This window comes from Bifidobacterium sp. UMB1197, assembly GCF_030217745.1.
GTDB classification, from domain to species: domain Bacteria; phylum Actinomycetota; class Actinomycetes; order Actinomycetales; family Bifidobacteriaceae; genus Bifidobacterium; species Bifidobacterium vaginale_B.
In genome coordinates, this window is record NZ_JASOOL010000005.1 from 57,672 (window position 1) to 146,751 (window position 89,080).

The following is an 89,080-nucleotide window of genomic DNA, read 5'->3' on the forward strand; positions in this document are numbered from 1 at the left end:
AAATGCTTATCCTGCGGCACAACCGTAATATCAATCTTTACTTTCCCAGGGCTTAAACGGTGGATAATATTTTTAATATCCTTAAACTTAAACATCACCGTGCTTTCAATACACACGGCACACTTACCATGCCCGAGCATCACCTCAACAGCAATCTTCGGATTCTCATCCAGCTTGTAAGCCAGATCAACAATTGCTCCAGCAATACGATCCGCAATCTTGTCAACATGCGACGGGTTTACTTTTTCTATCATAATTTTTCTCCTAAATGTTTTTACGTGTAATAAGCAGGCGTTCCATTAAATCGTTTTGAGGTGAAACACCATCAAACTCAGTCGAACAGTTTTCTTTCACAATCTGGAAAATCTCATTCCAAAGCCTGACCGCCTGATTCATGTAGTTAATACCAATATTGATAAAAGGCGAAGGTATCGGTTTACCCGTGGTAGGATGCTTGGAAAGAAACCCGAGTTTACTGGTTACTTCCTCACATTGAATCCAACGAGCACAGCTCATCGCATACCGTTCAATAAGAGGAGACGGGACTTTACTGCTAACACCAATGTCTTTTAGCCACTTCCATGTTTCTTCAAAAATTTCTCTAGCCTGAAGCTGAGTACCGTCTTTTTGCGTGGCGGATAAAAACTCGTGAGGCTGAGGCATTTCAGCACCTTCAAGCTCCGGAATATCAAGCACGCTTAAAGGCCTACCACCGGGGTTCCCTTCACTAGCTTTTTCAACAACCGCTTTCTTCTTCCGCCCGGCACCCACGCGTCTGCCGCCACGACCGCCAATATTATTTGATTTTGTAGGCAAACTTTCCACCTCCTTCCCGCATGAGTTTTAACTATTAAAAATTTTCGTGTCCGATTTTCCCTATTACCCTTTTGAATACGCTGTTTTTACGCAAAATACCCTGCGCCCGTTCCCCAGGGAATAGATTTTTAGAGATTTTGACCGCCCCTGGGGTGGTTTTTATTTGTTATGCCAGCGGTCTCCACGCTTAGCGTGAATTTTAGAATGGCAGCTTTTACAAAGAGAAATAAGATTATTCCTCTCATGTGTTCCGCCTTCAGCAATCGGTTTAATATGATGAACCTGCTCAACAGGAACAAGCACACGATTCTTAAAGCAAAGCTCACAGAAAGGATGCTCTCTCACATAAGAGTCCCTGACTTTCTGCCACGCTCTGCCGTAACGCTTGTGAGAATCATAAGGACGCTCGTATTTTTCGTAGCGCCGGTTCTCTTGTTTTAAGTGTTCCTCACAAAACCTGCCGTCAGTTAGGTTCGGACAGCCTTGATAAGAGCACGGTCTTTTAGGTTTTCTTGGCAAGACTCATCCTCCCTTTTCAAGTAAGATAAATTAACGTAAAATGAGTGAAAAATAGTCTGTCTATGACAGTAGTCATCCACTTGACTATATAAATTTAAGGAGGTTGTAATGAAGAAATCTGTGTATCAGGCTATACGATTATTCCTTTTTTCATTATTACTCCCTCTTTTAGGTCTTATTATTAACTCTCTTAAATCACTCAGTTGGGAAATTGTTTATGACTCACCCTTTTTACTCATTGTTATAGCTCACGTATTTGGTTTAACAACACTTGTCCTTTACTCAATCGTTGTCAATCAAAAAACACTCGAAAACTTAGGAGTTTGTAAAACCATTGCCATAGCGCTTATCGCACCAGCCATTGATTTATTGATATTACAAGAGTCTCCTCAACAATTGGGTAGTAGCTGGACTTGCACGTACATTACATTTTTTATTACTCTTGAATGTATCCCAACTATAATTCCAATCATTGTTAAAGAGTTTTTACGAAGAAGAAACCAAAAGCACAAAGGTGATTGAGAATAAAGACACCCTCAATCACCTCCGTGACCTGTTATCTCAATGATTTAACTCTATGATTATTTTGATTTTGCCAGCAAATAATGAGCCATAGCAATACAGCATGCATCTCGTTCTTCATCAGTTGATTCGCCAGCAAGCCGTGCCAGCAATCCAAGTCCTAGAATTTTTTCCAGACATCCATACATTTTTGCTTTAATAGAATTTTCCAGTGCTTTAAATGAACTGAAATCTAACCCATCTTGAGCATAAGCAGTATATCTCTTTTGAGCAGTAATACTACTGTAATAAGTTGTCATCATATCGCTTAAAGTATGCAAATTTTCATCACTAGCATTACGTAGATTCATTCCTAGATAGATAGCGTCTGCATCATCACAAAAATCTGTAAAATTGCAGCGAATACCAAGTTTATTACTGACATGATTTGCTTTAAAATACTCTGACTGTGCACTACTGTCTGAACCAATAAGAGCATATGCTGCTTTCATACGATCAAGAGATGGATACTTTTGCAGGTACTTATGTAAGTCATCCATGCCTGTTGCAAGATCTCCTGCCCAACCAGTCCAATGATCTGGAGCTAAATTAGAATAAGCATAACAATAAAGCGTATAAGCAAAGTGTGCTATATCGTTTTTACCACCACTTATATCAGCAACTTCGTCACGCTTATTACCAATATAAGTATCCAGCTTATCTTTTAATGCAGGATATTCTTTTTCCATGAATATTATGAAAAATGGATCTGCAAACGCGCCAGCAATAGCAAATTTCCAATTCGTCATATATGCCTTAGCTAGATAATTAATCACACCTTGAGTCACGCTTAAAGGATGATACTCTAGAGCCACCGCATACTTTTGATATACTTTTCGCCATTTATCATACACGCTTTCTAATTGTTGAATGAGGTCTATCACTTTTTCAATTTTTGTTAAACGAGACGTATCTGGATTAGGTGGAGCGACATAAGTAATCTTTGATTGTGGATTGCCAGTTGAATGATTTACACTTCCAACTGCTCCAAAACGTCCAGAATATGCTACTCTGTCAAGATCCCATTTACCTTTATAGCCAGGGATTTCATGGAATTGATCAAACGCCCAATTACTTGGAATAGAAAAGCCTAGATTTCCACTAAAACCTGTAGACATATCAGACACAAATGATGCTACCGCATATCCTGCTTTACTAACACGAGTACAAATATTTCTAGATGCATAAATTCCAATCCGATAACCACCATGCATATTTTCTTTAACAGCTTTGAAGTACGGCAAAATATTGCTACTAATTTCCGGATTCGTTGCATCATAATCAACCGCGAAGTAGATTACTGTTGGCGGAACTCCAAGACGTTTAGCTGAAGCAACCGCTTCTTTTGCATGACGAGCTCCATTTTCTGCTGTAAAATGACGTAATTCAGTTGAATACTCTTGAAAAATAGGGAAATATTGAAGACCGTGGCTCACAATTCTTTCCAATTCTCCAGTACGCAATGCCTTAAAATAGTCCTTTTCAGCAGTGTTTTTTTGATCAGGTTCACTCAAATAACGACCAACAATCCTATAACCATCAGCCTTCAAACACTCAGCAAACTCGTCAGTAATCTCAAAACGTGTATCACACGCTACACAAGAACGATTAGGATCACCTTTCGAAGTTAACAGGCTCATCCATGTTGTTGGATCAACCTTACCTGTAACAGGAATAACATGCTCTGCTTGGAACTTATACAATGCCGACACTATTGCATTATTCCATGTTGAAGTTGGCGTAAGCGAATACCCATTACATGTGAGGGCTACGCTTGCCAACCAAACCCACTCACTCGTTCCCTCACTAATTGTCTTTAAACGTGATCGTGTGCCATTACCAAAATTGCCAGTAGCCTCAGCTGGAGTAAACCCTTCAACAGCTTGTAACACTTGAATCAATGCTGTATTCATCTCACGACCATACAGACCGTCTGTTGGAATAATTCCAGTATAATTCTTATATTTACTGTTAACAGCCTGCTGTGTTACACGAATGTCTTCTTTGCCTCCATACAACGATAACAATTTGAATTGTTTCATTGATAAAAGAACCATCATTAGTTCTAGATCCACAGTAGATGAAATATCTGAAAGACCAATATCACTTTTAAGATCAGAAATAGAGTTTGCTACATTATATGTAAATTCTTCTGTTATGCCTCCATATTCAGCCTCATACCCTTTGCACCAAAGAGCACCCTGAATAATTCCATGAATATTATTACTTTCATCTGTCTGATCAATACCATTTGGCCAGCGCTTCTTAAATCGTGACTGAGTACCTTTCCCAAAATTATTTGCCGTTTCTGTTATACCAAGCTCAATCTGCAAAGCACGAATAAGCCCATTAATTGTATCCCAACCAGTATTCCCATCAGTAATAACTGAACCAAACCCAGGCTTATCACCATAGGTTTTGTTTAACCATTGTTGTGTTAGTAATACCATCTGATCCATGTTGTGCCCTCCTTTTAGGCATGAAAAAAGCCCTGAAAGATTACTCTTCCAAGGCTTAGTATTTACAGTTTTTGCTAAGTTTATAATACCATATAGGAGGCAGTGTCATCTCGTATCAGAGCGTACCAAACCGTACCATTTTTTAGATTTGGATTAGATTATCTGGTAAAACTATGTGCTCTAATGCTTTACCATGCCATCTTATAATCGTCATTCTGCTAGCATGGAGTTCTTTACCAATATCCTCCCACGTCATGTTATTCATGTAACGGTAGCGTAAAATCATCTGCTCATCCACGCTTTCAAGTTTAGAAATCACATCCAAAATCTGCTCTTTCAAACTGATAAGCAGCGTGATCTCCATGTTAATCTTGGCTTCTAAATCCATAACCCTTATAAGAGCTTTCACAAACGGAGCTTCCACGCTTCGAGTCGTTTGCACATACTCTCGGTCGTATCTTAATGAAGAAACACTTGTAGCAAGCTCACGCAGTCTTACTACTTCATCCATGTCAGCCTTAATCCGTTTATCAAGAAGATAGGCTTGCAGTAAGTATTCTTTTTTGTTCATTCTTACCTCCATTTTGAGGTAAGTTCTCTCTAGAACCCCTTTCCCTCACTTCGTTAATTGATAGTCTTGCTTTAACCGACTCGATTAAAGCATCTTGTACTTTAGCTTTCATGCTTAAAGCCCTCATCACATCCTCATCAATCGTGTTCTTAGTGATGATGTGATGGATTACAACCGTGCCGGTTTGACCCTGACGGTTAAGCCTGGCGTTCGTCTGCTGGTAAAGTTCCAAACTCCAAGTCAGGGAAAACCAGATAAGAGTAGAGCCGCCAGCCTGTAGGTTAAGACCATGACCCGCGGAAGCCGGGTGAATCAACGCTACAGGAATCATGCCGGCATTCCAGTCAGCAATATCAGCACTCGTTTTAATCTCACGCACGTTAAAACGATTCTTAATCCGCTCAAGATCATGCTTAAACCAGTAAGCTACAAGCACCGGTTTACCGTTAGCAGCCTCGATTAAATCCTCTAAAGCATCAAGCTTACGATCATGAATATGAACGCTTTCTTTTTTCTCGTTATAAACCGCGCCGCCTGCCATTTGAAGAAGCTTATTTGAAAGAGACGCTGCGTTAATCGCATCAATCTCTTTACCCTCCAACGACACCACCATATCCTGTTTCAGCTCATCGTAGAGTTTTCGCTCCTTACCGGATAACTCTACTTTCACCTCGTTTATCACACACGCAGGCATTTTCAAATAGTCTTTCGACTTCATCGAAATCGTAATATCAGCTATCTGCTTATAGATTAAACTCTCAGCACCATCTTTAGGCTTATAGGAAAAAACCATGTGCTGGTTACGCTTATCAGGATTAAAAAAGTTCTGCCGATAATACGTAATATAACGGCCTAGCCTTTGACCCATATCAAGCAGCCTAAACTCAGCCCATAAATCCATTAGCCCGTTAGAAGACGGAGTTCCTGTAAGACCTACAATCCTTTTAACTTTCGGCCTAGCCTTCAGTAATGCTTTGAAACGTTTCGCCTGATATGATTTAAAACTTGAAAGCTCATCTATCACAACCATGTCGAAATTAAACGGCAGGCCGCTTTTCATTATTAGCCACTCCACGTTTTCACGGTTAATAATATAAACGTGAGCAGGCGTTTTTAGTGCTTGAATCCGCTCCTTCTCAGTGCCTGTTACCACAGAATAAGTCAGGTGTTTTAAATGCTCCCACTTTTCTAACTCTAAAGGCCACGTAGTGTTTGCAACCCTAAGAGGAGCTATAACCAGTGTGCGAGAAACATCAAACGAGTCAAGCATCAGGTCGTTAATTGCTGTAAGACTTATCACACTCTTACCTAAACCGCATTCAAGGAAAACCGCTGAAATAGGACGATTGATAATAAAATCAGTCGCATACTTTTGATACTCATGTGGCTCGTATCGCATCAATCACACCTCCAATCTGACTTTTCTCATCAACCACGAAAACCTTAAAACCTAAATCCTGTAAGTCTTTCATCCGTTTCACCTGTAAGACTCTAGGCTTTTTACCTGGTGCTTTAAGCTCGACAAAACCAATCTTGCCACCATGAAGTAAAACCAGCCTGTCTGGAAGCCCGTCAACGGAAGGACTTGTAAGCTTTAAACAAAGTCCTCCCGCAGCTTTGACTTCACGGACGAGTTTTCGCTCAGTTTCCTTTTCTCGTAAAAAGCCCATCAGATACCTCTTTTGCCATCTCAATGATTTTCTTATCCACTTCGTTTCTCGGTTCATTAGCAACATCGCCGTAAAACACGTCAATATAGTCTTTGCTTAAATCGGGATAGTCTTTAAACATGTTTTCTTCTGCTACTGAACATAGCTGACTGACTTTATCCATGGCTCTCATCAATTTATCCTGCTGCGTTTTTAAGAGGATAGAGCCTGTATCTGTGATAAGCCTTGCGCTAAGGCTCTTAAGCAGTCTCATTTCAGCTCCTGCTTTCATGTATCTTTCCATTGTTCTTGCTTGTTTACTTCTCATAATTTTTTATCCTTTCTATCGGGACAAGGACGGACAAATGGCTAAAAATCCCTTTACGCGCGAATACACGTGTTACGTGTACGCTATAAGTAATAAATAAAGATTTTATTTAATATAGATTTTCATGTGTTGTCCGTCCCTGTTCGTCCAAAGCCTGTTGTTATTAGTGGGACAAGTGACAAAGTCAGGACAAGCTACATTCAATTGTCCTGTTTTCTCCGCTTGTCCACTCAAATTCTGGTATAAATTCTTTGCCTTCCATAGATTGGTATGGTTCTACGATTGTCAGATCTTTGCCAGTCTTTCAAACGTTTCATAATCGCCGATATTGCGTAACTGTCGACAGGCTTAATATCTTCTTTGGCTTTCCCGAAGCATTCGCACCATATTTCAATGTTGGATACTTCCATGCGTTTAATCGTGCCTTTAGGTCGTGTCGGATCCTCCATGTCACGGAAGTAATCTCGCCGCCTGTAAATGTCCATTTCATCCCAAGTATCAGGTAGAAGCATGTTAAGATACTCTCTGACAATGCCTTCACGGTCGTCTTGCTGCATGGCTTCACGCTGTTCTTCTTGAGCGAAAGCCTCCAAGCTCTTGTCAAGGAACAGTTCTTCACCAGCTTTGGAAATAACCATGGTTTCCGCCCATATTTGGTCAACCAGTTCTCGTGTCATTTCCCAAGGCTTATACTTACCGTTTCCCGACACTTTCACATTCCAAAAACGCCGGTTACCTGTAACATCCCTTAAATAACCGTTTTCACTATTCGTTGTACCGAAGAACACGCACTGCCTCGGGTGTGGGGAGACACGTTTTCCAAAAGAAGCACGATATTTATCGTCACGTCTTGAAACAAAAGCTTTTACCTTATCAAGGTCAGCTTTTTTCATGCCCGCAAGCTCGCTGATTTCATGAATCCAATATCCTTGGAGTTTTTCAGCCGCCGTCTTATCGTTCATGTCTGAAAGCGTGAGACTATCTGAAAACCATTCCATGCCAAGGTTTGCTATAAACGTTGACTTGCCGATACCTTGTGCACCGTTAAAAACAGGAAGGTAGTCAAATTTAATACCGGGATGGTAGATACGCATGTATGCTGCACACAGTGTTTTTCTACACACTGCACGAATATACGCGTTGTTTTCAGCACCAAGATAGTCGATAAAAAGCGTGTCTACACGTTTCACACCATCCCATTGAGGAAGACTCTCAAAATAGCGTCTTATCGGATGATAACTTCTATCATCTGATACTTTCGTGACAGCAATATCATAGTTTCTTTGAGAAAACGAGCCATAATGGTCGTCAACGTAGCAGATAAGCTGCGCGTCGTCCGCGTCCCTCCAAAACTTCGCAGGATGCTGCCAAGGCACATCGCCTTTAATTTCAAGACCATCAGCCAGCTGGTTAAAAACGATTCCTTTAAGCAAAGGATCATGTTTAATAATGAGTTTCGCATTATAAAGCGAGTTTTCTAAAACAGCGCCTTTAGACGTGTAGCGTAGTTTTTTCTTCCAATCCTCACTGTCAACAAAATCATCTTCCGCTTCCGAGAGTCTCTCGTTTGCCGCTTGAAGTTTTACTTCATCAAGGCTCATCGCAAACTCGCTCATTTTCTTAAACGACTCTTTCTCGTCTAAGCTAGCGAATTTGTGCGTGCGAACGATATCAAAAGCGTTACACAGTTTCAAATACGCTGGGTCTTTAGCATGATGAGAGTAAACGAACTTGTCTTCGATAATCTCAACTCCTGCCATACTGTGTGAGGCTATAAGATGCCAGCGGTTTTCATTATCTGTCGGCTCATATATGTCGCTTAAAAACTTTTCCAAAGCAAGAGTTATCGGATAGAATACTCGGTTAAACAATCCAACCACACCATTTTTCGCGAGTGGATCTTGCACTTTCTGTTTCTGCACCTGATTCGCTTTACTCTCACGAGACGAGGTCGGAAGCCTGGTCGGATCCACCCACTCTGGGTGAGCGGATAAAATATCATCGGGATTAAGCCAGTCTTTTTCAACCTCTTTATACTCGTACACGCCGTTTTGTGGCGTGGACGGCCAGTACATGAGCTGGTTAGGCAAGTAAGAGCATTCATCAAACTGGTCAATACCCAGCATGTCAGCTAAATACCTTGACACTGCTACAAACTCGTCAGGTGTTACATTCCTTGTTAAAGGAAAAACAATTCTCACCCTCGGATTATCAGGCGTGTGGCTGTGTGTCGTGTACAGAAAAGACGTGTAAGGCGCAACACTCTCGTAGAGTACAATAAAGTCTTTAGCAACATGATCCCCATCTAAGGCGAGCATGGAGCGAAATTCAACGCTGTCGACTTTTCGTCTACCGTAAGCCAACGCTCCTGCAACGAAACCACCGTGGTCTTTTGCAAGATCACGATCCGTTTTCTTCATTTTTGCATACTCTTCCGCTGACTCTGAGGTACGAATCGTCACTTTAAGACGATCTTTCAGCTCACCATAGGTGATGGTCTTATTAACCCACGTCTTTGCCTGCCTGTTGTTACCGTAAGCGATAGCTAAACTACGCATCAACATTCACCCCCTAAATCCTTATCTGTAAAATACTTAATCGGCTGCCTGCGTTTTTCTGCCAGATTGATTTCTACTTGCATGCCGCCTGTGATTTTCTCTCCGAACACCCATAGTTCGTTGCACTTGCCTAAGAGAATAATGTCCATAAACATCGCATCCCCTCTATGCTTTTGATTCTCATCATCCATGAACGGAAAAAGCAGGTGTGGAGTGATAGGGATTGCTCCGCGCGAATACGCGTAAGCCGCACACCGAATAGCGTGCTTAACGTTTCTTTCCTTATCTCCACGGTAGGGAGCACAAATGTAGACGATAGGCTTAAAATTCGGTGTCGTTTCTAAATGCTTTTTATAAGACTTACTCATCTTTAGCCTCCTGTTCAATCAACGGGTAGATCCCGTGTTGTGTCATGAGGTGATAGATAAAAAGCCTGCATTTCTGCGTCCAATAAGTATGCATTTTTGAGTGCGTAACACCATTAGAATCCTCGTAGGTATTTGTACGAGATTTCGTATATTCCTGATCGGCACACTTTTGATATAAAAGCCAGATATCAGACTGCTTATACTGCACACCGAGTTCGTGCAAGAAGTTATTCATCCACTGTGCTGACTTGCCATAATCTTTTGCAATCACACGCATGGAGATTATGTCTTTGCATTTAAGCACAACATCGTAATAGCTGGCTTTCGGTTTAAGCTCAGCTATCTGCTGTTTTTGCACAGCAGTCGTAAGCTCTAACGCCTCTCTTTTAGCACGCTCTTCTTTCAACGCGTTAAAAACAGCGATAGCCATATCAGGATTGTTGATAAGCTCCTCTGTCGCATACATACCGTGCTTACGGATACTCGGAAGAACCTGTGATGTAACCCATCGTTTAAACTGACACGCTTTAGGGAGCTGACTTCTAAGAATAAGACTGTATAAACCAGACTCGTTAATAACATACATTTCTCGGTTCTGACCTGAGTCGGTGAAACACCGAGTCAGCTTATCATCTTCATCTACATGCCTTTTCAGTGCATCAGATGTATCACGATAACCAAGAATCTCAGCCACGTCCTTGCCCACAAAATAAGGAATACCATCTACTACTGTTGTGCGAACAGAGCCAAGCTCTACATTCTTAAATACTTGTAATTCATTCATAAAATTACCTCCTATGATTTTTTTGAAGGCGGTATTACCTTCTAAATCACAGGCAAAGAAAAAGAGCAGGTTTTTAACCCTGCTCCTAAAATTTTTTTAATCTTTTTTGTAAAACTCGCACTCGTAGCCGTCAGCTCGTAAAACAAGCCCTTCCGCCCAAGGTGGTGTTCTTCCCATTAGCTCACACACGCTTTGAACACTCACATTCTTATCGGTTTCGATAATGGCTTCATCATGCACGTGAGCGACGATGCGATATTCTTTCAGCGTTTGCATGGCGTAAAGTAGAATGTCACGAGCTATAGCTTGCGTAATGTTTTCCACGAATTTAGGCCCGTAGCTTTCCAGCCGCTCCCATTTTTTAGTAGATCCAACACCCTCATAGGTGACTGATTCACCACCGTACTTGTTTTCTTCCACACGTGGCTTCACATAGTAAAGGCATCTTTTCGAAGGCAGTTCGATGATAAGAAACCCACTCTTGTAAGTGAACACAATATTGTGTGTTCGCACAGAAATGTGTTCGTGTACACACTGTTTTACCGCTCTGTCCACATCCCACCACAATGAAACAATATGTGGATTAGCAGATCTCCAATCATTAACCAACTGTTGCAAATCATCTTCATGTAAACCCATATCAAGAGCACCCATTGCCTTTAATGCTCCTACTGCACCACCGTAGCCACAGTTATGCACGAGCTTTCCTGATACGGTAAAACGATGATTTGGTCCGGCATTTTGTATGTCATAAACTCGAGTCTTGCTTCGATTAAACGCCAGTTTTTTCTGTGTTGTGCTACAGCTGTATTTGCTCTTGATATGATTTCTTCTCTGCTTATTCCTTTCGATAGCATTCTTGTAACTACCGATCTTGCGTATGGCCAATATTGTTGCTCCCACCGTGTTAAGATAGCGTTCTGCTTGTTGTTTTGATTGACTATTCTTGGAACAAAGCGGATATTTCCTTTTTCGTAGTTGCCGTTTGTATTTATCCGATCTAATTCCCAGTCTTTTCGCACATTGTCTACCTCTTGTAAAATCCACAAGCCTGCTTCTAAAACAGAATGGAAGCACCACTTTATCCCTCTTGCACCATAGTTTTTGTAATTTGGATCTCTTGGATTGACGCATCGCTGTTTCGCAGCACTTAGCCGCTTTTCTAACCATATTGGTATTTGTTTCGGCTGCGAGCAAGCTTGACACCCTTTTGATTTGCCCGACTTTAGACTGTTTAAGTCCTGCCATTGAACGCTTCCACACCCTACACATTGTGTCAATACATAACAGTGGTTTTGCTTTTGATTCCAGCGTTTCTCTGCACTGATGATTTTCACCCAACCGTATTGTTCTCCGACCATCTCCGGTTTGTATGAGATGTGTTTTGCAGATGGCGGATTCAATAAACCGTATTGGCTTCGGTTTCCCTTTAACCCAGACGAGATGGTCCGGTGTTGCTCTAAGTCCTTCATACTCGATTACCTCCTTTACACCCTTAAAAACAACTCCGTTATGGTTGACCCAGTTTTCTCCGTCCCACACTTTTTGTTTTGTAGTGACTTCTTCAATTGGAACAAGCCCTTCATCTGTGAGTACAAGTTCACCTTCAGCAATACAAGCAAGTTCCGCTATCTTACCTTTCTGCCGCAAATGCCCGTTTACTCCATGCTTTTCAACAGGCACGCTAAACATTTGAGATGCTGACGAGCAGTAAATGTCTTTACCTTCCTCGAATACTCGCATACGCCATTTTTCACCTGCAAGCCAAGCCAAGACTCTCGCTTCGATCGCTGAAAAGTCCGCGACAATAAACTTCAATCCCGTGCGTGGAATAAAAGCAGTGCGAATAAGCTGGGATAAAGTATCCGGAATATCCTCATAAAGCATTTCCAAAGCTTCAACATTTCCTTGTTTAACAAGACTTCTAGCCTCCGCTAGATCAGGAAAATGGTTTTGTGGCAGGTTTTGTAATTGCACGAGCCTTCCCGCGAACCTTCCTGTACGGTTTGCACCATAGAAGCGAAACATGCCACGCTCCCGATAATCCATACAGGCAGCGTTTTTCATCACCGTATACTTTTTCACCGACGATTTAGCAAGCTGCTGACGAAGCCGCAACACTTCCGCCAACTCTTTACCCACTGTTTTAAGCTCTTTAGCGACTTCTTTTTTACCAAGCGACTCCATTTCAAGACCATGCTCTTTAAGCCAAGAGCGCATTTGTAACACTGAATTCGGGTTTTCTAAACCTGTAACATGCTTAATCTCACTCACGAGATGCGTTTTCACCTCCTGGTCGAGTTTTATGGCTGATTCAACGAAAAGAGAATCTATTCCTATCCCACGATCGTTAATGGTTTGGTCGAGATAAAACTCCTGCCATAAAAAGTCTGGTACGGGAAAGCGTGAGAGCTTTTCTTGAATACTCATCTCAACTTCCACATCACGCTTGTTATACGATTTAAACTGCTCCCACTTTTCCTTATCGTGGAAATACTTGTTTCTTGTTCTTCCACCGTTTACTTTCGTAGGATTACACGGCAGGCAGAAATATTTAATAAGATTCTTACCCGAAGTTAGTTTCTGCTTATCAAGCCCCAGTACTGTTCCCACGTTTTCAAGCGACATGGGAAGTCCCAGTGTGGCTGACCAGATCATTGTGCAATGCCAGGAGCAGGGGTTTAAAAACAAGCCTTCACTTTTCACTGTCTTACCAGGGTTAACATTGATGCCTTTATCTCGCAGGTAGCGTGATAAGCAGACTCTTTCAAACTGAGCGTTAAACGCCCACTTTGTCACCGTTTCATCCGTTAAAGCAGAAAGCACAACATCCGGTATGGTTTCACCTTGTGCTAAGTCAACGACCTGAACTTCACTACCGTCCACACTGTAACCAAAGAGCAGTATTTCAAAATCATCCGATTCTGCGTACTTATAAACACCACATTTACCAAGATTTACACTCGAAAACGTTTCCAAATCCACACTCAAATTTTCCAAATTACATCACCTCCAAGCTTATAAAAGAGGTGACAGAAAACCTGCCACCCCACTTATAGAATCTTCTAAATCCTATTTTCAGGAATCTTCTAATTCCTATTTAGAATGTGTTTAATATCAACGTAAAGACTCACGAGTTTCTTTACCGTGAAATCAAGAAGTAATACTCCTATAAACACTGAAATAAAAACCGCTATAACAATTTCCATAATTAACTCACGCTCCTTATGCTAGAAAATCATCATCTTCTAAAGTCGTAAAATCATCAGTTGCGAGACTACGTCCGCCGAGCGGCTCACCGTCTCGAATTTTTTGAATATTGCCAAGACCGCAAGCGATACCCTTATTACCGTTAGAGTTAAAAGCGTAGAAGTTGATGGAAACCCTCGCATAGCAGCCTGAATACACTTCACTACGGTCCATGATTGGTTTTACCTGTTTGTCTACAATCTGCGGAGCCGTGGTTGAGTTCGCGTTAATGAAGTAATGTCCTTTATACGCTTCATCATCACGCTCAATATCCCCGTCCCTCAGTGGTGTTTTAAGAGCAGCCTTGTTTGGTTTCTTACCGCCGAACTTGCCGACACCTTCCTCAATCGCAGCATCAATAGCTTTCTCAATAGCGTTTACTGTTTCAACATCACTTTTAGGGATAAGCAGTGAAACACTATATTTTTCAGGGCCGCCGTTAATAGACTTTGGCTCCCAACCATTGAAATAGGAAAGACGCGTGTTCTTACCAGTGATAACCTTCGTGTTATTTAATTTAGACATAGTACTAATTCTCCTTTTTGAATTCTTGATTTACATTTGTTACATTGACTTTTGCCCGCTTATCCGAATCGGGTACGAGCGTAAGTTTTCCAGACGGTTTGATAATGAGGTCGCCCAGAATATCCTCAAATTTTTTCTTGCCCATAAGCTTTTGCATTTCCGTTAAACCGATAAGACTAGTTTTGAAAATGTCACTAAAGCCATGAGCTTTCGCTTTCTCAATAACCGCTGTCTCATCCTTAAACTTGCGAACTGAACGTCCTTCCACGAGTTTGAAACCGCTCCACTCTTTACCATGGTTTATAGCTGAATCTGTGGCGTAAGCTAAAACATCATCAGCCCACTTCGTGAGCTTAGGTATAAGTGTGAGTACTTCTTCAATCTCACTATCTGTTAAAACAGAAGGCGGTTTGAACTCAAATTCTGCAAGCTTTAGATTTTCCTCGGCACGCTTTCTGCATACTGCTTTTGCCCTGCAAAACCTGCACCAGTCACCGGCTTCAAATTCGCCTTCGCCTTTAATAGCAAGCTCTGCTTTAGGTTTAAGCACGCTTTCAGCCCAAGAGATAAGCTCCGTGACAGGTAGTGTGAAAGTTGATACGTTGTCTCGTCTTGGCTGAAAAATACTCATCTCAACGCTTTGTATCTCATACAAGCTGTCAAAGAGTGCTAAAGCTCCAAGTGCGTAGCATTTCATCTGAGGATTCTCGTAAGCGTCCACCAGCACGCCTTGACCGTACTTAAAGTCGATAACCTGCAGCGTTTTATCGCCTACAATAATGCAGTCCGCTGTACCAAACCCACTAGGCACGTAAGCTGAAAAATCAACTTTCTGCTCGATGAGAAGAATAGGATCTTGACAGTTAAGTTTTGCCTGCTCGTATTTTTCCATTACGAAATCCACGTAAGCATCCGAGCATTCCTGCATCTCGTTTGAGTCATACTCGGTTGACGGTTTTTCACACGGACGGTTAAGAAGCTTATTCAGCTTGTACTCACACCACGCGTGTGCCGCCGTTCCTTCCTCAGCCGCTGTAGAAGTAGTGTTTTCAAACTTTTCTTCTAAAACAGCACTCGGAGTACACTTAATCCACCTGTGAGCAGAAGATGGGGAAAGTAAAGCATGCTTAGTCACTTGTCATACCTTTCGCCTCTTCAAGAAGCTCAGCGTATTTACCTTCATCAAGTTCTGAAAGCCTGTTAGCTCCGAACTTGACGATAAGCGCTTTTACTTCCGCGGTTTTACCATGTTGGCTAAGTTTTGCTAAAACCGCTCGCACATCCTCCAAACTCACCTTTTTAACAGACCCCTTATTATTAGGAGCTGTTTCTTTACAACCAGCACCAGAAGCACCGGCATCATCAAACAGCGTTTTAAGATGAGCTGTTAAGTTTTCCAAGTCTTTGATGACTTCTCTCAATATTTCCTTTTTCACGGTTTTCCTCCTTAAACTTCTTTGACATCAACTGACTGAACACTTTTTCCGGGATCTAATAGGTAGACTTGCGAGTAATCACCAAATAACCAGCGGATAAACCGTTGAGGTAATCGCATCACAGCTCCACGTAGAACCTGTTTCTTCTCACCGTTTTCACCGGTGACGTTAATAACGATCTTGTGTTTCACGAGTTTTGCCTCCTTTCTATAAGGGGTTTCTTCCTTACACATCACAGGCAAAGAAAAAGGAGGAGTTTTTAACCTCCTCCAAATAAAATTTCTAGAATTTTTCTGGTAAAACTTTTTTAAGATTTACGATGGCACTATCCAGATGCTTTTTAACACCGGCAGACGAAATACCAAGCATGCTCGCAATCTCTGACTGAGTGTATCCTTCAATAAACATCAAACGAATAACCTGACGCTGCTTGTCAGTAAGCGTTGAAAACGCATGCTCCATTTCTTCTGACATTTCAAAACCATAATCGTTGGTAATAAAACCATAATCATCAGTAGTACTAAGAGCTTCAGCAAGATGACTTTTATCTACCTCAAGCTCGCCATCTGCATCAAAGTCAATCGAGGAATTATAGTTGGGTAGGAAATGATCGTTAGCAGCATACTCCACGTCATCCTTGTTAGGCTCATAACCATGCTTCGCTTTGAACTTCTGGATATACTGCTTCTTCCACGCTTCAATCTCAGCTTTTTCTTCAGCAGTTCTATTAGGACGCAGGTTCTTATTGTTGTAGTAAACCTCACTGTCATCCATTGAGTGAAGCATTTTAATATCCGCTTCAGTGACACCGTTTTCGCCTGGTTTGATTTCGATAGTTTCTTCACTATAACTACCATCTTCATTACGAACACAACTTGTATACTTATATGTTGCTCGATCGTTGCTATTAGTTTTGCGAGTCCTCATGCTCACCCTTCCCGCCTGCAGCGGTAGGGTGAAGACACATACAAAAAAGAGCCGATACTTTATGAAGCACCGACTCTAATACCTGAAAAAACAGCCATAGTAGAAGTAGAGGTACTTCATAGGAGTCATGAAAAACCATGAGGATCCTATTGACGTATCTCATCGCCCTATAGCTAATCAGGCTTTAACTGTTTACTAGTAGTGTCTTATTGATTAATCATTAACCACAATCTTGTTAATTGTTCCAAAAATTCTTATAACATTTACCCGCTCTTTCTTAAAACCCGTATCACGAGTGTAAAAAAGAGTGGAATAATCTCGTTTTTATAACAGTTTGACATGTAAAAACCACACTTGCCTTGAAAGCTACGTGCTTTGAGGTTTAAGCGTTAACAATGTTTTCACCCCCCTTCTCGTTAAACAACACTCGTTTTAGAAAACAAAACAAGCATTAGCCACGCTCTAATAGAGTCCCAACCGTAGCTAATAAAGTCCCAACTGTATTTAATACAATCCCAACAAATCTAATATAATCCCAACCGTATTAATATCAGAAATCCTCACTACGCAAAAAGCGTTATAGACCTAACTACTTTTAGTGTTACCGTTAGAGCTTCTGATTAAAACACTTCAGATAAAATGTTCAAGTTATTATTATGCTAAAGAGGCTCTTCAAAAACCTGACAAATACGCACATATACGGGGTTGCATACACGAGATTGCAGAAGAAAACTTCTTTACTTATGACTCTCCTAGAATATGGTTAATGTTGAGAACTAAAGGTATTAAAATATCTGAAAAAGTAGTAAGACGGCTCATGAAAGAAGAGTCAATTGAGGTTAGATATGCTAGGCGTAAAAGACGCTATTCAAGCTATAGAGGAGAAATTACTCCTGCATGTAGTAACATCGTTAATAATAATTTTCATGCAGATTCACCTAATAAGATTTGGCTTACAGATATTACTGAGTTTTCAGTAAAAGAGTCAAAACTCTATTTAAGCCCTATGATTGACTGTTTTGATGGTAAAGTGGTCTCTTACGCTCTTTCAAACCACCCAGATCAGTGTCTTGTAAATGAAATATTAGAAGGGGCTTTAACTACCCTTAACACTACAGAATGTAAAAGCTTAGCTATTCATACCGATAGAGGATGTCACTATAGAGGCGGTAGGTGGATTGAGAGGTTAGAAGGTCTTGGTATTACACGCTCCACGTCAAGAAAAGGAAACAGTGGAGATAATGCTGCCTGTGAAGGATTTTTTGGACGAATGAAAACAGAAATGTATTATCCACTTAACTGGGATAGTACAGAAGAATTACGTCAAGCTATTCATACTTATATTGATTTTTACAACAATCACAGAATTAAAATGGGGCTTAAAAGACAATTATGGAACATCGTGCTATGATTGCACAAAATGTCTAAAATTGTCCTAAGCCCCTTTTGTTTTCAATGTCAAGTAATACTAAATGTTGAGCTTTTTTAGCTTAACAACAGAGAGCTTTCTTTGGTATTTCAACGAAAACTCGGGTTTTTAGACACGCTTTTTGCCGCTTACCCCAATTTAGACGATATACGCCAATACGAGTACCACTACGAGTATAACTGCCACGGCAGCAGCAAACACCACGTAATCCATAGGCTTCACATGGTGATGCTGCAACAATGCATGGCATACAAACGCTGCGATCAGCAAGATTACCCCTGAAATAGCATTGGCATACCAAGGTAAATGATTGATGCACGAGAAAACAACACTCGTCAGCCAAATGGTAGCAAACGAAGCAAGCCATGACCGATGCCCTGTTGTGGCATGCTTCTTCGAAATAGTTGCATCATCCATATTAACACCCCAATGCTGCTGTCAAAGTGCCACCTGCAGCGCTACAAGCTATATCAGCCGAAACACCAGCAAGTGGTGTCGCCAATCCAGAAATACCAAGTGATAATGGAGTACAAACTGTTGCATCCCATAAAACATTCCATCCCACACCAATCCATTTAGGAATACAATGATGTTTCTTTCCACCACGTTCTAAAGCTGTCTCTAAGGAAACAGTAGGAGCAATCCTATGAAGAACTTTGCTATAACCAAAATCAACATGCTGCCCGTCATGAACTGTTAAATTGATAGTTGCTATAGTATGATTTGTTGCATCTCTCCAAGTAGCTATATTATTCTTTACTACGATAGTATCACCAGCTAGCGTATGCACATTCAATCCTTGTCCAGATACTGGAACAATTGAACGTCGACCATCTGGAGAACGCAATCCTCTCATTTCAGACTTAAAATTCCCATATTGTGATGTTGATTGAACTGCAAAAGATGGAGTTGCAAACACCATACTTCCAAGTAATGATGCTGCAGCTATTAACAATGAACTAACTTTCTTCATCATAAGATGACCTCTCTAATATTGGCCTTATCAATTAGTGAGTAAGCGTATTCCAGTAAACAGCATGTTGGCCAAACATGTGGTGAGTGACTCACGTTGTTATGCTCACAAGTCAACAGTATAATACTTGATTGATAGAAACGCCGTCATAATCAGGTAAGCGGATTATTAAAGCCTTGAGACAATCTTTGTTGTACGGCACTATGAACCTTTATAACTTATATACCACGGTGGGAATTCTTTTCATAATTGGTGCAATCAGTTTCTTTTTATCTCGCAAACTATTTAAATACGAATAAAACTATAAATAGCATATGAGTATGTGATTACTGATGAAATATAGTTTTCACATACTCAGTGTTTTATTCTCTCCTAGTATATAGAATTAATTAGTAACATCCATATGCTGTCCCTTTCACGGGAATTCTTGCAGCAAAAACTAGGACTTTTTTAGACTTCTATTGTAACTACTTTTATGGTTACTTTTGCATAAACCACCCTTGGTGCAAAGTGGCGAATCGACTTGCATGAGCGATTAAAACATAATTCGCGAATGCACTTCGATTCGCTGAGCTTGCTCAAAGTTGAAAGCACAGTGTGCTTTCAACGCAAGCGAAGTACGTTAACATCCTGTGCACTCGACCCTAAAGCGTCGACATGTTCCCTCATACAGCAAAATCACGCTCAAAAACCGCGAGAACCCAGCTTAAAGCCGCTTCGCATTAAACCTTTTAACGATAGCCCTCGCTAACCCCTGCTACACAAGGGCAAACTTGCACCCACCTAATCAGCCTTTGACATCAATACAACACTCTCGACGTGATGAGTGTTGGGATATATATCGAACGCGCGCAAAGACTGAACGCTGTAACCAAGCTCCCTAAACGTGCCAACATCGCGAGCAAGACTAGTAGGATCGCAAGCAACATACACAACGCTTCTTGCTCCAGACTTCGCAATCTGCTTACAAACTTGAGCTTTAGCACCAGCGCGCGGAGGATCTAACACAACAACATCAGGATGCGCAAATCGGCGAACAATCTTAGATGACTTACTCGCCTTAAACACCTGCGATTCAAGCGTTTGCGCAACATCGCCTTCAAGAGCTTCAACAACATCCCTGCTAAGACCTGCGCGCCCAATGTTTCGCCTTGCATTCTTTACAGCAATCGGCGCACCCTCAATGCTAAGCACTCGAGCTGGTTCTGCAGAACCAAAAGCGCCAGCAGCACCCGCAGCACCAGAAGAATCTCCGCCAACATTAGCCAAAGTCGCAAGCGGAATCGTAAACAAACCTGACCCAGAATACAAATCCCACAAAACCGTATTCTTAGTGCGCCCATCAAGCGCAGAACGAACTAATCCCAAAACGTAGTTCACCAAATGCTCTGGAGCTGCGCGGTGAATCTGCCAAAAACCGCGCGCGTCAACATCGTAGTCAAATGTACGCATACGCGATGAATCGCCAGCAGCCGCAACGCGCACGCGCTCGCGCAACAAAGCCGAGCCTGCAACCAACTCATCATTTACTATAAGCGCATAATTTTCGCCAATCGCACTAAGAAGCGCAGCCTTGTCATTAAAATCTAAACCATCAACACGCGGCTCTGGAACAGCAAGACGAATTTGCGCATTTGGCGAGAAAGAACGATTCCACAAGTCCAAAGAATCCGCAACAGCCAAAACCGCGCGCGACGCAAGCGGCATAGTATCAATCGCAATGCGGTCATGCGACTCGCGCTTACGCATAGACAATCGCCCTTCATCATCCGCAACCAACTCCATGCGCGTACGCCAATTAAATCCGTTAAGCTCCTCGTCCCCTGGAATGCGCTCAACACTAACATCGCTTTCCGCAATATCCATGTGCGCTAAACGTTGGAATTGATTGGCAATCACGGAAGCCTTCCAACGAATCTGACCAGGCAAAGAAACGTGAATTAAATCCGCTCCTCCAACTCCGCCGCCCTGAGCCAGCGGACCCGCGAGCTTCCAGCGAGGCTCCACACGATCCGCGCTAGGCTCCAAAACTTCTACAACTTCGCCAGTAAAAAAGTGCGCTTTTGCACGCATCGGCTCATCCATACGCACAACAACCAGCTCACCAGGGAGGGCAAATCGCACGAACACAACGCGTCCTTCGAGATGACCTACGCATCTTCCTTGATCCGCATATCGCTCGATTCGCATCGTCACTTGCATAGACCACCCCTTAGTTTTGCGTTTTGTTAAGCTGATTTTCTTCTCGATTTTTATGATGAAGACGCATAAACGGCGTTGCAATAATCAAGTAAGAAACCCAAATTGCCAGCGCCCAGAACGGCAATCCCATAAGCAATCGAACTGTACCAAGCCACACAACGTGATTCGTCAAATATAATGGCACTTGCAAAACGAGCCTCAGCGCAAAAACGCCAATCCACAATCCAGTAACATACATGTATGCACGCTTAAGTGGCTTATAATCAAGCCATTCGTGAAGCCACGCGCCAAAATTTTCCGTAGGCATTTTGCGAATCGACTCAATCACAAGCCCAAGCGCTGGCACGCGAGCAATCAGCGAAATCGCAAGAAGCGCACCATACACAGCGTTTGTAATAAAGCCCATCATATAGTAGTCGCGCGCTTGATGACTCGTCCACACCCAAATAAGGCAGATTCCAACGGAAACAAGCCCACTAATTGCTCCCATAATTGACTGGCGCTGAATAAGGCGCACTACAACTTGCAAAACTGCAAGAACAGCCGACGCAATAACCGTTGTTTGCACATTTCGTGTTACAACAAAGCAAATAACAAACAGCAAGCCTGGCAGCATGGATTCGATTACTCCTCGAACTCCGCCAAGGGAGTCAATCACGGAAAACGCTTTTTCTTCGGAACCAATTGAAGCCAAAGAAGCTAATCCCGAGCGTTTTTTGCCGCGCACATTTTTTTCCAAGACAATATCCTTTGCTGCCTGACTTTACCGTCGAACTTTACTATATGACTTTTGCTAACGACTTTTGCTATTTGATTTTACTAACGAACTTCGGAGAACATTGGGCCGCGAGTTAGTGTAGTCTTTACTTCCACCTGCTGATCGGCACCAAGCGGACCCTTTGGACGGCCTGGAATTTCGCCAGAATTGCCATCGCCATCGCCATTGCCATCGCCAGAATCTCTAGGAACCGAAACGTCATGCATTGGAATCATATCTCGAGGAGCTAATGGTTCGCCCCCGCGATCTACAACAATGTCGCTAAACCACTTGTTAAGCAAAACGGTTTCATCGCTAGCCTTTTTTGCATCTGCAGCAGCGTTTCCAGCAGCAGCGTTTCCAGCAGAATCTGCAGCAGCTACACCAGAAAATACTCCGCGAAGCATCCAACGCGTACCGTCTACTCCAACAATTCGCGTATCCACAGTTTTATCTTCAACTTTAACTGGCAGTATAAGCTCTTTGCCAAAAACGCCATTCACTTCCCTGGCATTAGAATTTCCCTTAAGCAAATCCGCGCGAACTTCGCTCCAGATTCCTTCTGTTTTAGGAGCTGCAAACGCCTCAACTTCAACGCTAGAAGACTTATACGTAACAGTTACGCCAAGAACTTGCCCAGATTCACGCTGCTTTTTTACACGCAGCTCCATTCCCTGCAAATACGGAATGCGAATAGCACCAAAATCAATATACGCACTTAAATCAGGAACTTTTTCGTCTGCAATATCCCACGGGCCTCTAAGGTTTCCTCGGCCTAAATAAGTATCTGCGTTATATCCACCTTCAACAAGCTCGTTTAAGGCTGAATTTTGGGATTGCAAATCCGCAAGATTTTCAGCATTTTTATCTGCATCTTTAGACTTGCGCTTTGACTTAAACCATCCCATGATTCCTCTTTTCTAATGGCCAACGCCACTTTTACTCAACTTCACCAGACTACCACAAGCAAAGCAAAATCACACATTGTATCTTATGCTTAGCGCAGCGTGATCAGACCAACGCGAATCGTAGCTTGGCGCGCGGTCAATCACAAATCCGCAAGCAGTTTCTGCAAGCTCTGGAGTTGCAAATTGGTAGTCTAAACGCCATCCAACATTGTTATCAAAAGCCTTGCCGCGCTGACTCCACCACGTGTATGGCCCTTGAATATTGCCAGCAAGCATTCGCATAACGTCTACAAACTCGTATTCGTTAATCCAGCGATCTATATACGCGCGCTCTTCTGGCAAAAATCCAGCACTTTTTTCATTCGCCTTAGCATTTTTAATGTCAAGAGGCGTGTGCGCAATATTAAAATCGCCACACAAAATCGCCTGATTTCCGCCACTTGCAGCAATATCTCTAAGCTCGCCCAATCGCGTAAGCATAGTATCTAGAAAGCGGAATTTTTGATGCATTTTCTGCGGATCGTCAACATTTCCAGCGTGAACATACACGCACGCAACCGTAATATCATACCCCAAAGGCGTATGAACATCGGTTTCTACCCAGCGCCCAGAATCCACGTCTTCGGTTAAACCAGGCAAACCATAACGCTGATTTATAACTGGCAAAGACGTTACAAGCGCCACTCCAGCACGACCTTTAACCTTGCAAATTTGGTTTGTAACGCAAAATGGCCCATTATTCTGCTGCGATTCGCCACTTTTAGATGCATATAAATCCTCAATTTTACTCATAATCGGATCAATCGCATCTTGCGGAGCACGAACCTCTTGCATACACCACACATCTGGCGTGTGATTTTGCACCCAATCAAGCATTCCCTTGCGTTCGGCGGCGCGAATACCGTTTAAGTTTGAAGTTGTAATCGTAATCATAAAATTCACCCTAATCGAATATGCGTATTACAAAATGGCAGATATTAAATTGCAGATATCAAATGGCAGATATTTTAAGCTTTGCACACCATTTTGCTGCAGATTTTCCACTACCTTGACGCAACAGAAAGCATCCAATTTGCACGATTTTCCGCTTCTTCGTTAGAAACACAAACCATAAGCACGGTATCATCGCCAGCAACCGAACCTAAAATTCCCTTTAATGGCTGCCTATCAATAACACTCGCAACATATTGAGCAGCGCCCGAAGGAGTGTGAATCACAACAATATTATTAGCAAATCCAACTTCTGTAATAAGACCAGAAAGAGTTCTTGCAACTTGCTGATCAATCCTAACTGTGTCCATTGCGTGACGGTTGCCAGTGCCATCTCCCAAGACGTACGCAATTCTGCCATCTGTAAGACGAATTTTAACAGCATTTATCTCGTCTAAATCGCGACTTAGAGTTGCTTGAGTAACATCAAAACCATTACGAGCCAAAACAGAAGCAAGCTGCGATTGAGAAGTAATAACCTCGCTTAAAAGCGCCTGCTCAATCGCGTTTAATCGCGCAGCCTTAGTTGCAGGACGCTGTTTGCCAGCAGAGTCATTATCATCAAAATTCCCAAAATTCTTCTTTGCATGAACCATAGCTGACAAACCTTTCTAAAAAAACTATTCCAATCTAATATACATGTATATATGCATAACTTTCCGTATATTTACCAAGATTGACCAATATTTACTAATATTTATTGATCTTTATTAATATTTGCATATTGGATATAACGAATATACTGAATAGAAATCACAATAAAAAATGCGGCCAAACAACTAAAGAATAGTTATTCAGCCGCATTAATTAAAAGCTAATTCACGATTTTACACGCGCAAAGTTGCATGCAAATCTTTAGCAGCTTTTGTAATTGCTTCTCGAACAGCTTCCATTTCTTCGCCAGAAAGCGTACGGTCTGCAGCTCTAAACGTTACAGAATAAGCAAGAGAGCGCAAACCATCTGAAAGCTGCTCGCCTTCATAAACATCAAACAGTTCAATCGACCCAAGCAAATCGCCAGAAGCCTTAACAATAGCTTTCTCTAAATCGCCAGAAGTCAAAGAAGAAGGAGCAACAAACGCAAAGTCCTGCTTAACTGGAGGGAATGTAGAAACAGGCTTTGCTTGAACAGGCTTAACTTGCATTGCGTCAAACAATGCACTCAAATCAAGCTCGAATGCTGCAGAATGCTTTGGCAAATCCAAGTTCTCATTAACGCTAGGGTGAAGCTCGCCAACAATGCCAATTTCAACATCGTCGCCGCCATCAACAGCAACAAACACTTTGGCAGTACGTCCTGGATGCCAAGATGCTGGAGCATTGTTTGCACTAAGCTGACGAATCTTAAAATCAACGCCAATGCGCTTTCCTAAACGCTGAACAGCTTCTAGAGCATCGCTGTAATCAACGTCTCGATGCGTACCAAGCCAGCCAGTTTCTTCTGCTTTACCAGTAAAAAGCGCCGCAACATGCAAAGGCTGCTTAGGCAAACCCGCATCCAAAGCTGCAAGCTGAGCGTCCGTAGGACGAACCGAGCCAGGCAAAGCAGGAATTGCAGGAGCATTAGGATCTGCAAAATACACGTGGCCAAGCTCATAAAGCGAAACATTGCTCAAACCGCGGCGAATATTTCTGCGAACCGTTCCAGCCAAAGTGGTAAGAACATTCCTACGAAGCCAAGGGCGATCGCCAGCCAAAGGATTTGCGATTTTTACACTGACTTTAGAAATCGAATCAACGTCCTGGCGGAAAGCTTTAAAATCTTCCTCACCAACAAACGGGTAGCTCAAAGATTCAACCAAGCCCATTTCTGCAAGCTCGTAAGCAATAGCTCTACGAGTTGCTTGCTCCTGCGTTAAACCAGTTTTGCCAGTAACAGGAACAGCTGGAACCTTAACAGGAATCTCATCGTAGCCAACCAAGCGCGCGATTTCTTCAACCAAATCGCATGGCTCATTTAAGTCTGGACGCCAAGTTGGAGGCAAAACAGAGAAAGAACCATTTCCGCCGCCAGCAACCGAGCAACCAATATCCGTAAGAATATCGCTAATGCGGTTCAAATCAATGCTTAATCCAGAAACGCGCTCTACTTCGCTAGCCTTAAACACAATAACGTTTCTATCAACCGTATTATTTACGTCTGTAGGTGTGTTAGAAGGCTCTCCAGAACCAAACTCGCTGAGCATTGTAACAGCCATTTGCGCAGCTGCAGGCTGAAGCTGAGTATCTACTCCGCGCTCAAACCTACGAGAAGCCTCTGTTGGAAGCTTGTGCCTACGAGCTGTACGCGCAATAGAAACGGGATCAAAGTGCGCTGCCTCAACAAGAATATTCTTTGTTTCGCTAGTTACTTCTCCATACATTCCGCCCATTACACCAGCAAGGCCAAGAACTCGAGAACCGTGATTTCCCTTTGGAGAATCGCAAATAAGCAAGTCTTCAACGTTAAGCTCTCTATCTTTGCCATCTAAAGTTGTTAAATGCTCTCCAGCTTTAGCGCGACGAACAACAATAGGGCCTTCAATCTTGTCTAAATCATAAGCGTGGAGAGGCTGACCTAAGTCGAGCATTACGTAATTTGTAACGTCTACTGCAAGAGATATTCCACGCATTCCAGCGCGAGTCAAACGCCTACGCATCCAATTAGGGCTTGCGGATTGTGGATTAAAGTTGCGCACTACACGCGCGTAGTATCGATCGCATCCAACAACGCCATGAATAGGGTTTGTATCTTCAATGCTAACTTCAATATCTGTAGACGCGTTTTCAACAGAAACCTGGCTGGCCTTATTGTTAAGTTCCACCACAGGATCCGTGTATGCAGCACCAGTTGAATGGTGATATTCGCGCGCAACACCCCTGTAAGAGAACGCGTAACCGCGATCAGGAGTGATGTTAATCTCTAGCAAAGGCTTGTTTAAGTGAAGAAGCGACATTGCGTCATCTCCAGGCTTTAATGCCTCGTATTCTGCTTTAGAGAATCCATATTCGCGTAGCAAAATAATGCCATCGTGACTATCTCCCAACCCAAGCTCGCGCTCGGAAGCGCACATTCCGTTAGAAATGTGGCCGTACGTTTTGCGAGGCTCAATCTTAAAATCGCCAGGCAAAACAGCTCCAGGAAGAGTTACAACAACCTTTTCTCCAGCAGCCATATTTGGAGCGCCGCAAATAATTCCACGAGGAACCTTATTGCCATTTTCGTCTACCTCGTTGTATTTATCTCCAACGTCAACATGGCACCAGTTAATAACCTTGCCATTTTTTTGTGGCTCTGGAGTAGCATCAACAACGTAGCCTACAACAATAGGACCTGTAACTTGAGAATCGTGAATCTCTTCTTCTTCCAAGCCAACGCGTACTAAATCTTTAGCAAGCTGAGTATAAGTCAAGTCTTCTGGCACTTCAACATGATCTTTAAGCCAGTCAATATCTACCATTGGCATGAGTTACTCTCCCATCACAAACTGTTCTGCGAAGCGCTTATCGCCTTCAACCAAATCGTGCATATCGTTAATATCGTGACGAAGCAGCAAAGTGCGCTCCAAACCAACACCGAAAGCAAATCCCGTATAAACATCTGGATCTAAGCCTGCAGACTTAAGAACGTTCGGGTTAACCATTCCGCAACCGCCCCATTCAATCCAACCTGGGCCACCCTTTTTATCTGGGAACCAAAGATCCAACTCCGCACTAGGCTCCGTAAACGGGAAGTAGCTTGGGCGCAAACGGCTTTTTGCATCTGGGCCGAACATTGCAACAGCAAGGCGATCAAGCACACCCTTTAAATCTGCCATGCTTAAGTGCTTATCTACTGCCAGAGCTTCGCACTGATGGAATACTGGTGTATGCGTGGCATCAAGCTCATCCGTGCGGAACACACGGCCTGGGGATGCAATATACAGAGGAACGCCTCGCTCAATTAACGCGCGAACCTGATCGGAAGAAGTCTGCGTGCGCAAAACCATGTTAGATCCCACAAATCCTGCAGCATCCTTTGCCTGATTTCCTTGCACGTAGAAAGTATCTTGCATTTGGCGAGCAGGATGATCTGGGCCAAAGTTCAATGCATCAAAGTCAAACCACTCTGTTTCCACTTCTGGACCTGCAGAAATCTGCCAACCCATAGACACAAAAAAGTCCTCAAAGTCTTCGATAATACGCGCAATCGGATGGCGAGCGCCAAGCGGCTTACGATTTATTGGCAAAGTCATATCAACTGTTTCTTTTTGAAGCATATTTGCTTCTTCAACAGCCTTAATACGCTCTTGCGCCGCCGCAAATTCCCTACCAAAATCAGCACGCAAAGCAGACATTACTTTGCCAGCTTCTTTCTTTTCTTCTACTGGAAGACTTCCAATAGCTTTGCTAGCAAGCGTCATTGCAGACTGGGCGCCAGCATACTTAGTTTTTGCCGCTTTTAAATCTTCCATTGTTTTAGCGGCTTGAACACAAGCAATGCCCTCTTTTACTACCTTTGTAATTGCCTTTGCATCGAACGGCTGACTCTTTGCCACAGCACCCTTCCTATCCGTGTATGCGTACTTTTGTAGAGCATTCAAAAACGTCTCAAATCCCCATTTTTCGCTCATGACTAGACATAGCCAAGCCCATTAGCATTACTGCTGCGCTGGTTGCTAAGTTCATTGATTCCGCTTTTCCGTAGATTGGTATTACCGATATTTCGTCTACTTTATTTAATACTTCTTGCGGCAATCCTCTGGCTTCATTTCCAAATAATATTGCGACATTAGAAGCGACATTAGAAGCATTATTAAACGAATCTAAAACACGCGCAAACGACTTTGGTTTTTTATTTTCCGTGCCGTAAATATCTGCAGCAATCACATTTATACTTGCGGTTTTTGCCCAATCAAACCACTCATTTTCACTCATTTTTACTACTGGCAAGTGGAATAATGATCCTGCAGTAGAGCGAACAAGCTTTGAGTTAAAACGACTTACGCAATCGTCAACAAAAACAACAGCATTGCAGCCCGCCACGTCTGCAACGCGAATAATCGCGCCAGCGTTGCCCGGGTCTCTTACCTGCCAGCATGCTGCAATCAGTATGTCTTTGCCAGATTTACCAATCTTACTAAATTCTTCTTTAAATTCTTTGTCTAAAACCTTAGAATCACAAAGCGCAACAATCCCCTGGCAATCCGTGCTGATTTTATGCATAACTTCTGCCGTTGCAGGATGCACATAGCAATCATTTTTTAAGGATTCGTCAACGATTTTGCTGATTGTCTCTAGAGAACCATTATTGCTAACGCCATTACTAACGCCATCACTGCCGCCATTAACAGCATCTTGCAAAACATAAATGTCTAAAATCGACTTACGCGCGTACCTTACGGCTTCCCTAACGCTTTGCGGACCTTCGACTAAAAAGCGCCCATCCTCTCGCGATTTTGCGCGACTTATTGCACAAATTCGCTTAACGCGATCGGAATGCGGATTATCCATTAGTTCTTTTAACGGCATAATATCACTCTACTTTACATATATTTACAACACGCGTAAGCGTTGCAATACAAGCGTTGCAATACAAAACTACTCGTGATGCTCCGACGAACTTTGAGTAGTGTATCCTTCTGGCTCCAACTGGAACGTTGTGTGCGAAACAGAAACTGGAAAATGCTCGCGCAAACAATCCTGAAGCTGGCTCAAAATATCTGCACACTGATCCATCGTCAAATCGCGCTCAACAACAACATGAGCCATAAAAATAGGCATTCCTGTAGAAACCGTGCTTGCGTGCAAATCGTGAACAGCAAGAACGTGCGGAACGTGCTCAAGATGTTCTCGAACTTTTTCTATATCCAAGCCCTCTGGCGTTTGCTCAAGCAAAACTTTTACAGCATTTTTAAGCAAGTGCAATGCACGCGGAATCATCAAAATCGCTATAATTCCGCCAGCCACAGCGTCAAAACCACTCCAATTGGTAGCTATCATAACAACTGCAGAAATAACTACCGCTACAGAACCTAAAGCATCGTTCATAACTTCCAAGAACGCTGCTCGCATATTCATATTGTCTTTAGATTGAGAAACCAAAATTATAAGCGAAGCAATATTTGCAAGAAGACCTAGAATACCAAAGAAAAGCAGCTGATTTACACTGTGAATCTCATTATGATTTGCCCCAAAAAGACGCATTCCAGATTCCACAATCGCATAAACACCTACAAAAAGAAGCACAAGAGCACCAGCCGCAGCCGTAATTACCTCTAGCCTTGCCCAGCCCCAAGTTCGCTTTGAATTAGGCTTCTTGCGCATTAAAATCGCAGTAACCGTAGACGCAGCTAAAACGGAAATATCTGTTAGCATATGTCCTGCATCAATTAGCAAAGAGATTGAATTGGTTAAAACAGAGCCGATTACTTCTGCCAAAAACACAATTGACGTTAGCGTTAATGTTAGAGAAAGCTTATGCTGATGCGCGTGGCTCGCACTAATTGCGTCTTTAACAGATGCAGCATTAGCGCTCGAATTTTCTAAATGATTATGCACAAAAATCTCCTATTTTGCTATACATTGTAATTCACCAAGATGATGAGAAGTTGATTCAGCAACCAAATCCTCTTTTAAATTGCCATTATCCGCCGCGTCAATTATTTTCATAGCAGCATCAACAATATCTGGCTGCAAAGCATTAATCCAATGAATACGCGAGTCTCTTCCAAACCAGCCCATTTGCTTGCGCGCGAGTCGCCTAGTTTTTTGCGCAATATCAGCAAAAGCTTCGTCTTCGCTACAAACACCATCTAAATAGTCCATTATTTGTGGATATCCCAAAGCCCTGCTAGCAGTAACGCCTAATTTTGAGCGAATCGCCTTAACTTCGTCTACAAAACCCTGCTCGCGCATCATTTTTGTACGAAGCTCCACTCGTGCATCCAAATCTTCTCTTTTTAAGTCCAAACCGATTTGCACGCAATCAATCAAATACTTGTATTTTGGCAAAGTTGCAGAATACGGCTTGCCTGTTAACTCAATGACTTCTAGCGCACGAATTGTTCGGCGTGAATTTCTTGGATCCATATTTTTAGCCGCCACTGGGTCGAGCCTTTGCAATTCTTCAAAAAGCGCCATTGCCCCTTGCGATTTTTCGCGCTCTTCCAAGGCTTTTCGTACAGAAGGATTTGTGCCAGGAAAAGTTATATCGTCAACAGCAGCGCGAGCATACAACCCAGAGCCGCCAACAAGAATCGGACGAATACCATTTTCTTGCAAATCGCGTATACATTGGCGCGCAAGCGTTTGAAACTTTGCAACGCTCATAGAATCTTCTGGATCAATAATATCTAGCAAATGATGCTTAACCGCACTCTGCTCTTCTTTAGTTGCTTTTGCCGTACCAATATCCATATAACGGTACATTTGATATGCGTCTGCGTTAATAATTTCCGCTTTTACACCACGTTCAGCAAATTTCTTTGCAATCGCAATACCAAGACTAGTTTTGCCAGATGCTGTTGGTCCTACAATCGAAATCACTTTCGGCGGTTTGCACACAATGCGCTCCTACGTAGCAAATTTAAGCTAATAAAATTTAAGCTAATAAAAATAAACTTACTTCTTCTTAGCTTTTTTAGACTTTTCCGCAAGCAATCTAAGAGTATCTGCAGCTGCTTCTTCTGGAGCATGAGTATGGTGTTCCTCGTCTCCAGGCAAAGGATTAGCATATCCAAGATTCACGTTAAGCAAACGCTCCGCCTGAGTCTCGTCAATCTTTTCCGAAAGCGCAATCTCCGATATAAGAATGCTGCGAGCGCGAGCAAGCATACGCTTTTCTCCAGCAGAAAGCCCATGTTCATCAACGTCTCGCTGCGACAAATCGCGAACAACTTCCGCAATCTTATTAACATCGCCCGTGGCAATTTTTTCTACATTAAGCTTGTATCTTCTAGACCAATTCATCTCTTTTTCAATGATTGGCGTACGCAAAATCTCAAAAACTTTAGCAACTTCTTTGGCGCCAACAATGTCTCGAACGCCAACCTTTTTAACATTATCTACAGGAACGTTAATCTCTAAACCATCTGAAGACAATACAACTAAGCGCAAATACTGCCTAGTAACACCCTTAACAGTACGTTCACTAATTTCCTCGACTCTAGCCGCACCATGACGAGGATAGACGACCATATCGCCGACTTGATAACCCACAGAACCCTCCGTATGCACAGAAAAACTCATTTCAGTTTCCCATAAGGCAAAGACTTGAGCGCTATTAAATTATTTTTTTGACTTATTAGTAAAACTTTGCTCAAAACACACAAGACATACGCAAATAATGTTGTATGATAGACAACATGAGTACAGTATCTAACATCAATGAAGATGCAATCGCAGTTGCCGTTCGTCAAGACGTGCTTGCTGCGGTGAGCAACGCAGAATACTACAATCCACACGAGGTCCTTGGTGGACATCTCGGAACCGGCAAAGGCGCTGGTACTGCCACGGTTCGCGTTTTGCGACCAATGGCCAAGAAGGTAACAATTCTCACTAAGAGCGGCGAATACGAAGCTCAACACGAATACAACGGCATTTTTGTTGCCACTATTCCTGCAACTAAGCACGCTAAAAGCAAGGAATGGTCTGTTCCTAGCTACCGAATTCGTACCGTAGAAGTAGACGGCACCGAGTCTGTAGACGATGACCCATATCGTTACCTGCCGCAAATTGGCGACATGGACATGTATTTGTTCGGTGAAGGCAGACACGAAAGACTTTGGGAAGCGTTAGGCGCTCATGTTAAAAGCATTACTGATTCTTGGGGTCTTGTAAGCCCAGAAACAGGCAAAATGGTTAAAAAAGTTACTGGAACATCCTTTACCGTGTGGGCTCCAAACGCTCGCGCTGTAAGAGTTGTTGGCAACTTTAACTATTGGAATGGCCGCCGCCACGCAATGCGATCCCTTGGCTCTAGCGGAATTTGGGAGCTTTTCATTCCAGGAGTAGGCGCAGGTGAGGTTTACAAGTTTGAGATTATGACTCAAGCTGGAAACTGGATTATGAAGGCAGATCCAATGGAGCGCTCTCACGAAGTCCCACCTAACACTGGCTCTGTTGTTGTTGACTCCGACTTTAAGTGGCACGATAGTGAATGGCTTGAGCAGCGCGCAAAGACTAATGCGCATGATGGCCCTGTTAGCATCTACGAAGTTCAGGCAAATAGCTGGAATCGTGATTACGAGAATTATCGCGAGCTTGCAGACCACCTTGTTGATTACGTTCAGCAAGAAGGCTTTACCCACGTTGAGTTTATGCCTCTTACCCAATACCCATTCTCGGGATCTTGGGGATATCAGGTTACTGGTTATTATGCTGTTGATTCCAGGCTTGGAAGCCCAGACGACTTTAAGTACTTGGTAAACAAGCTACACAAGGCTGGCATTGGTGTGATTATGGATTGGGTTCCAGCACACTTCCCTAAGGATGACTTTGCTTTGGGTAGATTTGACGGCACTGCACTTTACGAAGATCCAGATCCACTTCGCGGTGAGCACCCAGATTGGGGAACCTACATATTTAACTTTGGCAGACACGAGGTTCGTAACTTCTTGGTTGCTAACGCGTGCTTCTGGCTTAGCGAATATCACGTTGACGCTTTGCGAGTAGATGCTGTTTCTTCTATGCTCTACTTGGATTACAGCCGTGAAGCTGGTCAATGGCGTCCAAACATGTATGGCGGACGCGAAAACCTTGAAGCTATTGACTTTATTAAGGAAGCAAACGCTACTGCATACAAGAATAATCCTGGAATTATGATGATTGCAGAAGAGTCCACTGCATACCAAGGCGTTACTGCTCCTACAGACATGGGCGGCTTGGGCTTTGGCTTAAAGTGGAACATGGGCTGGATGCACGATACGTTGCAATACCTTAAAGAAGAGCCAATTAATCGTCGTTGGCATCACAACGAAATCACATTCTCTATGGTTTACGCGTATTCCGAGCATTACGTGTTGCCTCTAAGCCACGACGAAGTTGTGTACGGCAAGGGTTCTCTTCTTGGAAAGATGCCTGGAGACGAGTGGCAACAATTTGCTGGTCTTCGAGCGCTCTTGGCATATCAGTGGTCTCACCCAGGAAAGAATCTTCTGTTTATGGGCGGAGAAATCGGCCAGTCTTGCGAATGGAACTTCAACAATTCGCTTAATTGGCACGAGCTTCAATGGCCATTCCATCAAGGTGTACAAAAGCTGGTTGCAGATCTTAACGCTTTGTATAAGAGCTCTCGAGCATTCTGGAGCCAAGACTTTACGCCAGATGGATTCCAGTGGCTTACTAGCGACGATTCCGACCACAACACCTTAAGCTACATGAGAATTGGCGATAATGGCGAAGAAATCGTTGTTGTTGTTAACTTCTCGGGTCAAGCTTGGCAAGACTACCAGGTGGCATTGCCTAAGGGCGGAAAGTGGCAAGAGATTCTTACTACCGACGACGCTAAGTATTGCGGCTCCGATATTCACAACGGCACATTTACTGCAGCCGCCGAAGAATATCATTCCAGGCCGTATTCTGCAAGGATTACTGTTCCAGCACTTGGAGCCGTATTCCTTAAGCCAGTAGATTAAGGTAATAATTAAATAGTTAAAGCTAAAAGAAATCTAAACTAGGTTAAAATGTTGGACACTCCATCAGAAACAAGTGCTCCTCGAACAATTCTTGTTGTAGAAGATGAGCCAGATTTAGCTACCGCTATAGCACAACGCATTGTTGCTAGAGGATGGAAAGCTAGAGTTGTTTCTGACGGAGTGTCTGCCGTTAAAGCAGCATTAAGCTTAAAACCAGACCTTATAATCATGGATATTATGCTGCCGCTTATGGATGGCATAGAAGCCACTCGAAGAATAGTATCTAAATGCCCTATTCCTGTTCTTATGCTTACAGCAAGAGACGCAGAAGCAGATAAATTAGCTGGATTAAGCGCAGGAGCAGACGACTACGTTACAAAACCATTCTCCCCTAGAGAGCTTATTGCAAGATGTGCTGCACTTTTGCGCAGGGTAGAACGCGCAACTTTAATAGCCAAACGAGAACAGTACAGTAATTTGTTTAAGTTTGGAAACCTTGTTATTGACCCAAAGCAAAGACTTGTTACGATTGGCGAAAAGGCGATTCATTTTACGCCTACCGAATTTTCTTTACTTACAACTTTTGCAAATCACCCTCACGAAGTGTTAAAAAGAGAGACACTTTTAGAAAAAGTTTGGGATTGGCCAGACGCTTCGGGAACAAGAACAGTTGATTCCCACGTTAAATCTTTAAGGCGCAAGATTGGATCTTCTTGGATTCGCACAATACACGGAGTGGGTTACGCTTTTGAACCGCCTAAAGAAGATTATGAGCAATAGATTATGAGCAATAGATTATGAGCAATAATTTGATTGGCAAAGATAGTAAAAATAAACAGAATAATCACGATTCACTACTTCACACTAAAAGCGCCATTGGATTTTTTACATCATTAAAAGGCGAATTATCTGCGATTATTGTTTTTGCAACCGCTATAGCGTTTGTTATGGCGTGGTTTTTACTAAAAGTTGGATTAAGCGGTTGGATTGCAATGCCGCTAACTCTTGCGGTTGCACTGGGAATAACATACGCATTTTCTAGAGGATTAACTTCGCCACTTAGACAAATGCGTGATGCTGCCGAAGCAATGGCAGATGGCGACTATTCTGTACGCGTTCAAATTGAAAACAGAAAAGACGAGGTTGGAAAACTCACTCTTGCCTTTAACGAAATGGCAGAAGAACTAGAGCATGCAGACAACATGCGCCGAGATCTTATAGCAAACGTTAGCCACGAGCTTAGAACGCCTGTTAGCGCTTTGCAAGCAATGGTGGAAAACCTTGCAGACGGCGTTGTGGATCCAACTCCATCCAACATGGAAGCGATTGTAAACCAAACGCATAAATTGGCGGATTTAATCACTTTTCTTCTTGACTTATCTAGAGTAGAAGCAGGCGCAGAAAGCCTTGTTATTACCAGCTTTGACTTTAAAGATTTTATTAACAACATTGTAGAAACAGTAAAAATCGCAGATGCAGGCCACAATCACAGCATAAGTCTTAATATTGAAAACAACATTATGCTTGTTGGAGACAAAAATCGTCTTTCTCAATTGTTTACAAATGTAATATCTAATGCAATCAAACATTCTGCAGACAACACTAAGATTCTTATAAGCGCTAAGTCAAATTACGAAAAAAATATTTTAGTTTGCAATGTTATTAATTTTGGAACACAAATACCTAAAGAAAATCGTGCAGATATTTTCCGCAGATTTGTTAAAGGCAGCCAAGGAATAGGCACTGAATCTGGCGGAACTGGGTTAGGACTTTCGATTGCAAGATGGGCCGCGCTACTTCATCACGGAAACGTTAGAGTTGTAGACGATAAACGCGGAGTTAATTTTGAAATAACATTGCCACTAACATACAGCAAATAGCACGTAATCGCAGAGCGGATTAGCGTAAAACGCGGCTTAAAACGCGGCTTAAAACGTTAAAAATCTAGGAGTATAAAACGCTTTCTTTAGACCACACTCCAGCCAGCGCAAAACACGCAAAAACAGCAACTCCGCTTTTATTTAACTCTTTAACACAATTTTTTAACGTAGACCCCGTAGTAATAATGTCATCTATAATAATCACTTTGCATCCACTTTTAATGCCCTTTACATTTACCGATAAGCCTTTAGATGTGCGCAAAGATCTGGCTCTACTCCCCCTTGCTTGAACAGATTTAACCTTTATGCTGGTCATTTTAATTGCTTTAACAAAAGTGGCATCAATGCCATGCTCTTTAAGACTTTTAACAACATTTTTAGCAATTGAATCCATTTGACTTCTGCCACGCCTTCTTTTGGAGGCAAAAGACGAAGGAACGGGAATAATGGCCACTTTGCCAGAGCTTCCAATAACACTAATAATCAAGCGAAAAAGCAAGCTAGAAAAGGGCTTATCTAAAAGTTGATTTCCGTGGTCTTTCCATTGCAAAATGCATCTTCTTACCGACCACCCGTATGTTGCGCAAGAATAAATATTTTTGCAAAACACTCCGCTAAACGGATCCATATGCCACTCGCTAAACTTTGCTTTACATTCGCTACACAACACGCAATCCGCCATTGAGCAGCCAGCGCAGCAAATTGGAAAAGCAAGATTAAGAATAGTTTTAAACACGTCTAGCCAAGAAACGTTGAAAATAAGCCGATTTTGCTTATTGGCACTAAGATTTTTGTAAAGCATAAAAAGACAATAGCAATGCTAAAAATAAATGACAATAAAATTAGAGCAATGTGGTTAAAGGCTTTTTACTTAAGACTTTACTTAAGACTTTCCAACAGCCTAGAGCACAATTCAAAGGTATTACTAGGATTTTTTACGCAGACTGCAAGCGTACCTGTTAAAGAAGTTGGATAATCGTTTCCACCCTTGTACATGCGGTCTCCAACAAAAGCAACCGAGTCTAGGCAAATGCCGCAAATCTTGCAAAGAGACTTAAGAGCATAGGCCTTATTATTGCCCTTGCAAACAACATCAACGCTTGTTTCGCCGCCAGCCCGCACAGAAAAATCAGGTAAATCTTTAGAAATCTGTTCAGCCAACTCTTCCTTTAGCTTGCCGCTAGGATCCCAACTCTTTTTACACTCAATTGGCGCAAGCTGACCTAGTGCAGAAAACGTAATTTGAGTACCACGATTTTCTATTTGACTGCCCCAAAGATCTTTATCTCCACTGCTTTTTAGCAATCCCATTTTTTTAGCACAATCGCTAATAACCTGAATAATGCGATTTGCGTCTTGACTAGAAATAGTATGCGAATACAAGCATTTTAATTTGCCGTCAACAATGCGATAATAGCTTGTTCCGTTAGTTGGCATAATGTGAAAATTATCTAAATTTGTAGCAGCAGGCAAAACGCTTAAAACTTGGCTTTTGACTAATCGCAAGTCTCCGCCCGTAATTAAAGCAACAGGAATTTTATTGATTAAATCTCCAAAAACCTTGCACATTGGGCTAGTCATAGGTTTTTTAGAACATGCAAGAGTGTTGTCTAAGTCAAAACCAATAAGCGAACACAAAGCAAGGCGCTCGCAAAGACCCTGCTCATTGTACTCATGAATATTTGGCTCCAACACTTTCCTCCTGTACAAACCATGCAATTCAAGTATTCCATATTATTAACATATTTACTACACCGTTTTGCGCACGCGCATTAAACAAATGCCCTAGCATACAAATAAAGTTAAGTGTATGACGTGCTTAATATGGGAACAAAAAAGATACAGAAACCGACACGGACGCGGCATGCGAGCGCCAATGTTTGGCACACGCCTTCCTAGATACAGGACGGCTAGTGGAATGTTTGACTCAATGGTGGCGGGTCAAATTAGAATGCTTAATAGCGCTTGGTCCAATCTTATAAAAGATGTTCAATTTGCTGTAGAAGACGTTCCTCCAAGCCAGCCAGTGCTTTGGGAAAATAACAAAAGAATAATGTCTCAAGCTTTTCCTTCTTCTAAGGGAATGCCAAAAAGAATAGTTTTATACAGACTTCCGCTATGCACGCACGTTACTAGCAGAGCCGAGCTTCAATACGCGATTAGAGATGAAATAGTTCAACGTTTAGCAGAACTGTATGGCAGAAGACCAGAAGAAATCGACCCAGATTGGGGATTGTAAATAACAGCCTAAAAGCCCTAAGTCTACTTTACAATCGAAGGATTTGAGCGGACTTTAACGCTTATGCTATTAGGGTCAAGCGATTTAGAAGAAATCCACGCCACTCCTGCAAAACCAGCGTCATTTACTGCTTTTGACTGAACTCTAGACGCAAACGAAACGCCAGACTTAGATTTAATAGTAAACATAACCGCTTTAGGATCAACATCTTTTGCTAAAACTGTTGCAACAGAATATGGCTTAACACTAATAGACTTAGAAGCGACTTTTAGGCCAGAAGAATCGTAAGCATTAAGCGTTACATTGGCATTGCTAACCAGTCCATTTGCAATATAAAGCGATGTTTCGTCTGCAGAAAATGCAGACACAAGCGCACTATTTGTAATAGAGTGAACAGCATTAACAAAAGCAACATCACTCTGGCCATCTTTACCATTTCTTTCAACCGAAGCCATAGCAAAAATAGGAACGTTGCTCTGCGCAAAAATGGCACCAACACCCTTAGGAACTTCTGCTAAATCAACAACCTGAATCTGTCTTGCATTAAAATCAACTTCTTTAATGCTCTTTTTTCCAGACTCGTCTAGCCAATACAAGTTGGCTTTTCCGCTTTTAGTAGACCAAATATAAGCTTTGGCTTGATCGCCCTCACTAATGCCTGGCAAAACAGGCTCTAAAGATGCGGATTCTTCTGGCGAAATAATATCCACGCCTTTAGAAACAAGACCAGATGAACGAATAAACTTAACGAACGACGAAACTGGAGCCTGTTCGCTTAAAACTTGAATGTAAAGACCATCGGACTTTGCAGCAGCTGCGGAAATGTTAAAATATGCGTCGCTGTGCGCTGGAACAGTAAAGGTGCTTCCTGTAGAAAGATTTAGCCCAGCGCCAGACTTATTAGTTGACCATGCTTTAACGCTTACAACCGTAGGCTTAGACGAAAGATTAACAGAATTTAATCTTACAGAGATTCCTTCGGATATTTTTGGAATAATAAAGCTTTGACGCATTGAAGGAGACACACAAGAAGTGGCAGATACGCCCTTTAAATCTCCGCTAGTGGCCCAAGAAGCAGCTGAAGCTGCGGAACCAGTGCCAGACTGCGCGTTTAAAAGACTACTTTCCAAAACTTTAGCATCTTTGTCTACATCGCTTTGCGCGAAATAAGCCCCATCGCTATTTTCGCTAGAATCATAAGTAGAAGGATTATTAAAAGATTTGTTGACTAAATCTTTAGAATCTCCAGCATATTTTACGCCGTTAAAAGTGGACTTATAAACGCTACCAAAAGACGCATATCTGGCTATTGACTTTAAATCACCTTCGGATTCTTGAAACTCGCTATCTCCATAATTTGCTGAATCTGGTAAAGCTATTCTGCTAGGGCAAACTGTTTGCAAGTTTGTAGAGCTAACGCGCTTTTCTACGCTTCCAACAGGAGAAATAGGGTCATCTGTTAGCTGCTTTAGCGGGCATACGAAAGAGGCAACAATTGCACAAGAAACAAGTATTGCCGCACTCAAAATAGATAAAGACCACAGTTTGAATCTTCTAAAACGAACAGAAGCGCTAATTGACGCAGCATCTTGTGCATGACGATGACTATTTTTAGAATTCGTATTTGACTTCATTAATCTACCTGCCATTTATCCGTCTAATCAATCATAGCTTCTAACTACTAATCCTACTAATCCTAATCATCCACGTTCTATTACGTTATTGCTGTTAAAACGAGGCAAAGCAACAAGGCAATACAATAGCAGCACTAATACAAAAATAACAATCCACGGAAGCCTCCAAGAAAGTGGGCGCGAATGGCTATAAATCGACGTTTTAGAAGCAGATGAATCTGGTAGAGAATCGAATCTACAGTAGGTTCCATGATTAGATGAAACAACGAGTTGTGTGCCTGCAGAAGCGTTAACATTGGCAATCAGCTTTTCGGTTGCATCTTTATTTGCAGAGCCTTCTACGTAAATCATTGAATTGGTAGCAGCTAAATTATCTTTAGCTTTAGAATCATTAACAATGTAAATTCCACCAATACCAAGCTGCTTTAAGGTTTCAATAGACTCATCGCTTGCATGAGAAAGAAGCTTAGAAGCCGCATAATAAAGCGTATTTGTACTAGGAGAATACCCGTATAAAACATCTCTAACTTGCAAAGATGGAGATAAATCAACCAAATCACCGCGAGACGTACGCATAATCGAGACATTAAGTTCGCGACTATTTACAGCCTTAATGGCAAGAACGCGATTAGCTTCGTTTTTATTTAAGTAATCCGAAACAACCATTGGCAGGCCATTATCGCTTGCGTAAACAGAGGTTACTGGCCCGCTAATAATTGCAAATAATCCAAGCAAAGCAGCAACAGCAAAAATGCCAAAAGCTAAAATTCCTCTTGCAAGATGAATGAGCTTTTTCATCATTATCTTAGCAGAACGCCTCATAGCCGCACGCTTAGAAGCACGCGTAGTGTAATCGTCTGGATTATTATCTTGATTAATGGAATTAGACCTTCTTAAAGGCTCAAACCTACGAACGGCTTTTCCTGCCACCATGCACATGCAAGTAAGAACGCCAAGCGCGCTCAAGCATACGCCTGGAAGAACGCTTGCAGCAATAGGACCGTCAAAATCCGAAGCAATAACAACACGACAAGCAGCCAAAGAAAGCGCCATTCCGCTAACAATTACAACCCACATCATTCTTGAAGCTCTTAAAGCAAACGGAAGAGCAAGAGCACACAAAGCCATTAATACAGCTAAGGCTGCGAACACAATCATGATTATTCCGCGAAGTTGCAAAATAAACATTGACCCCGAAGAAAAATGATTCAAATCAATGTTAAATGCTCTAAGCAAAACGTCTATATAGCTACTAACTCTAGGAGCGCCATTTATTTTTTGAGAAGGCAAAGCCATGCTGGCAAAAATTTGGCGCCACATTCCAGCTTCAAAATAGCGCACAACGCTACCCAATGTTGGCAAAAGAACCAAAATAGATGGAATAGGCATTAGCGCAAGCATAAAGCGATGCGAACGCACCATAATAATTGCTGCAACAAAAATAACAAACATTGGCAGCAAAAGCTGAGGACTTGCAGCAAGCGGAACCATAAAGCACAAAGATGCGCAAGCCGCACTTTGAACTGATGCAACTGGAACAACAGGATCTTCTGTAACATACATTCCCACGGCATGGAAAGCAAAGGCAAACGCGGCTGGCAAAAATACCATTGTTAAAATCATTGGCAAATCGCCTCTAGCAAAAACGCCAAATGCCATTGCAATCATTGTCCAGCAAAGGCCTGAGCATACTCGCACAATGTCTGATCTAGTAAACACGCCTGCAAGCGCCCAAAAACTCAACAGCATGGCTGGAGCTGCAAGGAAGAATATGGCGTTTATTGCGGCTACAGTATTTCCACCAAACACAATGGAAGCTAGCATCCAAATCATAAGAAGCGGAGACGGTGGGAGTGCAGACGCAAAACCATCGTCTGGAATATATGCTCCAATCGCAGATTTAAAAAGACTTGGAAAATCGGCGCCAGTAGAAAGAAGCTGACTTGAATAAAGCGAAGACCCAGAAAGAATCTTATTAATCGGCGCTCCGTAAAGAAGCATGACGGTTACAAAAACAAGTAGTGAAGCGCAAATCGCAGCACTCCATCTAAGCAAAACTCTTCTATGCAAGTGTTTTCTTGCAAGCGGACTTAAAATAACACCCTTTTTTTGAGTTTTAAAAGCAACAGTCTTGTCTTTCCAACGCGTAATCTGGCTGCGACTTGCTATAAGAGAAGTGAGTCGTTTTAACGAAACTTTTGAAACTCTTGACACTCGTCTTCTTGCAAAAACAGCGCGAGGCAGCTGAGCTAACGCAATCCAAGGAAGCATAAGACGCATAAACGCAACATACGGCTGCTTAGCAAACAAAGACTGAAGCGCGCGAATTAAAGACATTGGAACACTTAAAAGCCAGATAAGCGGCCACATAATAACGCTAACATCTGTATACAGGTATCTTTGCTTTGCCATAATCGAATAAGCAAGACCGTAGCAAACTGTAGTTTTTTCGGCATCACGCTCTTCGCCACTCCTAGTGCGAAGCCCATCAAAACGCGCTCTTCTATGCGCGATTATGGCTTTTGGAACAACAACAACTCGCCCACCGCTTAAAATAACTCGCCTACAAAAATCGTTAGATTCTTCAAAAGTGGTAAGCCAAGGCTGTGTTCCACGCATTGTTTGCCAAGTGCTAAGCGAAACTAAAGCACCTGCAAGAGAAACAGAATAAACGTCTCCCCTAAAATCGTACTGCTCCTGATCTGGCTCACCTTCTACGCTAAGCGAATGCACTTTATGCTTCCATGCATACATGCCAACGTTATGAAGAATCTTGCCTTGCCAATCAACCTGCTTTGCTCCAAGAACACAAGCTGTTGGAGTGTTTCGCCAAGTCTCCCTTAGAGCTTCAAGACATTTGCTGTTGGCAGGTTTTGAATCATCATGTAAAAGCCACAACGACTTAACACCCTGCAACGGTAGCAATTTTTTTAAAGACTTTTCTACAGCGTCTCCAAATGATTTTGCAGACTTAATAGGAAGAATAACAACTTTTATTTGTTTATATTCTTTATAGGATTCAGCGTTATTGCCGCTGTACGCATTGCCATACGCATTACTAAAAGTTTGATTTGCGTTGGAAAAATCTGCATTAGAAATTAATCCAGTTAATTGAGTTGGTTCGATTTGAACGCTAAAAGTCTTTACTAACTCTTTTTTAACGCGACTAGCGCAATCAGCTATAACAATAGTTCCAGGAAGCACACTTTGATTTATAACCGCATGCAAAGTTTCTTCGTAAAACCGCGTATCTTGCTCAACGCTCATTATTGAGGCAATAGAATAATCAACCTCGCGAGGCTTTGTTCTACTTAAAGCAGAGAATACTTGTAAAGCATCGTTTTCAAAGGTGCTAGTTTCAGCGGTTATTGAATCCATACACAATAGTTTACGCAAGGGGTGTGTATTATGCATGTTTAAAAATCTCAATAGAATGCATTATAATGGTGGTTTATATGTGTATTTACGAAAGAAGGAAGCATGGCAGCCTCTCGGTATAATCAAGACCGTCGGTACCAAACTAACTATTGGGACTCTTCCGCACCGCACCATACTCTCAATAGTCAGATGCTAAATACCTCTCGTAAAATCATTTGCATGGCAATTGTTGCCGTTCTAGTCTTTTTAACTACAATAATCGCAGCCATATGGCTTGATTTTTCTTCAACAATCAGCTCACGCGTTATAACCACTATTGCAAAAGATAGCAAACAAGCTAAAACAATAGACCCTAATGCTGGCAAAACCATTAACATTCTTGTTCTTGGCCAAGATACTCGAGAAGGTAAAAACCGATCTTTCCAAGGTGGCGGCGAAGACGAAAACCATCAGTCAGATACTGCAATGGTTGTTCAAATCAGCGCAGATAGGTCTTATATAAATATTGTTTCAATTCCTAGAGATTCAATGGTTAAGGCTGCAGCATGCGATACTTCTAATGGCAGAATTCCTGCTAGACGTAAAGTTATGTTTAACTCGATTTTTGCTCTTGGCTATGCTAAAGGCGGAGATTTAGCTAGCGCAGCATCTTGCACGCTTGCAACAGTAAACGAGATTACTGGGTTAAACATAACTGATTTTATTGTTGCAGATTTTAGTGGCTTAAGCGACATGATTAACGCGATTGGCGGAGTAACCCTGTGTATTCCTGTTAACACTAGGGATTACTACACTGGCGTTAATCTAAAGCGCGGACTTCAGCACCTAGACGGTGTTCAAGCGACGCAATACGCAAGAATGAGGCACGATAGCGCAAGCGACGGAAGCGATATTATGCGAACAACTCGCCAGCAGTATCTTCTTAAGCAGCTTATTCATCAAGCGCTATCTAAGAACTTACTAACGCAGTCAGCTCAGCTGTATCAGCTTGCAAAGTCAGCTCTAAAATCGCTTAATATGAGTCAGGGTCTTGCAAACCCTACAACATTAGTTGCTTTGGCTGCAAGTCTTCATAATCTAAAGCCTTCGCACATTTACGCTCAAACAATACCGGTTACAACCGATCCTTACGATGCAAATCGTGTTATTTTAGACGATAGCGCTCAAGATGTTTGGGATTTAATGCAAGAAGATAAGCCATTAACTAAAAATCTAGGCGAAAAACCAAATAAAGGTAAAAAGTCTTCAAAAAAGAACGCGAAGAATGGCAAAAAGAGCGATTCTAAAGAAAACTCCGATTCGTCTAGTTCGGATTCTGCCGACTCTGAAGATTCTACAGAATCTGGCGAAAATAGTCTTAACTCCTCTAATTCCTCTGCAGATCCAAACGCAGTTAAAATTGGTCGCGTAGACGCAAAAACTGGATTAGCAAAAGATAGCTTGGGCAGGCTTATTGACCCGAATAGCGGCGGAATTGTTAACCCAGAAGACGGAACAATAAGAAACCCAGAAACTGGTCACTACATGGGAATTGCAGATAAGTATCTAAACAATACAATATGCGCAGTTCCAAAAGGAAAATAATACACTTGGCAAAAGCAACGTTGTTACAACGTTTATAACCACGTTGCTTTATAATGCCATTGATAGTTTTAGCAATAACTAATGCATACAAACAGACGCTAGCAAGATTGCAAACGCGTGGCTTAGGGAGGATAAATGAGCCAGCAACGTCCAGAAGACGCTTTGGGAAATCAAAATATTCCACCTAGCTTTGCTCCATCTAACAAGCGCAATAAAAGTGCAAATTCCAATTCCATACCAAGCTTTCCGCCTAGAAAAGCGCACAAAAATAGTGAGCTAGAAAACGAAGCAAATAGCGCGCCAAAAATCGAAGAAAACAAAGCTAGCAATAATCAAAGAGTTCAACTCGCTCCATCTTTTGAGCCAAGGCCTCGAAGAAGTAGCCAAAGCGCTAATCAAAATGAAGTTAAACCAATGGCAAATAATCCAGCTGTTGGAGCGGTTACTTTTAGAAAAAAGCATCGCGTATTAAAGTATTTATCTCTAACTTTAGTAATAATCCTTATTCTTGCTGGCGCAATAGGCGTTTTATCTTGGAACTGGGTAGATTCTCAGATTAAGCGCAGCAATTGGCTAACAGACACTCCAGATACTCAAGAAACAACTTGGCTAATTTTAGGATCGGATCAGCGAGAAGGCGAAGAAGCAAAAGAAATAACTGGCTTTAGAACAGACACGATTCTTGTTTTAACAAAGCCAGTAAATGGGCATAGTTCCCTAATATCCATTCCAAGAGACTCGCTTGTTTCTATAAACGGCCAGCAAATGAAGATTAACACGGTTGCGCAAGATCTTGGAAATAGAGCGCTAACAAAAACCGTTGAAAAGATTACGGGTCACAAAATAGACCACGTTGCAGAAATAAAATTTGCAGGGCTTAGAAACGTTGTAAACTCACTGGGAACAATAGATTTATGCTACGATCGCACAGTTAGCGACGCTTACAGCGGACTTAATTGGACTGCAGGATGCCACAGCGTAGACGGAAATGTTGCATTGGCATTTTCTAGAATGAGGTATGCAGATCCGCAATCCGACTTTGGAAGAGCAGCAAGACAGCGAATGGTAATTAGCGCAATAATGAAAAAAGCTTTATCAAGTAGCACACTTACAAACTTTTCAACCGTAAAAGGTTTTGCAAAAGCCTCACTCGATTCTACAATATTAGACGAAAACTCAAATCCTGGAACACTATTAAACATGGGTCTTGCTTTTAAAGAAGCAACAGGAAAAGACGGAGTAACGGGCACTGTTTATTGGACAAACCCAGATTATTGGGTGTATTCAGTTGGCTCATCGGTTTTGCTAGACGATGCTAAAAACATTGACTTATTCAATCAATTATCTGCTGGAACGCATGCGCCTGGGAGCGTTGGAACGCTAGCAGAACAGTAGACTAGATTTAGCCAATCAAGCCCCTTCGGTCGATTTAGCCAATCAAGCCAAGCCAATTTAGCCTTTAACCACATTGCTAAATTTTTCTTGCGTATTTTGTAATGGCCATGCACTATTGCGTTATGGAATACGAAAATAATGAAAACAATGCTAAAAACCTAAATTCAAAACCAATGTTTTGGATGCAAATAACAGCAAACGTCGTTCCTATTTTGGCCAATATTGCGCTTGCTATAATGGCATTTTTGCAAAAAAGCTGGATGATGCTTGCAATGGTTGTTCCTAGCATAATGATGTATATTGCATGCTTAATACCGCAGATTGTTCAATATAACTCAAACAAAAACAACAAAAATTGCGTAAAAAATAAAAAGAATCAAAGTATTCAACTTGGCAAAACAACAGTTGCTTCTCATATTCAAGGCATTCCAGGAACTCTTGTTCCAATCAACCTAGAAGCAATGCTAATTAACAATGCAAATCAAATTTATTCTGCAAGCAATTCTAAGAGCATGCATAATCATGTTCCTCCTTGGAAAAACGTTGTATACGCTTGGCTAGTGTCTTCTAAAAACCCTTTTAAATCGTATAAAAACCTAGTAGCTCCAATCGGAATAAGCAGCAACGGATACTTTTGCATAGATCTTGTTAAAAATGGCCCTCACGCTCTTGTAGCTGGAACAACTGGTGCTGGAAAATCTGTTTTACTAACATCATGGTGCTTGGCGCTAGCCTTTAAATACTCACCAAAGTTACTGCAATTTGTGTTTATGGATTTTAAAGGCGGAGCAACATTCGATTCTCTTGCCACTTTGCCACACAGCGTTGGAAACGTTGGCGACTTAAATCTTAAACACGCAGCAAGAGCATTGCGCGGATTAGAGATGGAATTAGACAGGCGAGAAAGATTGGTGGCAAATCAAGGCTGCCACGATATTAGTCAAGTAAATCCAAGCGAGCCTGCAATGGTAATTGTTATAGACGAATTCCACGCTCTTAAAAATCAGCTCCCCGACTACATAAATCGACTAATACGCATAGCTTCGGTTGGAAGGTCTTTAGGAATGCATCTTATAGCGTGTACACAAAACCCAATGGGGCAAGTAAACACAGATATGAAAGCAAATATGTCTATAAACATTTGCTTAAGAGTTAGAGATGCCATGCAATCACACGAACTACTCGGCTCACAAGCCGCCGCAAGTATAAACCCAAATAACCCTGGAGCTGCATACTGCAATACGGGAGACGGAATAGTGGCATTACAATGCTCGCAAAGTCAAAATAAAAATTCACTGATTGAGGCAATAAAGTTAGCTGGAAAATTCTATTGCTATAAAGCACCTAAACAATTGTTTAGCGCTCCCCTTCCAAGATACTTAAATAATTCAACGCTTAATAGATACTGCAAAAACACAGAAAATAGAGAATCTGGACTTCTAATAGGCTTAAAAGACGACGGGATTAACCTAAGCGAAGCAATTTTGCCAACAAATCTTGGAAACATAGCGATTATTGGCGCAAGCAAACGCGGCAAAACTAATCTTATAAATGTAATTAAAAATGCGATTAAACTACAAAATCAAGATTCAAAGAACCTTTATATTAACGACGATGCCGACTTGCTTTTAGAACCTTTTAGAAGCGATGAAAAGTCGCAAGAATTACAATGCAAGTTAAAAGATTCTAAAACAACAGTTGTATTTTGCGCCCAAAACGCAAGACACATACGTATACCAGAGCAGGCGCCAGTAAGAATAATCTTTCCAACAGGCGATTGTGCAACGGACTCTATGCTTGGAATACCTGCCGACTTGTTAAAAACACTAAGCGTAGAAGATTATCAAACTCCAGGAAGATGCATAATGATTATTCCTGGAAGCGCTAATTTGCTGCAAATCTTGAGTTTTACATAAAAATATGATTTAAATCACTCAAAAAGATTAAAAAATTTTTGTAAAAGTCTTGAAAAAAAGTTATATTCATGCTTTCCTTGAGTGCGGATAGTTTTTATGTAAAATCTAACAACTTTGATTAGTAAGTGTAAACGCGTTTAAAAAAGAGGTTATTTACTTATGAGTAGCGCATTCGACTGGCGTTCCAAAGCAGCTTGCCGAGATAAGGATCCTGAGCTATTTTTCCCAGTGGGAAACAACAGTGCATCCAGTCAGCAAGTTGAAGAAGCCAAAGCGGTGTGCCGAACTTGTAACGTTGCAGACAATTGCTTAAGATGCGCTCTAGAAACAAGCCAAGACTACGGCGTTTGGGGCGGCCTTAGCGAAGACGAAAGGCGCTCGCTAAAGCGTAGAGCAATGCGAGCGCGCAGAAATCAAAACGCCGAATTTTAAGTAGATAGACTACTCTACTCCAGGCACGCGCAGCTTAATATCTAGCAGAACGCGAGTTCCACCCTCTCTGCGCGATTCCCACTTAACAGTGCCTCCAAAGTCGTTAGTAACAAAGGTATTGATTAGCTGAGTGCCTAATCCAGAGCCAGAAGATTTTGCCATTCCATGCAAGGATTCGCTTTCGATTCCGCCACCATTATCTTCTACAACAATACTAAGATTGTCTCCACCGCGGCCAACGGAAATCTTAATATGACCCTCACTCATGCCTTCAAAACCATGCTCCACCGCATTAGTAACAAGCTCGGTTAAAACAAGTGAAAGAGGCGTGGCATCTTGAGCCGCAAGTTTGCCAAATTTACCGCAAAAATCAACCGTAATATTTTGATTCTGCGAAGCAAGCTCAATAGACATTTTAAGTAAACTAGAAATCACTTTATCAAAGTCAACAACCTCGTCCGCTGTTTGACTTAAGCCTTCGTGAACAAGAGCAATAGTCTGAACGCGCCTCTGAGCCTCTTCTAGCTCTTTACGAACCTCTTGAGACTTAGTTTTTCTAGCTTGCAAACGAAGCAATGCGGAAACAGCTTGAAGATTATTCTTAACACGATGATGAATCTCGGAAATAGTAGCGTTCTTAGTTTGAAGCTCTTTTTCCCTTCTAAGAACCTCTGTAACATCTCGGCAAAGAACAACGGCACCAGTTCGATTGTTTGGTCCATATAACGGCAGCGAGCGCATAGACACAACAGAATTGTTTACTTCTAGCTCGCAATCAACGTCTGCTTTACCGCTTAAAACCAAAGGCAAGCTCTCGGGAACAACATCGTTTATGCGAAGAAGCCGCGCTCCAAATTCGCACAAAAACTCGCCTTGCATAGTGTCTAATCCACCAAGTCTGCGGAAGCAGCTGATTGCGTTTGGAGAAGCGTAACGCACAACACCGCTTTCTTCTAATACAATAAAACCATCGGCAACTCGAGCATTGTGGCGCTGATTTAGCATTGAATCGTGGTACGGAAATTGCTCGCGCGCAATCATGTCGAACAAAGTTTTGCCAGCATTAATGCTTTCCGTCTCGTACCTACCGTTTGATTCTCTTGTTGCAAGATTTGTTTCCCTAAGAACCAAGCCAAGCGTTTTGCCATTGTGACGAACAGGAGCATAAACGTTGCAAACAGTAGCTCTACCAACAGTTCTTAAAACAGAAGAGTGGAAGCTTGTTTCTTTGCTCATTGCCGCTTCTAGCTCTTTGTGCATTGATTCATCTAACTTTACGCCGAGTAAATCTTCGGTTCTAAGCGTTATTGCTGTAGATGGACGGCATTGTTCTGCTACAACGTAATCGCCATTGCCATTTTGAATAACCAAGAGCAAGTCTGCAAAACTTAAATCTGCTATAACCTGCCAGTCTGCTACAAGATGATGAAGCCATTCGCGATCCGACTCGTCAAAATCTGGACGCGTTGCAAGAATATGAGAAAAATCAGCCATGATTTAATAATATAAACACGCAAATATAAACACGCGAAGATTCTAAAACATGCCGATTGCTCTTATAAACAGAACGCGGAACATAAAACAATGCGTAAAACGAAACATAAAACAAAGGTGCAGAAGTTTATCTCCTGCACCTTTATCTATTGCATCTTTATTGCACTAATACAAATCTTGCACTAGTCCAATCCAAGTTCCAGATTTCCACCAGGAATTGCATCGAGAAGATCTCGAGTGTACTCCTTTTGCGGATGATCAAACACTTCGTCGGTTGTAGCGTGCTCAACAAGCTTTCCGTGTTGCATAACAACAACCTCGTCTGCAATCTGACGAACCACAGCCAAATCGTGAGTGATGAACAAGTAGCTTAATCCGCGCTCTGCTTGCAAATCGTTAAGCAAATGCAAAACCTGATCTTGAACAAGCACGTCTAGCGCAGAAACCGCTTCATCGCAAACGATTACATCTGGATCCAATGCCATTGCACGCGCAATCGCAATGCGCTGACGCTGGCCACCAGAAAGCTCGTTCGGGAATCGAGTCATAACAGAAGCAGGCATGCGAACCATGTCCAAAAGCTCGCGCAAGCGGTTCTGACGGCTCTTTTTACTTCCAATCTTATGAATACGCAAAGGCTCTTCAATCGAACGATAAATCGAATACATTGGGTCTAGCGAACCGTAAGGATTTTGGAACACTGGCTGCACATGGCGGCGGAAGTCAAGCAAATCCGCGCCCTTTAAGTCGGCAATATTCTTGCCTTCGTAGGTAACAGTTCCGCTTGTAGGCTTAAGCAACCTTAAAACCATGTTTGCAACAGTAGACTTACCAGAACCAGATTCACCCACGATTGCCAACGTTGTTCCGCGCTTAATAGAGAACGAAACATCATCAACAGCCTTAAACAGCTCCTTCTTACGCGGAAGCTTAAACTCGCGAGTTAAGTGATCTACCGTAATAATATGCTCGCTCTTTTCAAGAGTTTGCTCACCCACTACGTGATGCTCAAGCAAATTATCCGCGTTACCGCCATGCTCCTTAACGGAGATGATTCGCTGAGAAGCCAGGCTTGGAGCCGCTGCAACTAATCGCTTAGTGTACGGATGCTGCGGGTGCTGCAAAACGTCCAAAGATGGACCAGATTCAACAACGCGACCCTTATACATAACAACAACGTGCTGTGCGCGAGCCGCAGCCAAACCTAAATCGTGAGTAATAAACAGAACGGAAGTTCCAAGAGAATCGGTAAGCGTATGCAAATGGTCGAGAATACGCTTTTGCACAGTAACGTCGAGTGCGGAAGTTGGCTCATCTGCAATCAGCAAATCTGGTCGGCAAGCCAAACCAATGGCAATTAACGCACGCTGACGCATGCCTCCAGAAAACTCATGTGGGAACTGGCGTGCGCGAGTTGCAGCATCTGGTAAACCAGCTTCATCCAGCAAGCCAGCAATACGGTCTTCAACGCTTGCACCAACAACATACTTCTTGGCGATTTCCCAAGCTTTGTCGTCGTTCACACCGTACTTGATTAAATCGTCTGCAACGCGCCAACGAGTTTCGGAGCCTGGAACCCACTCTTTTTTGTAGTATTCCATGGCTTCATTAAACTTTTCGGCATTTGTTTGCTCACTAAGACCAACCTGTGCCAAAGCCTGCTTTGCTTCTTCCAACAATGCACCCAATTCCTTAGAACCAAGGAATGTTTCGTCATCATTGCTTTTTACTTCTACAGCGTCTCCAGCCAAAGCTTCTGCCAAAGCGGAACGCTTCTCGTGATCAACATCAACTCCATTTGCCTTCAAAGCCTCTTTAACCTGCGTGCCAATTCGCCACACAGGGTTCAAGTTGCTCATAGGGTCTTGCGGAACCAATCCCATTGCGCTTCCACGCAAAGCTGCAAACTCTTTTGGCTTTAGATTGCTTATTTCTTGGCCTTTTAGCTTAATAGAACCGCCCGTAACGTGGCCTGTTCCTGGAAGCAAACCCAAGACCGCCATTGCCGAAGTGGACTTTCCAGAACCAGATTCGCCCACAATTGCAACCCACTGACCTGGGTAAACGTTAAAGCTAGCATCTCTAACAGCGTGTACGGCTTTTTTAGAATCCGTTGTAAAGTCAACCTGAAGATTTTTGACTTCCAGCAAAGGACCCTGCTCGCGCTGCATTGCAAAGGTATCTACATTCTTACGTATTGCTGTGTTCATAATCACTATTCCTCCACGCTAACTTACGCCTTGCGGCTCTTTGGATCCAACGCATCTTTTACAGCGTCGCCCATCATAATAAAGGCGAGAACAGTAATAGCGAGCGCAATAGACGGATAGAACAAGACTTCTGGATTTGTAGTAAGAACATTTCTAGCAGTAGAAATATCTACACCCCAGCTAACGGTTGTAGTTGGCAAACCAATACCCAAGAAGCTAAGTGTTGCTTCCAACACAATGTAAGAACCGAGAGATGTTGTGCCTACAACAATGATTGGAGCCAACGAGTTTGGAATAATATGGCGGAACAGATTTCGCATTGGCGTAGAGCCTAAAGCCGTGGATGCCGTGTTAAATTCCAGATTCTTGGATTCCATTACGGCACTTCTTGCGATTCGAGCAACGCCTACCCATCCAAAAAGAACCATAACAAACACGATTTTCCAAATCGACTTAGACGTACGGAACATTTGCAAAACTACGATTGCACCCAAAAGCATTGGCAAGGCTAAGAAGATGTCGGTGATTCGGCTAAGAACAGCATCAACCCATCCACCAAAGAATCCAGCTAAAGCGCCAATTAGCGATCCAACTAACACCACTAAGGCGGTTGCAAGCAAGCCAACGCTTAGAGATGTGCGGGTTCCGTATACAACTCGAGCATAAATATCGCAGCCCTGCATGTCGAATCCAAATGGATGCGCGGAGGAAGCTGGCTCAAGAGAGTTCTCCAAAACACAATAATTAGGATTGTGCTTTGTAAGCACGCCTGGGAAAAGCGCAACGAAAATAATTGCAATAATCAAAACTGCAGAAACAATAAACAGTGGGTTTCTGCGCAAAGATCGCCAAGCGTCTGCCCACATGCTTGTAGCTGGAGCGGACTCGTCTACGGAATCAACTTCTTGAAGAGGTGTATCGTCAAGAGGTGCAACGTATCGTTCCTGGCCTGGCAGAGTATTGTAATTTGCGTTATTTGTAGTCAAATTATTTTCCATCAAATTATCTTCCATAATGTCTGCTCTCCTTACGCGTAGCGAATGCGCGGATCTAGAGCCGCGTACAACATGTCAACAAGAAGATTGCTGACTACAAATATCAACATAAGAAGCGTAACTATAGAAACAACAAGGTTTCCTTCTCCCTTTAAAATTCCCTGATAGGTAAGGAAGCCAACGCCATGAATGTTAAAGATTGTTTCCGAAATCATAGCGCCGCCCATAAGCGCGCCCAAATCCTGACCCAAGAAGGTAACAACAGGAATAAGTGAATTTCGCAAAATGTGTCGAACAATAACGGAGCCTTCTTTTAAGCCCTTTGCTCGAGCCGTACGAACATAATCAAGTGCAATATTCGAAGAGATTTCCGACCTTGTAAGTCGAATAATATAGGCCATTGAAACAGACCCAAGAACTATTGCAGGAAGAAGAAGATCGTAGAACCCTGGGTCATTGCTTGCAGTAACAGGCATGATTTGCCACTTAACACCAAACACATATTGGCCAACAAAGCCAGTAACAAATGTTGGCACAGAAATAAGAAGAAGCGATACAACAAGAATTACACTGTCGTACCACTTTCCTTTCTTTAAGCCAGAGATTATGCCAAAAGCTACGCCGAACAAAGCTTCAAAAGCAAATGCCATTAACGCAAGTTTAATGGTTACAGGGAATGCGCGGCCAATCTCGTCAATAACAGGCTGGCCAGCAAAAGTATGACCAAAATCAAGAGTAAGCGCATTCTTTAAGAACAACAAATACTGAATAATAAATGGCTTATCCAAGTTATACTCGGCACGAATTTGCGCTTCTACCGCATGATTAATTGGTTTATCTCCAAACATTGCCTTAACTGGATCTCCAGGCAAAGCAAACACCAAAGCGTACACCAACAATGTTGTGCCGAGAACCACAGGAATCATCTGCAGAACACGGCGCAGAACATATTTACCCATTGGTTTCTCCTTATATACTTACTTAAAAATTCGCAAAGCACATACCCAACTTTTGTGCGATTGCATACTATTTATCCAACCTAAGTAAAAACACAAAGTGCTGCCTCGAACAGCGGATAGAATTTATTTATTTTATTCGCCATTCGAAGGCAGCAGCACGTTTTTACATGCTATTCAATTATGATTTATTTTTTACTATAGCTACTTAATCTTAGATCTTTACTTGTGAAGCTTGTAGTAAAGTGGCATGTTCTGCCAATCCATTACAAAGCCCTTCAAGGTTGGAACCATAACAGCCTTAGCGTTCGAGTAGAACAGTGGGATGTATGGAAGATCCTCAAGAAGAATCTCGTTAGCCTGCTGATAAAGCTTAGTTGCCTCAGCTGGTTGCGAAGAAGCAGCCTTCTTAAGCAAATCATCAAACTTAGGATTCTTGTAATCGGCTTCGTTGGAGCCATTGCCGTCGGCAGCAACGGAAGCAAATTCCTGAGTCAAGTAGTTTTCTGGGCTTGGGTAATCTGGCATCCAGCCTGCACGCCATGCACCCTTAATCTGACGGTTAGAGCATGCATTGCGGAACTCTTGGAATGTTGGAACTGGAGTGGTTTCAGCATTGATGCCAAGATTGTTCTTCAACGAATTCACAACTGCGTCAAACACAGACTTAGCGTTGCCATCAGCGTTGTAAGTAAAGGTAAGAGGACCATCATACTTAGAGATCTTATCTGCCTTTGCCCAAAGTTCCTTAGCCTTTGCTGCATTAAACTTAAGGTGTTCGTGACCCTTAAGATCTGCCTTGTAGCCTGGAGTCAAAGGAGAAGTGAACTCGTTTGCAGGAGATGCCGTGCTGTTAAGAACCTTCTTGATAATGGTTTCGCGGTCGATTGCCATAGAAACAGCCTGACGACGCAAGCGGCCTTCTTCGGTGGTTACATCGAAGTGTGGCAATTTTGCAGGAATACCGAACTGCTGGATTACGGAACCTGGACGGTTGTAAGCAGTAACAGTCTTATCCTTTTGGAAGGTCTTAGTTTCGGTATCTGGAATGTTATCGGTCATATCAAGATTGCCAGACTGAACATCGCGGTAAGCAGCGGTGCCATCGGTGTAAATCTTAAAGGTAACGCCATCATTCTGAGCCTTACGTGGGCCATCATAATCTGGGTTCTTTACAACTTCAATCTGCTTGTTGTGATCCCAAGACTTAAACAGGTATGGGCCAGAAGAAACAGGCTTTTCGCCATAAGCCTTTGGATTCTTGTAGAAGGATTCTGGAAGTGGAGCGAATGCAAGGTAACCAACCTTAATAGCAAACACGGAATCTGGCTGGTTCAAATCAACGGTAAAGGTGTACTTATCTACAACCTTTAAACCAGAAAGCTGCTCGTCGCCCTTAGTGTCCTTCTTCTGCAAGTCTTCGTAACCCTTAATGGTCTGGAAGAAGGAAGCGCACTTCTGAGCATTCTTAGCGTTTGCTACAAAGCTCCAAGCCTTGGTGAAGCTTTCTGCGGTAATTGGGGTGCCATCGCTAAACTTCTTATCTTTTTTAAGCTTAACAGTGTACTGAGTTGCATCCGCGTTTGGAGTTACGCTTTCGGCATCCTCGTTTACTGTGTTGCCTTTTTCGTCAAAAGTGACCAACGTGGAGTTGACCAATACAGCAGGACGAGCGCCAGCATTTTCGTTAATGTTTCCTGGAACAAGCTCGTTCTGAGGCTCGGAGTCGTTTACGGTAATAATAACCTTACCACCATTTGTTTGAGCGGTCTTCGAGGCAGAAGAACCGCATCCACCGAGCAGCATAGCAACTGAGCACGCAGCTGCGGCAAAAAGTAATGCCTTATTCTTCATATGTTTTCTCCTAACGTTGGGTATGGCAGGATTCAATTAATTATCACGAAAAAGTCTCATTACAAGCTTTGCAGGCTTTACAGGCTACAGGCTTACAGGCTTAATAAATAAAATCCACCTAGTATTTATTGCCAGATGGATTCTTTGCAAAGCCAATAAGGAGGCCTCTTCGTTGATTAAAATTCAATCATACGGATTTTATTAAACAACGCAAGCTTAAAGTCTAAATGTAAAATTTACTGTTATTTTGTCTATAAATCGTAAAAATAACTATTATTATAGAAATTATTGGATTAAATCGTATTTTATATGATATTTTGCCAAGTCTTTTACATCTGTATTTATATTACAAAAATGTAAATTTGCATGCTGAATATGTAACGAATATGTTAAACACTGCAAGATATGCATCAAGATATTCAAATATTAATCAAATAAAAAGTGGTGTAAAATCGCACCCAAAATCACGATTTTACACCACTTAATAAATTAAGTCAAATTGCTAGCAGATTAAATCACTTGGCGTTATTTGCCTGATGATCAAGAGCAGCCGCCACTAATCCAGCAAACAAAGGATGAGGCTTAGTTGGGCGAGACTTAAACTCTGGATGAGCCTGAGTTGCCACATAGAATGGATGAACACTCTTAGGAAGCTCCACAAACTCAGTCAAATTACCATCTGGGCTTTGGCCACTAATACGCAAACCAGCTTCGCGCAAGCGATCCTTATAAGCCACGTTCACTTCGTAACGGTGACGATGACGCTCAGTAACATGCGTAGAGCCGTAAAGCTCGGCAACAATAGAGCCTTCTTCAAGCGTTGCAGGGTAAGAGCCGAGTCGCATTGTGTGACCCATATCTCCCTTACCAGCCACAATATCTTTCTGCTCTTCCATAGTTGCGATTACTGGATCTCCACAATCCTTTTCGAACTCTGTGGAATTTGCATCTTCAAGTCCAAGCACGTGACGAGCGTACTCAATAACCATAGATTGCAAGCCAAGGCAAAGACCAAGAGTTGGCAGGCCATGCTCGCGAGCGTAACGGAGCGCGCCAATCTTGCCTTCAATGCCGCGAATACCAAATCCGCCTGGAATAACCATGCCGTCCATTTGGTCGAGAGCTGCAGCAGCACCCTCTTGAGTTTCGCACTTATCGGCAGCAACCCAGCGCACGTTTACCTTAGCCCAGTTTGCAAAACCGCCAGCCTTAATGGCCTCTGTAACGGAAAGATATGCATCTGGCAAATCAATATACTTGCCAACAATTGCAATGTTTAGCTCATGCTTTGGATGATGTACGCGCTCAAGCAAATCTTCCCACTCGTTCCAATCAACATCGTGGAATGGAAGCTCAAGCTCACGCACAACGTACGCATCCAAGCCCTCGTTAAACAAAATCTTTGGAACATCGTAAATGCTTGGAGCATCCACGCAATTTACAACACCTTCGGCATCAACATCGCACATAAGCGAAATCTTGTCTTTAATGCCCTGATTAAGAGGACGATCCGAACGCAAAACAAGAGCGTCTGGAGAAATGCCAAGAGACCTAAGCATCATCACGGAATGCTGAGTTGGCTTAGTCTTCAACTCGTGCGCGGCTGCAATGTATGGAACAAGCGAAACGTGTACAAACATGCAGTTTTCTGGTCCTAAATCGCGACGAACCTCGCGAGCTGCCTCCAAAAATGGCTGAGATTCAATGTCTCCAACAGTACCGCCGATTTCCGTAATGATTACGTCTACATCGTCGCTAGCCTGCGCACGCATACGCGATTTAATTTCGCCAGTAATGTGTGGAATAACCTGCACGCACTGACCCAAATACTCGCCAGCGCGCTCTTTTCTAAGCACGGATTGATAAATCTGGCCAGTTGTAACATTAGCTTTTTGGCTAAGAAAAACATCGAGGAATCGCTCGTAGTGACCAATGTCAAGATCTGTTTCTGCGCCATCTTCTGTAACGTAAACCTCACCATGTTGGAATGGGTTCATTGTACCTGGGTCAACATTGATGTAAGGATCAAGTTTTTGTTGCAAAACGTGAAGACCGCGGCTGCGCAAAAGCCTGCCTAAAGACGATGCAGTAAGACCTTTTCCGAGGGACGAAACAACGCCACCAGTAACAAAAATATGCTTTGTAATATGCTCCTGAGAGTTACCATGTTTTCTTCTAACCATGGAACTCCATAGTATCTTCGAGCCTCGACTCGGGTGTTATACAATGTGCAACAGCCTCAATCGCAAGCTTGTAGCCATATAGACCCATGCCAGTAATCGTACCAGTTGCAACAGGGCTAATCACGCTTATTTTGCGGAAAGAATCACGCGCAGAAGGATTAGAAATATGCACCTCCATTAGCGGCACTCCAGCGTCCAACACCATGTGAGCCGCATCCGCTAGCGCATAGCTGTAGTGCGTAAAAGCAGCAGGATTCATAACTACTGGCGTATGCGTATCGGCAGCTTCGTGCATCCAATGAACCATCTGCGCTTCATCGTCGCTCTGGCGCACTTCTACTTGCAAGTTAAGCTCTTGCGCCCACTTTTTGCAAAGCGCGCACAGAGTTTCAAAATCCTGACTGCCATAAACGTCTGGCTGGCGAACGCCTAATCGCCCTAAATTTGGGCCATTTACTACCAAAACTTTGCGCATATTTATCACATTTTCTTGATTTGCTTGGTTTTCTTGATTTTCTACATCTACCATTTTCTAACCTCGAATCTTATTAAACGCTTCGCGAATCGCCTCCAGCGGCGGATTATCTAAGTGAATCGGGTTTCCAATCCCGTCTAAAACAACAAATCGCAAGGTGTTGCCTCTGGCTTTTTTATCTTTATGCATTAAGTCAAGAACCTTAGCAAAAGCATCGTCATTGCTGCCGCCACCATTCCAAAGCGTTGGAAGACCAAGCGAAGAAAGCAAATCTTTGTGATACTCAACATCTTGAATATTAAGATACCCCAATATTTGCGCAAGCTGTGCCGCAAAAACCATTCCAACAGCAACCGCATTTCCGTGACGCCAAGAAAAATGTTCGATTTGCTCAATCGCGTGCCCAAGAGTGTGCCCATAGTTTAAAAACTCGCGCAAACCCTGCTCTTTTAAGTCGTTAGAAACGTGATATGCCTTAACACGCACGCTTTTTTCTATTAAATCGCAAACCAAATTGTTTAAATCCGAATCGCTTAAAATAGAAGGGCCATCAATCGCGCGCAACTTGCTAGCATTTTGCGGATTTTCCAGAATTTTTAAGATGCTAGAATCGCCAATAAACCCTGATTTTACAACCTCTCCCAAGCCTTCAACAAAAATACTGTTAGGCAATGTAGAAAACGCGCAAGTATCGGCCAAAACGCCTGCAGGCGTGTAAAAACTACCAACCAGATTCTTGCCAGCCGCAGTATTTACGCCAGTTTTTCCGCCAGTAGAAGCGTCTACCATAGCAAGAAGAGAAGTCGGGCAATTTACGTAGCGAATTCCGCGCATCCAAGTAGAGGCAACAAATCCAGCTAAATCTGTGGCTGCTCCCCCGCCCAAGCCAACAATCGCGTCTGAACGCGTAAACCCTGCGTTTGCAAGGCGCGACCAAACAAAATCCGCAACCTTAACGGTTTTGCCAGCCTCGGCGTCTGGAATAAGAATGTCAAAAACATCGTAACCAGCCGCGCGCAAAATGGTTCTTGCTTTATCACTATGCCTTTGCACTGGCTGAGTGTGAATCAAAGCCACGCGAACAGGCTCTTTTCCAAGCATTTGTGGCAAAAGGCTCATAGCGCCAGCGCCAATATGAACATCGTAGTCTTCAACATCTTCGCCACTTACATGCACAATTCGTTGCATAATCATATCTTTCAGCTTTCTTGCGGCAGGTTTTGGCGTTAATCCGTAAACGCGAGCGTGCAAATTCGCCACTTTGCAAAACACTGGGTCTCTTTTAACGAACAAATCCAGCCATTGTTTTGCGCCGTCTTTGCCGCTTAGCATAGGGCGATTTGAATTCCAGCTTGCGCGCTCAATTGCATCGTTTGGATCCACTTGCAGGTAAACAACACGGCCGCCGAGTTTTGTATATTTTTTTAAGACTTCTTGCGTTTGTGGGCGCATTGGGGCGCCACCGCCGAGGGCGATTATTGGGGCGGATTGATTGGAATTTGAAAAAATAGCATCTCTAACAATTTGAGCTTCAATATCTCTAAAAGCCTCCTCGCCAAAATCCTTAAAATATTGGCTAATCGGCATATTGATTTCTTGCTCAATTAATTCGTCCGTGTCTATAAATGGAGCGTTTAAAATATGCGCTAATTCTTTGCCAACACGCGTTTTTCCAGCTGCAGGCATGCCGATTATAACGGCTAATGGGATTTGAGCTTGCAAGGCGCCGTGCGATACGTTATGCGAGGCGCTATGCGAAGCATCACGCGATACGTTTTTTAAGGAATCCAGCAGTGAATCAAGCAAGGAATCTTCTTCGCTCATCTCATATGCTCTTTCCAAGATTGAACGTAATTCTTAGCATTCCTAGCGGTTTCTTCTAGCGAATCTCCGCCAAACTTTTCTAACGCATACTTTGCAAGCGTCAAGCGAACCATTGCCTCTGCAACTACGGAAGCGGCTGGAACGGCCGTAAAATCGGAACGCTGATTAATCGCCTGCGCCGGCTGGCCAGTAAGCACATCTACCGTTTGCAATGCGCGAGGAATAGATGGAATTGGCTTCATTGCAGCGCGCACGCGAATTGTCTCCCCATTTGACATTCCGCCTTCAATGCCTCCTGCACGATTGCTAAGACGGGTGATTTTTCCATTTTCCCCCGTTACAATTTCATCGTGAGCAGCCGACCCAGGGCGATTTGCCTCTTCGAAACCGTCTCCAATTTCCACGCCTTTAATGGCTTGGATTCCCATAAGAGCCGCCGCCAAAGCTGCGTCCAATCTGCGATCCGACTCTACGTATGTGCCAACGCCAGCAGGCATGCCGTATGCCAAAACCTCTACAACACCGCCAAGCGTATCTGCATTGGCCTTTGCTTCATCGATTCTAGCCATCATTCGCGCTTCGGCATCTTTATCTAGCGTACGAACAGGCGAAGCATCCAACGCCTCAACATCATCTGGTGTTGGCAGGGCTAAACTTTTGTTTGCATATTCGCCGCCAATTCCTATAACGTGCGCAACTGTGCGCACACCCAATGCCTGCTGCAAAAACGCGGCCGCCACAGCGCCCAATGCCACGCGAGAAGCCGTTTCCCTAGCACTCGAACGCTCCAAAACCTCGCGCGCGTCGCTAAAACCATACTTACGCATGCCCGTTAAGTCCGCGTGCCCAGGGCGCGGCCTAGAAAGCGGCGCATTGCGGCCTTCGTTTGGCAAATCGTGGTTTAATGGGTCTGCGCTCATCACTTCCACCCACTTTGGCCACTCGCTATTTGCGATTTCGATTGCAATTGGAGATCCAAGAGTAACCCCGTGGCGAACGCCCGTTAGCAAACGCACCTTGTCTTGCTCAAACTTCATTCGCGCTCCGCGACCGTAGCCAAGTCGCCTGCGTGCAAGAGCAGAAACAATATCTGCACTAGTAATCTTTACACCCGCAGGCACGCCTTCAATCATTGCCACCAGCGCTTCTCCGTGTGACTCCCCTGCCGTCTGCCATCTAAGCATGCCTTCTCCAATCGCGTTGTGCGTTATATTTGTACGTTATATTTATTGATATACGTCCTGCACTCAATACTGTACTTTATTTTAAATCAATACTCGATTCTAAATCCCTTATTCTACTAACCACTAAGTATTGCCCATAATCCCAAACCAACTGCAAAAGCCTTTAACCACATTGAGTGAAATTTATTGCGCGCACAGCTTTCGCGCATTTAGCATAATCAAATGAGCCAGTTTATTATTACTTGTTTGTTTGCAACACCAACGCTTGTATGCACGATTGCAGTGTGTGCAACGGATTTAATCAGCCGAGTTGTGCCTAGACTTTGGGTTGTACTAGCCGCTTTTGCGCAATCTGCGGCGAACCTTATTTTTTCGCTAATTTCTTTGCATAATATTAATTTTCTTTTGCGCGGCTGGCTTTGCGCAGTAGCAGTTTTTGCATTCTACGTTTTGGTGCAAAAATTTTGCTCGCGCGGAGAACTTGGATTTGGAGACGTTACGTGCGCATCTATGATTGCTCAAGCTTTGGCGCTATTTGGATTTAGCTGCATAATCTACTGGTTTGCATTAGTTAGCATATTTGGATTAATTTGGATTTTAGTGTGGAAAATCTGCCCTAAAGTCTGCTTGCGATTTTTCCGCGTTAAGTCTAAAAATGTGCAAAATAAAATCCCGTTCGTACCCGTCTTAGCTGCATCTGCGTTCATAGCTGTTATGCTTTGCGGTTTTTTGTAATTACACAAATACGCCAAGCGAGGTAGAGATTCGAGATTTTTCGCCCTGAATGAGATGAACCTCAGCATCTTTGATGGTGATTCATCGAATGAAGAAGAAAAATCGAGAATCTCAGGCGATTAGCGATACGTAATTGTTCAAGCACGCAAGAGGGCTGGGTGATTCTTGGTCGAACAGTATAAGAGCGGCAGCCGATACCAAACAACCCAATGACACACGCCTACAAACAAACTTAAACCAAAAACAAAATCAAAGCCAAATCGGAACAACCGCAACTCTAGACAACGCGTAATAGGCGGAGCGTTGTGAGACAAGAATTAGCCAGCCCTCATACACACCAAGCTATGAAAACCGCTCGCGCGTTACAGCGCGCTCACGTCTTCGCCGCGCAGAAGCAGTGCTTCTGCCTTGAGCGGCTCAGCGCTCTGAAGGAGTTTGAAATGCGTTATGCAATTTCAAACTCAGTCAAAGCGCGCGCTAGTTAGCGTTTTCGTTGGAGCGCTTATACTCGTCGCGAATCTTTAAGAAATCGTCGTAGTTATCCGCAAACTTAGTTTCGCCCGTCTTTAAGTTGGTGGTAACAAAATAAATCCATGGACCATTTGCTGGATTAAGCGCCGCCAAAATCGCGTTATCTCCAGGAATACTTATAGGAGTAGGCGGCAGACCCTTGTGAATCCTAGTGTTGTACGGATTGCTTGCATCGTCTAGCTGCGATTGCGTAAGATTAATCGCCTTAATTCCAATGCCGTATGCAACCGTGGTATCCATTCCCAAAGGCATGTTTTTAGCTAAACGATTTAAGATTACGCGCGAAACTTTGCCGTAGTATTCGCGATTATTGACTTCCGCTTCTGCAATGGATGCAATTTTAAGAATCTTTTGACGCAAATCGCCCTTAGGAACACCTAGAGAATCAAGCTTTTTAACGCGCTTATCTACCATTTTTTCAAGTATTTTACTAGCAGACTTCATGGCTTTTACGTTGTAAACTCCAGGCTCTAACCATCCTTCAAAGCTTCCGCCCGCTTCTGGAGGCAAAATCCCCATTCCGTCTGCGATTTGAATTGCGTTAAATTGAGCAATATCGATTCCAGAGATTTGCGCAGCTTTGCGAATAACGTCTGTTGCGCGCTCCCCTGCCTTAACGTCTAAGAATCCACCCGCCTTGCTTTGGTCGGAAAGAATGTCCACTACGTCCATGGAATTCATGTGTTTTTTAAGCGCGTAAATTCCTGGATACAAAATCTTGTTGTTTGCGGCAACAATGTTGGAAAATGTGGATTGTGACTTTACAACCTGCGCTTTAACAAGGTTGTTTCCCACTTCTAGCGATCCTTGACCTGGCTCAATCGTAAATTCAACGAATCCACTTCCAGGCCCTGGCCAGTCTTCCATAATTGCCGACTGACTATTATTTCTTACATAAACTGCAACGCGATATAAGCCATATCCAACAACAAATAGCAGCGCAAAAACTAGTGCAAGAATGAATGCAACTATGCGATTTCTTTTATTTTTGCGATTTTTACGCGCTTTAATCGCTTTTCGGGATTTTGGCGGCACAGGAGGATTGGAGGAATCGTGGCTCCATTTAGCGTTTTGATTGAAAAAATCGTCTATATTCTCACTCATTAAACGCTTCCTTTCTGCTGTAATCGCCTTGCGGGTCACTTTGTAAATTACTTTGCGTGTCGCTTTGCAAATCGCCTTGCGAGTCGCCTTTTATATTTTTACAAGCATTTTTGTAATCGTCAATCGCAGATTGCAAAATCAACACTGCCGACTGCTGATCAACCATTGGACGATGCTTTTTAGTGGAAAAATCAGCATCTAACAGTTGTTTATGAGCAGTAACTGTTGTTAGCCGCTCGTCTTTAAAAACGACTTCTGGAATAAAATCAAGCGACCAATCGCCATAATCAAAAAGCGATTTAATGCGTTTGGCTAAATTAGCACCCCATCTGCGCGCTTTTTTGGCAGACTTGCCCTCGGATCCGTCTAATTGCAAAGGCAAACCAATTACAACTCGGCTCACGTTATTGTCTTCAATAATGTTAAGAACATCTTCAATAGCGTTAAACGAGTCACCATAAGCCTGAATATTGCCAATTGGGTGAGCAAAAGTCAGCTCAGGGTCGGACTTAGAAAGCCCAACCCTGGCATCTCCTAAATCAATACCTAACCACACCATGAATTTTATGCTGCTCTTGGTAAAGATTATATCGTTTTGTTTTAAGCGTGTAGCTACGCACTAGTCGAGCTTAGCCACTTCGCTCTTAACAGCCTCAAGCGCTTCGTCAATCTTAGAAGCATCTGCGCCGCCGCCCTGAGCAAAGTCTGGCTTGCCGCCACCACCGCCGCCAAGCACCTTGGAAGCAGTACGCACAAGATCGCCAGCCTTAGCACCAGCCGAACGAGCAGCCTCGTTAGTTGCCACTGCAACCATTGGCTTATCGCTCTCATTTACGCCGCACAGTGCAACGATTACTGGTGAATCTTCGCCCAAGCGAGAACGAACGTCAAGAACCGTCTTGCGCAAAGCGTCGAAGGAACCGAAGTTTCCAACATTCTTTACAGCAAGCTTAATCTTGGTGCCGCTTTGCTTAGCCGCTTCAACCAATTCTGGAACAGCCTCGTTAAGCTGTGATTCATAAACAGAAGCAAGCTTGCGGTCGGAATCCTTCATCTTGTTAAGCAAAGACTCTAAGCGCTCAGCCAACTCGTCTGGACGAGCGTTGACCATGTCCGAAAGTTGCGCAACCAATGCGTGCTCGCGAGCGCCATACTCGTACGCTTCTTCGCCGCAAAGCGCGTCGATACGGCGTACGCCAGAGCCAATAGAAGACTCGGAAAGGATTGTAACCATACCAATCTTGCCTGTGCTCTTAGCATGAGTACCGCCGCAAAGCTCACGGCTCCAGCCGTCGCCAATCTCTACAACGCGCACAATATCGCCGTACTTTTCGCCGAACAAGTGCATTGCTCCAAGCTTGAAAGCGTCGTCGATTGGCATTTCTTTTGGAACAACTTGCAAGTCTTCGCGAATGCGCTCGTTTACGCGAGCCTCTACGCGCAACAATGCATCTTTATCAACAGCCTTTGGCCACTGGAAGTCAAAACGCAAGCGATCTGGATCTACTACAGAACCGCGCTGAGTTGCCTGTGGGCCAAGCTCCTCTCGCAAAGCCTTGTGAAGAGTGTGAGTAGCGGTGTGGCTTCGAGCCAAAGCAGCTCTACGAACCTGATCAATATTGGTGTTTACAGGAGCACCAACGCTAAGCGTACCTTCGGTAAGTCGGCAGCTGTGAACAATCAAATCCTTGATTGGACGCTGAACATCGTCAACTTCCAAAATTGCGCCGTCGTCGGAAATAATCTCGCCCTGATCGGCAATCTGGCCGCCACGCTCAGCGTAGAATGGCGTGCGATCAAGAATAACTTCAACGTTTGCAGGAGCGCTAACGCTTTTAACAGAGCCCTTGCCTGCTTCAACAATCGCCAAAACGTTTGAGCGGCTGGAGAAGTCTGTGTAACCGAGGAAGTCGATTGGCTTTTCTAGCTCCTTCTTAATATCGTCGTAAACGCTAACGTCTACATTGTGGCGCTTCTTCAAAGCATCCGCACGAGCGCGGCCCTTCTGCTCGCTCATAAGCTCGCGGAACTTAGTCTCGTCAACCTTAACGCCCTGCTCAGCAGCCATCTCTAGAGTCAACTCAATTGGGAAGCCGTAAGTATCGTGCAAAGTAAAGGCGTCTGCACCGCCAACCATAGGTTCGTCCTTGTGTTCTTTCTTAGCTTTTTCCACAGCCAAATCAAGAATAGTCGTACCCTTTTCTAGAGTGCGGCGGAAGGCATCTTCCTCACCGTATGCAGCTTCGCTAACCTCGTGGAAAGTGTTGTTAAGCTCTGGGTAACTTGGCTCCATAGCGCCCTTAGAAACTGGGAACAAGGTTGGCAAAACTGGATCTTGCACACCAAGCATACGCATTGCGCGAACAGTTCGGCGAAGAAGACGGCGAAGAACGTATCCACGGCCAACATTGCTTGGACGCACGCCATCGCTCATAATCATCAACGCAGAGCGCACGTGATCTGCCACAACACGGAAACGAACATCCGCGTCGGCATTGCTTCCGTACTTTACGCCACTAAGCTTTTCTGCAGCTTCAATAACTGGGTAAACTTCGTCGGTTTCGTAAATGTTTTCCTTGCCCTGCATAAGGTAAGCCAAACGCTCCAAACCAGCACCCGTATCGATGTTCTTTTGATCAAGCTCACCAACAATATGCAAATCGGTCTTAGACTTTACGTTGTCTACCTGGAAGTTCTCAAAAACCAAATCCCAAATCTCAATAAAACGAGATTCGTCGGCAGCAGGACCTCCATCCTTGCCGTATTCTGGGCCGCGATCAACGTAAATCTCGGAGCATGGGCCGCCAGGGCCAGGGCCACCAGTAGTCCAGAAGTTATCTTCCATGCCAAAAACTTGCATGTGCTCTGGGTCAAAGCCCTCATTCTTCCAAATTGCGCGAGCTTCGTCGTCATCTGTAAAAGTAGTAACCCAAAGCTTTTCTGGGTCAAAACCATAGCCGCCCTTATCTTGAGGAGTTGTTAAAAGCTCCCAAGCATAGTGGATTGCTTCTTCTTTAAAATAGTCACCAAAGCTAAAGTTTCCAACCATTTGGAAGAAGGTGCCGTGACGAGTGGTTTTGCCAACTTCGTCAATATCGAGCGTACGCACGCATTTTTGATTAGACGCCATTCTGCGAGAAGGAGGCGTTTGCTCTCCCAAAAGATAAGGTATGAATGGAACCATGCCTGCAATCGTAAAAAGCGTCGTTGGATTTGGAGAAATCAGCGATGCCGAAGGCACGACCATATGGCCATTCTTGGCAAAATAATCAAGATAACGCTTTGCAATTTCTGCTGTGCGCATGGGTACGAACTCCTTTTTTATTTATCAGACTTAGTATAAGACTACTTAGTATAAGACTTATTTGTAAACGAATCGTCACGTTTATCGGCGTACTTGTCGGCATACTTAGAGTTAAGCTGCGACTCGTGGGCTTTTCTGCTGGAATTAAAATCATTGTACAAAGACAAAATCGTGCTTAAAGTAAGATTCTTTGGGTCTTTATCGAAGAAGAAATTCCTAGCGCTTTGTGGGAACTTTTCCTTAACGTACGCGCGAGCCTTTGTAACAGACATAACTCCCATTACAAAACCGATGCAAATCCAAAATAAACGCTTAAACATCACTCCCCCTTAGGCATAAATGACTCGCCAGAATTTGCCGCGTGCCTAGCAGAAGATTCTGCAGCATCCGTTGGAACAGTAGCTTTGTTAAAGAATGCGTTAAAAGTATCTTTAAGCGCGTAGCAAGCAGAGGCAATTTTAACAACTGGCTTTCCAAGAAAAGCACCATACAAATCCGTAAGAGCGCCAACATTTGTAGCAGTAGTGCGAGCGGCTCCCGTAACGGCATTAACGTCTTCTAAGGTTTTGTTAACTTGCTTTACTGTAGTAACAGATTCGTCGATAGCAGGCAAAGCGTGTTCGCCCGATTCCTTAACGGTTTGAGCAATCTGATTAAACATTTTACCCAGCCTAATAAGCGGATAAATCATAAATCCCGAAAGCACCGCAAACGAAATAGCCGCAATTAGAGCAGCAATGTCTCCAACGCTCATCGTAACCTCTTTCCTGCTGTTTTGCACACGACTACCCACGCAATGTATTTAAAAGATTAACGAAGAGTCAAGACTCTTTTTAAAAATTTAACGAACAATTTTTTAGCAAACTTATTGTATTTACTCGTTGTATCCCTTAATTGTTATAGCCTGATCGATTGGAACTGCCGTGTTGAAATCAAGGCGAGTTACACTTCCATTTTGCGGGCGTTCGCTTAAATCGTAACCAACAGGCGCAAAACGATGCATAAGACTTAAAAGCGTGTTTCCGTGGGAGATTTGCAAAACGTTGTCTCCGTCTTTTAGCGCTGGGTTGCTGGCGATTATATTGAAACCACCTTCAACGCGCTTCCAATATTCAATATCTGACTCCGCATCGTGGAATGGGTCTGCCTCTTTAAGCATGTCTCTAGTTGCAGCCAGCCCAAACTTTTCAACGATTTCGTTATATGTTTTTGCTCCGTGAGGCGCACCTGCAGCCCACCAAGCCATATTCATATCTTGACCTTCAAAATAGCCGTAGCATTGCTCGCGAAAATGCATATCGCTTACAAGCTGTGGGCGTGCATGAGTGTGCTTTTCGTTTTCGATTAAAATGCGCTCAGCTGTGATTTGCGCGCGAGTTGTATCGGAGCAATATGCGGCAGCAAAAACAACGCTCTTAAGCTTTTGAGCCGCTAAATCGGCGTCTTTAAGCCCTTTTGGAGTTAATGGAGAATTGCTCCAGCCTTGCAAGCGATTGTAACAATTAAACATGGTTTGGCCATGGCGAACTAAATAAAGATGCAGCAACATAACTTAATCATCTCACTTTTTGAGTAAAACGCGCAAAAATTAGGGCAAGATTAATGACATCAATGCTGACTAATCAAAACTGACTAATCAAGATCAACATCTCCTAATTCTTGGAATCGCTTTGCAATCAGCTCTGGAGTGGTATCGGAAATCCAAGACGCCATTCCCGCTTCCGACCCAGCCAAATACTTGATTTTATTGGCATCTCGCATAAACGAGAAGAATTGCAAATTAAGGCGATAATGCGAACGACGAGAATCGTGCACAGGAGCTTGATGCCATGCTGCAACATAAGGCAAATCAACGAATTCGCTAGAAGAAGAATCGAAAGATAACGAATTACCTGCAGATGCAGATTCTCCCGCGTTCAAAGGCGATAATCCAAAGAACTTATTAGCACGCCTAAGAAGAGTTATGTAGATTTGCGCCAGATCCCAACGCTCTTGATCGTCAAGCTGATCCAAAGTAAGAACGTCTCGAACAGGAGCAACATGCACCTCTAGCGGCCAACGCGCGGCGGCTGGAACATACGCAACCCAACTGTGATTATGCATAATCACGCGCTTTTTAGCCTCAATCTCTGAATTCATTAAATCCTTAAGAAGATTGCTGCCAGTGCGCTCAAAATAAGCCTCCGTGTGGCGCAACTCCTGCTCCAGCCTAGGGGCAATAAATGGATACGCATAAATCTGACCATGAGGATGATGCAAAGTCACGCCAATCTGGCTTCCGTGATTTTCAAACGGATAAATCTGCTCAATTCCTTCAATTTGGCTAATTTCTGCGGTTCTAAACGCCCAGGCTTCAACAATCGTGCGCATACGCAAGACGGAAAGATTAGCTGGCAGCATGTCTTCGTTGGAGCTAAAGCAAATCACTTCGCATCGTCCAGCCGCAGGAGCCTGCTTCCACAGCGGATTTCCATCAACGTATGTTGTTGTGTTTGGAACGCCTGCAACCTTTGCCATAGCTGGGTAGCGATTTTCAAAAACAACAACGTCGTAATCTTCGTCTGGAATTTCGCCATTTTGGTACTCGCACTGTGGCTTTCTGCCAGCAAATGGGTCGATTCTTGATTGCGTAGAATCCGCCGCAGAATCCGCCGCAGAACCATGATTATTTGAATCCGCACTAAGAATAGTAGCTGGTCGCTTTGCCCACAACCTAGACATTGGAATCCAGTCCCCAGTAAGCGGATCTTGTCGCATTTGCGGCGCCTCGCTAGGAACCTCATTTCCATTTTCATCAACACGCGAAGTAAAGCGATACGGCAACTTTCTAGGGTCAATCAGCTCCCTTGTTTTGTGGCCGCTAACATATTCTGGATTGTCATCTATGTAGAAAAAGTCGCGACCGTCGGAAAGCTTTGTTGCTGTAATGCGAATATGCTCGCGCGCGTAGGTTCCTGGGCGGTACAACTTATACGGATACTCGCCGCCAAAATCGCGAATCGGAGCTTGCACTGGGCGCGGCGGCTCTTGCGAATCAATATCGCCTAAAACCGCAGGCATTTGCTGCGTTGCGTACAACGAATCTCGCACATCTGCCGCAGCTTCTCCTTCCGCTTGAGCCACAAGGCTACTAAGCGACGAATCCCCAACACCCGTGCTTGTAATCTTGCTCATAACCGTCTCGTTTGCGCCGCCAGCTTTGTTTCTAGCGCGAATCGCGTTAACGTCTATTGCGTCAAAAGCATCTGTGTCTTCTAGGCTTTTTTCGACTTCTCGCTCATCTGCCTTCTTGTGCTTCGAAGCATCGTCAATCTCGAATCCTGCAGCTGCTCCGCCTTCAAAGCCGCCGCCTGGGCCTGCAAATCCAGCCGTAGTTGGAATATTGTGCAACCCATCAATCTTTTTAGGCTCTACCACAAAACCACCCCTTCAAAAGTATTATTGGTAACGTCTAATGCATGTTTGCAAATTGCGCGCGCGGCATTTTGTTGTGCGGTTAGCGCATTCGCTTTGGTATTTTGTTGAGACATCTTTGACTCCATCGTCTCTTTTACTCTTTGTCTTCTTTGTCTTCTTTGTGTTTATTACGTTTTCTTGTTTTTACGTTTTCTTGTTTGTGTCTTATTTTGTATCTTATTAATCACACGCTTTAGACGCTTAGTTATCTATTATATATTTTCTTATTCAACACTCGCACAATGTTATATTTTGTAATATAACGGGCGCTGTTGTAATTATTATATGTGATTTTGTTTTGTTATTAAAGTGTTTTGTTGTAAAATGTGCGGTTGCTTGCGACCTTTCCCTAACAAAAGTTAATACGCACCAACACGTAACCAGCTTTTACGTAATTCAGACTGCTTTTATACGAAAACGCATTGACCCCCACTATGCAATGCACAGCAGGGGTCAAGCGGTATGTCCTTAAGAATGAAATCCAGAATTTAGCGAGCGTAGTACTCGACGACGTACTGGATGTTGACTTCAACTGGAATCTGATCGACTTCCGGCTTACGAGTCAAAGTAGCCTTCAAAGAGGCAAGATTTACATCGAGGTAACCAGGAACTGCTGGCAAAACGTCACGATGAACGCCTTCAGCAGCCATCTGGAATGGCACCATTGTCTGGCTCTTAGCGCGAACCTGAATGGTCTGGCCTGGCTTAACGCGGTAGGATGGGCGATCAACAAGATTGCCATCTACCAAAATGTGACGATGCACAACAAACTGGCGAGCCTGAGCGGTTGTACGAGCAAAGCCTGCGCGCAAAACCAAAGCATCAAGACGGGTTTCCAAATCGGTGAGCATTGCGTCACCAGTCTGACCTGCAGTGTGCGTACCCTTTTCGTAAGCTGCACGAAGCTGCTTCTCGGAAAGACCGTACTGAGCGCGAAGACGCTGCTTCTCGCGAAGACGTACTGCGTAATCGGACTCGGTACGACGACGAGTGCGGCCGTGCTCACCTGGAGCATATGGACGCTTCTCGAAAATACGCTGAGCCTTTGGGGTCAAAGCGATGCCGAGGGCGCGAGAAAGACGCACCTGACGGCGAGAACGCTGAATATTAGTCATTACTAATCCTTTTATTCTGTCGTTATCTGAACGGAACGTGAACCAAACTTTACGATTGTTCACGCTGAGCCGGCCTCTCCAGTGCTTCTTCGTGCAAACACACGAACGCGAAAGCATTAAAGCGCATAAAACGCCATAATTCTTGCGCGCCGACCCACTGATGGGCTAAGGCTCCAGATAATGCCTACGAAAATAGGCATCGTTCCCTATACTACTCCGCGCCATAGATAGTTGTACTCACCTCAACATCATCATTTTGCACGCATATTACACCAAGCAATGTAGAGATTCGAGATTTTTCGCAGCGGATGAAGCGAACCTCAGCATGAAATGGTGATTCGCTGAAGTAGCAAGAAAAATCGAGAATCTCAGGCGACTAGCGATACGCAAAAGTTTTAGCATGCAAGAGGGCTGGGTGATTCTTGGTCGAACAGTATAAGAGCGGCAGCCGATACCAAATAATCCAATGACTCACCCTACAAACAAACTTCAACCAAAAACAAAATCAAAGCCAAATCGGAACAACCGCAACAACAGACAACACGCAAGAGGCGGAGCGTTGTGAGACAAGAATTAGCCAGCCCTCCTACACACCAAGCAAGGAAAGAGCGCAAATGTCAAGCTCAGTTACAGCGCGAACGCAGTATTCCAGAATCCATTGTGTAAACGAAATCAGCGCTTGCTGCAACCGATTCATCGTGAGTCACAACTAAAACCGCTGCTCCGCCTAGCGCCGACTCGCGCAAAAGATCTAAAACAATACTTGTGTTTTGCGAATCCAAATCGCCAGTAGGCTCGTCCAAAATCAGCAGCCGAGGCTTGTTAATCAAAGCGCGCGCAATCATAACGCGCCGCATTTCTCCGCCAGAAAGCTCACGCGGATAGCAATGCGCAAGATCGTCCACGTTAAGGCGCTTAAGCAAATCCATGGCTAAGGAAGTCAAGCTAGCGTCTAAAGAAGACACAGAAGACGCAGAAGAAGCAGAAGACACAGAAGATGCCTGCGCAATCCTAACAGGCAAAATAACATTATTCAGCACATTCAAATTAGCAAGCAGCGTCTGCGATTGCGTAACAAAACCAATGTTTTTAGCGCGAATCGCAGAAATTTGCTCATCGCTTATAGATGGCAGCGAGATATTGCAGCCAAAAATCGTAACGCTTCCACGAGTAGGCTTTAAAAGCCCTGCAATCATGTTTAAAAGCGTTGACTTTCCATTTCCAGACTTGCCCACAATCGCAACAAAATCGCCAGACTTAAGCGAAAAATCAACATTGTCTACAGCAATAAACTTGCGATTTTTGCGCTTAAATTCGCGAGTAACATTTTTAAGATTTACGACCAAATCGCCTAAATCACCTAAATCGCTGCTAACCACTTTACTCGCCATCTCACTCGCCATCTTGCTCGCCACTTTATTCGCCATCTCTCAAAGCTAAATACGCTTCCTTGCTTGCGATTCGCCCAACAATAATCGCAGAAGTTACCAGAACGCTAACAAGCGAAAACGCTACAGAAACCGCCGCAAGAGCGCACACAAACCAAACATCCGACTCCAAATACGGCAACTGCAATTGGCTAGAAATCGCAATGTTGTACGGGAACAAAATAAGCGAAGCAAAGGCAACACCAATCACGCCTCCCGCAACGCCAATCACCGCCGACTCTAGCGAAATCATGCCAAAAAGCATGCGCTTATTTGCGCCCAAAATCCTCAATGAAGCAAATTCCCTCTTGCGCTCAGATGTAGAAGCCGCAAAAACGCACACAAGAATCAAAACACCCACAGCCCAAAACGCTAGAATGCCAAGAAAAATCGCCTTGTTTAGCACCTCTAAGCTCTTTTTAGTCTGCTCGGTAATTCCGCCTGGAAACACCATTCCAAGGCTTTTAATTCCGCTAGTTTTACGAATATTTTCCGCAACGCTTTTAGCGCTAAAACCTTTGCGCACCTTTACAAGAACCGCACTAACAGCCTTGCGTGCGTACTTTGCTGGAATCGCAGTGTGCCCAACTTTCGAAGAATATTTAACAACCGCTGGAATCGTGTCTCTGTTTACAAACACTGAGTTATCTAGGCTAGTGCCCGTTTTGGCAAGCTGCGCAACAATCGGCCATTCATGCCCATACAAGCGAACCGTGTTTTTGTAAGACACAAGCACGTTTGCGCCCGCAATCATCTGCCCTTTTTTAAGCTCGCTTTTGTGCTGCGAATAAATCCATGGCGCAATCACAAAGTCGCTAGCAGGGTCAAAACCTATGATTTGCAACTTTTCTGCGCAGCATCCAGCAGATAGCGAAGATATGTAAGTTTGCACGCTTGCTTTTTCAACGCCCTTTGACTTTCGCACAAAATCCTCAATATTGTTTGTAAAGTAAAACGTGCTCGATCCGCCATTGGTAAGCAACGCTTCCGCGCGATTGTAGGTATTTTGCGGAATCACCATAATATCCGCGCCAAGGCGAGCGCGCATACTGTTTAGGCCGTTTGAAAGATTTAGGGAGATTAGCGAGCCGCCAAAAAACACAGCAGCTAAGCACGCGGAAACCACGATTAACGCGGCGGTTCTAAGCGGCTTTTGCTTTAGGTTTTCTAGCGGCAGGCTTTTTAGAGTAAATTTTTGCATTATATTTGCGTTATATTTGCGTTATATTTGCACGGACTTTTCGTCACCGTTTGCTGGCGACTACTCAGCCTCTTTCTTTGAATCCAAATACACAGCAACAGCAGCAAACACAGCTGCTAACACACCCAAAACAACCAAAGTTGGGCGCGTTGTGGAAGCGCAATGCATCATCGGGCTTTTGCAAACTCCGATTAGGAAAGTTGGCACTGCGATTGCAAGCAGCGCATTTACAATCACGGCAATGCTTAGGCCCGCACGCAAAGGTGCTTTTACAAACAACGCAACAACGCCAAGAATCGCTATAACAACGCCGATTCCTAGAGCTGCGCGGCCAGTGTAGTAGCATGCCATGTGCATTCCGTTGGCGGATGCGCAAACTTTTGCAAAACTAATAGGCGCGATGGCGATTAATACGCCAAAAACAATCGCGGGAATTGATGCGAACAACCTGTTTTTCATAACTGTCCTTTCATTTTCAGTGCAGTTTTCAGTATGTTTGCGTTTCCATTTTTTCAAGCATCAAGTACTAAATCAAGACTTGAAAAAGTGATGTTATTCTGTATAATCGCGCCCACGCTAAAACGTAATAATGTTTAGATATGCCATTTTTTAGCGGTAATCTTACGATTAGTCGCAAGTTTGGCAACAAAAATTACTTAGCCTTCTTAATGTCAAAAATCAAAGTTTCTCTATTGGAGCAACTCTTAGCATAAGTCGCTTTACGCCGTCCGAACCGAAGTCAACCGTAATAATCGAGTTTCTGCCCTTGTCTTGTGTTTTAAGAACAGTTCCAAGGCCGTAGGTGTCGTGCGAAATCTTGTCGCCTTCGTGAAAATCATTTATGTCTAGGTGATTGTCTTTTTCTTGCAAACTCTGCTTTTTGTAAGATAATGACGATGCGGACGATTGCAAATTTGAGGTGGATGGTTGACTCTGGTACGATGCGCTCGATTTTCTTGCGATTCGAGTAGTGACTTTGCCAGACTTTGAGCCGTACGACTTGCCGTATGAGTTACCATACGAACTAGAGCCATACGAATTGCCATAGCTGGACTTTGAACTGTATGAATTGCCGTAGAGCGACTTGCCATAGCGCGACTTGCTGTAGCGAGATCCGCCGTGGCTCGAGCCGCCATAAGTGGTGTAGGAATCGTCATCCCAACCGCCGTCATCGCTAAAATCGGAGTCAAAATCAGCGTCAAAATCTCTGCCCACTCCCCTAAGTCCAGCACGCATAACGGCCGCTTCTGTGCGCTTCCAGCAAATCAAATCTGCAGGAATCTCGTCCAAAAACTGACTTTGAATCATCTCCTCCGACTTGCCCCATTGTGAACGCTCAGCAGCCCAAGTAACGTACAAAATTTTCTTAGCGCGAGTTATGCCAACGTATGCAAGACGACGCTCCTCGCAAAGCTCCTTTTGATTGTCAACACAGCGCGAATGAGGGAAAGTGCCCTGCTCCATGCCAGTCAAAAACACAACAGGATACTCCAAGCCCTTAGCCGTGTGAAGTGTCATAAGCGTAACTTTTCCAGTATCTTCGCCCTGGTCTGGAAGCTGATCCGAATCCGCAACCAAAGCCGTAGTCTCCAAAAAACCAGCAACATTAGCATCAGGCGTATTCTGCTCATACTCGGCTGCAACCGATTGCAATTGAGACAAATTATCTACCCTAAATTCGTCTTGAGGGTCTTTAGATTCTTGCAAATCCTGCAACAGTCCGCTTTCGTTAAGCACGTTCTCTACAACCTTAGAAGGCTTGGAATCATTAGCTTTCATAAAGTCAATAAGCGAACTAATAAGATCCCTAAAACTCTTAAGAGCGTTTGCAGTTCTTGCAGGAACGCCACCGTCTTGTTCGATTTTGTCTATATTGCTAAGAGCCGCCCAAAAACTGATAGAATTTTGCTGGGCATATAGCGCAATAATCGACTCCGCACGCGCTCCAAGACCACGCTTTGGAACGTTTAAAATGCGGCGCATATTAACATCGTCATCAGGGTTTGCAATAGATTGCAAGTAAGCAAGCGCATCTTTGACCTCGCGGCGCTCATAGAACTTAGTTCCGCCAACAAGTTGATAAGGCAAGCCCGACTTAATAAGCGCATCTTCTAAGCTACGCGATTGCGAATTTGCGCGATACATAATCGCAATATCCGAGTAATTTACGCCGTCTTCGCTTGCCAGGCGCGCAATTTCTTTGGCAATCCACGCCGCCTCGCCTTGCGAGTTATCTGCCACATAACCGACAATTGGCGAACCTTTGCCTAAAGACGTCCACAACTTTTTAGGCTTGCGATTAGTGTTGTTGGAAATCACGGCATTTGCAGCGTCCAAAATTGTTTGCGTAGAGCGATAATTCTGCTCCAACATAATTGTTGTAGCGTTTGGAAAATCCTGCTCAAAGTCTTGAATATTGCGAATATCTGCGCCGCGGAAAGCGTAAATCGACTGGTCGGAATCGCCAACAACCGTGATTGACGTGACTGAAGAATGCGGAAGCTGGGAGGAATCAACACCATTATCATCAGCGCCATTATCATCAACAGCATTATCATCAACGCCTGCAAGCTGGCGAATCAAAACGTATTGCGCGTGATTAGTATCCTGATACTCATCCACCAAAATGTAGCGGAACTTTTGCTTATAATACGCGCTAACCTGCGGATTTTGGCGCAAAAGCTTAACCGTTAGCATAATTAAATCGTCAAAATCGGCCGCATTAGACGCGCTAAGTCTACTCTGATACTCCGCGTAAACGGCTGCGTAAAGCGCGGCGGCATGGTTGGAATTGCCTGCAGAATTAAAGCCAGATACGCCAGATACAGAAGCGCCTGGCTTATAATCTGGCGCGTAATTTTTAAGGCTTTCTTGCCATGTAACCAAATTATTTTTAAAATCAGATATCTTAGACAATAAAAGTTTCGGCGTAAACTTTTTGATATCAATATTCAATTCGGATGCGATTATTTTAACAAGACGCTCGCAATCGGCTGAATCGTAGATAGAAAAGCCTGATTTTAAGCCGATTGAATCGCCATGAGCGCGAAGAATTTTAACGCAAGCAGAGTGGAAAGTAGAAACCCACATGCTGTTTGCGGCAGGTCCGATTAGGCCTGCCAAGCGCTCGCGCATTTCCGCGGCCGCCTTGTTTGTAAACGTGATTGCAAGAATCTGGCTCGGCCACGCCTTGCGATTAGCCAAAATCCACGCGATTCTGCGCGTAAGAACACGCGTTTTGCCGCTGCCTGCGCCCGCGCCGATTAAAAGTGCGGGGCCAGTGTATTGAACCGCCTTGGATTGCTGTGGATTTAGGCCTTCTAAGAGCGTTTGCGGGTTGATTTCGGGGATGTTGGAGGATTGAGCAGCGGAAGATTGCGCGATTGGTGCAGGTTGAGCAGGTTGTGCAGTTTGAGCGGAATCTACGGAAAAATCGCCAGCCACCGTAGAATCAGAAACTTCGCTCGTCATATCATCACTAACAGAAGCATCACTAACAGAAGCATCACTCTGCTCGTCGGCATCTTTGTAAATAGAAGCATCGCTCTGCTCACTGGCATCTTCTGGATTGCCAAACAAATCAAAGTCGTAACCGTATTTGCTCAAAGCCCCTCGCTCCTGTGTTTCAAATCGCAAAATTAAACTCTAACCAATTTTAACGAACCCCAGCCAAACACAAATCGCGCGTTTTGCACTACAAAGTCGGGAAATCGCTCGCGCGGTCTAAGCGATTTGGATGAACGCTTAAAACGTTGTTCATAAAGTGAGTCAAAGCGGGGGGTAAGCTATACAAATACACGCTGCACACGCAAAATACAGCGCCACTAGAAAGGAATAATCGTGCAAGAACTGGAAGAACGCATCCAAAAAGAAGGCATTGTTAAGCCAGGAAATGTTTTGAAAGTCGATGCATTCCTTAATCACCAGTGTGATTGCGCGCTTTTTGACGCAATGGGAGCCGCATGGGCGCAGCATTTTAAAAACACGCAGATCAACAAAATCCTAACAATCGAGTCTTCGGGAATAGGAATCGCGTGCGTTGCGGCGCGTCATTTTGGCAACGTCCCAGTGGTTTTTGCAAAGAAAGCGCAATCAATCAACCTGGATGGCGATCAATACGTGTCTACCGTATTCTCGTTTACAAAACAGCGCGAGTTCCCTGTAATTGTGTCTAGAAAATATTTGAGCGCAGACGACCGCGTTTTGATTTTGGACGATTTTTTGGCCAATGGCAAGGCTTTACAAGGGTTGATTGACATTTGCAACCACGCTGGAGCCACGGTTGCTGGAATTGGCATTGCGATTGAAAAGGGATTCCAAGGCGGCGGAGATGCGTTGCGCACAGCTGGATACGACTTGGATTCGCTGGCGATTGTGGATTCGATGGATCCTAGCGATGGGTCGATCACCTTCCGCCAAGCCTAGTTGATAAGATTGTGCGCAAATTGTGAAAAAATTAAACATAATTCTTCACAAATCGCAATTTTGCGTAAAAATACGATAAAGTAGTTCGGTCAGTGTTTGAAATCTATCATTTTAAATGAGCTGGTTTCAACAGGATAATTTTCAATAAAATGATTAATCGAGATAGCTTTAATCGGCTAGTTTTCAACTGATTGGCGGCTAAACGTATGACTGATGTTGTGATTGTAAGCGCAGCGCGCACACCGATAGGAAAATTCGGAGGCGCGTTGAAATCGCTCACATCGGTTGAGTTGGGAACAATCGCAGCAAAAGCCGCAATCGAACGCGCAGGAATCAGCCCAAAATCCGTAGATCAGGCGATTTTTGGCAACGTGCTTCAGGCAGGCAGCGGCCAAAACGTTGCGCGACAAATCTCCCTTAGCGCTGGATTGGATGAGTCCAGCTGCGCAATGACAATCAACGAGGTTTGCGGGTCTGGTCTTAAAGCCATTCGCCTTGCGCAGTCGGCGATTTGCATGGGAGATGCAAAAGTTGTAGTTGCTGGTGGCACGGAAAGCATGAGCAATGTGCCGTTTTACGCGCAAAACGTGCGATTTGGTGGACTTCACTACGGCAACAGCGCGCTGGTTGATGGCCTAAAAAAAGACGGACTTTGTGACGCTTTTACGGGCAAAGAAATGGGCGTTACCGCGGAAAACGTGGCTGCAAAGTTTGGTATAACACGCGAGCAGCAAGACGCTTTTGCGCTAAAATCGCACCAGAAAGCCGTTTTTGCGCAAAATAACGGCGATTTTGACGCGGAGATTGTGCCTGTAAAGCTTATGGACGGAACCGTGATTAGCCGCGATGAGCATCCGCGCGCAAACACGTCTATGGAGAAGCTTTCTAAGCTTAAAACGTTGTTTAAGGCGGATTTTGGCGCGTACGAAACTGATGGAATGCGCGAGGGGGATGAAACTCGCGAGGCGAATGGAATGCGCGAGGGGGATTTTAGCGCAAAACACTCTCCTACTGTAACCGCTGGAAATGCAAGTGGAATCAACGACGGCGCCGCAGCTCTCGTCTTAATGAGCAAAGACTACGCAATCGCGCATGGAATCGACTATTTGGCAGAAATCGTGGGATTTGCGGAGGGTGGAATCAGCCCAGACCTTATGGGCTACGCGCCAAAACACGTTATGGAGCGCATGCTAAAAAACACGGGCTACACCGTTGAAAACATTGATCTTTTTGAGATTAACGAGGCGTTCGCCGCGCAAAGCATAGCCGTTTGCCAACAGCTGAACATTAACGAAAGCAAATTGAACATAAGAGGCGGTGCAATCGCGCTCGGTCACCCACTTGGCGCTAGCGGAGCCAGGATTTTAACAACACTTCTTTACGCGCTTAAAGATAATTGCATGCAAAACGGCGTTGCGGCGCTATGCGTGGGCGGCGGAATTGGAGTGAGCATGCAAGTTAAGATGCGAAAGTAGACGTAGCAATGCGATACGTGCGGTGTGTTGCGACACGCGCGGTTGCTTACGACTTGAAAAATGGCGCCAAAGCAACATTGCAAAAGTGAAAAATCGTAAAAATGGCGTCAAAAAATAGCGCCAAAAAAAAATAAAAATTAGCGTCAAAAAAAAAATGGAGAAACATGGCAGCTTTTCGGGAATTAAGCGTAGAGCAGCGCATAAAAACGCTGGAATCAGAAGGTGCGCTTAGCGGCGAGTGCGCGCAGCTGCTGCTGGAACAGCTAGCGCAAAGTGGCGAAACGAACATTCCTGCAAGCGTTGCAAACAGCATGATTGAAAACCAAATCGGGCGATTCAGCCTGCCCGTAGGCGTTGTGCGCGGCCTAAAAGTGAACGGCGTTACGCGAAACGTGCTGATGGCCACAGAAGAGCCGTCCGTAATCGCTGCTGCATGCAACGGTGCAAAAATCGCGGCAAAAAGCCTGGAAAACGGCGTTACGGCTCACAGCGCTCATTACGTTACGCGCGCGCAGATTGTTTTTGAAGACGCGGATTCAAGCGTGGCCAAAAAACTAGATAGCATAATGCGCGACGAGTCAAAACGCACGGCGATTAGTGAGGTTGCGCGCTCCGCGCACCCATCAATATACCAACGCGGCGGCGGATTAGAACGCGCGCAGGCGGCGGCGTTAACAGGCTTCGCCAAGCTAACACTAGACATAAACACTTGCGATGCAATGGGAGCAAACATTGCAAACACCATTGGCGAAGCTGTTAAAACCCAGCTGGAAGGCTGGGTTGGGCGCAAGGCGCTGGTGGCAATTCTTGCCAACTCCAGCCGCGTGGCCACAGTTGCCGAAGCGCGCATACCCGTAGAAGCGCTTGTGTCTGGCGCAAAAGATGGCGCGGCTGGAGGTGCCGAAGGCACGCGCCTTGCGCGCCGCATCGCCGCCTTAAGCTCCCTGGCCGCCGTAGACGCGGAGCGCGCAGCCACCCACAACAAAGGAATCCTAAACGGAATAGTGGCCGCAGCCGCAGCATCGGGCAACGACACGCGCGCATTACAAGCCGCCGCGCACGAATGGGCCGCAAGATCCGGCCGCTACATGCCGCTTTCAACGTGGACCTTGCAAAATAACGGCCAAATTCTTTACGGCCGCATCGAAATCCCGCTGCAAATCGGCACGGTGGGCGGCGCAATCGCCTCTCTCCCAATGTCAAAAGTCGCGTTGCAGCTTGTTAAAGTCAATAACGCCAACGATTTTCGCAACGTTCTAGCCGCCGTCGGACTCGTGCAAAACCTGGCGGCTCTTCGCGCGCTCGCTGGCCCTGGAATCCAGGCTGGCCACATGCGACTTCAGGCCGCAAACATCGCTATTGCCTCTGGAGCGCATGGAGACGAAATTCAAAAAGTTGCGCAAGCGCTTCTAAACGAAAATTCTTCCGATTTGAACACAAGTTCTGCAAGAATAATTCTTGAGGATTTGCGCAAGCGCAAGAACACGTAAAACCGAGTAAACGTGCGGTTAATGGCCATTTTTCCGTAGGAAAAGTCGGAAGCTTCCGCGCCGTAAAATTTACACCACTAAAATCGTCCTTAAAAAAAATCGCCCTTAAAAAGCAGGAAACATGAGCAACACTTCACATACGCCAGACAACACGCAAGGCACACTCAACACACCAGACACGCCCAACACTTCACAAAAAACACCAGACACACCCAACACGCCCAACACGCAAAAAATTCCGCCAAAAGTTGGCATCGACCGTATAACTTTCGCAACTCCAAACTGCTACCTAAGCATGGAGGACCTGGCAGTTGCGCGCGGAATCGACCCAAATAAATTCACAATCGGCATAGGCCAAAGCCAGCAAGCAGTGCCGCCAAACCACCAAGACATTGTAACGCTTGGCGCCCAAGCCGCGCTGCCGCTATTGCCAAGCATTGATAACAACCGACTAAAAATGGTGATTGTTGGCACAGAAAGCGGCGTAGATGCCAGCAAATCCAGCGCGCTCTACGTTCACAAGCTTCTAAACCTTAGCCCGTGGGTGCGCTGCGTGGAAGTAAAAGAGGCGTGTTACGGCGCAACTGCGGCTCTTATGATGGCTCGCGACTACATTTTGGCGCATCCAGGCACGCAGGTTTTGGTAATTGCGGCAGACATTGCGCGCTATGGCGTTGGCACTCCTGGCGAAGTAACGCAAGGCGCTGGAGCTGTGGCGATGCTTGTAAGCGAGAATCCGCGCGTGTTGCAAATCAACGATGACAGCGTGGTAAAATCGGCGGAAATCCAGGATTTTTGGAGGCCAGTGTATCAAAGCACAGCTTTAGCGCGCGGAAAGTTTTCAACCGAGCAATACATCAATATGTTCTGCGATGTGTGGCAGCGGTACAGTGCAGAAAACGCCTGCAATTTCAACGATTTTGCGGCGATTTGCTTCCATCTTCCATACACAAAAATGGGGCTTAAAGCGCTTCGAGCTGGGTTTGAGGAAAATTCGGGCATGTCTCCTACAAGCGACACGCGCGAACGTCTTCTTGCGCGATACCAAGACAGCACTAAGTACAGTCGCCGAATCGGAAATATTTACACCGGCTCGCTCTATTTGGGCTTAATTTCTTTACTTGACTGCGATTATTTTAGGAATTCTTGCGATTCATCAGAGTCTGTTGGCGATTCATCAAAGTCTGTTGGCGATTCGCCTGCGGTTGCTTGCGACTTATCTTCCGCAGCACACACAAACGAACCACCTACATGCCCATCTCCCCTACTCCCAGGCCAAAAAATCGGCTTGTTCTCCTACGGCTCGGGCGCTGTTGCAGAATTCTTTAGCGCAACGCTCGTTCCAGGCTGGCGAGATGCGCTGTTTTCCAATCAACACATAAAAGCGCTAAACAATCGCACGCAATTAAGCGTTTCGCAATACGAGGCGATGTTTAACAGCGCGGCGCCTTATTCGCCGCAAGATTTTGCCAGCAGCCAAAATCATCGAAGTGGCGTGCGATTCGTTCTTGACTCCATCACGTCTCAAGAGCGCCGCTATCTTTCGATTTAGTCTCTCCGCATTTTGTACCAAATTTGGCCTAAATCACGTACAAAGTCGGGAAAAATTGACGCACTTCGCAGCTCTAAACCACGCGCGCAACAGAAACTACGCAACAAAGATTACGCAACAACGCCGCTAGCAATCAGCTCGCGCGCAACCTCGCGATACTCCTTCGCCGTCTTATGCTCAGGCGCAAAAATCGTAATCGGAACCGCCGCAACAGTAGAATCCGGCAGCTTAATCGAACGCGAAATCACAGAATGCAACACGCGCCCCTGGAAAGCCTCGTAAATCCTTTGCAAAACCTCTTCGCTGTGCAAAGTGCGCGTAAACATGGTAACGAGCACGCCAAACACCTGCAAATCTGGGTTAATTCTGTGCTGCACCTTTTCAATCGACTGCATAAGCAGCGCCACGCCTCTAAGTGCAAAGAACTCCGCCGCAACAGGAATAATCACGCCATCCGCCGCCGTAAGCGCGTTAACGGTGAGCAAGCCAAGCGAAGGCTGGCAGTCAATAATAATAACGTCGTATTCGTTGCGAACCTTGCGCAGCACGCCAGCCAAAATCTGCTCGCGACCAACCTCGGTAACAAGCTGCACCTCGGCTGCCGAAAGATCAATGTTTGCAGGCATAACGTCAATGTTTTCGGTGGCCGTGTGGCGAATCACATCGTGCACGTCTACAGAAGAATCAAAAAGCGCCGTGTAAACCGTGTTGTCAAGCGCGTTGGCATTAATCCCAAGCCCCACCGTTGCAGCGCCTTGCGGATCGAAGTCAACAATCAAAACGCGCCTACCGTATTGACTCAGCGCTCCAGCAATGTTGATGGAGCTGGTGGTTTTACCAACGCCACCCTTCTGGTTACACATAGCAATAATGCGCGCAGGACCGTGCGTTGTAAGCGCATCTGGCGCGCGGAAAGTCTCATATTCGCGTCCAAGTAAATCAGTAGGCATACGCTCTAGTTTAGCAAAAGGTATGTTCAGTGGATTTGTGTAATGCGGCGGAGAATATAACACCTACACTGCGGCGTATATCACACCTACCTTGCGCGCGGATGGCTCATAGCATACGCCTCCATAAGCGCCGCGGGGCTTATATGCGTGTAAATCTGCGTTGTTGTAACGGACGCGTGCCCAAGCAGCTCCTGCACCGTGCGCACGTCGGCGCCGCCCGAAATCAGATGCGTTGCAAACGAGTGACGAAGCGTGTGCGGGTGCAATTCTTTGCCGATTTTTGCCAGCTTGCCAGCGTGCGAAATCGCCTCCCATGCGGATTGGCGAGAAAGCGCTTTGCCGCGTTTGTTGAGGAAAATCATGTGAGAATTGGCGGATTTTGATGCGGATTTTGATAACGAGTTTACTTGCGACTTTGCTTGCGACTTCCCAGCTCGCTCCGCAAGAATCGGCCTAGCTTTATCTAAATAATCGCGCAACGCACAAACCGCGCACCTTCCAATCGGCACAAGCCGCTGCTTTTGCCCCTTGCCGCTAAGCCGCACAACCGATTCCGCCAAATCAATATCCTCAAATTTTAAGCCAACCGCCTCGCTCACGCGCGCGCCAGTCGCGTACAAAAATTCCACAAGCGCGCGGTCTCGCAAAGAGACGGCATCCGTGCTGCCAAAACCGCCAGCAGCATCGATTACGCGCTCAACTTCGCTAATGCTGAGCACGTCTGGAAGATGCTCCGCTTGCTTAGGCGCTTTGACTTCTGCAGAAGGGTCGCTTACAATTTGCGCGTTGGAAAGCATGAATTTATTCCACTCGTGGATGCTGGCGATTCGCCGCGAGACAGTGCGCGGCCCTAAGTTTTGCGCTGCCATTGCGCGCACGTATTCTTCAATGTCTAGCTGCGTTATTTTGTTAACATCGTTGATTTTTCGGGCATCGCGCAGCCAGTTGGTGTATTTTGTAAGATCCGACTGGTAGGCTTCAACGGTTTTTGGCGAAAGCCCGCGCTCCACGCTTATGTGGTTTATAAATTGCTGAATTTTTGGGAAAAATGGCGACTGCGGCGATTGATTTATGCGCGGTTGCTGCGATTCGTTCATACCCTAATTATATGCCGCACGAATCGACGACTTCGATCTGCATAATGCGCGAGCGATTTTGTTGTTGATTTTGCCGTGTTGAACAACATTCTCGCGCGCGACGAATGACATAAATACCTCTATCTTTTGGAACTTGAGCTTCCATTTTGGAATCTCAAGTTTTCATATTCAAGTTCCGTTAATTGAAAACAAAAATGTTCTAAAAGTCTTAATAAATGCTCTCAAAGTGGCCATTTTTGCGCGCTGGTTTGAGTTGCTAAATGCGCAAAAATCTTCATAAGCGATACGATGTGGTGCGATTGTACTGTATTTACGGCGTGTGCATGAAAACGGGGCGCACGCTACAGTGGCACCCCGTTTAACAAACAAAACAAAAATATGCAATATAATTACTAAATAATAAACTTGCTGAGTAAATCTAGAATGAGTCCATTTTCCTTTGTGGCTCATATGCTACAACAAATCTTTAATAAGCATCATTTTTTCATAAGTATGAGCCTCCAGATACGTAATAAATGATTTCATTGCAATAATTAAAACTAGTATTACTCCAATAGCCCAATAAATTTCATTTAATGAATTCAAAAAAAGAAAAGTCTTAACTTTATCACTCAACAAGCTGAATAATAAAGTGATAAAAGAAATACTGAAGGGAAAATTAAATGAATCATTCATTATATGAATCCAATTATACACTCTACGTACACTACAGAGTTCTTCTTTTAACTTTTGCTTATTATTTTTTATAGGAACAATCTTCTTCGCATAATATTTTTTTATTGAAAAAATACTATTCCCTCTTTTAAATGATGGACTTGTCGAAATAATCCAAATTTTAATCTTGTAAGTTTGCGAATTACGATTTTTAAAAAACATAGGCTGCGCTGCCTCGATTCTAATAATTGTGATTAATTTATTGCAATTAGTTATAAAAATGGTGGCTGCAGGAGAACCTACAACCACCATAAGTGTAACATTGGCGTCTGCAAAACACCGCACTACAAGCGCGAGAGGCTATGCGTCAGCCAATGCGCGCAGTGCTTAGTGACGAGCCTTGCGAACAGCAGCACCCATACCAGCAAGCATGGTTGCAGCCAAAGCAGTCAAAGTCACACCAACACCAGTGCCTGGCAACTTCTTGCCATCATTCTTCTTCTTCTCAACTTCAGGCTTGCCTGGCTTACCTGGCTGGCCTGGCTGACCTGGCTGGCCAGGAACTACAGGAGTTGGAACACCAGCAGGAACAGGCAAGTTAAGCTCTGCCAAAGGATCAGTCAAAACTGGAAGATCACCAGGAAGCTTCACGCCATCAGCCAAAGCAGCATTAATAGCCTTCTTGTAAGCTTCCAAAGCCTTGTTGTAAGCAGCGGAAGCCGTAACAGCCTCAGCATAAGCCTTATCAAACGCAGCCTTAACCTCGTTGTAATCCTTCTGAGCGCCAAGATAATGAGCACGAGCACGAGCAGCACGCTCAGTCAAATCCTTGAAAGCAGAAGGATTAGAAGTATTCAAGCCAGCAGCCAAAGCATCCTGAACAGCCTGATCGGCAGCATCAGAATCAGCCTTAGCAGCATCCATCACAGCCTTAACAGAAGAAAGCTTAGCGAAAAGCTCATGATAAGTCTTAAGCTTACCATTCATGTTGCCTTCAGCATCATCAAGCACGGACTTCAAACCATACAACTTAGCAACATGCTCAGCCTTAGAGCCAGCAGGAGCTGGAGTTGGAGTTGGATCCTTATGCTCTGGATCAGCAGGAACATCCTTGCACTGAGCCTTAGCAAGCTTCTCCTGAGCATCCTGCAAATTACCCTGAGCATCAGCCAAAGCTGTCTTAGCCTCATTAATATCATGCTTATTGACTTCAAGGGTCTTAAGAGTTGCATCGAACGCGTCATCCTTAGGAGCATCTGGAAGTGCTGTAGTATAATCAAGCTTAGTGAAGGCGCCATTCTCGAACTTCTTAACCTTCTTAACAGCTGCAGCAGCATCGTTTACTGCATCAGCGGCACCCTTAGCAGCATCTTCCAAAGCACCTTTATTCTTAGCATCAGCCTTAGCGCCATCAACAGCCTCTTTGGCTTCCTTGTAAGACTTAACAGCCTGCTTGAAAGTATCTACAAGACCCTTAGCAGTGTTGTAAGCTTCGGTGCCTTCCTCGTACTTATCTTTTTCATCAGCAACAGTACGCTCGGCCTTAGAAACAGCACGCTTAGCATCAGTAACAGCCTGCTTGAGATTAGCAATCTCAGCAGCAGCAGCTGGAGTGCACTTAGCAGCCTCATCCTTAGCGAATGCTGGGGTGGCCATTGCGAAGCCGGCAAGCAAAGTTGCGCCAGCAGCGAAAGCGGCGATAGCCTTCTTATTCATCATTTTAATTTCCTTTCTTCTTCTCCTCTGCGTTAGGGGCGCAGAGAAAAATTTGCCTTTGCGGTTTCCCGCGTAGTTCCCCGTGAACTAGGGATTCACTGGTAACTGACTTAAAAGATACAGCATGCTATGGCGAAAATCAACCAAACATTCAGCTAACGTTAAGGTTTGTTCTAAATATTTTATTGTAAATCTACTAAATTAAGAGTTTTTACCGTAAATTTTACACATAAACAGCAAATAAGCCGTAAAAATACATATTCCAAGGTTTTTAAAGAATTTTCCCAGGTTTTTTTAAGGAAAGACTTTCGCGCGTGTCGCGCTCACAAACATCTTCCCGCTTTTGTAGTTCAAAATGGCACATAGAGCTACAAAGTCGGGAAAATTTTCCCGAGAATGTTGCTAATTTTGGCGTTTAGAACTACAAAGTCGGGAAAAATTTGCGCTTTTTGTAGCTGATTTTGACGTTTTTGAACAACATTCTCGGGAAAATAAACAAAAAAGCTTTCGGTTTTAAAAGCCCCTAGTAGCATTCAAAACCGAAAGCAACACGCTCAACACCCAAAACCCCTGCAAGCCTTTACTTCAATCCCGGGAAGAAAAGAAAATAA

General features: G+C 44.0%; 73 protein-coding genes and 1 pseudogene (1 of these 74 running past the window's edge). 15 read left to right on the forward strand and 59 right to left on the reverse strand.

Annotated features, from left to right (window positions below):
- From QP420_RS04195 to QP420_RS04205, 3 genes are all read right to left on the reverse strand, one after another.
- Window positions 1-254, reverse strand: the 5' end (the start) of a protein-coding gene (locus QP420_RS04195; protein ID WP_481616625.1) for an S-adenosylmethionine synthetase N-terminal domain-containing protein. 532 nt of this gene lie to the left of the window's left edge; the window shows 254 of its 786 coding nt (coding positions 1-254); the start codon lies at window positions 252-254; its stop codon lies off the left edge, out of view.
- Between the two features lie 10 nt (window positions 255-264).
- Window positions 265-825, reverse strand: a complete 561-nt coding sequence (locus tag QP420_RS04200) for a P27 family phage terminase small subunit (RefSeq protein WP_481616626.1) — start codon at window positions 823-825, stop codon at window positions 265-267.
- Between the two features lie 150 nt (window positions 826-975).
- Window positions 976-1,161: an HNH endonuclease gene (locus tag QP420_RS04205; protein WP_250309938.1), complete on the reverse strand. Its 186-nt coding sequence runs from the start codon at window positions 1,159-1,161 to the stop codon at window positions 976-978.
- Window positions 1,162-1,443: 282 nt separating this feature from the next.
- Here QP420_RS04205 and QP420_RS04210 point away from each other — a divergent pair, with 282 nt between their 5' ends.
- Window positions 1,444-1,857, forward strand: coding sequence for a hypothetical protein (locus tag QP420_RS04210; RefSeq protein ID WP_481616627.1), 414 nt, complete (start codon window positions 1,444-1,446; stop codon window positions 1,855-1,857).
- Between the two features lie 59 nt (window positions 1,858-1,916).
- Here QP420_RS04210 and QP420_RS04215 read toward each other — a convergent pair whose 3' ends face one another.
- The 14 genes from QP420_RS04215 to QP420_RS04280 all read right to left on the reverse strand — a co-directional run bounded on the left by QP420_RS04215 (window position 1,917) and on the right by QP420_RS04280 (window position 16,750).
- The gene (locus QP420_RS04215; RefSeq protein ID WP_481616628.1) at window positions 1,917-4,355 is read right to left on the reverse strand and encodes a glycoside hydrolase domain-containing protein; all 2,439 of its coding nucleotides are present in this window, start codon (window positions 4,353-4,355) and stop codon (window positions 1,917-1,919) included.
- A gap of 142 nt (window positions 4,356-4,497) precedes the next feature.
- Window positions 4,498-4,926 carry a sigma factor-like helix-turn-helix DNA-binding protein gene (locus QP420_RS04220; protein ID WP_481616629.1) on the reverse strand — a complete coding sequence of 143 codons (429 nt, stop codon included), beginning with the start codon at window positions 4,924-4,926 and terminating at the stop codon, window positions 4,498-4,500.
- Window positions 4,886-6,325 carry an SNF2-related protein gene (locus QP420_RS04225; RefSeq protein ID WP_481616630.1) on the reverse strand — a complete coding sequence of 480 codons (1,440 nt, stop codon included), beginning with the start codon at window positions 6,323-6,325 and terminating at the stop codon, window positions 4,886-4,888. The genes QP420_RS04220 and QP420_RS04225 overlap by 41 nt, the downstream gene beginning before the upstream one ends.
- Window positions 6,306-6,596 carry a VRR-NUC domain-containing protein gene (locus QP420_RS04230; protein ID WP_481616631.1) on the reverse strand — a complete coding sequence of 97 codons (291 nt, stop codon included), beginning with the start codon at window positions 6,594-6,596 and terminating at the stop codon, window positions 6,306-6,308. The genes QP420_RS04225 and QP420_RS04230 overlap by 20 nt, the downstream gene beginning before the upstream one ends.
- Complete coding sequence (locus tag QP420_RS04235; protein WP_472997807.1) at window positions 6,568-6,903, reverse strand: hypothetical protein; 336 nt, start codon at window positions 6,901-6,903, stop codon at window positions 6,568-6,570. Before QP420_RS04235 ends, QP420_RS04230 begins: the two co-directional genes overlap by 29 nt.
- A gap of 230 nt (window positions 6,904-7,133) precedes the next feature.
- The gene (locus tag QP420_RS04240) at window positions 7,134-9,467 is read right to left on the reverse strand and encodes a virulence-associated E family protein (protein ID WP_481616632.1); all 2,334 of its coding nucleotides are present in this window, start codon (window positions 9,465-9,467) and stop codon (window positions 7,134-7,136) included.
- Window positions 9,461-9,829, reverse strand: a complete 369-nt coding sequence (locus tag QP420_RS04245) for a DUF7768 domain-containing protein (protein WP_481616633.1) — start codon at window positions 9,827-9,829, stop codon at window positions 9,461-9,463. Before QP420_RS04245 ends, QP420_RS04240 begins: the two co-directional genes overlap by 7 nt.
- Entirely contained in the window at window positions 9,822-10,613 is a 792-nt protein-coding gene (locus QP420_RS04250) for a phage antirepressor (protein ID WP_481616634.1), read from the reverse strand. Before QP420_RS04250 ends, QP420_RS04245 begins: the two co-directional genes overlap by 8 nt.
- 96 nt (window positions 10,614-10,709) lie before the next feature.
- Entirely contained in the window at window positions 10,710-13,613 is a 2,904-nt protein-coding gene (locus QP420_RS04255; protein WP_481616635.1) for a DNA polymerase, read from the reverse strand.
- Between the two features lie 225 nt (window positions 13,614-13,838).
- Window positions 13,839-14,387: a DUF2815 family protein gene (locus tag QP420_RS04260; RefSeq protein WP_004117141.1), complete on the reverse strand. Its 549-nt coding sequence runs from the start codon at window positions 14,385-14,387 to the stop codon at window positions 13,839-13,841.
- A 4-nt stretch (window positions 14,388-14,391) separates the two neighbouring features.
- The gene (locus QP420_RS04265; RefSeq protein WP_481616636.1) at window positions 14,392-15,522 is read right to left on the reverse strand and encodes a DUF2800 domain-containing protein; all 1,131 of its coding nucleotides are present in this window, start codon (window positions 15,520-15,522) and stop codon (window positions 14,392-14,394) included.
- Complete coding sequence (locus tag QP420_RS04270) at window positions 15,515-15,823, reverse strand: hypothetical protein (RefSeq protein ID WP_481616637.1); 309 nt, start codon at window positions 15,821-15,823, stop codon at window positions 15,515-15,517. The genes QP420_RS04265 and QP420_RS04270 overlap by 8 nt, the downstream gene beginning before the upstream one ends.
- An 11-nt stretch (window positions 15,824-15,834) precedes the next feature.
- Window positions 15,835-16,014: a hypothetical protein gene (locus QP420_RS04275; RefSeq protein ID WP_004114712.1), complete on the reverse strand. Its 180-nt coding sequence runs from the start codon at window positions 16,012-16,014 to the stop codon at window positions 15,835-15,837.
- Between the two features lie 91 nt (window positions 16,015-16,105).
- On the reverse strand, window positions 16,106-16,750 hold the full coding sequence (locus QP420_RS04280; RefSeq protein WP_473412805.1) for a sigma-70 family RNA polymerase sigma factor: 645 nt from the start codon (window positions 16,748-16,750) through the stop codon (window positions 16,106-16,108).
- 598 nt (window positions 16,751-17,348) lie between these two features.
- Here QP420_RS04280 and QP420_RS04285 point away from each other — a divergent pair.
- On the forward strand, window positions 17,349-18,161 hold the full coding sequence (locus QP420_RS04285) for an IS3 family transposase (protein WP_473412804.1): 813 nt from the start codon (window positions 17,349-17,351) through the stop codon (window positions 18,159-18,161).
- Between the two features lie 156 nt (window positions 18,162-18,317).
- On the opposite strand, the gene QP420_RS04290 is transcribed toward QP420_RS04285, so the two are convergent.
- From QP420_RS04290 to QP420_RS04350, 13 genes are all read right to left on the reverse strand, one after another.
- Entirely contained in the window at window positions 18,318-18,596 is a 279-nt protein-coding gene (locus tag QP420_RS04290; RefSeq protein WP_033888441.1) for a hypothetical protein, read from the reverse strand.
- A gap of 1 nt (window position 18,597) precedes the next feature.
- Window positions 18,598-19,155 carry a hypothetical protein gene (locus tag QP420_RS04295; protein ID WP_112928551.1) on the reverse strand — a complete coding sequence of 186 codons (558 nt, stop codon included), beginning with the start codon at window positions 19,153-19,155 and terminating at the stop codon, window positions 18,598-18,600.
- Between the two features lie 780 nt (window positions 19,156-19,935).
- The gene (locus QP420_RS04300) at window positions 19,936-21,354 is read right to left on the reverse strand and encodes a class I SAM-dependent RNA methyltransferase (protein ID WP_481616638.1); all 1,419 of its coding nucleotides are present in this window, start codon (window positions 21,352-21,354) and stop codon (window positions 19,936-19,938) included.
- Window positions 21,355-21,364: 10 nt separating this feature from the next.
- Window positions 21,365-22,093, reverse strand: a complete 729-nt coding sequence (locus QP420_RS04305; protein WP_415689247.1) for a DUF3159 domain-containing protein — start codon at window positions 22,091-22,093, stop codon at window positions 21,365-21,367.
- A gap of 80 nt (window positions 22,094-22,173) precedes the next feature.
- The gene (locus tag QP420_RS04310) at window positions 22,174-23,019 is read right to left on the reverse strand and encodes a DUF3710 domain-containing protein (RefSeq protein WP_481616639.1); all 846 of its coding nucleotides are present in this window, start codon (window positions 23,017-23,019) and stop codon (window positions 22,174-22,176) included.
- Window positions 23,020-23,088: 69 nt separating this feature from the next.
- On the reverse strand, window positions 23,089-23,952 hold the full coding sequence (locus QP420_RS04315; protein WP_415695751.1) for an exodeoxyribonuclease III: 864 nt from the start codon (window positions 23,950-23,952) through the stop codon (window positions 23,089-23,091).
- Between the two features lie 110 nt (window positions 23,953-24,062).
- Window positions 24,063-24,605, reverse strand: coding sequence for an arginine repressor (locus tag QP420_RS04320; protein WP_016636269.1), 543 nt, complete (start codon window positions 24,603-24,605; stop codon window positions 24,063-24,065).
- A 231-nt stretch (window positions 24,606-24,836) separates the two neighbouring features.
- Window positions 24,837-27,455: a phenylalanine--tRNA ligase subunit beta gene (gene pheT / locus QP420_RS04325; RefSeq protein WP_481616640.1), complete on the reverse strand. Its 2,619-nt coding sequence runs from the start codon at window positions 27,453-27,455 to the stop codon at window positions 24,837-24,839.
- Window positions 27,456-27,458: 3 nt separating this feature from the next.
- Entirely contained in the window at window positions 27,459-28,526 is a 1,068-nt protein-coding gene (pheS, locus tag QP420_RS04330) for a phenylalanine--tRNA ligase subunit alpha (protein WP_081090881.1), read from the reverse strand.
- Between the two features lie 52 nt (window positions 28,527-28,578).
- Window positions 28,579-29,499: a TrmH family RNA methyltransferase gene (locus QP420_RS04335; RefSeq protein WP_481616641.1), complete on the reverse strand. Its 921-nt coding sequence runs from the start codon at window positions 29,497-29,499 to the stop codon at window positions 28,579-28,581.
- A 69-nt stretch (window positions 29,500-29,568) separates the two neighbouring features.
- Window positions 29,569-30,528 (reverse strand): cation diffusion facilitator family transporter, encoded by a 960-nt coding sequence (locus tag QP420_RS04340; RefSeq protein ID WP_415689237.1) that lies wholly within the window; start codon window positions 30,526-30,528, stop codon window positions 29,569-29,571.
- Between the two features lie 9 nt (window positions 30,529-30,537).
- Window positions 30,538-31,533, reverse strand: a complete 996-nt coding sequence (gene miaA, locus QP420_RS04345) for a tRNA (adenosine(37)-N6)-dimethylallyltransferase MiaA (RefSeq protein ID WP_481616642.1) — start codon at window positions 31,531-31,533, stop codon at window positions 30,538-30,540.
- 57 nt (window positions 31,534-31,590) lie between these two features.
- Window positions 31,591-32,187, reverse strand: coding sequence for a CarD family transcriptional regulator (locus QP420_RS04350; protein WP_128813736.1), 597 nt, complete (start codon window positions 32,185-32,187; stop codon window positions 31,591-31,593).
- Between the two features lie 146 nt (window positions 32,188-32,333).
- Here QP420_RS04350 and glgB point away from each other — a divergent pair, with 146 nt between their 5' ends.
- From glgB to QP420_RS04365, 3 genes are read left to right on the forward strand one after another with little or no spacing between them, the layout of a single operon-like run.
- On the forward strand, window positions 32,334-34,604 hold the full coding sequence (glgB, locus tag QP420_RS04355; RefSeq protein ID WP_415695756.1) for a 1,4-alpha-glucan branching protein GlgB: 2,271 nt from the start codon (window positions 32,334-32,336) through the stop codon (window positions 34,602-34,604).
- A 48-nt stretch (window positions 34,605-34,652) separates the two neighbouring features.
- Window positions 34,653-35,384: a response regulator transcription factor gene (locus QP420_RS04360; protein WP_060786477.1), complete on the forward strand. Its 732-nt coding sequence runs from the start codon at window positions 34,653-34,655 to the stop codon at window positions 35,382-35,384.
- Between the two features lie 17 nt (window positions 35,385-35,401).
- Window positions 35,402-36,484 (forward strand): sensor histidine kinase, encoded by a 1,083-nt coding sequence (locus QP420_RS04365; RefSeq protein ID WP_415689231.1) that lies wholly within the window; start codon window positions 35,402-35,404, stop codon window positions 36,482-36,484.
- Between the two features lie 64 nt (window positions 36,485-36,548).
- Here the strand turns inward: QP420_RS04365 and QP420_RS04370 are convergent, their stop codons facing one another.
- Window positions 36,549-37,286 carry a ComF family protein gene (locus QP420_RS04370; protein ID WP_060786475.1) on the reverse strand — a complete coding sequence of 246 codons (738 nt, stop codon included), beginning with the start codon at window positions 37,284-37,286 and terminating at the stop codon, window positions 36,549-36,551.
- 77 nt (window positions 37,287-37,363) lie between these two features.
- A complete protein-coding gene (locus QP420_RS04375; protein WP_481616643.1) occupies window positions 37,364-38,179 on the reverse strand; it encodes an HAD-IIB family hydrolase in 816 nt (271 codons plus the stop codon).
- 115 nt (window positions 38,180-38,294) lie between these two features.
- On the opposite strand from QP420_RS04375, the gene QP420_RS04380 reads away from it, so the two are divergent.
- On the forward strand, window positions 38,295-38,723 hold the full coding sequence (locus tag QP420_RS04380) for a metallopeptidase family protein (protein WP_481616644.1): 429 nt from the start codon (window positions 38,295-38,297) through the stop codon (window positions 38,721-38,723).
- 23 nt (window positions 38,724-38,746) lie between these two features.
- Here the strand turns inward: QP420_RS04380 and QP420_RS04385 are convergent, their stop codons facing one another.
- Entirely contained in the window at window positions 38,747-40,357 is a 1,611-nt protein-coding gene (locus QP420_RS04385) for a DUF5719 family protein (RefSeq protein ID WP_060786472.1), read from the reverse strand.
- A gap of 66 nt (window positions 40,358-40,423) precedes the next feature.
- Entirely contained in the window at window positions 40,424-43,735 is a 3,312-nt protein-coding gene (locus QP420_RS04390) for a glycosyltransferase family 2 protein (protein ID WP_481616645.1), read from the reverse strand.
- Window positions 43,736-43,837: 102 nt separating this feature from the next.
- Here QP420_RS04390 and QP420_RS04395 point away from each other — a divergent pair, with 102 nt between their 5' ends.
- The 4 genes from QP420_RS04395 to QP420_RS04410 all read left to right on the forward strand — a co-directional run bounded on the left by QP420_RS04395 (window position 43,838) and on the right by QP420_RS04410 (window position 49,062).
- Entirely contained in the window at window positions 43,838-45,319 is a 1,482-nt protein-coding gene (locus tag QP420_RS04395; RefSeq protein WP_415695760.1) for an LCP family protein, read from the forward strand.
- 135 nt (window positions 45,320-45,454) lie between these two features.
- The gene (locus tag QP420_RS04400; protein WP_481616646.1) at window positions 45,455-46,714 is read left to right on the forward strand and encodes an LCP family protein; all 1,260 of its coding nucleotides are present in this window, start codon (window positions 45,455-45,457) and stop codon (window positions 46,712-46,714) included.
- Between the two features lie 122 nt (window positions 46,715-46,836).
- The gene (locus QP420_RS04405) at window positions 46,837-48,630 is read left to right on the forward strand and encodes an FtsK/SpoIIIE domain-containing protein (RefSeq protein WP_481616665.1); all 1,794 of its coding nucleotides are present in this window, start codon (window positions 46,837-46,839) and stop codon (window positions 48,628-48,630) included.
- A 159-nt stretch (window positions 48,631-48,789) separates the two neighbouring features.
- Window positions 48,790-49,062 carry a WhiB family transcriptional regulator gene (locus QP420_RS04410; protein ID WP_060786468.1) on the forward strand — a complete coding sequence of 91 codons (273 nt, stop codon included), beginning with the start codon at window positions 48,790-48,792 and terminating at the stop codon, window positions 49,060-49,062.
- Window positions 49,063-49,071: 9 nt separating this feature from the next.
- On the opposite strand, the gene QP420_RS04415 is transcribed toward QP420_RS04410, so the two are convergent.
- The 9 genes from QP420_RS04415 to aroC all read right to left on the reverse strand — a co-directional run bounded on the left by QP420_RS04415 (window position 49,072) and on the right by aroC (window position 62,237).
- On the reverse strand, window positions 49,072-50,556 hold the full coding sequence (locus QP420_RS04415) for a sensor histidine kinase (RefSeq protein ID WP_481616647.1): 1,485 nt from the start codon (window positions 50,554-50,556) through the stop codon (window positions 49,072-49,074).
- Between the two features lie 182 nt (window positions 50,557-50,738).
- Window positions 50,739-52,766 (reverse strand): dipeptide ABC transporter ATP-binding protein, encoded by a 2,028-nt coding sequence (locus QP420_RS04420; RefSeq protein WP_481616648.1) that lies wholly within the window; start codon window positions 52,764-52,766, stop codon window positions 50,739-50,741.
- A 23-nt stretch (window positions 52,767-52,789) separates the two neighbouring features.
- Entirely contained in the window at window positions 52,790-53,779 is a 990-nt protein-coding gene (locus QP420_RS04425) for an ABC transporter permease (protein ID WP_481616649.1), read from the reverse strand.
- Between the two features lie 14 nt (window positions 53,780-53,793).
- Window positions 53,794-54,720 (reverse strand): ABC transporter permease, encoded by a 927-nt coding sequence (locus tag QP420_RS04430; protein WP_481616650.1) that lies wholly within the window; start codon window positions 54,718-54,720, stop codon window positions 53,794-53,796.
- A gap of 219 nt (window positions 54,721-54,939) precedes the next feature.
- Entirely contained in the window at window positions 54,940-56,571 is a 1,632-nt protein-coding gene (locus QP420_RS04435; protein ID WP_481616651.1) for a peptide ABC transporter substrate-binding protein, read from the reverse strand.
- A 515-nt stretch (window positions 56,572-57,086) separates the two neighbouring features.
- On the reverse strand, window positions 57,087-58,754 hold the full coding sequence (locus tag QP420_RS04440) for a CTP synthase (RefSeq protein ID WP_060786462.1): 1,668 nt from the start codon (window positions 58,752-58,754) through the stop codon (window positions 57,087-57,089).
- The gene (gene aroQ, locus QP420_RS04445; protein ID WP_415695792.1) at window positions 58,747-59,229 is read right to left on the reverse strand and encodes a type II 3-dehydroquinate dehydratase; all 483 of its coding nucleotides are present in this window, start codon (window positions 59,227-59,229) and stop codon (window positions 58,747-58,749) included. Before aroQ ends, QP420_RS04440 begins: the two co-directional genes overlap by 8 nt.
- Window positions 59,230-59,286: 57 nt before the next feature.
- Window positions 59,287-61,053, reverse strand: a complete 1,767-nt coding sequence (locus QP420_RS04450; RefSeq protein WP_481616652.1) for a bifunctional shikimate kinase/3-dehydroquinate synthase — start codon at window positions 61,051-61,053, stop codon at window positions 59,287-59,289.
- A complete protein-coding gene (aroC, locus tag QP420_RS04455) occupies window positions 61,050-62,237 on the reverse strand; it encodes a chorismate synthase (protein WP_481616653.1) in 1,188 nt (395 codons plus the stop codon). Before aroC ends, QP420_RS04450 begins: the two co-directional genes overlap by 4 nt.
- Window positions 62,238-62,459: 222 nt before the next feature.
- Here aroC and QP420_RS04460 point away from each other — a divergent pair, with 222 nt between their 5' ends.
- Window positions 62,460-62,972: an A24 family peptidase gene (locus QP420_RS04460; RefSeq protein WP_481616654.1), complete on the forward strand. Its 513-nt coding sequence runs from the start codon at window positions 62,460-62,462 to the stop codon at window positions 62,970-62,972.
- A 477-nt stretch (window positions 62,973-63,449) separates the two neighbouring features.
- Here the strand turns inward: QP420_RS04460 and mltG are convergent, their stop codons facing one another.
- The 12 genes and pseudogenes from mltG to QP420_RS04520 all read right to left on the reverse strand — a co-directional run bounded on the left by mltG (window position 63,450) and on the right by QP420_RS04520 (window position 78,716).
- The gene (gene mltG, locus QP420_RS04465) at window positions 63,450-64,607 is read right to left on the reverse strand and encodes an endolytic transglycosylase MltG (RefSeq protein WP_060787141.1); all 1,158 of its coding nucleotides are present in this window, start codon (window positions 64,605-64,607) and stop codon (window positions 63,450-63,452) included.
- Between the two features lie 94 nt (window positions 64,608-64,701).
- A pseudogene (ruvX, locus tag QP420_RS04470) lies at window positions 64,702-65,166 on the reverse strand (Holliday junction resolvase RuvX); the annotation flags it as partial.
- A 60-nt stretch (window positions 65,167-65,226) separates the two neighbouring features.
- Window positions 65,227-67,911: an alanine--tRNA ligase gene (gene alaS / locus QP420_RS04475; RefSeq protein ID WP_481616655.1), complete on the reverse strand. Its 2,685-nt coding sequence runs from the start codon at window positions 67,909-67,911 to the stop codon at window positions 65,227-65,229.
- Window positions 67,912-67,952: 41 nt separating this feature from the next.
- Window positions 67,953-68,231, reverse strand: coding sequence for a hypothetical protein (locus QP420_RS04480; protein ID WP_060787144.1), 279 nt, complete (start codon window positions 68,229-68,231; stop codon window positions 67,953-67,955).
- Window positions 68,231-68,665 carry a DUF948 domain-containing protein gene (locus QP420_RS04485; protein WP_060787145.1) on the reverse strand — a complete coding sequence of 145 codons (435 nt, stop codon included), beginning with the start codon at window positions 68,663-68,665 and terminating at the stop codon, window positions 68,231-68,233. Before QP420_RS04485 ends, QP420_RS04480 begins: the two co-directional genes overlap by 1 nt.
- Window positions 68,666-68,785: 120 nt before the next feature.
- Window positions 68,786-69,460 carry a histidine phosphatase family protein gene (locus tag QP420_RS04490; protein ID WP_464406074.1) on the reverse strand — a complete coding sequence of 225 codons (675 nt, stop codon included), beginning with the start codon at window positions 69,458-69,460 and terminating at the stop codon, window positions 68,786-68,788.
- Between the two features lie 83 nt (window positions 69,461-69,543).
- A complete protein-coding gene (gene galT, locus QP420_RS04495; protein ID WP_481616666.1) occupies window positions 69,544-70,923 on the reverse strand; it encodes a galactose-1-phosphate uridylyltransferase in 1,380 nt (459 codons plus the stop codon).
- 932 nt (window positions 70,924-71,855) lie between these two features.
- On the reverse strand, window positions 71,856-72,482 hold the full coding sequence (gene rpsD / locus QP420_RS04500; protein WP_004113375.1) for a 30S ribosomal protein S4: 627 nt from the start codon (window positions 72,480-72,482) through the stop codon (window positions 71,856-71,858).
- Window positions 72,483-73,105: 623 nt separating this feature from the next.
- Window positions 73,106-73,873, reverse strand: coding sequence for an ABC transporter ATP-binding protein (locus QP420_RS04505; RefSeq protein WP_481616656.1), 768 nt, complete (start codon window positions 73,871-73,873; stop codon window positions 73,106-73,108).
- A 25-nt stretch (window positions 73,874-73,898) separates the two neighbouring features.
- Entirely contained in the window at window positions 73,899-75,110 is a 1,212-nt protein-coding gene (locus QP420_RS04510) for an ABC transporter permease (protein WP_481616657.1), read from the reverse strand.
- 60 nt (window positions 75,111-75,170) lie between these two features.
- A complete protein-coding gene (locus tag QP420_RS04515) occupies window positions 75,171-75,569 on the reverse strand; it encodes a DUF4418 family protein (RefSeq protein ID WP_415689196.1) in 399 nt (132 codons plus the stop codon).
- 219 nt (window positions 75,570-75,788) lie between these two features.
- Window positions 75,789-78,716 (reverse strand): ATP-dependent helicase, encoded by a 2,928-nt coding sequence (locus QP420_RS04520; protein WP_481616658.1) that lies wholly within the window; start codon window positions 78,714-78,716, stop codon window positions 75,789-75,791.
- A 234-nt stretch (window positions 78,717-78,950) separates the two neighbouring features.
- On the opposite strand from QP420_RS04520, the gene QP420_RS04525 reads away from it, so the two are divergent.
- The 4 genes from QP420_RS04525 to QP420_RS04540 all read left to right on the forward strand — a co-directional run bounded on the left by QP420_RS04525 (window position 78,951) and on the right by QP420_RS04540 (window position 84,052).
- Window positions 78,951-79,535, forward strand: a complete 585-nt coding sequence (locus QP420_RS04525) for a xanthine phosphoribosyltransferase (protein WP_464405470.1) — start codon at window positions 78,951-78,953, stop codon at window positions 79,533-79,535.
- 206 nt (window positions 79,536-79,741) lie between these two features.
- On the forward strand, window positions 79,742-81,010 hold the full coding sequence (locus QP420_RS04530; RefSeq protein WP_481616659.1) for a thiolase family protein: 1,269 nt from the start codon (window positions 79,742-79,744) through the stop codon (window positions 81,008-81,010).
- A gap of 164 nt (window positions 81,011-81,174) precedes the next feature.
- Window positions 81,175-82,500: a hydroxymethylglutaryl-CoA reductase, degradative gene (locus tag QP420_RS04535; protein ID WP_481616660.1), complete on the forward strand. Its 1,326-nt coding sequence runs from the start codon at window positions 81,175-81,177 to the stop codon at window positions 82,498-82,500.
- A gap of 121 nt (window positions 82,501-82,621) precedes the next feature.
- Window positions 82,622-84,052 (forward strand): hydroxymethylglutaryl-CoA synthase, encoded by a 1,431-nt coding sequence (locus QP420_RS04540; protein WP_481616661.1) that lies wholly within the window; start codon window positions 82,622-82,624, stop codon window positions 84,050-84,052.
- Between the two features lie 110 nt (window positions 84,053-84,162).
- Here QP420_RS04540 and QP420_RS04545 read toward each other — a convergent pair whose 3' ends face one another.
- The 4 genes from QP420_RS04545 to QP420_RS04560 all read right to left on the reverse strand — a co-directional run bounded on the left by QP420_RS04545 (window position 84,163) and on the right by QP420_RS04560 (window position 88,472).
- Complete coding sequence (locus QP420_RS04545) at window positions 84,163-85,002, reverse strand: ParA family protein (RefSeq protein WP_060787370.1); 840 nt, start codon at window positions 85,000-85,002, stop codon at window positions 84,163-84,165.
- An 86-nt stretch (window positions 85,003-85,088) separates the two neighbouring features.
- On the reverse strand, window positions 85,089-86,075 hold the full coding sequence (gene xerD / locus QP420_RS04550; RefSeq protein WP_481616667.1) for a site-specific tyrosine recombinase XerD: 987 nt from the start codon (window positions 86,073-86,075) through the stop codon (window positions 85,089-85,091).
- 477 nt (window positions 86,076-86,552) lie between these two features.
- The gene (locus QP420_RS04555; protein WP_481616662.1) at window positions 86,553-87,065 is read right to left on the reverse strand and encodes a hypothetical protein; all 513 of its coding nucleotides are present in this window, start codon (window positions 87,063-87,065) and stop codon (window positions 86,553-86,555) included.
- A 75-nt stretch (window positions 87,066-87,140) separates the two neighbouring features.
- Entirely contained in the window at window positions 87,141-88,472 is a 1,332-nt protein-coding gene (locus tag QP420_RS04560) for a hypothetical protein (RefSeq protein ID WP_481616663.1), read from the reverse strand.
- Between the last annotated feature and the right edge of the window lie 608 nt (window positions 88,473-89,080).

What these genes read in the sequence shown, in the direction of transcription:
- QP420_RS04390 (WP_481616645.1), bottom strand. Translation starts at nt 43,735, where the DNA reads ATGGATTCAATAACCGCTGAAACTAGCACCTTTGAAAACGATGCTTTA.
- QP420_RS04310 (WP_481616639.1), bottom strand. Translation starts at nt 23,019, where the DNA reads ATGGGATGGTTTAAGTCAAAGCGCAAGTCTAAAGATGCAGATAAAAAT.
- QP420_RS04425 (WP_481616649.1), bottom strand. Translation starts at nt 53,779, where the DNA reads ATGGAAGATAATTTGATGGAAAATAATTTGACTACAAATAACGCAAAT.
- QP420_RS04235 (WP_472997807.1), bottom strand. Translation starts at nt 6,903, where the DNA reads ATGAGAAGTAAACAAGCAAGAACAATGGAAAGATACATGAAAGCAGGA.
- QP420_RS04490 (WP_464406074.1), bottom strand. Translation starts at nt 69,460, where the DNA reads ATGTTGCTGCATCTTTATTTAGTTCGCCATGGCCAAACCATGTTTAAT.
- QP420_RS04335 (WP_481616641.1), bottom strand. Translation starts at nt 29,499, where the DNA reads ATGCCGTTAAAAGAACTAATGGATAATCCGCATTCCGATCGCGTTAAG.
- QP420_RS04245 (WP_481616633.1), bottom strand. Translation starts at nt 9,829, where the DNA reads ATGAGTAAGTCTTATAAAAAGCATTTAGAAACGACACCGAATTTTAAG.
- QP420_RS04370 (WP_060786475.1), bottom strand. Translation starts at nt 37,286, where the DNA reads ATGCTTTACAAAAATCTTAGTGCCAATAAGCAAAATCGGCTTATTTTC.
- rpsD (WP_004113375.1), bottom strand. Translation starts at nt 72,482, where the DNA reads ATGACTAATATTCAGCGTTCTCGCCGTCAGGTGCGTCTTTCTCGCGCC.
- QP420_RS04300 (WP_481616638.1), bottom strand. Translation starts at nt 21,354, where the DNA reads ATGCAAGTGACGATGCGAATCGAGCGATATGCGGATCAAGGAAGATGC.
- QP420_RS04480 (WP_060787144.1), bottom strand. Translation starts at nt 68,231, where the DNA reads ATGTTTAAGCGTTTATTTTGGATTTGCATCGGTTTTGTAATGGGAGTT.
- QP420_RS04510 (WP_481616657.1), bottom strand. Translation starts at nt 75,110, where the DNA reads ATGCAAAAATTTACTCTAAAAAGCCTGCCGCTAGAAAACCTAAAGCAA.
- QP420_RS04400 (WP_481616646.1), top strand. Translation starts at nt 45,455, where the DNA reads ATGAGCCAGCAACGTCCAGAAGACGCTTTGGGAAATCAAAATATTCCA.
- QP420_RS04380 (WP_481616644.1), top strand. Translation starts at nt 38,295, where the DNA reads ATGACGTGCTTAATATGGGAACAAAAAAGATACAGAAACCGACACGGA.
- glgB (WP_415695756.1), top strand. Translation starts at nt 32,334, where the DNA reads ATGAGTACAGTATCTAACATCAATGAAGATGCAATCGCAGTTGCCGTT.
- QP420_RS04450 (WP_481616652.1), bottom strand. Translation starts at nt 61,053, where the DNA reads ATGAGCGAAGAAGATTCCTTGCTTGATTCACTGCTGGATTCCTTAAAA.
- QP420_RS04530 (WP_481616659.1), top strand. Translation starts at nt 79,742, where the DNA reads ATGACTGATGTTGTGATTGTAAGCGCAGCGCGCACACCGATAGGAAAA.
- QP420_RS04360 (WP_060786477.1), top strand. Translation starts at nt 34,653, where the DNA reads ATGTTGGACACTCCATCAGAAACAAGTGCTCCTCGAACAATTCTTGTT.
- QP420_RS04210 (WP_481616627.1), top strand. Translation starts at nt 1,444, where the DNA reads ATGAAGAAATCTGTGTATCAGGCTATACGATTATTCCTTTTTTCATTA.
- QP420_RS04260 (WP_004117141.1), bottom strand. Translation starts at nt 14,387, where the DNA reads ATGTCTAAATTAAATAACACGAAGGTTATCACTGGTAAGAACACGCGT.
- QP420_RS04295 (WP_112928551.1), bottom strand. Translation starts at nt 19,155, where the DNA reads ATGATGAAGAAAGTTAGTTCATTGTTAATAGCTGCAGCATCATTACTT.
- QP420_RS04415 (WP_481616647.1), bottom strand. Translation starts at nt 50,556, where the DNA reads ATGGCTGATTTTTCTCATATTCTTGCAACGCGTCCAGATTTTGACGAG.
- QP420_RS04365 (WP_415689231.1), top strand. Translation starts at nt 35,402, where the DNA reads ATGAGCAATAATTTGATTGGCAAAGATAGTAAAAATAAACAGAATAAT.
- QP420_RS04220 (WP_481616629.1), bottom strand. Translation starts at nt 4,926, where the DNA reads ATGAACAAAAAAGAATACTTACTGCAAGCCTATCTTCTTGATAAACGG.
- QP420_RS04555 (WP_481616662.1), bottom strand. Translation starts at nt 87,065, where the DNA reads ATGGTGGTTGTAGGTTCTCCTGCAGCCACCATTTTTATAACTAATTGC.
- QP420_RS04545 (WP_060787370.1), bottom strand. Translation starts at nt 85,002, where the DNA reads ATGCCTACTGATTTACTTGGACGCGAATATGAGACTTTCCGCGCGCCA.
- QP420_RS04410 (WP_060786468.1), top strand. Translation starts at nt 48,790, where the DNA reads ATGAGTAGCGCATTCGACTGGCGTTCCAAAGCAGCTTGCCGAGATAAG.
- QP420_RS04560 (WP_481616663.1), bottom strand. Translation starts at nt 88,472, where the DNA reads ATGATGAATAAGAAGGCTATCGCCGCTTTCGCTGCTGGCGCAACTTTG.
- QP420_RS04215 (WP_481616628.1), bottom strand. Translation starts at nt 4,355, where the DNA reads ATGGATCAGATGGTATTACTAACACAACAATGGTTAAACAAAACCTAT.
- QP420_RS04515 (WP_415689196.1), bottom strand. Translation starts at nt 75,569, where the DNA reads ATGAAAAACAGGTTGTTCGCATCAATTCCCGCGATTGTTTTTGGCGTA.
- QP420_RS04405 (WP_481616665.1), top strand. Translation starts at nt 46,837, where the DNA reads ATGGAATACGAAAATAATGAAAACAATGCTAAAAACCTAAATTCAAAA.
- QP420_RS04430 (WP_481616650.1), bottom strand. Translation starts at nt 54,720, where the DNA reads ATGGGTAAATATGTTCTGCGCCGTGTTCTGCAGATGATTCCTGTGGTT.
- QP420_RS04320 (WP_016636269.1), bottom strand. Translation starts at nt 24,605, where the DNA reads ATGGTTCATGCAAAGAAGAATTTTGGGAATTTTGATGATAATGACTCT.
- QP420_RS04280 (WP_473412805.1), bottom strand. Translation starts at nt 16,750, where the DNA reads ATGAGGACTCGCAAAACTAATAGCAACGATCGAGCAACATATAAGTAT.
- pheT (WP_481616640.1), bottom strand. Translation starts at nt 27,455, where the DNA reads ATGCCAATGGTAGATATTGACTGGCTTAAAGATCATGTTGAAGTGCCA.
- QP420_RS04290 (WP_033888441.1), bottom strand. Translation starts at nt 18,596, where the DNA reads ATGGATGATGCAACTATTTCGAAGAAGCATGCCACAACAGGGCATCGG.
- QP420_RS04460 (WP_481616654.1), top strand. Translation starts at nt 62,460, where the DNA reads ATGAGCCAGTTTATTATTACTTGTTTGTTTGCAACACCAACGCTTGTA.
- mltG (WP_060787141.1), bottom strand. Translation starts at nt 64,607, where the DNA reads ATGAGTGAGAATATAGACGATTTTTTCAATCAAAACGCTAAATGGAGC.
- aroC (WP_481616653.1), bottom strand. Translation starts at nt 62,237, where the DNA reads ATGCTTAGATGGCAGACGGCAGGGGAGTCACACGGAGAAGCGCTGGTG.
- QP420_RS04420 (WP_481616648.1), bottom strand. Translation starts at nt 52,766, where the DNA reads ATGAACACAGCAATACGTAAGAATGTAGATACCTTTGCAATGCAGCGC.
- alaS (WP_481616655.1), bottom strand. Translation starts at nt 67,911, where the DNA reads ATGCGCACAGCAGAAATTGCAAAGCGTTATCTTGATTATTTTGCCAAG.
- QP420_RS04440 (WP_060786462.1), bottom strand. Translation starts at nt 58,754, where the DNA reads ATGGTTAGAAGAAAACATGGTAACTCTCAGGAGCATATTACAAAGCAT.
- QP420_RS04240 (WP_481616632.1), bottom strand. Translation starts at nt 9,467, where the DNA reads ATGTTGATGCGTAGTTTAGCTATCGCTTACGGTAACAACAGGCAGGCA.
- QP420_RS04485 (WP_060787145.1), bottom strand. Translation starts at nt 68,665, where the DNA reads ATGAGCGTTGGAGACATTGCTGCTCTAATTGCGGCTATTTCGTTTGCG.
- QP420_RS04230 (WP_481616631.1), bottom strand. Translation starts at nt 6,596, where the DNA reads ATGGGCTTTTTACGAGAAAAGGAAACTGAGCGAAAACTCGTCCGTGAA.
- QP420_RS04225 (WP_481616630.1), bottom strand. Translation starts at nt 6,325, where the DNA reads ATGCGATACGAGCCACATGAGTATCAAAAGTATGCGACTGATTTTATT.
- QP420_RS04250 (WP_481616634.1), bottom strand. Translation starts at nt 10,613, where the DNA reads ATGAATGAATTACAAGTATTTAAGAATGTAGAGCTTGGCTCTGTTCGC.
- QP420_RS04535 (WP_481616660.1), top strand. Translation starts at nt 81,175, where the DNA reads ATGGCAGCTTTTCGGGAATTAAGCGTAGAGCAGCGCATAAAAACGCTG.
- QP420_RS04435 (WP_481616651.1), bottom strand. Translation starts at nt 56,571, where the DNA reads ATGAAGAATAAGGCATTACTTTTTGCCGCAGCTGCGTGCTCAGTTGCT.
- aroQ (WP_415695792.1), bottom strand. Translation starts at nt 59,229, where the DNA reads ATGCGCAAAGTTTTGGTAGTAAATGGCCCAAATTTAGGGCGATTAGGC.
- QP420_RS04540 (WP_481616661.1), top strand. Translation starts at nt 82,622, where the DNA reads ATGAGCAACACTTCACATACGCCAGACAACACGCAAGGCACACTCAAC.
- QP420_RS04315 (WP_415695751.1), bottom strand. Translation starts at nt 23,952, where the DNA reads ATGATTACGATTACAACTTCAAACTTAAACGGTATTCGCGCCGCCGAA.
- QP420_RS04395 (WP_415695760.1), top strand. Translation starts at nt 43,838, where the DNA reads ATGGCAGCCTCTCGGTATAATCAAGACCGTCGGTACCAAACTAACTAT.
- QP420_RS04385 (WP_060786472.1), bottom strand. Translation starts at nt 40,357, where the DNA reads ATGAAGTCAAATACGAATTCTAAAAATAGTCATCGTCATGCACAAGAT.
- QP420_RS04505 (WP_481616656.1), bottom strand. Translation starts at nt 73,873, where the DNA reads ATGGCGAGTAAAGTGGTTAGCAGCGATTTAGGTGATTTAGGCGATTTG.